96 protein-coding genes and 5 pseudogenes (1 of these 101 cut by a window edge) are annotated in these 103,373 nt (G+C 26.1%); 62 read left to right on the top strand and 39 right to left on the bottom strand.

The window, feature by feature from the left end:
- Positions 1 to 64 precede the first annotated feature (64 nt).
- The 3 genes and pseudogenes from GQV94_RS01050 to GQV94_RS01040 form a co-directional block, all read right to left on the bottom strand.
- Positions 65 to 556 carry a hypothetical protein gene (locus GQV94_RS01050; RefSeq protein WP_200169132.1) on the bottom strand — a complete coding sequence of 164 codons (492 nt, stop codon included), beginning with the start codon at positions 554 to 556 and terminating at the stop codon, positions 65 to 67.
- Positions 557 to 762: 206 nt separating this feature from the next.
- The gene (locus GQV94_RS01045; RefSeq protein ID WP_200169131.1) at positions 763 to 1,011 is read right to left on the bottom strand and encodes a hypothetical protein; all 249 of its coding nucleotides are present in this window, start codon (positions 1,009 to 1,011) and stop codon (positions 763 to 765) included.
- Between the two features lie 220 nt (positions 1,012 to 1,231).
- Positions 1,232 to 1,393 (bottom strand): annotated as a pseudogene (locus GQV94_RS01040) (bacteriocin); the annotation flags it as partial.
- Between the two features lie 121 nt (positions 1,394 to 1,514).
- On the opposite strand from GQV94_RS01040, the pseudogene GQV94_RS01035 reads away from it, so the two are divergent.
- Positions 1,515 to 2,356: pseudogene (locus GQV94_RS01035) on the top strand (hypothetical protein).
- A pseudogene (locus tag GQV94_RS01030) lies at positions 2,341 to 2,937 on the top strand (C39 family peptidase). The pseudogenes GQV94_RS01035 and GQV94_RS01030 overlap by 16 nt, the downstream one beginning before the upstream one ends.
- A gap of 439 nt (positions 2,938 to 3,376) precedes the next feature.
- Here the strand turns inward: GQV94_RS01030 and GQV94_RS01025 are convergent.
- Positions 3,377 to 4,696, bottom strand: a complete 1,320-nt coding sequence (locus GQV94_RS01025) for an SH3 domain-containing C40 family peptidase (RefSeq protein WP_200169130.1) — start codon at positions 4,694 to 4,696, stop codon at positions 3,377 to 3,379.
- A 46-nt stretch (positions 4,697 to 4,742) separates the two neighbouring features.
- On the opposite strand from GQV94_RS01025, the gene GQV94_RS01020 reads away from it, so the two are divergent.
- Both GQV94_RS01020 and GQV94_RS01015 read left to right on the top strand, forming a co-directional pair.
- Positions 4,743 to 6,074, top strand: coding sequence for an ATP-dependent DNA helicase (locus tag GQV94_RS01020; protein ID WP_200169129.1), 1,332 nt, complete (start codon positions 4,743 to 4,745; stop codon positions 6,072 to 6,074).
- Positions 6,071 to 6,706, top strand: a complete 636-nt coding sequence (locus GQV94_RS01015) for a hypothetical protein (RefSeq protein ID WP_200169128.1) — start codon at positions 6,071 to 6,073, stop codon at positions 6,704 to 6,706. The genes GQV94_RS01020 and GQV94_RS01015 overlap by 4 nt, the downstream gene beginning before the upstream one ends.
- Here the strand turns inward: GQV94_RS01015 and lolA are convergent.
- Positions 6,703 to 7,209, bottom strand: a complete 507-nt coding sequence (lolA, locus tag GQV94_RS01010; RefSeq protein WP_200169127.1) for a LolA-like outer membrane lipoprotein chaperone — start codon at positions 7,207 to 7,209, stop codon at positions 6,703 to 6,705. The genes GQV94_RS01015 and lolA overlap by 4 nt on opposite strands.
- Positions 7,210 to 7,312: 103 nt before the next feature.
- Between lolA and secA the strand changes: the two genes are divergently transcribed.
- On the top strand, positions 7,313 to 9,895 hold the full coding sequence (secA, locus tag GQV94_RS01005) for a preprotein translocase subunit SecA (RefSeq protein ID WP_200169126.1): 2,583 nt from the start codon (positions 7,313 to 7,315) through the stop codon (positions 9,893 to 9,895).
- A complete protein-coding gene (locus GQV94_RS01000; RefSeq protein WP_200169125.1) occupies positions 9,892 to 11,091 on the top strand; it encodes an ABC transporter permease in 1,200 nt (399 codons plus the stop codon). Before secA ends, GQV94_RS01000 begins: the two co-directional genes overlap by 4 nt.
- Positions 11,092 to 11,095: 4 nt before the next feature.
- Here the strand turns inward: GQV94_RS01000 and GQV94_RS00995 are convergent, their stop codons facing one another.
- From GQV94_RS00995 to rpiB, 7 genes are read right to left on the bottom strand one after another with little or no spacing between them, the layout of a single operon-like run.
- The gene (locus GQV94_RS00995; RefSeq protein ID WP_234126255.1) at positions 11,096 to 14,044 is read right to left on the bottom strand and encodes an MFS transporter; all 2,949 of its coding nucleotides are present in this window, start codon (positions 14,042 to 14,044) and stop codon (positions 11,096 to 11,098) included.
- A complete protein-coding gene (gene ychF, locus GQV94_RS00990) occupies positions 14,041 to 15,150 on the bottom strand; it encodes a redox-regulated ATPase YchF (RefSeq protein ID WP_200169123.1) in 1,110 nt (369 codons plus the stop codon). The genes GQV94_RS00995 and ychF overlap by 4 nt, the downstream gene beginning before the upstream one ends.
- The gene (locus tag GQV94_RS00985) at positions 15,147 to 16,598 is read right to left on the bottom strand and encodes a leucyl aminopeptidase (protein ID WP_200169122.1); all 1,452 of its coding nucleotides are present in this window, start codon (positions 16,596 to 16,598) and stop codon (positions 15,147 to 15,149) included. The genes ychF and GQV94_RS00985 overlap by 4 nt, the downstream gene beginning before the upstream one ends.
- Complete coding sequence (locus GQV94_RS00980; RefSeq protein ID WP_200169121.1) at positions 16,598 to 17,191, bottom strand: DedA family protein; 594 nt, start codon at positions 17,189 to 17,191, stop codon at positions 16,598 to 16,600. Before GQV94_RS00980 ends, GQV94_RS00985 begins: the two co-directional genes overlap by 1 nt.
- Positions 17,192 to 17,202: 11 nt before the next feature.
- Positions 17,203 to 17,751, bottom strand: coding sequence for an adenine phosphoribosyltransferase (gene apt, locus GQV94_RS00975; protein ID WP_200169120.1), 549 nt, complete (start codon positions 17,749 to 17,751; stop codon positions 17,203 to 17,205).
- Positions 17,748 to 18,080 carry a hypothetical protein gene (locus GQV94_RS00970; protein ID WP_200169119.1) on the bottom strand — a complete coding sequence of 111 codons (333 nt, stop codon included), beginning with the start codon at positions 18,078 to 18,080 and terminating at the stop codon, positions 17,748 to 17,750. Before GQV94_RS00970 ends, apt begins: the two co-directional genes overlap by 4 nt.
- A complete protein-coding gene (gene rpiB / locus GQV94_RS00965; RefSeq protein WP_200169118.1) occupies positions 18,081 to 18,518 on the bottom strand; it encodes a ribose 5-phosphate isomerase B in 438 nt (145 codons plus the stop codon).
- A 149-nt stretch (positions 18,519 to 18,667) separates the two neighbouring features.
- On the opposite strand from rpiB, the gene GQV94_RS00960 reads away from it, so the two are divergent.
- The 5 genes from GQV94_RS00960 to GQV94_RS00940 all read left to right on the top strand — a co-directional run bounded on the left by GQV94_RS00960 (position 18,668) and on the right by GQV94_RS00940 (position 23,689).
- Positions 18,668 to 19,219: a CheB methylesterase domain-containing protein gene (locus tag GQV94_RS00960; protein WP_200169117.1), complete on the top strand. Its 552-nt coding sequence runs from the start codon at positions 18,668 to 18,670 to the stop codon at positions 19,217 to 19,219.
- Between the two features lie 21 nt (positions 19,220 to 19,240).
- On the top strand, positions 19,241 to 20,023 hold the full coding sequence (locus tag GQV94_RS00955; protein WP_200169116.1) for a CheR family methyltransferase: 783 nt from the start codon (positions 19,241 to 19,243) through the stop codon (positions 20,021 to 20,023).
- A gap of 79 nt (positions 20,024 to 20,102) precedes the next feature.
- Positions 20,103 to 21,032: a ribose-phosphate pyrophosphokinase gene (locus GQV94_RS00950; RefSeq protein WP_131186906.1), complete on the top strand. Its 930-nt coding sequence runs from the start codon at positions 20,103 to 20,105 to the stop codon at positions 21,030 to 21,032.
- A gap of 128 nt (positions 21,033 to 21,160) precedes the next feature.
- Complete coding sequence (locus GQV94_RS00945; protein WP_200169115.1) at positions 21,161 to 22,393, top strand: Cj0814 family flagellar-dependent secreted protein; 1,233 nt, start codon at positions 21,161 to 21,163, stop codon at positions 22,391 to 22,393.
- A 9-nt stretch (positions 22,394 to 22,402) separates the two neighbouring features.
- Complete coding sequence (locus GQV94_RS00940; protein WP_200169114.1) at positions 22,403 to 23,689, top strand: Cj0814 family flagellar-dependent secreted protein; 1,287 nt, start codon at positions 22,403 to 22,405, stop codon at positions 23,687 to 23,689.
- Between the two features lie 40 nt (positions 23,690 to 23,729).
- Here the strand turns inward: GQV94_RS00940 and GQV94_RS00935 are convergent.
- Together GQV94_RS00935 and GQV94_RS00930 are read right to left on the bottom strand one after the other, a co-directional pair.
- Positions 23,730 to 24,300 (bottom strand): annotated as a pseudogene (locus GQV94_RS00935) (cysteine peptidase family C39 domain-containing protein).
- Positions 24,285 to 25,140 (bottom strand): annotated as a pseudogene (locus tag GQV94_RS00930) (hypothetical protein). The pseudogenes GQV94_RS00935 and GQV94_RS00930 overlap by 16 nt, the downstream one beginning before the upstream one ends.
- Positions 25,141 to 25,285: 145 nt before the next feature.
- Between GQV94_RS00930 and GQV94_RS00925 the strand changes: the two are divergent.
- Together GQV94_RS00925 and kcuS are read left to right on the top strand one after the other, a co-directional pair.
- On the top strand, positions 25,286 to 27,430 hold the full coding sequence (locus GQV94_RS00925) for a carbon starvation CstA family protein (RefSeq protein ID WP_200169113.1): 2,145 nt from the start codon (positions 25,286 to 25,288) through the stop codon (positions 27,428 to 27,430).
- The gene (kcuS, locus tag GQV94_RS00920) at positions 27,414 to 27,605 is read left to right on the top strand and encodes a KCU-star family selenoprotein (protein ID WP_200169112.1); all 192 of its coding nucleotides are present in this window, start codon (positions 27,414 to 27,416) and stop codon (positions 27,603 to 27,605) included. The genes GQV94_RS00925 and kcuS overlap by 17 nt, the downstream gene beginning before the upstream one ends.
- 32 nt (positions 27,606 to 27,637) lie before the next feature.
- On the opposite strand, the gene GQV94_RS00915 is transcribed toward kcuS, so the two are convergent.
- Positions 27,638 to 28,051: an acyl-CoA thioesterase gene (locus GQV94_RS00915; protein WP_200169111.1), complete on the bottom strand. Its 414-nt coding sequence runs from the start codon at positions 28,049 to 28,051 to the stop codon at positions 27,638 to 27,640.
- 62 nt (positions 28,052 to 28,113) lie between these two features.
- On the opposite strand from GQV94_RS00915, the gene ciaB reads away from it, so the two are divergent.
- Both ciaB and GQV94_RS00905 read left to right on the top strand, forming a co-directional pair.
- Complete coding sequence (ciaB, locus tag GQV94_RS00910; RefSeq protein WP_200169110.1) at positions 28,114 to 29,976, top strand: invasion protein CiaB; 1,863 nt, start codon at positions 28,114 to 28,116, stop codon at positions 29,974 to 29,976.
- Positions 29,977 to 30,048: 72 nt separating this feature from the next.
- Positions 30,049 to 30,351, top strand: coding sequence for an HU family DNA-binding protein (locus tag GQV94_RS00905; RefSeq protein ID WP_200169109.1), 303 nt, complete (start codon positions 30,049 to 30,051; stop codon positions 30,349 to 30,351).
- Between the two features lie 30 nt (positions 30,352 to 30,381).
- Here GQV94_RS00905 and GQV94_RS00900 read toward each other — a convergent pair whose 3' ends face one another.
- Positions 30,382 to 30,840, bottom strand: a complete 459-nt coding sequence (locus tag GQV94_RS00900; RefSeq protein WP_200169108.1) for a hypothetical protein — start codon at positions 30,838 to 30,840, stop codon at positions 30,382 to 30,384.
- A gap of 160 nt (positions 30,841 to 31,000) precedes the next feature.
- Between GQV94_RS00900 and GQV94_RS00895 the strand changes: the two genes are divergently transcribed.
- Genes GQV94_RS00895 through GQV94_RS00880 form a run of 4 tightly spaced genes read left to right on the top strand, consistent with a single transcriptional unit; the run spans position 31,001 to position 34,918 of the window.
- Positions 31,001 to 31,966 (top strand): L,D-transpeptidase family protein, encoded by a 966-nt coding sequence (locus tag GQV94_RS00895; protein ID WP_325099631.1) that lies wholly within the window; start codon positions 31,001 to 31,003, stop codon positions 31,964 to 31,966.
- Positions 31,966 to 32,955 carry an alanine racemase gene (locus GQV94_RS00890; RefSeq protein WP_200169106.1) on the top strand — a complete coding sequence of 330 codons (990 nt, stop codon included), beginning with the start codon at positions 31,966 to 31,968 and terminating at the stop codon, positions 32,953 to 32,955. The genes GQV94_RS00895 and GQV94_RS00890 overlap by 1 nt, the downstream gene beginning before the upstream one ends.
- Entirely contained in the window at positions 32,955 to 33,422 is a 468-nt protein-coding gene (locus tag GQV94_RS00885; protein ID WP_200169105.1) for a tRNA (cytidine(34)-2'-O)-methyltransferase, read from the top strand. The genes GQV94_RS00890 and GQV94_RS00885 overlap by 1 nt, the downstream gene beginning before the upstream one ends.
- Positions 33,423 to 33,472: 50 nt before the next feature.
- On the top strand, positions 33,473 to 34,918 hold the full coding sequence (locus tag GQV94_RS00880; protein WP_200169104.1) for an alanine/glycine:cation symporter family protein: 1,446 nt from the start codon (positions 33,473 to 33,475) through the stop codon (positions 34,916 to 34,918).
- Positions 34,919 to 34,948: 30 nt separating this feature from the next.
- On the opposite strand, the gene GQV94_RS00875 is transcribed toward GQV94_RS00880, so the two are convergent.
- Together GQV94_RS00875 and GQV94_RS00870 are read right to left on the bottom strand one after the other, a co-directional pair.
- Positions 34,949 to 35,677, bottom strand: coding sequence for an amino acid ABC transporter ATP-binding protein (locus GQV94_RS00875; protein ID WP_200169103.1), 729 nt, complete (start codon positions 35,675 to 35,677; stop codon positions 34,949 to 34,951).
- Positions 35,670 to 36,410 (bottom strand): amino acid ABC transporter permease, encoded by a 741-nt coding sequence (locus tag GQV94_RS00870; RefSeq protein ID WP_200169102.1) that lies wholly within the window; start codon positions 36,408 to 36,410, stop codon positions 35,670 to 35,672. Before GQV94_RS00870 ends, GQV94_RS00875 begins: the two co-directional genes overlap by 8 nt.
- 120 nt (positions 36,411 to 36,530) lie before the next feature.
- Here GQV94_RS00870 and GQV94_RS07870 point away from each other — a divergent pair, with 120 nt between their 5' ends.
- From GQV94_RS07870 to dnaE, 3 genes are all read left to right on the top strand, one after another.
- On the top strand, positions 36,531 to 36,659 hold the full coding sequence (locus GQV94_RS07870; protein ID WP_267904815.1) for a hypothetical protein: 129 nt from the start codon (positions 36,531 to 36,533) through the stop codon (positions 36,657 to 36,659).
- Position 36,660: 1 nt separating this feature from the next.
- On the top strand, positions 36,661 to 37,239 hold the full coding sequence (locus GQV94_RS00865; RefSeq protein WP_200169101.1) for a DJ-1 family glyoxalase III: 579 nt from the start codon (positions 36,661 to 36,663) through the stop codon (positions 37,237 to 37,239).
- A gap of 90 nt (positions 37,240 to 37,329) precedes the next feature.
- Complete coding sequence (gene dnaE, locus GQV94_RS00860; protein WP_200169100.1) at positions 37,330 to 40,920, top strand: DNA polymerase III subunit alpha; 3,591 nt, start codon at positions 37,330 to 37,332, stop codon at positions 40,918 to 40,920.
- Here dnaE and GQV94_RS00855 read toward each other — a convergent pair.
- Both GQV94_RS00855 and GQV94_RS00850 read right to left on the bottom strand, forming a co-directional pair.
- Positions 40,915 to 41,931: a fla regulon two-component system sensor histidine kinase FlgS gene (locus GQV94_RS00855; protein ID WP_200169099.1), complete on the bottom strand. Its 1,017-nt coding sequence runs from the start codon at positions 41,929 to 41,931 to the stop codon at positions 40,915 to 40,917. The genes dnaE and GQV94_RS00855 overlap by 6 nt on opposite strands.
- Positions 41,928 to 42,695 (bottom strand): DUF234 domain-containing protein, encoded by a 768-nt coding sequence (locus tag GQV94_RS00850; protein ID WP_200169139.1) that lies wholly within the window; start codon positions 42,693 to 42,695, stop codon positions 41,928 to 41,930. Before GQV94_RS00850 ends, GQV94_RS00855 begins: the two co-directional genes overlap by 4 nt.
- A gap of 142 nt (positions 42,696 to 42,837) precedes the next feature.
- Here GQV94_RS00850 and GQV94_RS00845 point away from each other — a divergent pair, with 142 nt between their 5' ends.
- A complete protein-coding gene (locus GQV94_RS00845; RefSeq protein WP_200169098.1) occupies positions 42,838 to 44,109 on the top strand; it encodes an aminotransferase class V-fold PLP-dependent enzyme in 1,272 nt (423 codons plus the stop codon).
- Between the two features lie 3 nt (positions 44,110 to 44,112).
- On the opposite strand, the gene GQV94_RS00840 is transcribed toward GQV94_RS00845, so the two are convergent.
- A complete protein-coding gene (locus tag GQV94_RS00840) occupies positions 44,113 to 44,865 on the bottom strand; it encodes a transporter substrate-binding domain-containing protein (RefSeq protein WP_200169097.1) in 753 nt (250 codons plus the stop codon).
- A 125-nt stretch (positions 44,866 to 44,990) separates the two neighbouring features.
- Here GQV94_RS00840 and GQV94_RS00835 point away from each other — a divergent pair, with 125 nt between their 5' ends.
- Positions 44,991 to 45,365, top strand: coding sequence for a YbgC/FadM family acyl-CoA thioesterase (locus GQV94_RS00835; RefSeq protein WP_200169096.1), 375 nt, complete (start codon positions 44,991 to 44,993; stop codon positions 45,363 to 45,365).
- Here GQV94_RS00835 and GQV94_RS00830 read toward each other — a convergent pair.
- The 3 genes from GQV94_RS00830 to GQV94_RS00820 are packed head-to-tail and all read right to left on the bottom strand — an operon-like array spanning position 45,357 to position 47,627.
- The gene (locus GQV94_RS00830; RefSeq protein WP_200169095.1) at positions 45,357 to 46,547 is read right to left on the bottom strand and encodes a hypothetical protein; all 1,191 of its coding nucleotides are present in this window, start codon (positions 46,545 to 46,547) and stop codon (positions 45,357 to 45,359) included. The two genes, GQV94_RS00835 and GQV94_RS00830, sit on opposite strands and share 9 nt — an antisense overlap.
- A complete protein-coding gene (locus GQV94_RS00825; protein WP_200169094.1) occupies positions 46,544 to 47,152 on the bottom strand; it encodes a uracil-DNA glycosylase family protein in 609 nt (202 codons plus the stop codon). Before GQV94_RS00825 ends, GQV94_RS00830 begins: the two co-directional genes overlap by 4 nt.
- Positions 47,145 to 47,627, bottom strand: coding sequence for a GNAT family N-acetyltransferase (locus GQV94_RS00820; protein ID WP_200169093.1), 483 nt, complete (start codon positions 47,625 to 47,627; stop codon positions 47,145 to 47,147). Before GQV94_RS00820 ends, GQV94_RS00825 begins: the two co-directional genes overlap by 8 nt.
- Before the next feature lie 141 nt (positions 47,628 to 47,768).
- On the opposite strand from GQV94_RS00820, the gene rpmH reads away from it, so the two are divergent.
- The 14 genes from rpmH to GQV94_RS00750 all read left to right on the top strand — a co-directional run bounded on the left by rpmH (position 47,769) and on the right by GQV94_RS00750 (position 61,760).
- Positions 47,769 to 47,903, top strand: coding sequence for a 50S ribosomal protein L34 (rpmH, locus tag GQV94_RS00815; RefSeq protein WP_131163412.1), 135 nt, complete (start codon positions 47,769 to 47,771; stop codon positions 47,901 to 47,903).
- On the top strand, positions 47,900 to 48,235 hold the full coding sequence (gene rnpA, locus GQV94_RS00810; RefSeq protein ID WP_200169138.1) for a ribonuclease P protein component: 336 nt from the start codon (positions 47,900 to 47,902) through the stop codon (positions 48,233 to 48,235). The genes rpmH and rnpA overlap by 4 nt, the downstream gene beginning before the upstream one ends.
- On the top strand, positions 48,214 to 48,546 hold the full coding sequence (gene yidD / locus GQV94_RS00805; RefSeq protein WP_200169092.1) for a membrane protein insertion efficiency factor YidD: 333 nt from the start codon (positions 48,214 to 48,216) through the stop codon (positions 48,544 to 48,546). Before rnpA ends, yidD begins: the two co-directional genes overlap by 22 nt.
- 11 nt (positions 48,547 to 48,557) lie before the next feature.
- Entirely contained in the window at positions 48,558 to 50,147 is a 1,590-nt protein-coding gene (gene yidC, locus GQV94_RS00800) for a membrane protein insertase YidC (RefSeq protein WP_200169091.1), read from the top strand.
- Complete coding sequence (locus GQV94_RS00795; RefSeq protein ID WP_200169090.1) at positions 50,144 to 50,977, top strand: Jag N-terminal domain-containing protein; 834 nt, start codon at positions 50,144 to 50,146, stop codon at positions 50,975 to 50,977. Before yidC ends, GQV94_RS00795 begins: the two co-directional genes overlap by 4 nt.
- On the top strand, positions 50,970 to 52,298 hold the full coding sequence (gene mnmE / locus GQV94_RS00790) for a tRNA uridine-5-carboxymethylaminomethyl(34) synthesis GTPase MnmE (RefSeq protein ID WP_200169089.1): 1,329 nt from the start codon (positions 50,970 to 50,972) through the stop codon (positions 52,296 to 52,298). Before GQV94_RS00795 ends, mnmE begins: the two co-directional genes overlap by 8 nt.
- Positions 52,299 to 52,314: 16 nt before the next feature.
- The gene (purL, locus tag GQV94_RS00785) at positions 52,315 to 54,495 is read left to right on the top strand and encodes a phosphoribosylformylglycinamidine synthase subunit PurL (RefSeq protein ID WP_200169088.1); all 2,181 of its coding nucleotides are present in this window, start codon (positions 52,315 to 52,317) and stop codon (positions 54,493 to 54,495) included.
- Positions 54,492 to 55,262 carry a molecular chaperone DjiA gene (locus GQV94_RS00780; RefSeq protein WP_200169087.1) on the top strand — a complete coding sequence of 257 codons (771 nt, stop codon included), beginning with the start codon at positions 54,492 to 54,494 and terminating at the stop codon, positions 55,260 to 55,262. Before purL ends, GQV94_RS00780 begins: the two co-directional genes overlap by 4 nt.
- 62 nt (positions 55,263 to 55,324) lie before the next feature.
- A complete protein-coding gene (gene purH / locus GQV94_RS00775; protein WP_200169086.1) occupies positions 55,325 to 56,860 on the top strand; it encodes a bifunctional phosphoribosylaminoimidazolecarboxamide formyltransferase/IMP cyclohydrolase in 1,536 nt (511 codons plus the stop codon).
- A 68-nt stretch (positions 56,861 to 56,928) separates the two neighbouring features.
- Positions 56,929 to 58,521, top strand: a complete 1,593-nt coding sequence (locus GQV94_RS00770) for a methyl-accepting chemotaxis protein (protein ID WP_200169085.1) — start codon at positions 56,929 to 56,931, stop codon at positions 58,519 to 58,521.
- 11 nt (positions 58,522 to 58,532) lie between these two features.
- A complete protein-coding gene (locus GQV94_RS00765; RefSeq protein ID WP_200169084.1) occupies positions 58,533 to 58,979 on the top strand; it encodes an META domain-containing protein in 447 nt (148 codons plus the stop codon).
- A gap of 54 nt (positions 58,980 to 59,033) precedes the next feature.
- Positions 59,034 to 60,011, top strand: coding sequence for an agmatine deiminase family protein (locus GQV94_RS00760; protein ID WP_200169083.1), 978 nt, complete (start codon positions 59,034 to 59,036; stop codon positions 60,009 to 60,011).
- Positions 60,008 to 60,928, top strand: coding sequence for a cation diffusion facilitator family transporter (locus GQV94_RS00755; RefSeq protein ID WP_200169082.1), 921 nt, complete (start codon positions 60,008 to 60,010; stop codon positions 60,926 to 60,928). The genes GQV94_RS00760 and GQV94_RS00755 overlap by 4 nt, the downstream gene beginning before the upstream one ends.
- A complete protein-coding gene (locus GQV94_RS00750; RefSeq protein WP_200169081.1) occupies positions 60,888 to 61,760 on the top strand; it encodes an N-carbamoylputrescine amidohydrolase in 873 nt (290 codons plus the stop codon). The genes GQV94_RS00755 and GQV94_RS00750 overlap by 41 nt, the downstream gene beginning before the upstream one ends.
- A 17-nt stretch (positions 61,761 to 61,777) precedes the next feature.
- On the opposite strand, the gene GQV94_RS00745 is transcribed toward GQV94_RS00750, so the two are convergent.
- Positions 61,778 to 62,965 carry an acetate kinase gene (locus GQV94_RS00745; RefSeq protein WP_200169080.1) on the bottom strand — a complete coding sequence of 396 codons (1,188 nt, stop codon included), beginning with the start codon at positions 62,963 to 62,965 and terminating at the stop codon, positions 61,778 to 61,780.
- A gap of 17 nt (positions 62,966 to 62,982) precedes the next feature.
- On the bottom strand, positions 62,983 to 64,464 hold the full coding sequence (gene pta / locus GQV94_RS00740) for a phosphate acetyltransferase (protein WP_200169079.1): 1,482 nt from the start codon (positions 64,462 to 64,464) through the stop codon (positions 62,983 to 62,985).
- 172 nt (positions 64,465 to 64,636) lie between these two features.
- Here pta and flgH point away from each other — a divergent pair, with 172 nt between their 5' ends.
- A complete protein-coding gene (gene flgH / locus GQV94_RS00735) occupies positions 64,637 to 65,335 on the top strand; it encodes a flagellar basal body L-ring protein FlgH (protein WP_200169078.1) in 699 nt (232 codons plus the stop codon).
- Between the two features lie 24 nt (positions 65,336 to 65,359).
- Here flgH and GQV94_RS00730 read toward each other — a convergent pair whose 3' ends face one another.
- The 7 genes from GQV94_RS00730 to GQV94_RS00700 form a co-directional block, all read right to left on the bottom strand.
- Complete coding sequence (locus tag GQV94_RS00730) at positions 65,360 to 67,282, bottom strand: motility associated factor glycosyltransferase family protein (protein ID WP_234126252.1); 1,923 nt, start codon at positions 67,280 to 67,282, stop codon at positions 65,360 to 65,362.
- A gap of 8 nt (positions 67,283 to 67,290) precedes the next feature.
- Positions 67,291 to 68,712, bottom strand: coding sequence for a Mur ligase family protein (locus tag GQV94_RS00725; RefSeq protein ID WP_200169076.1), 1,422 nt, complete (start codon positions 68,710 to 68,712; stop codon positions 67,291 to 67,293).
- Entirely contained in the window at positions 68,705 to 69,433 is a 729-nt protein-coding gene (locus tag GQV94_RS00720; RefSeq protein WP_200169075.1) for an alpha/beta fold hydrolase, read from the bottom strand. The genes GQV94_RS00725 and GQV94_RS00720 overlap by 8 nt, the downstream gene beginning before the upstream one ends.
- Position 69,434: 1 nt before the next feature.
- A complete protein-coding gene (locus tag GQV94_RS00715; protein ID WP_200169074.1) occupies positions 69,435 to 69,650 on the bottom strand; it encodes a type II toxin-antitoxin system Phd/YefM family antitoxin in 216 nt (71 codons plus the stop codon).
- A gap of 61 nt (positions 69,651 to 69,711) precedes the next feature.
- Complete coding sequence (locus GQV94_RS00710) at positions 69,712 to 70,749, bottom strand: D-alanine--D-alanine ligase (protein WP_200169073.1); 1,038 nt, start codon at positions 70,747 to 70,749, stop codon at positions 69,712 to 69,714.
- An 11-nt stretch (positions 70,750 to 70,760) separates the two neighbouring features.
- Positions 70,761 to 71,312, bottom strand: coding sequence for a Holliday junction branch migration protein RuvA (gene ruvA, locus GQV94_RS00705; protein ID WP_200169072.1), 552 nt, complete (start codon positions 71,310 to 71,312; stop codon positions 70,761 to 70,763).
- Positions 71,309 to 73,129, bottom strand: a complete 1,821-nt coding sequence (locus GQV94_RS00700; RefSeq protein WP_200169071.1) for a flagellar assembly protein A — start codon at positions 73,127 to 73,129, stop codon at positions 71,309 to 71,311. The genes ruvA and GQV94_RS00700 overlap by 4 nt, the downstream gene beginning before the upstream one ends.
- Positions 73,130 to 73,239: 110 nt before the next feature.
- Between GQV94_RS00700 and murJ the strand changes: the two genes are divergently transcribed.
- From murJ to GQV94_RS00655, 9 genes are all read left to right on the top strand, one after another.
- Complete coding sequence (murJ, locus tag GQV94_RS00695) at positions 73,240 to 74,691, top strand: murein biosynthesis integral membrane protein MurJ (protein ID WP_200169070.1); 1,452 nt, start codon at positions 73,240 to 73,242, stop codon at positions 74,689 to 74,691.
- Positions 74,691 to 76,082, top strand: coding sequence for a cysteine--tRNA ligase (gene cysS, locus GQV94_RS00690; protein WP_200169069.1), 1,392 nt, complete (start codon positions 74,691 to 74,693; stop codon positions 76,080 to 76,082). The genes murJ and cysS overlap by 1 nt, the downstream gene beginning before the upstream one ends.
- Positions 76,075 to 77,808, top strand: coding sequence for an ABC transporter ATP-binding protein (locus tag GQV94_RS00685; protein WP_200169137.1), 1,734 nt, complete (start codon positions 76,075 to 76,077; stop codon positions 77,806 to 77,808). The genes cysS and GQV94_RS00685 overlap by 8 nt, the downstream gene beginning before the upstream one ends.
- A 49-nt stretch (positions 77,809 to 77,857) precedes the next feature.
- The gene (locus GQV94_RS00680) at positions 77,858 to 78,910 is read left to right on the top strand and encodes a quinone-dependent dihydroorotate dehydrogenase (protein WP_200169068.1); all 1,053 of its coding nucleotides are present in this window, start codon (positions 77,858 to 77,860) and stop codon (positions 78,908 to 78,910) included.
- Positions 78,907 to 80,148, top strand: a complete 1,242-nt coding sequence (locus tag GQV94_RS00675; protein WP_200169067.1) for a M16 family metallopeptidase — start codon at positions 78,907 to 78,909, stop codon at positions 80,146 to 80,148. Before GQV94_RS00680 ends, GQV94_RS00675 begins: the two co-directional genes overlap by 4 nt.
- Positions 80,145 to 81,035: a 4-hydroxy-tetrahydrodipicolinate synthase gene (dapA, locus tag GQV94_RS00670; protein WP_234126248.1), complete on the top strand. Its 891-nt coding sequence runs from the start codon at positions 80,145 to 80,147 to the stop codon at positions 81,033 to 81,035. Before GQV94_RS00675 ends, dapA begins: the two co-directional genes overlap by 4 nt.
- The gene (locus tag GQV94_RS00665) at positions 81,035 to 81,814 is read left to right on the top strand and encodes an enoyl-ACP reductase (RefSeq protein ID WP_200169066.1); all 780 of its coding nucleotides are present in this window, start codon (positions 81,035 to 81,037) and stop codon (positions 81,812 to 81,814) included. The genes dapA and GQV94_RS00665 overlap by 1 nt, the downstream gene beginning before the upstream one ends.
- Positions 81,815 to 81,893: 79 nt before the next feature.
- Positions 81,894 to 82,724: a cysteine ABC transporter substrate-binding protein gene (locus GQV94_RS00660; protein WP_200169065.1), complete on the top strand. Its 831-nt coding sequence runs from the start codon at positions 81,894 to 81,896 to the stop codon at positions 82,722 to 82,724.
- Between the two features lie 6 nt (positions 82,725 to 82,730).
- Positions 82,731 to 83,969, top strand: coding sequence for an MFS transporter (locus GQV94_RS00655; protein ID WP_200169064.1), 1,239 nt, complete (start codon positions 82,731 to 82,733; stop codon positions 83,967 to 83,969).
- On the opposite strand, the gene GQV94_RS00650 is transcribed toward GQV94_RS00655, so the two are convergent.
- The gene (locus tag GQV94_RS00650; protein WP_200169063.1) at positions 83,970 to 85,238 is read right to left on the bottom strand and encodes a M20/M25/M40 family metallo-hydrolase; all 1,269 of its coding nucleotides are present in this window, start codon (positions 85,236 to 85,238) and stop codon (positions 83,970 to 83,972) included.
- A 55-nt stretch (positions 85,239 to 85,293) separates the two neighbouring features.
- On the opposite strand from GQV94_RS00650, the gene GQV94_RS00645 reads away from it, so the two are divergent.
- Both GQV94_RS00645 and GQV94_RS00640 read left to right on the top strand, forming a co-directional pair.
- Positions 85,294 to 85,824 (top strand): thermonuclease family protein, encoded by a 531-nt coding sequence (locus GQV94_RS00645; RefSeq protein WP_200169062.1) that lies wholly within the window; start codon positions 85,294 to 85,296, stop codon positions 85,822 to 85,824.
- A 16-nt stretch (positions 85,825 to 85,840) separates the two neighbouring features.
- On the top strand, positions 85,841 to 86,014 hold the full coding sequence (locus GQV94_RS00640; protein ID WP_200217294.1) for a hypothetical protein: 174 nt from the start codon (positions 85,841 to 85,843) through the stop codon (positions 86,012 to 86,014).
- Here GQV94_RS00640 and GQV94_RS00635 read toward each other — a convergent pair whose 3' ends face one another.
- From GQV94_RS00635 to rpsO, 3 genes are all read right to left on the bottom strand, one after another.
- The gene (locus GQV94_RS00635) at positions 86,015 to 86,596 is read right to left on the bottom strand and encodes a hypothetical protein (RefSeq protein WP_200169061.1); all 582 of its coding nucleotides are present in this window, start codon (positions 86,594 to 86,596) and stop codon (positions 86,015 to 86,017) included.
- A 2-nt stretch (positions 86,597 to 86,598) separates the two neighbouring features.
- The gene (gene cmoB, locus GQV94_RS00630; RefSeq protein WP_200169060.1) at positions 86,599 to 87,474 is read right to left on the bottom strand and encodes a tRNA 5-methoxyuridine(34)/uridine 5-oxyacetic acid(34) synthase CmoB; all 876 of its coding nucleotides are present in this window, start codon (positions 87,472 to 87,474) and stop codon (positions 86,599 to 86,601) included.
- Positions 87,475 to 87,550: 76 nt separating this feature from the next.
- A complete protein-coding gene (gene rpsO / locus GQV94_RS00625; RefSeq protein ID WP_131163377.1) occupies positions 87,551 to 87,823 on the bottom strand; it encodes a 30S ribosomal protein S15 in 273 nt (90 codons plus the stop codon).
- A 221-nt stretch (positions 87,824 to 88,044) separates the two neighbouring features.
- Here rpsO and ceuB point away from each other — a divergent pair, with 221 nt between their 5' ends.
- From ceuB to GQV94_RS00585, 8 genes are all read left to right on the top strand, one after another.
- Complete coding sequence (gene ceuB, locus GQV94_RS00620) at positions 88,045 to 88,959, top strand: enterochelin ABC transporter permease CeuB (protein WP_234126271.1); 915 nt, start codon at positions 88,045 to 88,047, stop codon at positions 88,957 to 88,959.
- Positions 88,952 to 89,890: an enterochelin ABC transporter permease CeuC gene (gene ceuC, locus GQV94_RS00615; RefSeq protein WP_200169059.1), complete on the top strand. Its 939-nt coding sequence runs from the start codon at positions 88,952 to 88,954 to the stop codon at positions 89,888 to 89,890. Before ceuB ends, ceuC begins: the two co-directional genes overlap by 8 nt.
- Positions 89,887 to 90,642, top strand: a complete 756-nt coding sequence (locus tag GQV94_RS00610) for an iron ABC transporter ATP-binding protein (protein ID WP_200169058.1) — start codon at positions 89,887 to 89,889, stop codon at positions 90,640 to 90,642. The genes ceuC and GQV94_RS00610 overlap by 4 nt, the downstream gene beginning before the upstream one ends.
- Positions 90,643 to 90,662: 20 nt before the next feature.
- Positions 90,663 to 91,631, top strand: a complete 969-nt coding sequence (locus GQV94_RS00605) for a siderophore ABC transporter substrate-binding protein (RefSeq protein WP_200169057.1) — start codon at positions 90,663 to 90,665, stop codon at positions 91,629 to 91,631.
- Positions 91,632 to 91,724: 93 nt separating this feature from the next.
- Positions 91,725 to 94,226: a type VI secretion system Vgr family protein gene (locus GQV94_RS00600; RefSeq protein WP_200169056.1), complete on the top strand. Its 2,502-nt coding sequence runs from the start codon at positions 91,725 to 91,727 to the stop codon at positions 94,224 to 94,226.
- 13 nt (positions 94,227 to 94,239) lie between these two features.
- On the top strand, positions 94,240 to 95,892 hold the full coding sequence (locus tag GQV94_RS00595) for a putative toxin (protein ID WP_200169055.1): 1,653 nt from the start codon (positions 94,240 to 94,242) through the stop codon (positions 95,890 to 95,892).
- 9 nt (positions 95,893 to 95,901) lie between these two features.
- Complete coding sequence (locus tag GQV94_RS00590) at positions 95,902 to 96,840, top strand: ankyrin repeat domain-containing protein (RefSeq protein ID WP_200169054.1); 939 nt, start codon at positions 95,902 to 95,904, stop codon at positions 96,838 to 96,840.
- 6 nt (positions 96,841 to 96,846) lie between these two features.
- Positions 96,847 to 98,088 carry a hypothetical protein gene (locus tag GQV94_RS00585; RefSeq protein WP_200169053.1) on the top strand — a complete coding sequence of 414 codons (1,242 nt, stop codon included), beginning with the start codon at positions 96,847 to 96,849 and terminating at the stop codon, positions 98,086 to 98,088.
- Positions 98,089 to 98,091: 3 nt separating this feature from the next.
- Here the strand turns inward: GQV94_RS00585 and fliI are convergent, their stop codons facing one another.
- The gene (gene fliI, locus GQV94_RS00580) at positions 98,092 to 99,468 is read right to left on the bottom strand and encodes a flagellar protein export ATPase FliI (protein WP_200169052.1); all 1,377 of its coding nucleotides are present in this window, start codon (positions 99,466 to 99,468) and stop codon (positions 98,092 to 98,094) included.
- Complete coding sequence (gene folE / locus GQV94_RS00575; RefSeq protein ID WP_200169051.1) at positions 99,468 to 100,040, bottom strand: GTP cyclohydrolase I FolE; 573 nt, start codon at positions 100,038 to 100,040, stop codon at positions 99,468 to 99,470. The genes fliI and folE overlap by 1 nt, the downstream gene beginning before the upstream one ends.
- Before the next feature lie 148 nt (positions 100,041 to 100,188).
- Between folE and tig the strand changes: the two genes are divergently transcribed.
- The 4 genes in view from tig to GQV94_RS00555 are tightly spaced (at most 9 nt apart) and all read left to right on the top strand, a layout consistent with a single transcriptional unit that may run on beyond the window.
- The gene (gene tig / locus GQV94_RS00570; protein ID WP_200169050.1) at positions 100,189 to 101,511 is read left to right on the top strand and encodes a trigger factor; all 1,323 of its coding nucleotides are present in this window, start codon (positions 100,189 to 100,191) and stop codon (positions 101,509 to 101,511) included.
- Entirely contained in the window at positions 101,511 to 102,098 is a 588-nt protein-coding gene (clpP, locus tag GQV94_RS00565; RefSeq protein ID WP_200169049.1) for an ATP-dependent Clp endopeptidase proteolytic subunit ClpP, read from the top strand. Before tig ends, clpP begins: the two co-directional genes overlap by 1 nt.
- Before the next feature lie 9 nt (positions 102,099 to 102,107).
- Positions 102,108 to 102,623, top strand: coding sequence for a peptide deformylase (gene def, locus GQV94_RS00560; protein ID WP_200169048.1), 516 nt, complete (start codon positions 102,108 to 102,110; stop codon positions 102,621 to 102,623).
- A protein-coding gene (locus GQV94_RS00555) for a YifB family Mg chelatase-like AAA ATPase (RefSeq protein WP_200169047.1) crosses the window boundary here: on the top strand, positions 102,620 to 103,373 show its 5' portion. The gene runs 752 nt beyond the window's last position; the window shows 754 of its 1,506 coding nt (coding positions 1–754); the start codon lies at positions 102,620 to 102,622; the stop codon falls past the right edge of the window. The genes def and GQV94_RS00555 overlap by 4 nt, the downstream gene beginning before the upstream one ends.

Here is a 103,373-nt window from a genome sequence, read left to right as displayed (position 1 = left end):
TAAAGAAGTTTAAAAATATAAAACACTTTTACTTGATTAAAAAGTAAAATTATTTCTAAATTATTTAAATATTATTTTTTAATATATCTTTCAATGGTGAAATAGAATTTTTAATAAAAAGATCTTCTTGCTTATTTTTTAAATTAGTTTTGAAATTTTCTAAATCTTTTCTTACAATATCCCAATAAATATTTACAAGAGTAAAATTTGAAGATTCTTTTTCATTTTCTTCTTTTGGAAGATTTTTAACATTTTCATGAGCCTTTTGGATATCAAGTTCAAAATTTGATTTATCATATATGGAAAAGCTAGTAAATTTACCCTCTGTTCCATCATCGTTAAAATAAATGCTAATATCTATATCTTCTTTAAAATCACCAAGTGATTTTATGTCAGCATTTTTTATGTTTGTGAGCAAATTTTTTCTTTCACTTGTGCTTAAATTTTTATCACTTATAAATGAAAATTTATATATTTGGCTATCATTATGTTCTAGAAAACCATAGCTTCCATACTTATTTTCATCCATTGTTTGCATAGAAAATTCTGCTCCCATACTAAGAGTTTTTCCATTGATAGTATGAAGATTTGCCTCGATATAAAGTTCATTATTATCATTTAAATCTATTTTTATATCACTTAATTTTGCTCTTGTCCCATAGATATTAGTTTGTTCTAATGGTGTTCTTAAAAAAGAAATAATAAGACTTTGCTGTTTGGAATCTAAACTATTAAAATCAATTTTATTTCCATTTAAATCTTTTATATTATAATATATTTAGTGATTTCATTGTTAACATAGTTGTTACTATTATCGCTATAGATATTTAAAAAATCATTTTTATCTATATTTTTATGATTTTCATCTTTTGAAAATTGGTTAAATTTATTGTCTAAGATTTCTTGCCATTTAGAGCCATCATTATAAATTCCACCACAATATTCTTTATCACGCTTGTAATCAATAACAGCACCAAATGGCGTGTTGCTAACTTGAAAACTACTTAGCATTTGTTTAAATGTCCTTAATTCATTTTATATATAAGAATATTATCTTTAACTCCCAATATAACTATTCCGTTTCCTTGGTAACCCATTTTTTTCTTGCTGAATCTATTCCAGAGTTCGATTTAAGATTTCCATTTGCATCGGTTGTAATATACATTGAATCACTTGCAAGTCAGACTTTATATCCATATTTATCAAGTTTAGATATTCTATGATAGAATGCACCACCTACTATTTGTTTCATCTCATCTAAATTAAGAGCCTTTATGCCTTGAGAGTTATCGTTTATTGCACCATTACTAACTTTAGCTAAAAAATCCCCAGCAAAAGCAGAATTTACCAACAAAGAACCTAAAATCAATGAACTTGCCAATTTTTTTAACATAATTTCTTCTTAATTTTTATTATATTTATTCTTTATTTACATAATATCATAAATTTAATATTAAAATCAAATTTTTCTTGTTTTATTAAAAAAATTTTTAAAAACATTTAGAAAGGTAACAATGAAAAAGATTTGTTTAGTGTTTATGGTTTTAGTCAGTTGTGTTTTTTCTAGTGATAAACTAAATATAGATAGTTTATTAAAAAACAAATAGGTATAAGAAGTATTACAAATTTTTCTCTTCTTAGTTCTGGGAATGCAAATTCCTATACTATTTATCCTGATATTATTGTAAAATTTTTTAATGATGCAAAACAATTATTTTTAACTCAAACTTTCATTTATACCATAGCACCCAAGTTTGATACACTTGTTTCAGGGGGTGGAAGTTATGCAAGACAAGAATACATAAACTTTTTTACAAATGAGTATTCTAGTAAAAATCGAATAGGCTTTGATAGTTTATAGCTAGGTTTTATTTATACAGGCGATAGTATTGCAGATTTAATTCCGCAAATTATCTTTCAAACTGCAATCATTCAAAGAGAAAAAGCAATCAGTCAAACCAAAAACTTTTATCTAAAATCACAAAACCTACAAGTTAGTTTAAGAGGATACAGCGATCCAGTTGTATATAACATTTATACCGGTTTTGGTTATAACTAATTAAGAAAATTTAAAACCCTTAAAATAGAGTATGGAAATAGTATTTATGTGGGTGGGGATTTATCTATTATTCTAAGTCCTAAAACTACTTTAGATTTGGGAGCAGAGCAAAGATTTCAAACCGAGCAAAAAATCAATGGTTATCAAAATTCAAAAGTACGTTCTATTCCAACTTTAAGTTTAGGTTCTACTTATAGTATTAATTTGGATAACGCAGTTTTTGTTAATGCTAGTTTTGAGGGAAGCTCTGCTGCACCTGATGTAATTTTTGGTATCAATCTATGGAAAAAATTTTAAAAATATTATTAATATTTATTATTCTGCCTTTATTCTTAAAGGCAGAATTTATAGTCAAGTCTTATCAAGAAATTAAAAATGAAAGAGTAATAAGACAAACTTATGAAGAGTCTTGTGGAGTTTCATCTTTGGCAACTTTAATTAATATACTTGATAATCAAAAGTTTAATGAGCTTAAACTTTTGGAAATAATGAGTGGACAACAACTTTACACTGATATGGTAAGCTTTGCAGATTTAAGCGATGCGGTTAAAAAGCTAGGCTATGAAAGTAATTCATATCAAATTAATAGAGAAAGTTTAGATAAGCTTATAAATATTCCAATGCTTGTAAAAATTGAAGATGATCCGCGCTTCCCGCATTTTGTGGTAATTATCAATCATAAAGGCAATTATTTACAAATACTTGATCCAAGTCATGGAGAATATATAAGTTCTAAAAGTCAGTTTTTTAGTGTATAGGATAGATACAATAAAGGTAGCTACGCTTTAATAGTAGCACCTAAAAAAGAGCTAAAAAAATTTAAACTTAATATACCAAAATCTTTAAATTTTGACTTTAGACCTTTTAGTTTGTATTGATTTTATATTTAAAAGAAAGCGTTAAAATGATATATAAAGAATTAATTTTTAACTAAATTAATAATAGAATAGGATTTGCTTTTATATATAAACTTCTTCATATTCAAAATAACTTTTAAAGGATAAATTTCCAAGTTTCATTTAAACTTTTAAATATTTTAAAAAAAGTTGGCTTATCTTTAATTTTTAGTTTAAATAAGTAATAGTAAATTTTTTATTTATGTTTAAGAACTCTTTTACTTAAATCATAAAAAAGTATAGGATTTATTAAGTTAAATCTATTGTTTATTTTAATTTTTATTTGATTAAAAATATTTAAAGCTTTGATATTTGAATGCTTTTTTAGCTTTTAGAATTTTTAGATTTTCTAAATTTATTCTATATCATTTTTGCTTTTAATTTTATTTAGTTTTTTAAAATAATGATTGTATTTTCTTATCTAAAAAAGATTTTTTAGATAAGATTTTATGATATTTTTTTCATTTGAATTAAGATTCATAAAAGCAATTTTGCTTAGTTTTGAAATATATAAATTTTCATTTGGGATATTGGTTTGGTTTTTTCCTATTTGTAAAGAGGTAATGGCACTTTGAGAAATTAATAATCTAGTATTATTATAACCTTTTACTCCCCAAGCACTATGCAATACAATATGTGTATTATTTATTTTTCCTCCATAAAGCATAATGTGTCCAGGAAAATAAAGCAAACTAAGATAAGGTTTAGCAAAACGATCAAGAAAATCTTCTTTTTGTTTTTGATTTAACTTGCTAATGTCAAAATAATCAAAACTAGTAATTTGTGCATAAGAATTTCTAGGCATATAAATTCCAAAAGCAGAAAATAAATCTCTTGTAAATAAAGAACAATCGCGTTCAAAGTCATATCCTCCCCATCCATAAGGAAGATTTAGAACTTGAGAAATTTGATTTTTTAAATTTTCATCATTTAATTTTATAGGAAAAGTTGAAAAAAGAGTTTTTTTAGCTTTATATTTATAGGATCCAATTTTACCATAATAATAATTTTCATCTTTTTTATAGTAAGGATAAATAGCTCCAATACGTGTTTGAAATAGAAAATTTCCCTTTATATCAAAGATTGATACTTTTTCTTTAAGCGGAGTTATAAAATTTAAATTTTCATAGATTTTTGCTCTATGATCATTTATAAATTCAAAATGATTAGCTTTAATAAAGCCAAAACCATTTTCACTCATTATAAAAGCATAGCGTTTATCTTTACTGTAATGAGATACTAAGATAGCAGATCCTATGTTTAAAATAGCATTTTGTGCATAATCAAAAGGTAGGCCTTCTCCTTCTTCAAAAGGATTTTTTAAGATAGCTTTAGGGCTTGGTAAATTTCTGATTAAAGAATTTTGTATAACTAAGGCTTTTTTATTTATGGATCCTAAATTTTGGATATTTGAGTTTTTAATTTGTTCATCAAACCAAAGTTGGGAGATTTTTTGTTTATTAAAAAAATAAAATTGATTTTTTTGATTTTTATACATTTTAAAAGCCCAAAATAAATCTTCATTTTTTAATTTTTTAAAATCACTATGCCAAGGACGAAAAAAATATTTTTTATAAGCATTATTAATAGAAAAATTTTCATCTAATTTAGGCAATATAGAAACATTTTGTTCAAATTTAAAATGTGCATACTGCGGAGTTTTGGTTTTAGGTGGTTGCTGTGTATTTAATGCGCATCCATTTATAAATAACAAAATAATAAATAAAAAATAATGATACATAAAAAAACCTTTATAAAAATAGTTATAATTATAATAAGGAAAAATAATGCTTGATAAACTAGAGAAAATTTTAGAAAAAAATAATGTTTTTTTAAGTGGTGGTGCTGGTGTTGGAAAATCGTTTTTGACAAATAAACTAAAAACGCTTTATCAAAAACAAGGTAAAAATGTTGTTTCTTTAGGATCTACTGCTTTAAGTGCGTTTAATATCAATGGAATTACTTTACATAGTTTTTTTTGTTTCGGAAGAAGTATAAGCCAAAGTGAGCTTGCATTTTATGATAAAAAACAAAAAGAAAAAATTACAAAATTAAATAAAATTTTAAAAAAAACTGATTTAATTATTATTGATGAAATCTCAATGGTAAGTGCAAATGTTTTTGATATGATTGTTCTTAGGTTAAAAAATGCAAATTTTAATGGCAAGATTTTAATTGTTGGAGATTTTTTTCAATTACCTCCTGTAATAAAAGATAATAATCAAACATTATTTTCTAATTCTTTTTATGCTTTTAATTCTATATTTTGGAATGATTTAAATTTTAAATTTTTAAAGTTAAGTATATCCAAAAGAACAGATAATGAAGAATTTTATCATTATTTATCTTTTTTAAGAAAAGGAGAAGTTAATGATAGTATTTTTTCATATTTTGAAAAATTGCTAATAAAAGAAACAGAATTTGATGAAATATCTGATGATTTTACTTTATTATGTGGCATAAATAAAAAAGTTGATTTAATCAATTCTCAAAAATTAAGCAAACTTAAAAGCGAATTGATAATTTTTAAAGCACAAATTAAAAAAGAAGATCCAACTTTAGAAGATAAGGTTTTATATTCTTGGGTTAAAAGTTTAAATATTTTAGAAGAATTAAAATTAAAAATAGGTGCTAAAATAATATTTTGTTTAAATAATTGGGAAAAAAATTATTATAATGGGGAACAAGGCATTATAAAAGATATTTTTGAAAAAGATAAAGAAATTTATATTGAAATTTTAAAAAATAATGGCACAATTGTTTTATTAGAACCTTATACTTTTAATATGGAAGAATTAAGTCAAAATCAAAATGATTTAGAAGTTAATATTCGCGCAAGCATTAGACAATTTCCTATAAAACTTGCATACGCTATAACAATTCATAAGTCTCAAGGTATGAGTATAGAAAAATTAATTTGCGATATTAATAATATATTTGAAAATGGACAACTTTATGTAGCTCTTTCAAGAGCTATAAATCCAAATAGTTTAAAAATACTTTATTCTAGGATTGATAATTTTAGATCTTATTTTTATAATAGCTTAAAAATTGATACACAAGTTTTAGAATTTTATAAAAAAAATAATTTCTTAGATTTAGAAAAGGATGAAATATGAAAAAATATTTTTTTATTTTAATAATACCATTTTTATTATGTGCTGATACTTTAGAAATTACAGATTTAAAAACAGATCTTTATTCTAAGAGTAGTAATAATTTGCTTAAAAAAATTAATATTTCTTTAGAAATTAATGGAGAGAATTTAGAAAATAATAAAGCAAAAATTATTGATAGTATTAATAGTGTAATTTCGAGTTTTTTTTATGAAGATATTTTTACAGAACTTGGAAAAGGGACGTTTAAACAGACACTAGAAAAATTTATTTATAAAAAATATAAAATAAAAATTAATTCTATTTATATTTTATCTTTAAATAGTGTTGAAAAATTTGATATAGAAGAGTTAAAGCAGTTTTTAAAATCTCAAGAACAAGAAAAAGAAAATTCAGAGCAAATACCACATATTAAAGCTCCAGAAGTTCCTAAAGTCCCAAATGTTTCTTTAAATGATGATTTAAATTTATCTAAAATAGAAAATATAAAATTAGAAAATAATTTAACGCTAGATAATAATACATCTAATGTTTTGCCTCAGATATTTAAAGAAAATAATATTAGCAAAAAAGAAAATAATTCAAGTAGTGCTACTGGATTTGAGATAAAGCTTGATGAAAATCAAACTTTTTAAGAAACAATATCAAAATTTTTTGGAATTTTTGGTATAAATAAATTTTCATTAATACGAATATTTCTTTTTTGATTGAATAGTTTAATATTGACATTATTATCAAATTCGTCTTTATAAGAAATATTTTCCACTTGATTTTCTTTTAATTTTAAAACATAAGTAGTATTTTCATATTTAGCTTCATAGGTATTTTGATCAATCATTTTAGCATTTTTAAAAATTTCATTTAAATTTGGAATATTTTCAAGTTTTGAAATAATAACTTGCTCTAAATCATATTCTATAATAGTGATTTTATTGTTATCTATGAAAATATCTTTATGTATGGGATTTTGATAATTCCAAAGAGCTTTATTGTGGGTTATAGTAAAATGACCTGTATAATTGATTTTTGTTTTTTTATTATCTATGCTTTGGATAAAATCACTTGAAAAATTTTCAAAACTTAGATCAAGAGCAAAAATTTTAATCATCATACTTAATAAAATAAACACGATTTTCATAAAATTCCTTAAAAAATAAATATTTTTTAAAGCATTCTAGCTAAGTTTAATTAAATAATAGTTATAATGATAGTTTAAAAGATTTTAATCAAAAGGCTAAATTATGTTTTTAAGCACCTTAAAAACTTTACTTGGAACAAAAAATGATCGTGAAATAAAAAAATATTTTAAACGCGTTGAAAAAATAAATTCTCTCGAAGAAAAATATCAGAAAATGCAAGATGAAGAATTAAAAAATATTTTTGCAAATTTAAAAGAACAAGTTTTAAATAATCAAGTAAGTTTAGATGAAATTTTAAATGATGTTTTTGCAATAGTAAGAGAGGTTGGTAAAAGAACTCTTAATATGCGTCATTTTGATGTTCAGCTAATTGGTGGTATGGTTTTACATGAGGGAAAAATTGCAGAAATGAAAACAGGTGAAGGTAAGACCTTGGTTGCTACATTACCTGTAGTTTTAAATGCTATGAGTGGTAAAGGTGTTCATGTAGTTACTGTAAATGATTATTTAGCAAAAAGAGATGCAGAACAAATGAGTGCTCTTTATAATTTTTTAAATTTAAGTGTTGGGGTTATTGTTTCAGAGCAAAATAGCGATATAGAAAGAAAAAAGGCTTATAGTTGCGATATTACTTATGGAACAAACAATGAATTTGGCTTTGATTATTTACGTGATAATATGAAATTCGAAGCAAAAGATAAAGTGCAAAGAGGATATAATTTTGTTATTGTTGATGAAGTAGATAGTATTTTAATTGATGAAGCAAGAACTCCTCTAATTATAAGTGGTCCTACAAATAGAACTTTGGATGGCTATATTAAAGCTAATGAAGTAGCTAAAAAAATGAAACGAGCCAAAGAAGTGGAGGCACCACAAAAACCAGAAGGTGATTTTTTAGTAGATGAAAAAAATAGAACTATACTTATTACAGAAGAGGGTATAGCAAAAGCTGAAAAGCTTTTTGGAGTTGAAAATTTATATAGTCTTGATAATGCAATCTTAGCTCATCAATTAGATCAAGCTTTAAAAGCTCATAATCTTTTTGAAAAAGACGTGCATTATGTATTACGCAATAATGAAGTTGTTATAGTAGATGAATTTACTGGAAGATTAAGCGAAGGAAGACGTTTTAGCGATGGGCTTCATCAGGCTTTAGAGGCAAAAGAAAATGTAAAAATTCAAGAAGAAAGTCAGACTTTAGCTGATATAACTTTCCAAAATTATTTTAGAATGTATAATAAACTTGCAGGTATGACTGGAACTGCACAAACTGAAGCAAGTGAATTTTCACAAATTTATAATTTAGAGGTAATTTCAATCCCTACAAATATTAAAATTCAAAGAATTGATAAAGATGATCTTATTTATAAAACTCAAGAAGAAAAATTTAAAGCTGTAATAGAAGAAATTAAAAAAGCAAATTCCAAAGGTCAGCCTGTTTTAGTTGGAACTGCAAGTATAGAAAGAAGTGAAGTTTTTCATAAAATGCTTGTTAAAGAAAAAATTCCGCACTATGTTTTAAATGCAAAAAATCACGAGCAAGAAGCTTTAATTATACAAGATGCAGGAAAAAAAGGAGCTGTAACTATAGCTACAAATATGGCAGGACGTGGAGTTGATATAAAAATTGATGATGAAATAAGGGCATTAGGGGGACTTTATATCATTGGAACAGAGCGTCACGAAAGCAGAAGGATAGATAATCAACTTCGCGGTCGCGCTGGACGTCAAGGCGATCCTGGTATGAGTCGTTTTTATTTAAGCCTTGAAGATAATCTTTTAAGAATTTTTGGTGGTGATCGTATAAAAGGTATTATGGATAAATTGGGTATTCAAGAAGGTGAAAGTATAGAATCAAGAATAGTTACTAAAGCCATTGAAAATGCACAAAAGAAAGTTGAAAATTTACATTTTGAAAGTAGAAAGCATTTATTAGAATACGATGATGTAGCCAATGAACAAAGAAAAACAATATATCGTTATCGCAATGAGCTTTTAGATGAGGATTATGATATTAAAAGTAAAATTTCTCAAAATATTCAAGAGTATGTTTCTAATATTATGAATGAATTTTCAACCTATGATGAAGATAAAAAATTTGAAAATTTAAAACAAAAAATTCTTTATGAGTGTTCAACTGAAATTGATGATAAAGAATTTAAAGATTTAGAAAATTCCCAAATTCAAGAGAAATTAGTTTTGATATTGCAAAATTCTTATAATCATAAAATGCAAGAATTATCACAAGAAGAAATAAGAAATATAGAAAGAATTATTTACCTTCAAGTTTTAGATAATGCTTGGCGTGAGCATTTATATCAAATGGATATTTTAAAAACAGGGATTGGGCTTAGAGGTTATAATCAAAAGGATCCTTTAGTAGAGTATAAAAAAGAAAGCTATAATCTTTTTTTAGAGCTTGTAGAACGTATTAAATTTGATAGTATAAAACTTCTTTTTAGTATAGTTTTAAATAAAAAAGATATTAAAAATTTAGAAGAAAAAGCTAATGAAGAAAATCAAAAAATTTTAGACAATGCAGTTGAATTTGGAGCAAGCGAGGATAATTTAGGTGAGATGGAATTTAGAAAAGTCCCAAGAAATTCTCCTTGTCCTTGTGGTAGTGGAAAAAAATTTAAAGAATGTCACGGAAAAAGTGGGCCAAAACAAGGAATATTTTCTTGAAAAAAGGAATTTTGAGATATTTACTTTTTAAATATCTTCGCTTTGATAAAGAGCAACCTTTTATCAATCTTTCTATGCTTTTAGCCTTTTTAGGTGTTAGTGTCGGTCTTTGTGTGCTTTTGGTAGCAATGGCTATAATGAATGGCTTTGATAAAGAGTTTGAAAAAAGATTTTTTGTAATGAATTATCCTATTACTATTATGCCTAAATTTTACTCTTTGATTGATGATAATTTAATTGATAAATTAAAAAAAGAATTTCCTCAACTTAAATTTAGCCCTTATATCAGCACTCAAGTAATTATTAAAACAGATAATTCTTTTGAAGGTGGAGTATTATTTGGGGTCAATTTTCAAGATGAAAAAGAGATTAATGAGATAGTTAAAAAAGCCCTAATAATTGATCAAATACAAAATTTCGATATTTTAGTAGGTTCTGCTTTAGTGCGTGAGTTTGGTTTGAAAAGAGGGGATAAGTTAGCTATTATTTTCTCAAATCTTGATGCGAGTGGATTTTCTTTAACTCCTAAAACAAAACGTTTTGACATTAAAGCACAATTTCATTCAGGGCTTTTATTTTATGATAAGGCTTATATGTATGCTGATGTAAATGCTTTAAGAAAAATTTTAAATAGAAAACAAGATTATGATGGTATTCATATTTATAGCACCAATGCCTTTGAAGATCTTAAAAAAATAAAACAATATTTAGGAGATGATTATATAAGCGTTGGTTGGTGGGAGCAAAATCAAAACTTTTTTTCGGCACTAGCTTTAGAAAAAAGAGCTTTATTTATAGTTTTAATGCTTATTATTCTTGTTGCAAGTTTAAATATAGTAAGTTCTTTACTTATGATAGTGATGAATCGTCGTAGTGAAATTGCTCTTTTATTAGCCTTAGGAGCTAGTAGGGCAGAGATTAAAAAAAGTTTTTTTTCTTTGGGTATGCTAATTGGTGGAAGCGGTATGATATGTGGTGTTATTTTAGCTTTTATTATTTTATGGCTTTTGGGAAATTTTGATATTATTTCTCTTCCTGCAGATGTTTATGGAACAACAAAACTACCTCTTGATTTATCAATGATTGATTTTTTCTTGACTATATGCGGAGCTTTAATCATTGTTGCTTTATCTTCTTACTATCCAGCAAAAAAAGCAACAGAAGTTAATGTTTTAGATACTTTAAGAAATGAATAATTCTTTATAACATATATAAAGAATTATTTTCATCAATATATCCTATTTTTTTCGTGTTATACCAGCGTATCCCATCTATTTCTTTAATCGCTTCATCGGTTAGTTTTTTATTGTTTAAATATCCAACCATAACTTGATGTCCACCTAATAATATAGTTCCATCTGTATCGATTTTTATAGCTATACCATCTAGAATTTGACCCAAGTTATTTTGATTTGAATTTGTATTAATACTTATTATAGGTGAAAGTTCATTTAATCCAAATGTAGAAAAAATTCTTTTTTTAAATTTTGACTCAAATTCTTCTTTAATATTTTGATCGATTTTGCCACCACTTAAAATAATTCTTGTATTTATAAATGTGTTTTCATTTAAAGTTTGAATGTAATTTTTAAAGGCATTTGTTTCTTCGCATATTATTGTAATTTGATTTGCAATTTTATTTTTAAAATTTGTATTAATAATAGCTTTAACTCCAGTTAAAATAGGAAGGAAAGTCATAATAAAGCCAAAAAAACTATAAGTAGGCAATGAAGATGATATCATATCATCATTTCTTAAATTAAATCGATCTGATATTTGCATAATAGTGCTTAGAATATTGCGATTGTTAAACATAATACCTTGATTATTTTCGTAATTTATATTTGTAATGGCAAGATTATTTTTTGAAGGCGAAAATATAAGTTTTAAAAGACTTTTTGGAAAAACACTTATTAAAAGCGTATATAAAAATATTTTATTTTGTTGATCTTTTATAGTTTTTAAAATATCTTCCATAAAAATTAAATGAATATTTTTATCATTGAAATTTAAATTAAGACTTTCAAAAAAAACTTTTGATGTATAAATTTGTTTGATATTTGAATTTTGAATAATGGAATAAATATTTTTATCATTATAATTTAAATTTATAATAACTTTTTGTGATAATAAAATACTAAGATTGCAAAGCAGATTTTCAAATGAATTTGGAAGTAAAATTCCTATACATTCTTCTTTTGGCGCATAACTTCCTCTTGAAAAATGTATATTTAGTGTTTTAGAGTTTTTTTTGATTATTTTGCTTAATATAAAAGTTAAAACTAAAAGCTTTCGATAAGTAAATGATATATTATTTAAAGGATCAATAAATGCAATACGAGAAAGATTTTTTTTAGCACAATCAATCCAAGTTCTTGTTATAGTATGCGTAGTTTCGCATCGCATTTGCCAAGTTTTAAATGATAGTTTTAATATACATTCTTGAATTTCTTTTTGACAAAGAGAATTTATTTCTTTGCCAAAGGCAATGCAAATATATTTTTGATTTATAGATCTATTTTTTAAAGAAAATTCTTCATTATTTTTATCAAAAGAACTATCCCATATACTTTTGATATGAAAAGGTATAATTTTTATTTGCTGATCTAAAATAATATTTTGCAAATTATAGTTTGTTTTATCTGTGAAAATACAAACTATTGCACCTTTGTTAAGTAGTTTAAGGCTTTCTTCTAGATTTTTAGACATAAAGTTAAATTTTTTAATAAAAAGTTTAATATACCAAGGAGAAAAAAGATTATTATCCATAATAAAATGAATTTTTCTAGGAATAACCATTTGTATAATAGCCCAATCAAGAAAACTATTATGATTTCCTATCAATAAAATCCCTTTTTGATTTGATAGATTTTCAAATCCATTGATTAAAAATTTATAATGGTGAAAAAAAGAAAAACTAATTAAAAATCTTACCAATAAAAAAGGAAGTTTTTTAAATATGTATAAAGACATAATAAAAGCAATAATTGTAAGAATATAAAAAATATAGTTTAAATTAAATTTAATAAATACAAGTAAAAAGATAGTCAGAATACAACTTAAAATAATAGTACTTTGTAAAAAATTATTTACAAGAATAACTTTTTGTATTTTTTTTACTTGAGAGTGCAGTTGTATCAGGGTAAAAAAAGGAATGATTACAAAAGATCCGCAAAACCCAAATAAAAAAAAGATTATAAAATGATTTAATATATAAGGCAATAATAGAGTTAAAATGCAAGAACCAAAAAGAGCAAAAGGAATAAATCCAAATTCAAGATAAGATATTGAAAATCTTTTAAAAACAAAAGAACCAAAGATAAATCCTATGGTTAAAAATATAAAATTTAAATAAAGATAAAATAAACTATCCTCAAGTAAAATATCTCTAACGTATATAGGAAATAATATTATATAAGATTCTAGCAATAATAAAAATATGGAAATTCCTAAAATAGAAGGAAAAAGAATTGGTTCTTTAATTATTGATTTTAAATTTTTTATAAAAATTTTTTTCTTTAAATAGCGCTTTAATGAATATGCAATCTTTTTTTCTTGTAAAATTGAAAGTTTATAGCTTAAAGCTAAATTTATTAAAGATAAAATAATAAAAGAAATACCAATGAAATTTATAAAATTAAAAATATTATTTTTGTTTAAATAAAAATAAGATATTCCAAAAGCAATTAAAATTGCCAAAGCACTACCAATGCCAATTAATAAATTAATTTTTAATACAAATTGTTTTTGAATTATTTTCAATATATAAGCATAAAAAATAGGAAAATAAAAAGAATTAAATAAAGCTAATAGAAAATTTAAAAATAAAATCAGCCAAAAAATATGATTATAATAAGATATGCAAATAATTAAAGACAATAAAAACAACAAAAAACCCAATAATTTCATAATATGTTTTTTAAAATAAAAAATATTAAAAAATTCAATTATAGGATAAAATAAAACAAAGGGTAGAAAAAATAAAATATCATTTAATGTAATGAAAAAAAAATGTAAATCTTTTTCATAGGTATTATAAATGATATTTTCGGTTATTGTTTTATGGGTTGCATAAATAAAAACATTTATAAATATTGACAATAAAAGAATATAAACTTGACTAATTTTTTTTAGGAAAAAATCTCTCATTTACTTACATTAAACCTAAAATGCATAACATCTCCGTCATTAACTAAATAATCTTTTCCTTCTAAACGCAATTTTCCTGCTTCTTTAGCTTTAGCTTCCCCTCCATAATGAATGAAATCTTCATAAGAAATTACTTCAGCTTTAATAAAACCTTTTTCAAAATCATTATGAATAACGCTTGCAGCTTTTGGAGCTTTCCAGCCCTTTTTAATAGTCCAAGAGCGCACTTCTACTACTCCAGCAGTAAAATAGTTAATAAAGCCAAGCTTATGGAAACTTGTGCGGATAATTTGATCAAGTCCGCTTTCTTTAATTCCTAAAGAATTTAAAAATTCATAACTTTCTTCTGTGCTAAGAGTGCTTAATTCTTCTTCTATTTTAGCACAAAGTTTAATCACTTCTTGATTTTGTTTTTTTGCATATTCTTTTAGAGTTTTTACATAATGATTATCTTCATTAAGAGTATTTTCATCAACATTTGCTCCATAAATTACTTCTTTAGCAGAGAGTAATCTTAATTCTTTAATAAGATTTTGATAAATTTCACTATCTTGTTTTTCGAAAGTTTTTGCCATCAAGCCTTTATTAAGATGATCAAGTAAATGTGAAGCTAATTCTAATGCTTCTTTAGCTCCTTTTTGATTGGCTTTTGCCTCTTTAGAAAGTTTTTCTATTTTTTTATTTAATTGTTCAATATCAGCTAAAATAAGCTCTGTATTGATAATTTCAATATCTCTTATAGGATCTACACTTCCTTCAACGTGGGTGATATTTTCCTCTTCAAAGCAACGCACTATATGTAAAATAACCTCAGTTTCTCTAATGTTAGAAAGAAATTTATTACCAAGACCCTCTCCTTTACTTGCTCCTTTAACAAGTCCAGCTATATCTACAAATTCAATTAAAGATCTTATAATTTTTTGTGGATTAACAATTTTGGCTAATTGATCAAGACGTGAGTCAGGAACTTCAACCAATGCTTTGTTTGGTTCTATAGTGCAAAAAGGATAATTAGCACTTTGTGCATTTTGTGTTTTAGTTAAAGCATTAAAAGTTGTTGATTTTCCTACATTAGGAAGTCCTACTATTCCTACAGAAAGACTCATTTATTTTTCCTTAAAAGATGAATTAAGAAATTTACACACATTCTAACTCCAGCTCCACTTGCTCCAAAATTCATATAGCCCCAATTTTTTTCTATATAAGCAGGACCTGCAATATCTAAGTGCAACCATTTATCTTTGTATTCTTTGCGTATAAATTTATCTAAGAAAAGTCCAGCAGTAATTGCTCCTCCATAACGACTCGATGAAACATTGCAAACATCTGCTATATTTGATTTAATAAGTTCTTTAAGATAGGGATTAAAATGTAATATAGTTGTATATTCTCCACTTTTTTTACTTGATATATAAAATTCATTTTGTAAATCTTCGTTATTTCCCATAATAGCACTTGTATATTCTCCAAGTCCTACGACACAAGCTCCTGTTAAAGTAGCTAAGTCTATAAGTAAATCAGGTTTTAAATCTTGTGCAAAAGAAAGACAATCAGCCAGCACCAATCTCCCTTCTGCATCAGTATTTCTTACTTCTATACTAACACCTTCTCTTGAGATTAATATATCATCAGGTTTGTAAGAATTTCCACCTATCATATTTTCTGTAGCACCGATGATACAATGAACTTCAAATTCCAATTCAAGCTCAGCTATTGCTTTTATAATTCCCATAGCAGCGGCAGCACCGCTTTTATCTGCTTTCATAGTAACCATATAATCTGAAGGTTTTAAGCTAAGTCCGCCGCTATCATAAGTTAAACCTTTGCCCACAAATACAATACGTTTTTTTGCATTTTTATGCTTATAGCTAAGGTGAATAAGACGTGGAGGATGGATAGATGAGCGATTAACTGCTAAAAAAGCATTCATTTTTTCTTTGACTAAAAATTTTTCATCATAAATTTTACACGTTATATTTTTATTTGATTTTGCTAAATTTTTAGCATCTTCTGCCATTCGAAGCGGGGTATAAAATTCTGGAAATTCATTAACAATATTTTTTGTGAAATTTGTAGCATTAGCTAAAATATCACCTCTTGTAATTCCTATTTTTGCTTCATTTTGGTTAAATTTTTTACCATTAATATCATTTTTAGCTATAATGATTTTTTTAATATTTGATTGATTTTTTTCACTTTTATATTTATCAAATTTATATGTAGCAAAAATAATTCCCTCAACCAAAGAAGCAAAGCTTCTAACAACACATTCTCCTATTATAGAAGGGGTTTTTATAGTTTTAATATTTAATTTTTCAAGACATTTATAGGCCTCATAAAAACTTTTTCTTATATCTTCATAATTAAGGCTTTTAAGTTCTATAAACAATTTTTTATTATGTAAATCAATACATAATCCTTCACCCTTATAATTGTTAAGATCAAAGAAATTTTTATATTCTTTTAAATTCTTTATATTTTTATTTTGTATAAAAATAAGTTCAAAATCAGCTGCAATCTCTTCAATATTTTTTGAGCTAAGTTCAAATTTCATCATTTCTTCCTTTTTTCTTTTAATAAAGATTTTTCCATTTGCTTAAAACCAAATAATAAAAGCAATAAAAATAATATAATAATCAAAGCAGCATAATACCAATGCTCTTCTGCCCAGCTAACTGCCTTCCAAATGGCTTCTCCAAAATACCAAGCTAAAAGTATAGTAATGCTTGCCCAAACCCAAGCGCTAAAGAGATTAATAATAGCAAATTTTTTAGCACTATATCTTGTAATGCCAATACTCATAGGTATAATTGTTCTAAAGCCATACATATAGCGTTGAATAAAAATAATAGGCCAACCAAATTTTTGTAAAAGCAAATGAGCTACTGCGAATTTACGCCTTTGCGTTCTAAGTTTTTTTTGTATATATTTTTTATTATATCTTCCAATATAAAAATAAACTTGATCTCCAGCAAAGCCTCCAAGACCTGCTATAAAAATGACTAAACCTAAATTAACATGACCTTGATGAGCAAAAATTCCTGCTAAAATTAAAGCAAGTTCCCCTTCTAACATACACCATACAAAGATGATAATATAGGCAAGATCTTTATAATTATAAAGTAAATTTTTTAAAAAATCTTCCATAATAGGCCTTTCTAAATTTGTAAAATACTATAAACTGAAGTAATACTAGAGAGTTTTTCAGCCCCTTTTAAATCTTTTAATTCAAGTAAAAAGCAAGATTCTACACATTGCCCTCCAGCTTTTTGTATTAGCTCACAAGAAGCTATAGCAGTTCCTCCAGTTGCTATTAAATCATCAACAAGAAGTACTTTAGCATTTGGAATTCCTTTAAATGCATCTTGATGAATTTCTAAAGTATCGCTTCCATATTCTAATTCATATTTGCAAGAAAATGTTTTGTAAGGAAGTTTTTTAGGTTTTCTTATAGGAACAAAAGGAATATCAAGTCTTGCACAAAGCATAGCAGCAAAAATAAATCCACGACTTTCTGCCCCAGCAATAAAATCAAGAGTTGTATTTTTATAGCGTTCTTGTAAATGATTTAACAAAAAAGATAAAGCTTTTTTGTCATTAAGTAGGGTTGTAATATCTCTAAATTGAATACCTTTTTTAGGAAAATCTGCAATGGTTCTAATTGTATTAAGTAAATATTTTTGTTCTTCTGTGTTTAATGTTATCATAATAATGCCTCTATTTTTGCTTCTAATTCTTTAATTCTTTGTCTTAATTTATCATTCTCTAATCGATATTGAGAATTTCTAGTTCTAAGTGAAGTTAAATCAGCTTTAATTTTATTAAGCTCTTCTGTTAAAATATCTATATTTCCTAGACTCCTTTGAAGTTGAACTTGAAGTTTTCTTATGATGATTTCTGTATCATCAAGATTACGTTTAATAAACTCTTTAGAGTGTTTTTCTTTATGAAGTAGTGTTTTATAATAAAACAACATAACAATTAAATAAATACTGATACAAATAAGCAAAGTTAATATAAGCCAATCTAAAAACATTTATAATCCTATTTCAATTTTTTGAATTCTATTAATATGTCTTCCCTGATCAAAAGGTGTTTGGATAAAATTTTGAATAATATCAATCGCCAAATCAACCCCAATAAGTCTTCCACCTAAAGCTAAAACATTTGCATTATTGTGTTTTCTAGCTAGTTTTGCGCTAAGACTTTCATTGCATAAAGCACAGCGAATGTTTTTATGTCTATTTGCAGCAATTGAAATGCCAATCCCTGATCCACAAATTAAAATTCCAAAACTTTTATCATCAATTTTACTAGCGAGTAAATGAGCAAAATCAGGATAATCACAGCTTGAAGTATCATGCGTTCCTAAATCGATAAAAGTAATATTTTGGTTTTGAAAAAAAATACAAATTTGTTCTTTAAGTTTAAAACCAGCGTGATCACTGGCAATATAAATTTGTTCTTTAAGCATATTAAAAAACCCAATCTAACTAAAATTAAGATTTATTTTATCATAATAAAGTATAAAAATAATTAATTTAAAATATAAAATATGCTAAATATTTTTGTGATACAATAATATTCCAAAATATCTTTATAAATATCAAGGGAAATTAGTTAATGAAGTTTATACTCATAGGATCTTCTACAGGCGGACCTAATCAGCTTAAATATTTACTAAAAGATGTAAATATTAAAAATACTTGTATTATTATAGCTCAGCATATGAGTCAAAGTTTTATTCCTTCTTTTGTAAATCAGTTTAACAAAGAAGCTTTAAGCGAAGTATGTATTATAAATGATAAAGAAATGCTGTCAAATAAAATTTATATTTGCCAAAAAAATACTATTTTAACAGGTTCTTTAAATCCAGTTGCAATATGGCAAGATGAGATTTTGTCAGATTTTAAACCAAGTGTTGATTTACTTTTTAATTCTGCAATTGAACTTAGTAAAACAAATAAAATACTAGCTATTATTTTAACAGGTATGGGAAATGATGGGGCAAAATCTTTGCTTAAGCTCTATAAAGCCGGAGTAAAGTGTTTATGTGAAAATGAAGCAGATTCTGTAGTTTATGGAATGCCCAAAAGAGCTAAAGATTTAAATCCTGACTTAAAGCCTATGAGTTTGAAAGAAATTAAAAAAGAGATTTTAGATTTTATTGAATAAGAATAATATTAAGGAGTATCTATGGAAACAAAGAGTCTTAATGAATTTGAATTTAATGAATTTGTAAAAATAATCAACGAAATAAGCGGTATAGATTTAACTGATAAAAAAAATACCTTATCTTTAAAATTATCTAAATTTTTATTAGAACATGGATTTGATAATTTTCAAAATTTTTTGCTCAAATTAAAAGTTAATCAGAAATTAAAACAAGAAACTTTAGATTTTGTTACCATAGGTGAAACATATTTTTTAAGAGAACTTGAGCAACTAAAAGAAGCAATTTATTATATTAAAAGTTTGGAAAAAAGTGTAAGGGTTTTAAGCGCTCCTTGTTCAACGGGAGAAGAAGTATATTCTTTAGCTATTTTAGCTAGTCAAAATTACGTTAAAGATATAGATATTTTAGGAATTGATATAAATTCTAATGTTATAGAAAAAGCAAAATTAGGAAAATATCAAGGAAGGACATTGCAAAGACTTAGCGAGATTGAAAAAAATAAATTTTTTACAAGAGAAGATGAAATATATACTATCAATAAAAGCGAACTTTGTCCTTGTAAATTTGAGCTTTGTAATGTTTTTGAAGATAAATTTTTAAGACTTGGAAAATTTGATATTATTGTATCGAGAAATATGATGATTTATTTTAATTATGATTCTAAGTTAAAACTTATGGAGCATTTTTATAAAATTTTAAATAATAAAGGAAGATTATATATTGGAAATGCCGATTTAGCTCCTGATATAGAATTGTTTAAAAAAGTTTTTTCTTCTAAAGGTGTATATTACGAAAAAATATAAATCATTTGAAGATCTTTATTTTACAGCATTTTTTAATATTTATTTTAATAGAATGCCGTTTTAACTTTTAAGGATATTTATGCGTGGTTATAAAATTTTTTCAGGTTCAGCTAATATTAATTTCGCAAAAGAAATTTCAAAATATCTTTCTTTACCTTTAAGTGATGCAGGTATTAAGCGTTTTAGTGATGGTGAAATTAGTGTTCAAATTGATGAAAGTGTTCGTGGAAAAGATGTTTTTATTATACAAAGCACTTGCGTTCCAACAAATGATAATTTAATGGAGCTTTTGATTTTAACAGATGCTTTAAGAAGATCAAGCGCTAATTCTATTACCGCAATTGTTCCTTATTTTGGATATGCAAGACAAGATAGAAAAGCTAATCCTAGGGTTCCAATTACAGCCAAACTAGTTGCTAATTTAATTCAAACTTCAGGAATTGATCGTGTTGCAACTATTGATTTGCATGCAGGTCAAATTCAAGGTTTTTTTGATATTCCAGTTGATAATCTTTATGGAAGTATAGTTTTTAATGACTATATAAAAAATAAACATTTTAAAAATGCAATCATTGCAAGTCCTGATATAGGAGGGATTGCAAGAGCGCGAAGTGTTGCAAAACATTTAGGTCTTGATATTGTTATCGTTGATAAAAGAAGAGAAAGAGCTAATGAAAGCGAAGTTATGAATATCATAGGCGATGTTAAAGATAAAGAAGTGATTTTGGTTGATGATATTATAGATACTGCAGGAACTATAGTAAAAGCTGCTGAGGTTTTAAAAGATAGAGGGGCAAGATCGGTTATGGCTTGTTGTACTCATCCTGTATTAAGCGGAGCAGCATATGAAAGAATTCAAAATAGTGCGCTAGATGAACTTGTTGTTACAGATACAATTCCTCTTAAAAAAGAACTCCCTAACATTAAAGTATTAAGTGTAGCTCCAATTTTTGCAGAAGTTATACGCCGTGTTTATCATAATGAAAGTGTTAATTCTTTATTTATCTAAAAATTAATAAAAATATATAAAGATTAAAAAATAAATATTTATTCCATTTTATTCTAAAATGGAATAAATATTGCTTGTATTATTTTATATTTAGATTGAAGGCAGAAAATCTAAATAAAGGATTTAATATGAGCATCTTTAGCATCAATGATAACTCAAACTATGGCTCTATACTTTCACAAAGTAAAGCAAATAAAGAAAGTAAAGAAAATTCAAAAATAAATTTTGCAAATACTTTTTTAAAACAAAATGCTAGTAAGTTAAATGAAATTCAAAGTGCAAATTCACAAACTTTAATAAGAAGTGAAGTATTAAATTCTACTAACAATAATATCAATAAGAATTATTATACTAAAACAAATTCTCCTAATTATGATATAGCTAGTGAATTTAAAAACTCTATTTATACTCTAAAATATAAACAAGTAGATTTAAATACTAATACAGCTTATGGCTATAGTGTAGATAAAGATGGCTATATGGGAGAAGACTTTAATAAAGCTGCAGGATTGCCAAAAGATTTTAAAATACATAAATCTACTTTGGATGAGATAGAAAGATTTAATCAAGAAAATATGGCTAGTGAAACTAGTGGGAATTATTATAATAGCTTTGATATGGCTTCTATTGTTAAATCCTATTATAATAGCTTTAATCAAGTAATAAGTGTATTTCCAAATGATAAAACAAGTTTTAGCAAAGCAGATTTGGAACAATTACCAAAAGGATTAAATAGTGATTATAATGATAACCAAGAACAAATTGTAAAAAATATATTTAATGCAGAACAATTTCACGAAGCACAAGCAATTAAATATTCTACTATGAATTTGGGCATGAACCTTACAAAACTTGACTTTTCTCCACAAAGTATGGAGCAAGGTTATTCAATTGAAGATGGCTTTAATCCTGATATGTCAGTTTATCCACAAAATGAAGATGGAAGCTATTCTAAAGAAGCTTTGTTTATGAGTTTTTTAAAATCCTATCCGCCTTTTCCATCTTCAAATCAAGTTGTTTTGAGCCCTGAAGCAAAAGCTTTAGAAGCAAAATTTGAACTAGAAAGAAAAGCAAATCCTTCTTTTAGTGTCTCCTTAGATGACATTATGACAGGTAAAGTTGATTTTGCTAAGCTATTAAAAGGTTATGCACAAGATGGATGGCTTGATGCAGATATATATGCAATGGATAAAGGAGTTAAATGGCAAAATACAAGCATAGGTTATGGTGGAGCTTGGTTTGATAGAGAATTTAATCAAGCAAAAGCTAATGGTTGGAAAGCAAGTAATGAAAGTATAAATTCTTATGTAAATAATATAATGGATAGATTAGATAAGCTAATGAGTGAAACTAGAGTTTAAGGATTTAATATGAGCATCTTTAGTATAAATGATAATTCAAGTTATGGCTCTATACTTTCACAAAGTAAAGCAAATAAAGAAAGTAAAGAAAATTCAAAAATAAATTTTGCAAATGTTTTTTTAAAACAAAATGTCACTAAATTAAATGAAATTCAAAGTAAGAATACTCAAAATATAGCATTTAATGAAGTATTATCCAATAAAAATAATGTTTATACCGATACTCCTAATTATAATATATCAAGTGAATTTAAAAACTCTATTTATACTTTAAAATATAAACAAGCTGATTTAAGCACTAATACAGCTTATGGTTATAGTGTAGATAAAGATGGCTATATGGGAAGTGATTTTAACAAAGCCGCAGGATTGCCTGAAGATTTTAAGATACATAAATCTACTTTGGATGAGATTAAAAAAGCTGCCGAAAATGAGCCTTATATTGCAGATATGAAACAATATTTTGGTGTAAGCGAGTATTATACTAATATTGATATGGCTGAAACCATTAAACAATACTACAATCTTTTTTCTAATGCTTTAGGTCAAAGTTTTCCAAATGATAAAACAAGTTTTAGTGAAGCAGATATAAATTCTATGCCTAGTGGTTATGGTGTAAGTGGAACGCAATCAATGGACTTTAATGATCCAAGCAATAGAATGAATATCACTCACCTAAGAGATTTTTCAAATTCTTTAATTTCAAATGTTTATAAAACCCCTGAACAAGCAAAAGAAGCTGATGAAATTTGGCTTGATTCAGGATGTATGATCAAAGGATTATCATCTGAGACTTTAGGTTTATCCTTAGAAGAAATCAAAAATGTTTCTAAAGGTGAAGATTGGCAATTTAATCCTGATATGTCAGTTTATCCACAAAATGAAGATGGAAGTTATTCTAAAGAAACTTTGTTTATGAGTTTTTTAAAATCTCAAGGTGGACAACCCGTTGAGAGTCCAAAAACCACACTTAATCCAACAATAGAAGCTTATAATAGGGCTATGGCTAAGGAGAGTTTTAGTGGTCTTGCAATTAACATTGATAGTATTATGACAGGTAAAAGTGACTTTAAAAGCTTTTTTAGATACTGGGCAGAGCATGGCATAGCAGAAGGTGATTTATATATGTATGAAAATAACATTCCTAAAGAATCTGCTATGGGTAATTGGGCTTTAGATGCTGAAATTAAACAAGCTCTTGCTAATGGCTGGAAAGCAAAACCTAGCACCATTAATTCCTATGCTGATTCTATAATGGATAGACTTAATAATCTTATAGGACAAACTAGGGTTTAGGAAGTAAATAAAAAGAAATTAATATCGCTTAATTGTGATATTAAAATCTAAAATGTTCTATTTCAAAATTTAAAGATTTGGGTAGATTGAGTTTGTAATCTTTGAGTTGTTTTTTAGGATTAACAACTAAAGCAAATCCACCTTTATTATACCTTATAAAATTTGATATATTCTCCATAGCTTGGATCAAGTATTTGTAAATAATTACCTTTATGATTTATAATCACTACAAAATGTGGAAAGCGTGGATCATCTTCAATCTTTACTAAAATAGGAACAGATGTAATATTTTCTAAAATCTTTCTATCGACTTTATAAGATTTGCTTTCATAGCCAAGCTTTTTTACTGCATCATTTAAATCTGCAAAGCTTACCATATCTGTATAAAGCTTTTGATTGCTCATAGTTTTTAACAAGTCTAGTTCTGTTAAATTATTATCATCAAGTATATTGATAAGTGTAGCTAAAGAAGCAGCGCCACAAGATTCTTCATAATTTTGCCTTACAACTTTTTCATTTTTGATTTCTTGGTAAGACTTAACTACAAATTCTGCCTTTAAAAATAAAGGCAAAAGAGCAACTATTAATGCTATTTTTAGAATTTTTTCCACAGATTGATACCAAAAATTGCATCAGGAGCAGCAGAGCTTCCGCCTAGACTTGCACTGACTGAAATAGCTGTATCTTGATTGATACTATAAGTAGAACCACCACTAATTGTAGGGATTGATCTTAATTCTGAGTTTTTTATACCATTAATTTTTTGTGCCGTTTGAAATCTTTGCTCTGCTCCCAAATCTAAAGTAATTTTAGGGCTTAAGATAATGGATAGACTCCCGCCTGCATAAATGCTATTTCCATATTTTATTTTTGCAATTTTAAATTTTCTTGTTTGATTATAACCAAAACCTGTATAAATGCTATATACCACAGGATCGCTATATCCTCTTAAACTGGCTTCTAAACTTTGGGATTGAAAATAAAAGTTTTTAGTTTGCAAAACTGTTTTTTCTCTTTGAATGATTGCTGTTTGAAATTTAATCTGTGGGACAAAATCCGCAATACTCTCTCCTGTATAAATAAAGCCTATCCATAAAGAATCAAAATTTAAAGTATTTTTGCTTGTATAAGCACCTGAAATAATATTGTTATACTCTTAATCTTGCATAATTTCCACCACCTGAGATAAGTAAATCAAAACTAGGCGTAAGCGTATAAATAAAAGTTTGATTTAAATAAAGTTGTTTTGTATCATTCCAAACATTTAAATCCCCATTTATTCCTATATTTGGATAAAGAAAGTAAGAATGAGAATTTCCTGTGCTAAGAAGTGATAAGCTTGTAATACTTCTTAAGCCTATTTGCTTTTTAAATAAATTGTCTATATTTAACTCATCGCTAGCAAAAAGATAAGCATTTAAAACTATATAAATAAAAATAATTTTTCTCATTCTTTATCCTTTTAAAATATTGCCCAATTTTTAAGCAAAAAATATTTGTGAATTTTAATATTTTAAATTTTAAAAAAATTTAAATTAAATTAATATTTTATTAATTATAATTTAACGATTATCCAATAAAGGAGGATAAACAAAAATGGTTAATAAAATTTTATGGTTTTTTGTTGCCTTGCTTGGAGCTTGTTGTTTTTGCTATTTGGCTTTACAAAATGGAGAGAAAGTTTCAGCTCTTTATTTGGTTGTATCTGCTGTATGTATTTATATGATAGCATATAGATTTTATGGTCGTTTTGTGGCTTATAAAGTTTTAGAGCTTGATAGAAATCGTGCTACACCTGCAAGAGTTGAAAATGATGGACAAAATTTTGTTCCAACAAATAAAATTGTTTTATTTAGTCACCAATTTGCAGCTATTGCTGGAGCTGGTCCTTTAGTTGGTCCTGTTTTGGCTGCTCAAATGGGTTATTTACCTTCTATGATTTGGATTTTAATTGGTGGAGTTTTGGCAGGTTCTGTGCATGACTTTTTAGTTCTTTTTATTTCTATGAGGAGAAAAGGTCGTTCTCTTGGTGAAATGATAAAAGATGAGATGGGGAATTTTACCGGTGCTGTAGCTATGATAGCTATTTTTGGAATCATGATTATTATCATTGCTATTTTAGCTATGGTTGTGGTAAAGTCTTTAGCAAATTCTCCTTGGGGTTTATTTACTATTGCTATGACTATTCCTATTGCTATATTTATGGGTATTTATATGCGTTTTATTCGTCCTGGAAAAGTAGGCGAAACTTCTATTATAGGTTTTGTACTTTTAATTTTAGCAATTCATTATGGTAGTGTTGTTGCAGCAGATCCTTATTGGTCTAAATTTTTTACTTTTGATGCCCCAACATTGGCTTTTATGATTATGGGCTATGGGTTTATTTCATCACTTTTGCCTGTATGGTTCTTTTTGGCGCCAAGAGACTATCTTGCTACTTTTTTAAAAATTGGTGTTATAGTCGTAATGGCTTTGGCTATTGTGATTGTTATGCCTGATTTTCAGATGCCAAAAATTAATTATCAGTATCTTGATGGAACAGGTCCTGTTTTTGCTGGATCGATTTTTCCTTTCTTGTTCATTACTATAGCTTGTGGTGCCATTAGTGGATTTCACGCATTAATTTCAAGCGGAACAAGTCCTAAAATGCTTGAAAATGAAGAGCACGCTTTATTGGTTGGTTATGGCGCTATGCTTGCTGAAAGTGCTGTGGCTATTATGGCTTTAATTTGTGCTTGTATTTTACATCCTGGAATTTATTTTGCTGTAAATTCCTCTTCGGCTTTAATAGGGAATGATTTAGTAAGTGCTGCAAAAATTATTAGTGATTGGGGATTTAGTGTAACACCGCAAGAAATTATGCAACTTACTAAGGATATAGGAGAGCAAAGTATATTATCAAGAACAGGAGGAGCTCCAACATTCGCTTTAGGCGTTACTTTGATTTTGCATAAAATTTTTGGTGGAGTTGAATTTATGGGTTTTTGGTATCATTTTGCCATTTTATTTGAAGCTTTATTTATTTTAACTGCTGTTGATGCTGGAACTAGAACTTCTAAATTTATGGTTCAAGATATTTTAGGAAATATATATAAGCCTTTAGGAAATACTCATAATTATTTTGCAGGAATTTTAGCTACTATTTTAAGTGTAACTTGTTGGGGTTATTTTTTATATCAAGGTGCGATAGATCCTAAAGGCGGAATTTATACTTTATGGCCGCTTTTTGGTGTAAGTAATCAAATGTTGGCTGGAATGGCTTTACTTTTAGTAAGTGTAATACTTGTTAAAATGGGTAAAAAAAGATTTCTTTGGGTTACTTTGGTTCCAGCTTGTTTTGTTTTATTGGCAACTCTTTATGGTGGAATACAAAAGGTATTACCTTATGAAGAAGGAGCCAAGGTAAGAAATGTAGTAAGCCATATAGCTACTGCTCAAATAGCCAATAAAAATATAGAAAAATTAGAAAATGAGCTTTTAGAATTTAAATCACAAAAAGTAGATTTAAGTGAAAATGAAAATAATTTTGCTCAACAGATAAAAGAAAAAGAACAACAAATTTCTAATTTATCTCACGTCGTTTTTGGAAATATTTTAGATGCTGTTTTATGTATCTTTTTTATGCTAACTACTTTACTTGTTATTATCTCTTGTATAGGAATTTGCATAGGCAAGATAAAAATTCCGTTAAAAGAAAGTCCTTATATTAAAATCAGTTCTTTAAATGTTAAAGAAAATTAAATTTTATTATGAAAAAGCCGAAAGGTTTTTTCATCCTTTAGTAGGACTTTCAAGTTATGATAAGTATGTAGAGCATATGAAAGAAAAGCATCCTAAAAAAACTCCCAAAACTAGAGCAGAGTTTTTTAAAGAATGCTTAGAAAATAAATATAATAGCAAATTAAGTAAATGTTGATAATTTTTTAGGATAAAGTTTTATCATACAATTTAGGAATTTAAAAAACCATGGATTTTCTTTAATTCTTCACTAATTGGTTTTTTATTACCTTCTCTATCGACACTTACATAGGTTACAATAGCAGAGGTTACATGGATACAAGCCATGCAACCGAGCTTATCTACTCTTTGTGCAACAACTTCAACTTGAACTTTTATCGAGGTATTTCCAACTTTTAAAATTTTTGCATAACACGAAATAATATCACCTATAAAAACTGGTTGTTTAAAAACGACTTGCTCCATAGAAATTGTTACAACTCTTTCAGGGGAAAGTTCTCTAGCAGCTATAACTCCAGCTGTATCTATTTGAGACAAAATCCATCCTCCAAAAATATTGCCTGCAGAATTTGTATCTTTTGGCATTGCGACTATTTTAAGTTTTGGCTCTCCCATATCTTTCATTTTTTCTCCTTGATTTTTAATGTTTAATTATAATAGAATTTAAAACTATAAGGAGTAAAATTATGAATAATTTTAAAGAAGTGTTACTACTTGTAAAAAAACGAAAAGAACAAATTAATTCTTTATATGAGATTTTAGATAAAGATGATATTGGTCCTTATTTTGAATCTTTAATCAATTTAAGTGGTTTGAAAAAAAACAAAAATGCTATTTTGGCTATATTAAGACGTTTAGTAGATTTAAAAGAAGAAAATTTAGTAAAAGAACTAGAAAAAAATAATTTTAGCGAAGAAAAAATTACTAAAATAAAACATCTTTTTTATGATGAAGTAAGAAAATTTTATGAAAGAGAGCACCAAGAACTTATTAATGAAATTAAAAATAAAAAACTTTTAAATAATTTTTATCAAACTCTTATTCAAGGTGTTCATAATATAGGCTTAATTATCAATGATTTTGAAAGTTCTTGGACTAAAGAGATTATAGAAAAAAATAATAAGATTTTATCTTCAATGTTTAAAGATCTTAATCTAGCCTTGGAATTTTTAAAGCAAAATAAACTCTATCAGGTTGATAGAAATGGTCAAATTTGCGAAAGAAGTTATGGGGTTTTGGTTAGAATTGGTCAAATTTGGAGATTTGTTCCTTATGCTAAATTCTTTGAAAATGAAATTTTAAGACTTGAATTTGCATTTGATTCTATGATAGATAAGCTTAAAACTTTTGCAAATTCAAATGAAGAATTTGCCTATATTGAATATCTAATAAAATTAAAAATTGCTTTTTGCGAAAAGCGAGAAAATAAAGTTATAGAGGCTTGGCAAAATGCTGAGCTTGCTTGGATGGAAGTAAAATCACCTTTGCAAATTGGTCATCCTTTAGAGTATTATGAGGATAATTATACCCACGCTGTAGCACTAGAATGGGATATTAGATTGCAAGATGAGAGTTGTTTTGATGTAAATGAATTTATCAATCAAATTAATACTAGTTTTGAAAAAGTTTGTAAAAATATCAATTTAAATAACAATAATTTAAAAACCGAAGTTTTAAATAATATCAATAAAACACAGCTTTATATATGTACCCCTATGATTTTTTATGGAGCGGAGCTTAGAGGACTTTTTTCTGCTCAAGTTGTTCCTAATGATGAATTTGTAAGTGCTAAATCGGGCAAGAAGATTTTTGCTTTTTTAAATTTTGTTTATGAAAGTGCTAAAAGCAAACCTTTTATGAAAATTTCAAGTGTAATTTTTGAAAAAGATTTTTTAGATTATGGAAGAGAAATTCTTTTTTTTAAAGAAGAAATTTGGAAAAAGGTTTATGAAATTTCTACTATAGGTCACGAGTTTGGTCATATTTTCTTTATAGATCAAGAGAGCGAAAAGCTTATGAATCAGAGTGGATATTTTAAAAATATAGAAGAATATAAAGCTACCACAGGAGGATTGATAAATTTTTTCTATCATGAAGTTGAAGAGCTTAAAATGCCGGTATTTTATGAACTTATTAAAAGATCTATTTCTTTAATTGCTTGGCAAGAAGCAGAAGAAGTAAAACCTTATTATACAGAGGGTTTAATTCATCTTGATTTGTTATTTAAAAGTGGTGTTTTGAGTTTTAAGGATGAAAAATTATTTGTTAATTTTACTTTAGAGTTTTATGAGAAATTTAAAGATTTAACTTTACAAAATTATCATAGTCTTGCTAAACACTATGCTCAAAAAAATGATGCTAAAGAATTTTTAAATATTTTTTGCATTTTGGAAAATGGGATATTTTTACCTGTAAATAAAGAGTGTAGAAATTTTGTTTTATATTATTATGATTTATATAAAAAGCTTGGAAATGAACTTGATGATAGTAAAGAGTTTGAAAAATACAAAGAGAAAGAGAAAAAAATAAAAAAAGATAAGAAAAATTAATGTTTTTTCTTGCTATTGCTTTTTAAATATGCTAGAATTAGGCTTTTTAATATTAAAAAAAAGGAGCTTTCCATGACTAAAGCAGATTTTATTTCTCAAGTTGCTCAACTTTCTGGGCTAACCAAAAAAGACGCAGGTGTTGCTACAGATGCTGTTATTGCGGCAATTACAGATTTATTAGCAAAAGGAGATAGCATTAGTTTTATCGGTTTTGGAACTTTTTCAACTACTGAAAGAGCAGCCAGAACAGCTAGAGTTCCTAGTACAGGTAAAACAATTACTGTTCCTGCTACTAAAGTTGCTAAGTTTAAAGTAGGAAAAAATCTTAAAGAGGCTGTTGCAAAAAAAGCAGGAACTAGCAAAAAGAAAAAGTAATTTTTAAGGCTAGATTTTCTAGCCTTTTAGTTACTTTTTAAGATCAAATTCAAAAGAAAAATTTGTTGATTTATTATTTTCTAATATATCAGCCTTAAAACGCATAATATCTTTTGTACAAGCACTTAATCTTATTTTTCCTTCAAAAATATTGTCTTTTGTTTTATTAAGATTGATTTCTGTTATTCCCATAAACATATTGATTCCATAAATTCTAATTTTTAGATCGTTGTATATTTTATTTGATTTTATTTCCATTTTTAATTCATTTGTATTTAATGGTTTAATGGGCTTTGGATTGATAGAGACTATAATTTTTTCATCATTAAAATCATATATACAATCTTGAAGGTTTAAATCACAAGTATTTTTTTGAGTCATTAAGCCATTAGTTGCTAATCTTGTATTGTCTAGTATATAAAAATCAAAAATAATGTAAAGAATTACAATGCTAAAAATAAAAGCTAATATAAATATATTTTTTTTCATAAAGTATCCTAGTTTATCAATTTGTATTTTGATGAGATTTTTTAGTATACCGTAAATAAAATGTGAAATTATTTAAAATTTAATTTACATCGTTTTTTAAGAAAAATTAATATATAATTTTAGTTTTGAATAGTTTTTTAAAGGATCATCGTTGTTTAAAATTACCATTGCTGTATTATTTTTTATTTCAAGTGTTTGTGCTTCGGATTTTGTAAAAATTTATCTTGATAATGGCTTAGAAGCAGTTAAAACTGCTATAGAGCAAAAATTAACTAGCAAAGATTTTTGGCTAGAAGAGCTTAAAGATCAAAATGTTTCTTTGGGATATTATAAAGATGAAGTTATTATTGTTGTTACCAATAAAACAAAAAAAATTCTTAAAGTTTATTCTTACAATAAAGGAAAAGTTGAAGAAAAATTTGAACAAAAAGATGTTATTACTGGTTTAATGGGTGATAAGCAAAAAGAAGGAGATTTAAAAACTCCTGTTGGTTTTTATGAGTTAGGAAAAAAATTTAATCCAGGTGATCCTTATTATGGTCCTTTTGCTTTTGCAACAACTTATCCAAATTTGCTTGATAAAGTACAAGGAAAGACAGGTGGAGGTATTTGGATCCATGGTTATCCTTTAGATGGAACTAGAATTGATGAATATAAAACTAGAGGATGTATTGCTTTGCTTAATAAAAATTTAGATAGTTTTGCGGCAATTGTTAAAGATAAAAAAGTTTATGTTTTAACAGAAGAAAAAGATAAAGTTTATGGAAAAAAAGATGAAATTGCATCTTTATTGGCTTCTTTGTTTGAGTGGAAAGATGCTTGGACGATAAATGATATTAAAACATATTTAAATTTTTACGATGAAAAAGAATTTAAAAGATTTGATAAAACTTCCTTTTCTCAGTTTGCAGTAATGAAAAAAAATATTTTTTCAAAAAATGAGAAAAAAGACATTAAATTTTCAGACATTAGCATAAGTCCTTATCCAAATTTGGAAGGAAAAATTATGTATAGAATTTCTTTTTATGAAGATTATTATACGAAAAATTATCAGTTTAAGGGTAATAAGGTTCTTTATGTTAGACTTGATAAAGAAGGCAAAATGAAAATTCTTGCAGAGCAATAATGTCTTTAATCAAATTAAATCAAAAGGCTTATGAATTTAATTTAGATCAAATTGCTAATAAGACTGGAAATTTTGATCGTATTATTTGTGTTTTTAAAGATAATGCATATGGACATGGAGCAACTCTTTTAGCCCCTATTGCTAAAAATAAAGGCATTAATTTTATTGCTGTTAAAAATGAGCAAGAAGCAAATGAACTTAAAGATTTTTTTGATTCTATTTTAATTCTTTCGCATCGCCCAAATGGCAACGAAAATCTAAATTTTATTTATGCTTTGAATGATATAGATTTAATTGAAAAATTTAAACCTTTAAGCAGAATTCATTTAAAAATTGATACAAATATGCATAGAAATGGAATTAAATTTCAAGATCTAGATAAAGCATATGATAGCATTTTAAAGTACAATTTAAAACTAGAAGGCGTTTTTACACATTTTTCGAGTGCAGATAATATAGATGATTTTTATTTTAAGCAAAAAAATAATTTTAAAAAAGTAAAAGAATGGTTTTATAAAAAATGTGATGAAAAACTGATTTTTCATTCTTTTAATTCAGCAGCTTTGTTTAATTCGCAAATTCCTGAAGATGAATATTGTAGAGTAGGGCTTGTTCAGTTTGGTTATGGAGCTTTACATTTAAAAAAGGTTTTAAGTCTTTATGCTCATAAATTAAGTCAAAGGATTTTAAAGGCAGGAGAGAGCATAGGTTATTCTAATGCTTATACAACACTTAAAGATTTAAATATAGCAACTTATGATTTAGGTTATGGTGATGGGTTATTTCGTTATGATGCTAAAGGGGAACTAAGGCTTGCAAATGGTAAGAAAATACTTGGAAAAATGTCTATGGATAGTTTTTCTTGCGAGGATAGTGGAGATGAAATTTGTGTTTTTGATGATGCATCAGTATGGGCAAATTTTTTTAATACTATAGACTATGAAATTTTAGTTAAGCTTCATCCTGGTATCAAAAGGATAATAATCTAATGTTTAATATAGTTTTGGTTTCACCAAGAATTCCACAAAATACAGGAAGTATTGGTAGGATGTGTTTTAATGCAGGTTTTAATTTGCATATTATAAAGCCTATTGTTTTTGATTTAGAAGAAAAAAAGCTTAAAAGAGCTGGTCTTGATTATTGGGATAAATTAAATCCTATTATATGGGAGAGTCTTGATGAATTTTTGAAAAAAAATATAAAATATAAAGATCGTTTTTTCTTTGCGACTACAAAAAGTGAAAAACCTTATTTTAAAGTGCAATTTCAAAAAGATGATTTTTTATTTTTTGGAAGTGAAAGTTTTGGCCTTCCACAAGATTTAATGCAGCTTAATTGGCAAAATGCAATAACTATACCAATGAAAGCTTATGGAAGAAGTCTTAATCTGGCTACTAGTGTAGGAATTATAACTTATGAAGCATTAAGACAGAATTTCTCTTTTTTTACTTATTGATTTTTTAGAATAATATTGTGTAAAATATTTTATTAACTTTAGGAGCGTAAATGAATTTAATGGAAGTTGGCAATTTTATAGATAAAATATTACCTAAAACAGATATTATAATGGTTGTTTTATTGATTATTTGCGGTCTTTATTATAGTTTTAAAACGCGTTTTGTTCAATTTAGAATGTTAAGTAGTGTTTTAAAAATATTAACAGAAAGATCTGACGAAAAAGAGCATATTTCTCCTTTTCAAGCATTGATGATTTCTACGGCTTCAAGAGTAGGTATAGGAAATATTACAGGAATTTCCATTGCAATTGTTGTTGGCGGTCCTGGTGCTTTATTTTGGATGTGGCTTATGGCCTTTTTTGGTGGAGCTTCAGCTTTTGCTGAAAGTACTTTAGCACAAGTTTATAAATCAAAAGATGGAACAGGGGGTTATAAAGGTGGTCCAGCTTATTATATAAAAAAGGCATTGGGTTCAAAATCATTAGGAGCATTTTTTGCTCTTATTTTAATTATTACCTATGCTTACGGCTTCAATGGTCTGCAAAGTCAAAATATTACTTCAGCATTTGAAGTTTATTATAATATGGCTAATCCAAATTCATCCATTTCTTTTATGCAAAGTCATTGGCCTTTAATTGTAGGTGGTATTTTAACTTTATTTAGTATTTGGATGTTTTTTTCTCATCATACTAAAATAGGAAAAATAAGCTCTTTAATAGTTCCTTTTATGGCACTAGCTTATATTTGCCTTGCGGTTATTGCAGTATTAATGAATTTTGAGAAAATTCCTATGGTTTTTCATATGATTTTTCAAAGTGCTTTTGATTTTAAGGCTATATTTGGAGGTTTTGCTGGTTCTGTTTTAGTTATAGGAATTAAAAGAGGACTTTTTTCTAATGAAGCAGGTATGGGATCTGCTCCTAATGCAGCAGCAGCAGCGCTTACTAGTCACCCTGCAAAACAAGGAATTATTCAAGCTTTTTCCGTTCTTATTGATGTTATAATATGTACAAGTTCTGGTTTTTTAGTATTATTTTCTTTAACTTATTTAAACAATATAGGAGTAGATGGAAAACCTATTTTTACAGCTCTTCCTTTGGTTCAACATGCTATGGATGAGTATTATGGTAAATTAGGTATACATTTTATTTCTATTTCTATTGTATTATTTGCTATTACTTCCTTAATAGGAAATTATTATTATGCTCAAGCTAATGTAAAATATTTAAGCGATTCTAAAGTTGTTATGAATCTTTTTAGAATCTCAGCTGTACTAATGGTTTTTATAGGTTCTCAAATGGATTTAAAGTTAGCGTGGAGTTTAGCTGATTTAACAATGGCTTTTATGGCAACTACAAATATAGTTTCTTTATTGCTTTTAGGTTCTATTGTTAGTAAAGTTTTAAATGATTACAATTTACAAAAAAGTCAAGGTAAAGATCCACAATTTAGTGCTTCAAAACTTGGTATTAAAAATGCAGAGTGTTGGGATTAATTAAAAAAGACTTTAATGGGTCTTTTTTAATTAATGATTTAAAACTTTATTTAAAAATTCTTTTAATCTTTCGTTTTTGGGATTTTCAAAAGTATTATAAGGATTTTCATCTACAACGATATTTCCTTGCTCCATAAAAAGTATTCTATTTGCTACATTTTTTGCAAATCCCATTTCGTGGGTAACCACAAGCATTGTTAAACCCTCTTTAGCAACTTCTTTCATAATATTTAAAACTTCTCCTATCATTTCAGGATCAAGTGCAGAAGTTGGTTCATCAAATAAAATTACATCAGGATTCATCATTAAGCTTCTTGCAATAGCTATACGTTGTTTTTGTCCCCCAGATAATTGATGGGGCATAGTATTTTCTTTATCGCTAAGTCCTATTTTTTTAAGTAGTATTCTAGCTTTTTTAATAGCTTCTTCTTTGGTTAAAATTTTTGTTTTAATAGGTGCTAAACATAAATTTTCTAAAATATTTTTATTATTGAAAAGATTAAAATGTTGAAAGACCATACTTACTTTTTGTCTAATAAGATCAATATTAACCGATGGATCTAAAATATTTTGATTTTTTATATAAATTTCTCCACTAGTTGCTATTTCAAGTTTATTAATACATCTTAAAAATGTACTTTTACCACTACCACTAGGTCCAATAATAGCAATGATATCACCTTTGTTAATTTGTATATTAATATCTTTTAAAACATTTAAATTTCCATATTTTTTTGATAAATTTTTTATTTTAATCATTATTATTTAATCTCTTTTCAAGTTTTTGTACAATTAGAGTAAATATTTTTACATTGATATAATATATAAGTCCTGTAAATATAATAGGTTTTGGATTATAAAGTAAAGCTTGTAAGCTTTTACTTTGCATTGTGATATCTAAAACACTTATAAAACCAACAGCGGAAGTTTCTTTAAATAAAGAAATAAATTCATTTGCAAGTGCAGGTAAAGTACTTTTTATAGCTTGAGGTAAAATAATCTCTTTCATAGTGATTTTATAGCTTAATCCCATGGCTCTTGCTGCTTCCATTTGTCCTTTATCTACACTATTAATTCCAGCACGAACAATTTCTGCAATATAAGCTGAACTATTAAGTCCTAAAGCTAAAATAGCTGCATAGAGATTATCAACAAAAGTAAAAATAACGAAGGCAAAAATCATAAGCTGTAAAATTACAGGTGTGCCACGAATAATATCTATATATTCATCTATAAGAAGGTTTAAAAATTTAATTTTTGAAAATCTTAAGATAGCCAAAGAAAATCCTAAAACTATACCAATAATAATGCTAGAAATGGTTAAAAGTAAAGTAGTAAAATAACTTTTAACATAAGCTTTAGCATCTGCTGTATAGGTATATTGAAGTTCATTATTTACATTAATTTGTAAAATTTCTATAGGAAAAGAAAAATAACCCCAAAGAATTATTATTGCAAAAAAAATAAAAGTTTTGATATTTTTTTGAGTCAATTTTCAACCTTAAAATCACAAAATAAAAAGGACTTATTTTATTAAAAAATCTCTTGATTTTTTCTTTAAAATTTAAATTTTTGTGTTACAATTTTTTATAAATTTTTAGTGGTTTTAGCTATGTTTGATTGGATTATTACGACTTTATTTTTTATTTTTATGATATGTTTGATTGTAGGTTTTAACCACCAAATTCAAGAAAAAGCAAAATTAAGAAATGAAAGAGAAAAAAGATATAAAAGGAAATAAAATGATTAAAAAAGTTTTAATTCCCTTAGCTCAAGGTTTTGAAGAACTTGAATTTATAGGGATAAGTGATGTTTTAAAAAGAGCTAGCGTCTTAAGTGATAATCTTGAGATATATATAAGCTCTTTAAATAAAGAGTTTATAGTCAGTGGAGCACACGGTATTCAAATTAAGGCTGATTTTATTCTTGATGATATTGAAGATAAAGAATTTGATGCTATTGCTCTGGCCGGTGGTTTTGAGGGCATGAGTAATCTTAAGACAAATACTACAATTTTAAATATCATTAAAAAACTCAATTCTAATGGAAAAATTATTGGCGCTATTTGCGCGTCGCCTATTGTCCTTAATGAAGCTGGAGTTTTAAAAGGAGAATTTACTTGTTATCCAGGTTGTGAAAAAATGCTTAATGGAGTTTGGGTTAATAAAGCTGTATGTGTCAATAAAAATATTATCACAAGTGCTGGACCTGCAACTGCTGTTTTATTTGGATTAGAGCTTGTAAAAGCTTTATGTGGTGAAGAAATTTATGAAGTTTTATACAAGGCTATGCTTGTTCCTTTGCTTAAAAGTATAAATTAAAATTTTTAGTTTAAATTTATATAACTTTTTTAAAAAATTTAGAATTAGAATTCTATAATTTCCTTAAGAATTTAATTTTTAAGGAAATTAATGAGTCAATTTACCCATCTTCATTTACATACAGAATATTCTTTACTTGATGGAGCTAATAAGCTTAAAGAACTTGCTGATACTTTGAAAAGTCAGGGTGCAACTAGTGTTGCTATGACAGATCATGGCAATATGTTTGGAGCTATTGATTTTTATCAAACAATGAAAGCAAAAGGTATAAAGCCTATTATAGGACTTGAAGCTTATTTACATAATCACGATGATATCAGTGATAAAAGTTCAAGACAAAGATTTCATCTTTGTTTGTATGCTAAAAATGAAATAGGCTATCAAAATTTAATGTATTTAAGTTCTCAAAGTTATATAAAAGGCTTATATTATTATCCGCGTATCAATAAAAAAATTTTAGAAAAACATAGCGAAGGTTTAATTTGTTCTTCTGCTTGCTTACAAGGCGAGGTAAATTGGCATTTAAATAACCAAAATGAAAGAAATGCTCGTTTTGGTGCAAAGGGATATGAAAGTGCAAAAGAAGCAGCTCTTTGGTATAAAAAAGTCTTTAAAGATGATTTTTATTTAGAAATTATGCGTCATGGTATCAATGATCAAAGGATTATTGATGATGATATTATCAGACTTTCAAAAGAATTAGATATTAAAATTATAGCCACTAATGATACGCATTATACTTTCAAAGAAAGAGCCGCAGCACATGAGGTTTTTATGTGTATAGCTATGGGAAAAAAACTTAATGATCCTAATAGAATGCGTCATAGTGTTCATGAATTTTATGTAAAAACTCCACAACAAATGAGCGAACTTTTTGCTGATATTCCAGAGGCTATTGAAAATACACAAGAAATAGCTAATAAATGTAATTTAGAATTAAATCTTGGCAATCCAACTCCTCCAAATTTTAAATTTACGCGCGAATATGCAAAAGAATATGGTTTAGTTTTAAAAGATCAAGAAAAAGAATTTAGTTTTGATAATGATGATATAGTTTTTGAATATCTTTGTAAAAAAGGACTTGATGAGAGACTTAAATTTATTGACAAAGAGAAACATGAAGAATATAAAAAAAGATTAGATTTAGAGATACAAATTATTAAAAATATGAAGTTTTCAGGCTATATGCTTATAGTCCATGATTTTATTAAGGTGGCTAAAGATAAAGGAATTCCTGTTGGTCCAGGTAGAGGTTCAGCTGCTGGAAGTTTGGTTTCTTATTGTTTAAAGATAACCGATATTGATCCTTTACCCTATAATTTGCTTTTTGAAAGATTTTTAAACCCTGAGCGTGTTTCTATGCCCGATATTGATGTTGATTTTTGTCAAGATAGACGCTCTGAAGTAATTGATTATGTGATTGATAAATATGGTTCTGATAAAGTTGCACAAGTTATTACCTTTGGTAAGCTTTTAGCACGTGGTGTAATCCGTGATGTTGCTAGAGTTTGTGATATGAGTATAGCTGATGCAGATGAACTTGCTAAACTTATTCCAGAAGAGCTTAAGATAACTCTTGAAGCAGCTTATGAAAAAGAACCAAAAATTAAAGAATTTATAGAAAAACATCCTAAAGGTTTAGAGGTTTGGGAATATGCAAAAGCATTAGAGGGATTAAATCGTAATGCAGGTATGCATGCAGCTGGTGTTGTAATTTCTAATGAGTCTTTATGGAAAAAAACCCCTCTTTTTAGACAGAGTAAAAATGACGAAAGACATTTAGTTACTCAGTATTCTAAGGATCATTTAGAAGATGTTGATTTGATTAAATTTGACTTTTTGGGTTTGAAAACTTTAACAGTAATTAACAATGCTATTAATCTTATAAAAAAACGCTATAACAAAGATATTATTTGGGAGAGTATAGATGTAAATGATCCTAAAGTTTATAAAACTATACAAAGTGGAAATACTTTAGGTATTTTTCAAATAGAATCTGATGGAATGCAAAGTTTAAATGCAAGATTAAAGCCAGAAAGATTTGAAGATTTAATTGCGGTTTTAGCTCTTTATCGTCCAGGTCCTATGGAATCAGGAATGCTTGATGATTTTATCGATAGAAAACATGGCTTAAAAGATATTAAATATCCTTTTGATGTATTAAAAAATATTTTAGAACCAACCTATGGGGTTATAGTTTATCAAGAACAAGTAATGCAAATAGTTCAAATTATTGGAGGTTTTTCTTTAGGAGGTGCTGATGTAGTACGTCGTGCTATGGGAAAAAAAGATCCCGAAAAAATGAAAAAGCTTAAAGATGAATTTGCAGATGGGGCGCAAAATCAAGGCTACAATAGAAAAGATGCCGAAGATCTTTGGGAGCTTATTTTAAAATTTGCAGGATATGGTTTTAATAAATCTCATTCTGCCGCTTATGCACTTATTACTTTTCAAACGGCTTATTTAAAAACTTATTATCCAAGTGAATTTATGGCAGCGCTTTTAACAAGCGAAGAAAATAATGTTGATAAAGTTGCTACTTATATCGAAGAGATGAAGAGAATGAACATAAAATTATTACCCCCTAATATTAATAAAGCTATCCGTGAATTTAGTGCTATAGAGCTTGAAGATGGTAAAGATGCTATTGTTTATGGACTTGGAGCGATTAAAAGTGTTGGTATTCCTGCAGTTGAAAATATTTTAGAGATAAGAAAAGATAAGGAATTTGAAGGTATTACTGATTTTCTTAGTAAAATTGACCCAACTAAAATTAACAAAAGGACATTAGAAAGTTTAATAAAATCAGGTGCATTTGATGAATTTGGTTATACAAGAAAATGCTTATTTAATAATATTGATAATTTAGGCGATATTTCAAGACAAGTAGCAGAAATAAGAAGAAATATTGCTAATTCTTTATTTGGAGAAGATGAATTAACTCAAGATGTTAAAGTTGATATTATTTCTACTCCAGAAGAATTTGATTTGATGGAAAAACTAAATTATGAAAAAGAAATCTTAGGAATTTATGTTTCAGGTCATCCACTTGATAGTTTTTTTGATGATATTAAAGATATAGAATATACAAAAAGCATAGATTTTTCAGAGTTAAAAGGAGGTGGAGAGCTTTTAAATGTTGGAAAAATGGAAGATTTTAAATCTATGGTAAGTAAAAATAATAAACGTTTTGCAAGGCTTGAAATTTTAGATTTTTATTCTTCTTATGAAATTACTGTTTTTGAATCAAATATTGAAAAAATAGAAAAAATTTATAAAGATGAAAAAAGCAAGAATTTAGCTTATGGATTTTTTCTTCATTACAAAAGCGATGAAGGTAAGGTAAGTTTTTCTTTAAAAGATGTAAAAACTTTAGAAGAGTTAAAAAATACAGAATATAAAGCTTTAAAAGTAAATTCGAAAAATTATAAAAAACAAGATTTTATTAAAGAGCCAAAAGAATTTGAAAATAATATTATAGAGCTTGATTTAAGTAAATTAAATCGTGAACTTGTTTATGAGATACATGAAATTGCTAGAAACGCACACAATCCAAATGAAAAAGGAAATAAAAAATTGGTTTTAAGGATTATAAATTCTGGATCTTGTTTGCTTTATCATACAGATTTTATTATTTCTGATAGTATTAGCGAACACATTCTTAATAGATGTAGCTCATAAAGGTAGGGTAAAATAAAAATTTTTAGGATCTTTTTTAAAGCCAATTTTTCCTTTGTGAGCTTCTATAATTTGCTTACAAAGGCAAAGTCCAAGTCCATTGCCTTTAAGTTTGGTAGTTTTAAATGCTTCAAAAACTAAATTTTCATCTTTAATTTGGATTCCATTATCAAAAACTTCTATAATTAGAGTTTCTTTTTTCAAAGAAGCTTTAATTTGGATTTTAGGATTTTTACTTTCATTTTCTTCAATTGCATCAATACTATTATAAATTAAATTTTGCAAAACCAAGCTAATAAGGGCTTTATCTGCTTGGACATTTAAACTAAAAAAAGAAATATCAAATTCTATGTCCGAATAAAAATTATAAGAATTAATGGCTTGTTCGCATTCTTCTTTTAATTCTAAAAGATTAAAAGTATGAAGATTTATATGAACACCCTTAGTAAAAAGTAGGGTAGAATTTACTATACGCTCAACTCTTGCAATAGCTTTTTGAATTTCTAGTACAATATGCTTGTTTTTTAACTCACTTCTTGAGAAAAGAGTAGAGGCAAGTAAAGAAATAGAACCTATCGGATTTCTAATTTCATGGGCTAAATGAGCAGCAACGCTCCCCATGCTAGCAAGTCTTTCGTTACGTTTTTCATCGCTTATATCTGTAGCACTTATGATAGTTTTATCACTTTGTTTAATGATTTTAATTGTATAAAATTTTGTCTCAAATTCCAATTCATAATGCTCTTTATCTAAACTAATTTGTTCTAATAAATTTTTATTTTTTAAAGCTTGATGATTTTGCAAGATGATATTTTTTTTAGGATCTAATATCCATAAACAAGTAGGTAAAACTTCTATAATCTCGCTTACCATTGCTCTTAAAGAGTTATAGCTTTCATTTAAAATTTTATATTCATTTTCTATTACATAGGTTTGTTCGATTAAATTTTTTAGTCCTTCTTGTAAAGTTTCTTTTTCATTAGAATCAAGACTTTTAAGTATATTTTCATTCATATATCTTCCTTAAATAAGAATTCAAAATCTTTTAGTTCAAATAAAAGTAATTTTTCATTTTGTTTTTTATTGAGCTCTTTGCTAAAGCCATTTTTTGAAAAAATAATATAATAATCAACATCTAAATTTAAGATTTCAGCTTTTTTTTGAAGTTCATTGAAAATATTTTTGCAAATTTTTTTATTTTTAAATTTAACTTCCCCAATAAAACTTAAATTGTTATCTTTGTAATATAAATCAATTTCTAATTTTCTATCCCAATAACTTTCAACAGGATAGATATTGAATTTTTTTTCTAAAAATTCTCTTGCTAATTGTTCAAAACAGAATCCTTGATAATGCTCTAATTCTTTTTGAATTAAATTTAAAATAAAATCAAATTTTTTCTCTAAAATTAAATGTTCATAAGGTTTTAAAAATCTAAAAAAAAATCTTAAAAAATGATTTTTAAAAATAAATTTATCTTGTATAACATACCCTCTTAGCTCTTTTTTTATTTTATTTCTTTTATCTTTTTTTATTTTTTCTTCTTTGCTTTTTTCTAGTTTTAAAATCCCTGTTTCTAATAAATGATTGCTAATAGCTTTTGCTTTAAAATGATTGATTTTTCTGTTAATAGAATAAATTTTTCTACTATTTTTTGCTAAAAGATTTAAAGCGTAAGAGCTTAAAAAATCAAAAGAAAATTGTTGATTTAACGAAGTATAATTTTTAAGAAGTATATTTTCAATACTTTCAAAAAAAGGTAAAGAAAAATAAGAAATATTTAATCCATCAAAAACACTATAAAAATCAAATAATTGTTCAGCTGGTAGATAAGAATGTGTTTTTGCAAATGTGCTAAAAGTAATATTTTTCCTTTATATAAAAATTATTATTGTATAATTTTAGCAAATTTTTAAAGGATTGTATTTGGAAATTGAAGATTTAAGAAAAGATATTATTTTAAAAAAAGGAAGTTATTATTTTGATTTCGCAGCAAGTGCTTTGGCACTAAAAAGCGTAGAAAAAAAAATTTCAAAGATTTTGCCTTTTTATGCTAATACCCATTCTGATAGTTCTTTGCATTCTTTTAAAATTCAAATGCATTATGAAAATGCAAGAAAAGATATTAAAAAAAGTTTAAAATTGGATAATAATTTTGCTTTAATTTCTTGTGGTACAGGATCTTCAAGTGCTATAAAAAAATTCCAAGAATTGCTAGGAATTTATGTTCCACCTAAAATAAAAGAAAAATATTTTAAAGATATGGATATTAAAAAATTACCTTTAGTTATCGTAGGTCCTTATGAGCATCATTCCAATGAATTATCATTTAGAGAAGGGCTTTGTGAATGTATTAGAGTTCCACTTGATAAAAACGGAGAAATTGATTTTATTTTTTTAGAAAAACTTTTAGAAAAAAATAAAAAAAGACAAATCATTGCAAGTTTTTCTTTAGCTTCTAATGTTACAGGTGTTTTAAGTGATTATGAAAAAATTTCTAAATTAGTTAGGTCTTATAAAGGTATTGTTGCTTTTGATGCTACAAGTTTTATTCCTTATAAAAATATATCTTGTAAATTTTATGATGCTTTATTTATAAGTTCTCATAAATTAATAGGCGGTATTGGAGGATGCGGAATTTTGGTGATTAAAAAAAATCTTTGTGGCTCTAAACCATCTTTTGCAGCAGGAGGAACTGTTGGATATGTTTCAAGAACAACTCAATGCTATCTTTGCAATGAAGAAGCTTTGGAAGAGGGTGGAACTCCTGGAATTTTACAACTCATAAGAGCTAGTTTAGCTTTTAAGATTAAAGATGAAATTGGATTAAAACAAATACACAAAGCTGAAGAAAATTTAAAAAAATACTTTTTTTTAAGGTTAAAAGAGATTAATGATTTAAAGCTTTATGCGGAAAATTTATATAAAAGATTACTTATTTTTTCTTTTAATATTAAAGGAATTTCACCTTTTGATCTATCTTACGAGCTTAGTAAAAAATTTCACATAGAAACAAGAGCAGGTTGCACTTGTGCTGGACCTTATGGGCATGATTTATTAAATCTTAAAGATAATGCTAAGATTACACAAAGACCAGGATGGTTGAGAGTTAGTTTGCATTATACACATACAAAAGAGGATATTGATTATTTTTTTAAGGCTTTAGAGAAAGCCTTATTAAGATTAAGATAATTCTTATTTTAATTGATATTTTATAAGCAAGTTTTCATATATGCCATTTTGCTTAAGTTTTTCCAAAGTTTGGTTAATTTTTTCTATAAGTTCTTTTTGTTTATCTTTGTCAAAAGCAAAACTAAATCCACTGCTTCCATCATCTTCTTCAAAAAAAGAACTAAGATCAGTATTTTGTTCTAAGTATCCTTTGGCAACATCTTTATCTAAGATGATTGCATCAATCTTTTTATTTTTAAGAGCTAATATAGCAACATTTAAATCAGCATTTGCTTCAACTATTGCATTTTTAATATTCTTAGCAGCATTTTCTTGCAAGGTTCCAAGTTGAACACCTATTTTTTTATTTGCTAAGTCATCTTTAGTTGTTAAGCTTGTATCATCTTTTCTTTTGATATAAAGATTTTTAGTCATATAATAAGTATTGCTAAAATCAGCATTTTTCTTTCTTTCTTCTGTAACACTCATAGCAGAAGCTATCATATCAATTTTACCAGTTTTTAAAGCAGGAATTAATCCATCAAAATTCATTTCTACCCAATTTAAACTAATATTTAAATCTTTTGCAATAGCTTCTGATAAATCTACATCAAAACCTGTAAGTTTTGAATTTTCTTTGTAATCAAATGGCTTATAAGTTGGTTCTATCCCAACCTTTAAAATGTGATTTGAGATTTCATTTTTAGATTTTGAAGAATCACAAGCGTTAAAAAGTAAAGCGATACCAAACATTAGGGCTAGAATTTGTTTTTTCATTTTTCTCCTTTAAATTTTAAAATAATTTTAATTATATAAAATTTTTTTGATAATTTATACTAATTATTATTTTTTTATAAAATATAAATAATATTTTTATGAAAAATTAAATATAAAGGATATTAATGGAAATTCGTGTTTATTATGAAGATACAGATTCTGGAGGAGTTGTTTATCATAGTAATTATTTAAAATTTTGTGAAAGAGCAAGAAGTGAATTGTTTTTTAAAAAAGATATAGATATTTTTAATGAAAAAACAGGTCATTTTTTGGTCACTAAAGTAAATTGTCGTTTTTTAAAATCAGCAAAACTCGGGGATATATTAAGAGTTAAAACAAAACTTTTAGAAATTAAAAATGTTTCAGCGCTTATAAGACAAGAAATTTTTAAAGATAATGAAAAAATTTTTGATGCTGATTTTACTTTAGCCTTTTTAAAGGATTCTAAAATTTCTAGAATAGATGAGAAATTAAAAGAAATCTTTGAAGAATTAATGTAATTCTTCAAAATTTGATTTTAAGCCTTTTACAAGTTTGATTTTATATATAAATTGAGAATTTTCTAATTCTTCTTCAAAAATTCTTTGACTTTTTGAATTTAAAAATTTTGTATAAAAATAATCTATTCCAACACTTGTTGCATAAGCAATCCAATTATAATCAATATTTTGATTAAAAATTTCATTGAGATAGGACAGATTATCATCGTTATTATTAATGGAATTAGCTATGATGAAATTTTTTCTGTCATTAGGTTGAGTTAGACTAAGAAATACAGGATTGTAGTTTATTTGGGTAGATAATAAAACAAAAGGATGAATATCATAAAATCTTAGTTGAGAACTACTTAAAGCTGTTTTAATTAGTGGAGTATTAAAAAATATTGAAGCATCATTTAAATTTCCTTGAGATTTAAAAAGTTTTTCAAAATCGAGCTTATCACCTTCAATTTTATAAACTCTAGCTTGATTATTTTGACTTAAGATTTGAGTATTTAAATTGTTTGATAAGATAGAATTATCACTAAAAATTGCTATGTTAGAATTAGAATATTCTAGTAATTTTTTAATTTGTTCACTATAATCAATACTTCCGAAATAAATATTTTCATTGTTTATATTTGTATTGCTTTTATGTATAGTAGGTATAAATATTTTTAAATTTCCTTTATAATCATTTAAAGCATTAACGCCTTTTAAGGTAAATCCTGCTATGAGATATTTATAATTTTGATTTTCAATTTGTGATAAAGTTTGTTTAATCTTTACTTCATCTTCTGTACCAATTAAAAAAACTTTAACTTTAATTTCGGCACGTTGCTTTAAAAGATAAGCAATGCTTGCATTAATTATAGTATTAGAATAACTTTTAATTGTTTTTTCTGGAATAATAATAGCTATTTTTACAGAAGTAATTTTTTGTAAATTTGTTTCAAAGTCAGTAATGGAGTTAAGAAGTTTAGAATAAATATTTGATAAAAATTTATCTTTATTATCTGTAAATTCGCTTAAAAAACTAAGATACATTTTTGTTTCTAAAAGTTCAAATAAACAACTAGAATCGCAAAAATTTGTATTCAATTTAGGATAAAAATTTTGCACTAAATCACCTTCTATAAGCTTTTGTTCTTTTGAATATGAAAAACAAAACATAAAAGAGATGATTAAAAGTATTTTTTTCATAAAAATCCTTTAAGTTTTTTTAGATCTTCAATAAATTTTTGTTCATAGCTTGGATTTTTTTCTATAAAATCAAGCTCAAAGCTTGGTAAAATAAAAAAATTTTTATAAGAAAAAATTTCACCACGTAAAATATTAAAATCTTTTAGACCCAAGCTTTGGAAAGCATACTCTCCAAGACATAATAAAATTTTAGGTTTTATAAGATTTAATTCATTATAAAAAAAAGGTAAGCAAGATTGTAGCGAAAAATCGTCATTTTTTCTATAATCAAAACATTTAAAAAGATAGGAGAAATAAAAATCTTTTTCTTCTAAATTTAAATATAGTTTAAGATATTCTTTAAGTAGAGAACCTTTGTGAGAATTTAGCAAAATTCCACTTTCATTTTCACTTTTATCTCCATGAGAAGTTAAAATCATTAAATTGACTTTTTTTTGCACTTTTTCCATTAAAGAATTTTTTCTATTTTTAGAAAAATGACATAAAGTGCATTGTTTTACATTATTATTTAAATTTGCAAAGCTGATATTATATTCATTTTTATAAGGAAAGTCTTTTAAAAAACTATAACCCATAGCTTTAAGATAATGTAAATCCCTAATCATTATTACTTAATTTATTTAATTGGTCTTTGTTTAAACGATATATTCTCCATTGATTTAAATGAATTGAAGATAAATTTTCATAAAATTTAATACCTTCTTTATTATCGTTTAGACAAAGCCATTCTAATCTTTGCAAATTTTCTTTTTGACAAATATCAGCCAAAAATTTAAAAACTTGTTTTCCATAGCCTTTATTTCTATATTCTTTTTTTAGGTAAATATCTTCAAGATAAATTCCATTGGCACCCAAAAATGAAGAAAAAGTATAAAAATAAATCATATAGCCTATAGTTTTATTATTTTCTTTTAACAAAAAAGCTTTGGCTACTTTTGTTTTAAAAATAGAGTGATATAAATTTTCTTTATTACATTTTATTTTATCTTGCATAATTTCATGCAAAGCAAATTCTTTAATTAATTCTATTAAAATATCTAATTCTTGTTCTTTTAAAACTTGTATTGCAAAATTTTGCATTTTAGTACCTTATTTAAGATAATTTGCGTAAAAATTTATCAAAATAAATTAAAATTAGCTTTAATTAAAAGCAATTTTAAGTAAGATTAAATATAATACCTGATTTATAACATATTTTATTAAAATTAAGGAAAATAGACTATGAAAAGAACTTATCAACCACACAATACTCCAAGAAAAAGAACTCATGGTTTTCGTATGCGCATGAAAACTAAAAATGGTCGTAAAGTTATTAATGCAAGACGTGCTAAAGGGAGAAAAAGATTAGCGGTATAAAAGAATTTTCAAGACTTAATCAGTCTGAAGAATTCTCGCTTATTTATAAAAAAGGTAAAAAATGGCATTGTAAAGGAGCTATTATTTTTTATCTTAAAAGTCCAGAAAAAAAGGTTGCTTTTGTTGCAAGCAAGAAAGTTGGGAAAGCTGTAGTAAGAAATAGATCTAAACGTGTATTGCGTGCTTTATTTTTTAGCATAAAAAATCAGCTTGAATATGGAAAATACATAATAGTTGCCAAAGCAGAAATAAAAGATTTTTCTTTTTTTGAGCTGGAAAAAAATTTCAGATGGGGTTTAAAAAAAATACAATGTTTAAAAGAATCTGCTTAGCAATAATAAAATTCTATCAAAAAAATATAAGCCCCTTAAAACCAAAGGTTTGCAGATATTATCCAAGTTGCTCGGAATATACATCTTGGCAATTTCAAAAAAATCATTTTTTATTCGCTTGTTATTTTTCATTTTTAAGAATTTTAAAGTGTAATCCTTTTTTTAAAGGCGGTATAGATTATCCTAAAATTTATAAAATAATTAAACATACAAATTTCTGCTTTAAGCCTATTTTTTTAGCCAAAAAAAGACTTAGTTTTTTATATATCCCTTGTAAGGATAAGGGTTTTTTTATTATTAAAATAATATAAAAGGAATAATAGTGAACAATTCAAATAATATTTTCGAACAAAAACGCATACTTTTAGCAGTAATTATATCTTTTTTATTTTTTGTTATATATGATTATTTTTTTATTCCAAAAAATAATCATATCATTGAAAAGAATATAACTCAAAATCAAATTGCAAGTCAAACTCAAGAAAATCTTGCACCAAGTATAGAAAGTAAAAATATAAATTCAGATTTAAATTTTAGCAATCAAGATTCGATTATTTCTATAGTTAAAAGTGATCATTTTGAAGCTCAAATTGATTCTTTGGGAAGAATTACTGCTTTTTATTTGAAAGATAAAAAATTTCAAGATAAAAATAATGAATTTATTAATCTTGTATCAAAGGAATTAGCGCCTTATCCGCTAGAAATAAGATTTAGCGATAGTGCTCTTAATCAAGAAGCGTTTAAAGTAGCTTATACTGCTGATAAAAAAGAACTTTTTATAGATGAAAATGAAAGTAAATCTTTATATTTAACCCAAAAATTATCCAACATTGAAGTAACAAAAAAAATTACTTTTTATTCTAAGGGAAATTATGAAATTGAGGTAAAATTAAACAAAAATGCTAGTTATTTTATTTCTCCTGGATATCGTCCTAATATAGCAGTAGATAGCTATACAGTACATGGAGCTTTAGTGCTTGATGATAAAGAAACTTTGCATACTATTGAAGATGGAGATGTAAAACAAGATGAGAATTTTAAAAATGTTTTAATGACCTCTGCTTTTGATAGATATTATGCAACATTTTTTTATAATTTTGAGAAGCCTTTAAATATCACCATAACTAAAGATTCAAAGAATAATCCTTTGATATTTGCATATAGCGAAAACGAATTTCAAGCAGGTGCTTATATAGGTTCTAAAGAGCACAAAATTTTAAGATCTATTAATCCAAAGCTTGAAGCAGTAGTTGAGTATGGTTGGTTTACTTTTATTGCTAAGCCAATGTTTGAATTTTTAGATTTTTTACATAATTATATAGGCAATTGGGGTTGGGCTATTGTTGTTATGACTTTGATCGTACGTATTGTGCTTTTTCCTTTAACTTATAAGTCTATGATTTCTATGAATAAATTAAAAGATTTAGCTCCAAAAATGAAAGAAATTAGAGAACGTTATAAAGGCGATCCACAAAAAATGAATATTCATATGATGGAACTTTATAAAAAACACGGGGCCAATCCTATGAGCGGATGCTTGCCTATACTTTTACAAATTCCTATCTTTTTTGCAATTTATCGTGTTCTTTTAAATGCCATAGAATTAAAAGCGGCTCCTTGGGCATTTTGGATTCATGATTTATCTATAATGGATCCTTATTTTATTTTGCCTATTTTAATGGGTTTAACAATGTTTTTGCAACAATTAATTACACCTATGAGCATACAAGATCCTATGCAAGCTAAAATTATGAAATTTTTACCTTTAATTTTTACCTTTTTCTTTATAACTTTTCCAGCAGGACTTACTCTTTACTGGTTTGTTAATAATGTTTGTTCTTTAATTCAGCAATGGATCATTAATAAAATCTTTCAAAAGGAACACTCTAATAAAAAAGAGAGTATCAAATGATAATTGAAGAAAAAGATTTGCAAAGCGCCTTAACAAAGGCGTCTCAAACTTTAAATTGTTCTGTAATAAATCTTGAATATAAAATTTTACAATATCCTAAAAATGGTTTTTTAGGTTTTGGAAGAAAAAATGCTATTATAGAAGCTAATATTAAAAAAAAAATTAAAGATCATAAATCTCATAAAAAATCTCATTATGATAATAATTTTGAAAAATCATTGAAAAAAATTGATGAGTTTATAAAAACAGAACATTATAAAGAAAAATTAGACCAATATCAAATAGAACTAGAAAAGCCATCTTATACAATAAAAAATGAAAAAATTTTTGATGCTTTTTATAAAGAGGAAATAGATTTAGAAAATACAGATAGTATTTTAGAAGAAATTAAAATTCAGCTTACAAATCTTCTTAAAACTTTTGATTTTAAAATTGAACTTCTAGAACTTTGTATGTATGAAAAAGATTGTATTTTAATTAGACTTGATGGAGAAGATTCTGCTTTAATGATAGGAAAAGAAGCACATCGTTATAAAGCAATTTCTTATCTTTTGTATAGCTGGATTAATGATAAATATAAGCTTAATATTCGTCTTGAAATTGCACAATTTTTAGAAAATCAAAGCAAAGCTATGGATAATTATTTATGCGGGATTATTGAAAAAGTAAAACATTATGGAAGAGCACAAACTAAGCCATTGGATGGAGTTTTGATTAAAATTGCCTTAGAAAAACTTAGAGAACAATTTCCAGATAAGTATGTAGCCATTAAGCAAAATAATGATCAAAAATTTATAATTATTAGTGATTTTTTTAAAAAACATGAATGAAACAATAGTAGCTATTGCTACAGCACACGGTATAGGCTCTATTAGTATTGTTAGGATGAGTGGGACAAAAGCTTTAGAATTTGCTTTAATTCTAACAAATAAAAAAGAGCTTAAAGTGCGTTATGCTCATTTTTGCAAGCTTTACACAAAAAATCAAGAATTTATAGATGAGGCTATTGTTATTTATTTTAAAGCCCCATTTAGTTTTAGCGGAGAAGATGTAGTTGAATTTCAACTTCACGGCGGCTTTAGTGTAAGCGAGATTGTGCTTGAAGAACTTTTAAGTTTAGGAGCACGATTAGCAGAACCTGGAGAATTTAGCAAAAGAGCTTGTTTAAATAATAAAATGAGTATTATAAAAGCTCTAAGCATACAAGATTTAATTTTGTCAAAATCAGCTTTAGCTGCAAAAATTATAGCTAGAAATTTAAATGGAAATTTAGGAAATCTTTTAGAAAAAATAAGAACAGACTTGGTAAAAACTTTAGCTTATGTTGAGACATCTATTGATTATGCAGAAGAAGATTTGCCACAAGATTTGCTTTTGCAAATTGAAAAAATGTGCGAAGAAAATGCAAAGATTTTATATGAAATTTATGATCTTTCCCAAAGTAAAAAAGGTTTAATCGAAGGTTTTAAATTAGCTATTATAGGAAAACCAAATGTAGGTAAAAGTTCGCTTTTAAATGCATTTTTAGGTTATAAAAGGGCTATTGTTTCAAATATTAAAGGAACAACAAGAGACACTATAGAAGAAAGCTTTAAACTAGGAACCCATTTGCTTCGTATCATTGATACTGCCGGCATAAGAGAAAGTAATGATGAAATAGAATGTATTGGTATAGAATTAAGTAAAAAAAGCATACAAGAAGCAGATATTGTTTTAGCACTTTTTGATGCTTCTAAAGAGATAGAAGAAGAAGATTTAGAAATTTTAAATTTAGCAAAGCAAAGTGGTAAAAAAGTTTTTTATATTCTTAATAAAATTGATTTAGAACTTAAATTTAAAAATGACGAGATAAAAAATTTTATAAAATTAAGTACACAAGAAAATATAAATATTTTAAAACAAGAATTAAAAAAATATTTAGATAGTTTTGATACAGATGGGATAATGGTTAGTTCTTTAAGTTTAATTGAAGCTTGTAAAAAAGCAAGTGAAGCTATTAGTAGGGCTCAATTTCTTTTAAAAGAATCCAGTTTGGAACTTTTTGCTTTTGAAATTAATGAAGCTATAAATCAGCTTTCTAAATTTAGCAAAGATTTTGATAGAAATGAGATATTAGATGAAATGTTTAGTAATTTTTGTTTAGGAAAATGATTATTTAAGGAATGAAATGGATTTAAAAACTATAAAAGCTCATAAAATCAGTCAAGATGAATATAAAGAAATTTTAAAAATTTTAAATAGAGAACCTAATCTTTTAGAGCTTGGTATTATTAGTGCTATGTGGAGTGAGCATTGCTCTTATAAATCAAGTAAAAAATATTTACAGGGTTTTCCTACTCAAGCTTCTTATGTGATACAAGGTCCTGGAGAAAATGCAGGGGTTATTGATATAGGCGATAACTTAGCAGCTGTATTTAAAATAGAAAGCCATAATCATCCAAGTTTTATTGAGCCTTTTGCAGGTGCTGCTACTGGGGTCGGTGGTATAATAAGAGATGTTTTTACAATGGGTGCGCGAGTTGTGGCTTTAATGAATTCTTTAAAATTTGGCAATATTCATGATAAAGAAATGGGCAAATATCAAAAATATCTTGTTAAAGGTGTTGTAAATGGTATTGCTCATTATGGAAATTGTATGGGAATTCCAACTATAGGTGGCGAATGTGCTTTTGATGAATGTTTTAATGGCAATATATTAGTCAATGCTTTTGCTTTAGGAATTTGTAAAAAAGAGGATATTTTTTATGCCAAAGCTGAAGGTATAGGCAATCTTATCATTTACGTTGGTTCGAAAACAGGTAGAGATGGTCTTGGTGGTGCTGTGATGGCTAGCGATAGTTTTAATGAGGAAAACAAAAGATTAAGACCTACTGTTCAAATTGGAGATCCTTTTTGTCAAAAGCTTTTAATGGAAGCTTGCTTAGAACTTTTTAAAAGTGATTGTATTATAGGAATTCAAGATATGGGAGCTGCTGGACTTACTTCTAGTTCTTTTGAAATGGCTGGAAGGAGCGGTAGTGGTATGAAGCTTTATCTTGATAAGGTTCCAACAAGAGAAAAAGATATGACCCCTTATGAATTGATGCTTAGTGAATCTCAAGAAAGAATGTTAATTTGTGCTAAAAAAGGGTATGAAAAAAAAGTTTTAGAGATTTTTAAAAAATGGAATTTAGATGCTGTTGTGATTGGAGAGGTAAATAATAGTGGCAAAATGGAGCTTTTTTGGCATAATGAATTAGTAGGAGAAATTCCTATTGCCCCTTTAAGTGAAAAAGCACCTATTTTAAATCGTCCTATAAATAAACCCAAGTATTTGGATGAAATTAAAGATTATGAGTTTAAGCTTAAGGAAAATGTACAAGATATTTTTATAAAAATGTTGCAAAATGAAAATATTAATGATAAGTCTTATATTTATGATCAGTTTGACTCAAGTGTTCAAACTAATACTTTAAAAGCAGATGGGGTTTTAGGAGCAAGCACTATATGGGTAAAAGAAAATAATAGTGCTCTTAGTATAGCCATAGAATGTAATTCAAGATTAAACTATATTGATCCTAAAAAAGGTGCTATTTTAGCTGTAGCAAATGCAGGAAGAAAAGTGGCTTGCACCGGAGCTAAGCCTTTAGCTATTACAGATTGTTTAAATTATGGAAATCCTGAAAATGAAGAAGTAATGTGGCAGTTTGCAAAAGGATGTGAAGGTATTAAAGAAGCGTGTAAGACTTTAAATATTCCTGTTGTAAGTGGTAATGTTTCTTTATATAATCAAAGTAAAGATTTAAATATTTATCCAAGCCCCACTATAGTAAATGTAGGCTTATTAAAAGATGCAAATAAATTATTAAAAAGTGCTTTTATAAATTCTAATACAAGTGTTTATTTATTAGGTAGGACTTATAAAGAATTTGGAGGATCTTTAATTTCTAAAATACAAGATAAAGTAGTTAAAGGAAAATTAAAAGATTTTGATTTTGAATCTGAATTAAAACTTTGGAAATTTTTAGAAGAAGCTTGTAAACAAGAAGTATTAGAATGTGCAAATAGTGTTGGTATAGGTGGCATAGCAATAACTTTAGCAAAAATGTGTGCTATTTCTTGTGTGGGTTTAAATTTAAAAACTTCTTTTCAAGATAAAGCTTTACTTTTTGAGGAAAGTCCAACTAGGGCAATAGTAGGCGTTAAAAATGAAAAAGATTTTTTAGAGCTTGCAACTTCAATGGAAATTCCATTTTTTAAACTAGGTCAAACTACTAAGGAAGAAAAATTTATTTTAGATGATATTTTTTTAGAGCTTAAAGATCTTAAAAAAATTTATTTTTCAAATTTTAGGGAAATGTTATTATGATTTTTATTCTTATTGTATTTGTTGTTTTGGTGTTTTATTGGTATTATAAAACTTGGGATAAACAAGGTTTATTAAATTCAACAACTCGCGGGGCCAAAAGTTTTATGCGAGGTTTTGCAAAAGGTGTAATGGAAGAAAGAATTGATGAATTTAGAAAAAGAATGAATTATTACGTTATAGCTTTACTTGCAAAAATTGCAAAAAGCGATGGCAGGGTAAGTCAAAGCGAAGCTGATATGATTTCTCAAATTTTAGATGCTAATGCTAAAAATGAAAGAGAGAGGGAATTTTTAAAAAGTTGTTTTAATGAACATAAAAATAATCTCAATGATGCTTATGAAGTGGCAAAAGACTTTTTAAAAGAAGTTCCTTTACCAAAAAATGAGCGTTTAAACGTATTAAGAGTTCTTGTTTTTATGGCTTTGATTGATGGAGAATTTCACAATAAAAAACAAGAAATTTTAAATCAGATTGCTAGAGCTTTTGGAATTTCTGATAGGGAACTTAAAGAATTTATTCAAGGAATTAATAATCTTAAAAGCCAAAGTAAAACTATGAGCATAGAAGAAGCTTATAATGTTTTAGAACTTAATTCTAGTGCCACTCTTAATGAAGTAAAAAAACAATATAGAAATTTAGCCAAAAAATATCACCCTGATATTTTAAATGCCAATAATGTTTCCAAAGAAGAATTAGAAAAAGGAGTGCAAAAATTTCAAAAAATCAACGAAGCTTATGAAAAAATTAAAAAATATTTAGAACAATAAAATAGATAATAATTTTTAAATAAATAAATAAAAATAATTGATATTAAAAAATAGGAAATAATATGAAAAGAGCTCTAATAAGTGTAAGCGATAAAGAAGGTATAGTAGAATTTTCAAAAGAACTTGAAAATTTAGGTTTTGAAATCCTTTCTACAGGCGGAACTTTTAAACTTTTAAAAGAGCAGGGTGTTAAAGCTATTGAAGTAAGCGAATTTACTAATAGTCCAGAGCTTTTTGAAGGGCGTCTTAAAACTTTACATCCAAAAATACACGGAGGAATTTTATACAAAAGAGATAGCCTAAAGCATCAAGAAGAAGCAAAAAAATATAGTATTAATAATATAGATTTAGTTTGTGTTAATTTATATCCTTTTAGGGAAACAACGCTTAAAACAGATGATTTTGATGAAATTATTGAAAATATAGATATCGGCGGTCCTACTATGATAAGGAGTGCAGCTAAAAACTATAAAAATGTTTTAATTGTTTGTGATGTTAAAGATTATAAAAATATAATTGAAAGTATAAAAGAAAAAAAAGATGATGAAATAATGAGACGTAGTTTAATGATAAAAGCTTATGAGCATACTGCAAATTATGATTCTTATATAGCTAATTATATGAATGAGCGTTTTAATAAAGGTTTTGGAAATTATAAATTTATAATGGGAAAAAAAGTTTTTGATACAAAATATGGTGAGAATCCTCATCAAAAAGGTGCTTTGTATGAGTTTGAACATTTTTTTAGCAAGAATTTTAAAGCTTTAAAGGGTGAAGCAAGTTTTAATAATTTAACAGATATTAATGCAGCTTTAAATTTAGCAAGTAGTTTTGATAAGGCTCCAGCAGTTGCTATTGTTAAACACGCTAATCCTTGTGGTTTTGCTATAAAGGAAAATCTTCTTCAAAGTTATATTCACGCTTTAAAATGTGATAGTATAAGTGCTTATGGAGGGGTAGTGGCTATAAATGGAACACTAGATCTTGCCTTAGCTCAAAAAATTAATGAAATTTATATAGAAGTTATTATTGCTGCTAATGTTGATAAAGAAGCTTTAGCTGTTTTTGATGATAAAAAGCGTATTAAAATTTTTACACAAGAAAGTCCTTTTTTAATACGTGGTTTTGATAAATATGATTTTAAACATATAAATGGGGGTTTTGTTTATCAAAATAGTGATGAAGTGGATATAAATGAACTTAAAAATGCTAAATGTATGAGTATAAGAAAAGCCAGTAAAGATGAGTTAAAAGATTTAGAGATCGCTATAAAAATCGCTGCTTTGACAAAATCAAATAATGTAGTTTATGTAAAAAATGGTGCTATGGTAGCTATTGGTATGGGAATGACAAGTAGAATTGATGCAAGTAAAGCTGCTATTGCTAAAGCTAAAGAAATGAAACTTGATTTAAAAGATTGTGTTTTAGCTAGCGAAGCTTTTTTTCCATTTAGAGATAGTATAGATGAGGCTAGCAAGATAGGAGTTAGGGCTATAGTTGAACCAGGTGGAAGCATAAGGGATGATGAGGTTATAAAAGCAGCTAATGAATATGGTATAGCACTTTATTTTACAGGGGTAAGACATTTTTTACATTAATATTTTATTAATTTTAAATTAATAAAATATTACAATTTTGAATAATATTTTATTTCAGGAAGTGCTTAATGCTTAAAAGTATGGGTTTTAAAGTTTCAATCTCTATGTTTTTTGTTTTATTAATTAGCTTTATTATTGTGCAAGTAATTATAAATTTGGATTTTAAGAATACAGCAAATAAAATGAGTCAAGCTAATTTAAATAGTATTAGCATTTCTGTTTTTCAGACTATGAGGATGGCGATGAATTTAGGAGATCCTGAACAAATTCAAGATGCCATTAAAGAGGCAAAAAAAATTGAAGGAATTAGTGATATAAAAATTTATCCTTCTAAAGAAACTATAGAGCTTTTTGATATGAAAAATCCTCTTATTTCAAATGAAAAAATCATCTTAGATCAGTTTATAAACCCTCAATCAAAATCCTTAAAAGAAGAAATTAATAATATCAATCATTTAAGATTAATACGCCCTTTAATAGCTGATCAAACCTGTATTACCTGTCATGCAAATGTTAAAGAAGGTAGTGTTATAGGTGTTATGGATGTTTATCATTCTTTAGAGGGTATTGAAAAAGATATTAATAAAACTAGTCGTTCTTATATTATTATATTTGGCTTGGCTTTAATTTTTACACTTATTGTTGCGCTTATAACTTTTAAAATAGTTGTTGGCAATCCTATATTAGAACTTTTAAAACATGCTAAAGAACTTGCTCAAGGAAGTGGTAATTTAAAAACTAGAATAAAAATTAAAGGTCAAGATGAGATAGCAAAGGCTTGTGATTATATCAATCAGTTTATAGAAAAAACACATAAAACAGTAAGTGGTGTAAATTTAAGTTCTAAAAGTGTAGAACAACAAAGCAAGCTTTTAAATTTAAATGCTATTTCTTTAAATGATAATTCTAAATTAAGTCATCAAAAAATTGACTCTAGTTTTCAACTAGGGGCAAATATCGGTTCTGATTTAACAGAGTTAGCTAACTTATCAGGTGATGCAAATGCCGCAAATGATAAATCTTATAAACTTTTAGAACAGATGTTAAAATCTTTATTTGAAGTGGCACAAAAAGTTACCGATGTAGCAGAAAATGAAAATAATTTAGCCAAAAAAGTCGAAAATATGGTTTTGCAAGCAAAAAATATACAAAAAACCACTCAAATGATGGATGAGATTGCAGATAAAACAAATCTTTTATCTTTAAATGCAGGAATTGAATCTGCAAGAGCAGGAGCTTTTGGAAGAGGATTTTCTGTTATAGCTGAAGATATTAGAACTCTTGCTAATCATAGTGAAGAATTTTTAACTAATGTTGCAGTTATTACAAAAGAGCTTTTGGATAGTATAGAAGAAATAGCTAGCGAATTAAGAAAAAATTCTCAAAGCATACATTCTTTACATGAAAATACAAATTTACTTGTAAATGATGCCAATGAAGTAAAAATTTGCAATCAAGATTCTAAAAATCTTGCAATCTTATGCGCTAATAAAATAAAAACTTGTCAAGAAAGCATACAAGATTTATTAATGAGAATGCAAGAAAATGTTGAAGCGAGTGAAAAAAATGAAGAAATTTCTAAAATTTTACTTCAGGTTGTAGACGAATTAAAATTAGTATGTCATAATCTCGAAAGCGAATTAAAACAATTTCAAATTTAAAGGATAATTCAATGAAAAAAATTTTTCAAATAGCTTCTTTAGCTACAATTTTATTTGCAGGATGTGCATCAAATAATATAGCAACAAAGGAAAATAATATGTCTTTTGATATTTTGCCTCAAAATGCAATTTTAAAAATTGAAAAAATAGTTGTAAATGATAAAACTTTTATTCCTAAAAATACAGAAGAGGATCCAAATATTAGTTTTGACAATAATAAATTTTATGGTTATTCAGGATGTAATCGTTTCTTTGGCGCTTATCAAAGTGATGGAAAAATTCTTACAGTTGAAGGTGATCGTGTAGCCTCTACTCAAATGTATTGTCATCCACAAGAAGTAATGGATTTTGAAAATACTTTTTTATCTAATTTTAAAGGGAAATTTAAAATTTTAAATGAAAATGGAAAACTTAATTTGAGTAATGAAAATGGATCAATGAAAATCTTTTTTAAATAATATTTTATCCATTAATGAGTAAAATACGCCTTTTATTATCAAAAAAGGTTAAAAATGATAAAAACTATTGCTGAATGGAGCGAGCAAGAATATTTAATTCTTGCACTCCCTCATAAAAATACAGATTGGAAGCCTTATTTAAATGATATTCTTAAAAGTTATAAAGAATTTATAAAAGCAATTATTCCTTTTCAAAAAGTATTATTGATTGCTCCTTCTAAAGAAGATTTTATTCCTTATTTATCATTTAATAACGTTGAATTTTTTATTTGTGATACTAATGATACTTGGATAAGAGATTATGGACCCATTGCGATTTTAGAAGAGAATAAGCTAAAAGCTTTAGATTTTACTTTCAATGCTTGGGGTAATAAATTTCAAAGTAATTTAGATAATAAAGTCAATACAGAGCTTTTTTTAAGAAAATTTAAAGAGAAATTAGAAAAAATTGATTTAATCTTAGAAGGAGGAAGTATTGATTTTAATGGAAAAGGTGTAATGCTTACTACTTCAAATTGTCTTTTAAATTCAAATAGAAATTCACATCTTAATAAACAAGAATTAGATAAAAAATTAAAAAATATTTTTGGACTTGAAAAAATTATATGGCTTGAAAATGGATTTATACAAGGCGATGATACAGATCATCATATCGATACCTTAGCACGTTTTATTGATGAAAATACCATAGCTTTTTGTACTTGTGAAGATAAAAAAGATATTCATTATGAACCTTTAAAAAAAATGAAAGAAGAGCTTTTAAAAACAGGATTTCATCTTTTAGAACTTCCTTTACCTAAGCCTTTGTTTTATGAAGGAAAAAGACTCGGTGCTACTTATGCAAATTTTGTTTTCATTAATAATGCTTTAATTATGCCTTTTTATAAAGATGAAAACGATGAAATTGTTGCCAAAAGATTAGCCAAAGCATTGCCCAATAGAAAGATTATAGGAGTTGATGCAAGAGTATTTTTAAGACAAAATGGTTCTTTGCATTGTTCTTGTCAAAATTATTTTAAGAATTTAAAATGAATTTACAAAAAAAAGCAACTATTATTGCAAGTTCTTGTGCTTTTTTTCTTGCTTTATGTAAATTGATTGTTGGTTTAATGAGTGGCTCCATAGCTATCCTTTCTAGTGCTATTGACTCTATGGTGGATTTTGTTATTTCAGCTTTTAATTTTCTGGCCATACGTAAATCAGCTCAAAAGCCAAATGAAAACTATAATTTTGGTTATGGAAAAATTGAAGCTATTATGGGATTTATTGAAGGTTGTTTTATAGCTGGAATTGGCATTTTTATTTTTTATCAAAGTATTTTAAAGATTTATTATCAAGAGAAAATTCAAGATATTAATATCGGTATTTTTATAATGATTTTTTCTTTGATTTTAACTCTTTGTTTAGTTATTTTTTTAAGTTATGTAGCTAAAAAAACAAAAAGTTTAATCGTAGAGAGTGATTGTTTGCATTATAAAAGTGATCTTTTAACTAATTTTGCAACACTTTTAGCTCTTGTTTTAATTTCTTTAACGGGCTATTTTATTATAGATGCTCTGTTTGGTATAATTGCAAGTTTTTATATAGCTTTTAGTGCTTTTAAGATTATAAAAAAAAGTATAAGTTTATTGATGGATGTAGCACTAGAAGAAAATAAAGTTGAAAAAATTCGAGAGTTGATTAAAAAAAATAAAGAAATTATAAGTTTTCATCATTTAAAAACTCGAAAAAGTCCAAATATGAATTATCTTAGTGTTCATCTAGTTTTTTGTCCTATAATTTCTTTATATAATGCGCATAAGATTTCAGATGAAATTGAAATGAGTATTAGAAAAGCTTTTAATGATGAAAAATGGGATATTCAAATTCATCTTGATCCTTATGATGATCAAGAGCAGGAGGAAACAAATGAAAATAGCTTTAATACAGCAAAAATTTCACCAAAATAAGCAAGCTACCATTGAAAATACTTGCGAGCTTATAAAAAAAAGTGCCAAGGAAGGAGCTGAGCTTGTTTGTCTTTGTGAGCTTCATCAAAGTGAGTATTTTTGCCAAAGCGAAAATGTTGATTTTTTTGATTTAGCTAATGACTATGAAAAAGATCTTGAATTTTGGTCTAAAGTAGCTAAAGAAAATAATATAGTTTTAATTACCTCTTTATTTGAAAAGCGTAGTGCTGGACTTTATCATAATACAGCCGTAGTTTTTGAAAAAGATGGAAGTATAGCTGGAAAATATAGAAAAATGCATATTCCAGATGATCCTTGTTTTTATGAGAAATTTTATTTTACCCCAGGAGATTTAGGGTTTGAGCCTATTAATACAAGTATTGGAAAATTAGGAGTATTAATTTGTTGGGATCAATGGTATCCAGAGGCAGCAAGGTTAATGGCTTTAAAAGGAGCTCAAATTCTTATTTATCCAACAGCTATAGGTTGGTTTAATAAAGATAGCATAGAAGAAAAACAAAGACAACTTGATGCTTGGATAGGCATTCAAAAAGGACACGCTATCGCAAATGGTTTATATGTTGTTAGTATCAATCGTGTTGGTTTTGAAAAAGATAAGAGTGGGGTAGAAGAAGGTATAAATTTTTGGGGAAATTCTTTTATAGTAGGACCTCAAGGAGAGGAACTTTTTAGAGCTGATGATACAAGTGAATTATATAAAGTTGTAGAAATTGATCAAAAAAGAAGCGAAAATGTGCGTCGTTGGTGGCCTTTTTTAAGGGATAGACGTATAGAATATTTTAACGAATTAAATAAAAGATTTATTGATTAAGTAAAACCTTAAAGGTTTTACTTAGCTATAAGTTTTTGGGTAATTTTTGTTATTTCTAATTCTTCATCAGTAGGAACAACAAGGATTTTAATTTTAGAAGAGTTTTTGTTAATTTCTCTTTCTTTTTTTGATCTTTCATCATTTAATTTTTCATCAAGCTCAAATCCTAAATGTAAAAGTTTTTGACAAACAAGTTTTCTTACTAAATTTCCATTTTCTCCAATACCGCCTGTAAAAATTAAAGCATCTGTTCTTGGCAATACTGCTAAATAAGAGCCTATATATTTAACAAGACGATAGCAAAACATATCAAGAGCGAGTTTGGCTTTTTTATCACCTTTTTCAATTTGATTTTCTATATCTCTAAAATCATTAAATCCACAAATTCCATAAACACCACTTTTTTTATTAACTAAAGTATCAATTTCTTGCATGCTAAGATTTTGAGTTTGTGCTATAAAAGGTAAAATAGCAGCATCAATATCCCCACATCTTGTTCCCATAATAAGACCTTCTAAAGGAGTAAAGCCCATAGAAGTATCTACGCTTTTTCCATTTTCTATTGCACAAACACTTGCGCCATTTCCAAGATGCGCACTAATTGCATTGAAATTATTGTAATCTTTATTTAAAAATAAAGCAGCTTTCTTACTCACATAAGCGTGAGATGTTCCATGGAAACCATATTTTTTAATATTATATTTTTCATAATATTCATAAGGCAGGGCATACATTGAAGCAAATTCTGGCATTTGTGAATGAAAAGCTGTATCAAAAACAGCTACATTTTTAACATTTGGCGCAGCTTTAATCATTGTTTTAATCCCTGCTAAATTTGCAGGATTATGTAAAGGTGCAAAAATACTAACTTTATCAATTTGTTCTAAAACCTTATCATCAATTAAACAATGTTCGCTAAGTTCTTTTCCTCCATGAACAATTCTATGACCACAACCATCAAGCTCACTAAGATCGGTTAAAATTCCAGATTCTTTGAAAAGTTCATTTGTGATTTTTAAACCTTCTTCGTGATTTTTAATATTTACCTTTTTTTCAAATTCTTCACCCGTTAAAGTGTTTTTTAACTCAACTCTTGAGCCATTTTCTCCTATTTTTTCTATCAATCCACTAGCTTTTACAACTTCATTATCAAAAAGTTTAAATTTGATAGAAGATGAACCCGAATTTAATACTAAAATTTTCATTTTTTCTCCTTTTATTGTTATTGTGCTTGAACTGCACTTAAGATTACTGTATCTACAATATCATCAACCAAGCAACCTCTACTTAAGTCATTAACTGGTTTTTTAAGACCTTGTAAAAGAGGACCTATAGCTAAAGCATTGGCAGTTCTTTGAACTGCTTTGTAACATATATTTGCAGCATTTAAGTCAGGAAAGATAAAAACATTAGCATATCCTGCTATTTTTGAATGAGGCATTTTACTTTTTGCTGTACTAGGATCATATGCTGCATCAAATTGTATAGGACCTTCAATAGCTAAATCAGGATATTGTTCTTTAGCAATTTTTACAGCTTCTTTAACTAAATCAACGCTTACTCCTTTTCCACTATCTCCACTTGAATAAGAAAGAAAAGCAATCTTTGGATCTAATCCAAATGCTTTAGCACTTAAAGCACTAACATAAGCACTTTGCGCTAGTTCTTGAGGAGTAGGATTTGGATTTACAGCGCAATCTGCAAAAGCTAAAACTTCATCTTTAAGCCCCATAAAAAATATGCCAGAAACTGAAGTAATTCCTTCTTTTGTTTTAATGATTTGCAAAGCAGGGCGTATAGTTTCAGCTGTGGTTGTAGAAGCTCCACTTACCATTGCATCAGCCTTTTGGCTATGAACAAGTAAAGTGCCAAAATAAGTCCTATCTTTGATTAATTCTTTAGCCTCTTCTAAGCTCATACCTTTAGCTTTTCTTGCTTCATAAAGCATAGTGGCAAATTCTTCATTAAAAATAGAATTTTTAGGATTTAGAATTTGAATTTTGCTAGTATCAAAATTAGCCTCTTTTTTAATTTGCTCTTCATCACCTAATAAAATAATATTAGCTAAATCATTTTTTATTAAAATTTCACACGCTTGTAAAATTCTTTTATCATCACTTTCTGGTAAAACAATAGTTTTTTTATTTTTAATATTTTTTTTAATTAATTCATATTTAAAACGATAAGGGGTTAAAAAATCATAATCTTTTAAAGTATCAAGTTCATTTAAAGTAGAATTTTCACTTATAAGTACATAATTTTTATTTTTTAATGCTTGATCTAAATATTTTTTTGCAAGTATATTATTTTGTGTAATCACTGCAATAGGAGTATTAAGATTTTTAGCTAAATTTATATTTAAATCTAAAGTATCTAAAATGTCAAATTCATTAAAAGCTATTGCAAAAACTATGTCATATTTATTTTTTAATGTTTCATATTTATCTAAAATAGTATTAAAGAAAATAAATTCATCATCATTAAATTGCTTTATAGCTTCTGATGATTTAAAAACATAAGTGCGATTTAATTCTTGTTGTATATTGAATTTTTGCATTAAAATTTGTATGTCGTTTATTTCATTTTCATTGATAACAGGATAAAAAAGTCCTATTTTTTTATTAGAGTATTTTTCTAACACTTTTGTAAGAATTTTAGAATTTAGTTCTTTGTTGTTTGATCTAATAATATAAATTCCATTCATATTTTTCTCCTATGCTTTTAAAAATAATAGCTTAATTTAAACAAATATTAACTTAATACTTAATTTAAAAATGAAAAATTATTTTGGAACTTTATTTGCTTCTAATTTGATCAAAGGAAGTATTTTTTATAAATTGATTTTATAGAAAATTTCATATTCAAAGGATAGATTAATGAAAAAGAAGATAATTTATATGTTACCAATTGTATTTTTTGGTTGTAGTGCTACTGTAGATCCACAAATTTCTATGAAGCCACCCGCATATGTTGAAGAGTTGGCTCCAAAGCAAAGTAATAATATAGAAAGTGCTCCTGGCTCTTTATTTGGAAAAGGCGATAATCCTTTATTTTCTGATAAAAAAGCTATGAATGTTAATGATCTTGTAACTGTTGTAATACAAGAAAGCACAACACAAAGCACACAAGCTAATAAAGCAACTAGTAGAACAAATACAGCGAATTTAGGTGGAGGAGCTTTAAGCGGAAGTACTGGAGTTGTTGGTAATGCTATTAATAAAGTTAATGCTTATTCTAATATAGGTTTTCAAACCAATAGCACTTCTAATTATCAAGGAACAGGCTCTCAAAGTCGCAATGAGAGTTTCAATACAACTATTTCAACAAGGGTAATTAAAATTTTATCTAATGGCAATTATTTTATAGAAGGTTCAAGAGAACTACTTATAAATGGAGAAAAACAAATAATACAACTTAGCGGGGTTATACGCCCTTATGATATAGGTCAAGATAATACCATAGATAGTCGCTATATTGCTGATGCTAAAATTCTTTATAAAACCGAAGGCGAAGTAGATAGAAGCACAAGAAAACCTTGGGGAAGTAAAGTTATAGAAGCTATTTGGCCATTTTAATTAAAAGATTAAACCTAAAAAGGTTTAATCTTTATCAAATTTTATAATTCTTTTTTCAAGATTTCTAGCAATAAGTTCATTTTTTAAATTGTTAATATTTTGTTCTAATAAATTTTTAAAAATTTCTATTTGAGAAAATATAAGGGTAAATAAATATAAATGATCTTCTATCCATAAATTCTTTTTGGCTAAAAGTTCCTCTTTATTACTTGGATTAAGAACAAAAATTTTTGCTAAATTAAATTCAAATTGATTAATGGTAGGATAAAAAGCCATATATATACTATAATAATTGTTTCCAATTTCATCAATTTTTAATTTAATTTCATCGATATTTTTAATAAGTTTGCTATATAAATTTTCATTATATTCTAACTTAAGATTTAAAAAATCATTTCTAAGTAGTTTTAATTCTTTATCAAAATAATTTATAAAATCATTACATTGTTTTATAAGACTTTTTATTTTAGCATAAGCTTTTAATAGATATTCATTTTGCTTTGCAATACTAGGTATGGGTATTTCTTTAAAATTTTTTTCATCATTTAATAAATTTGCACAAATACTTTTAAAACTTTGTTCTATACTTCCTTCAATCCTAGCACCCCCTTCAGTGCAATTATATACTTTGATATGAGGATTTTGGACTATATTTCTTTCAAAGGTGGTTCTAAAAATATTCCAAACTTCTCGTGTATAAACTAAACCTTTTCCACCATAAGCTGTAGTTTGAAGTTTATATTTTATATCATTAGGATCTTGCTCATCATTGGCTCCGTATAAGTATTCTTTAGGATGAGAATTTCCTTCTTTATCGTAAGCTAAATCTTGTCCTATTAAAATGATATTTTTATGATTTAACATTAAAGCTAAATCATAACACATATGTGCAACACTATGTCCTTGTCCAGGATCTAAAATTTGTTTAAATTTAAAATTTCTAAAGAACATATCTTTTGGAGTTAAAATATATTTTCTATTGGCATTTTGAATATGTTTTAGGGTTTGTGGATGTGTAAGAGTGCTTAGTATAAACAAAATTCCTTGATCAAATTCTTTAAAATCATTATCAAAAAATTTAGAAGTTGCAAAAACTCTTTCTGTAGATAAAACATAATCAGGCTTAATACCATAATTTGCTAAAATTGTATAAGAACCATCAGCACAGAAAATAGAAGCTTTAGAAGCATATTGTTTAAGTAATGGTAGTTGTTTTATAAGAGAGGGACCAGTTGAAACTATAATAGCATTTTGCATTTTGTTTTTTCTTTCTTTTATAAGATCTAATAACGAAGAATTGGTAAGCATAGGAACAAGATGTTGTAAATTATGTCTAATTCCAATCAAAACATCTTCTGGATCATTTCCGTGACTTATAAATATATTTTTAATTAGTTCTGTAAATTTTTTGTTTATTTTTAGAATATTTTCTTGATGATTTTTTGCATAAAATTTAGAATGAATATCTAAAAAATATACTCTTAAAAATTTAAAATACGGCTCTTCTTGACTAAGAGATAAAAGATCACCAAAAAAATTTTCTTCATAAGGATCAAGTATGATTAAATTAGCAAGTTCTTTAGAAAAATCAATAGAATTAAATAAAACAAAAAGCAAGGGAATATTAGGTTCAAAAATAACAATTTTTTGATGATTTTTATTTTGCAGAAGAATTTTATATAAAATTCCATTACCAAAGCCATAAAAATAAAGCACAGGGTATAGATAATATTTATGATTATAAAGTTCTAATCTTTCTTTTAATTCTTCTAAAGGATTTTGATATATACCCCCCCCCATTTTAGAGTGAATATTGATATCTAAATTATCTTTTCCTCGTAAAATATAAAACTCATTTTCAAAATGAGTATTTTCTTTAAGTTTAAGAAGTTTTTCTTTTAGGGTAATATTACTTAATGCATTGATATTTTTATAAAAAATTTCCATATCCATCCTTATAAATAACTTGGTGCATCATTAGAAAAAAGTATTAAATCTCCATCTTTTGTTTCTTTGGTTAAAATACTGATAAGTTCTGATTTTTCTTTTAAAAAAAGACTTGAAATTGTAAGAGTTTCTTTAAAAATCTCTTGATTTATTTTAGCACTAATTATAACCAAATCAAAACATTCATTAATAATTTTTGCAAGTTTAATATTTTCTTCTTTATTTACTTCAACAATACCAGGTGTTATTAAAATTTTACGCCCTTTATATGTTTTACAAAGTTTATAACTTTCACTCATTCCTTTAAAATTTCCATTAAAACCATCATCTATGATAAATTTAGGTTTTTTTGAAAGTATTTCTAAGCGATGTTTAACGGATTTAATTTTAAGAACTTGTGTTTTAATTTTTTCTAAATTAAGACCTAAGAAATTAGCACAAAGTATGCAAGCACAAAGATTTTGAGCATTAAATGAGCCTAAAATAATGCTTTTAAAAGAATGATTTTCATTGTTTAAGAAAAGATCAAATTTTATCCCTTCTAAAGAGGTCTCAATTTTTGAGATTTTTTTATCATAAAGACTTATAATATTATTTTCATTTTCTTTAGTGCTTGTATGTAAAAATGCTTTTTTAAGCCTTTTGGAGCTTAGAGCTTCTAATTTTGTCTTTCTTGTATTTTCTAAATTTTTAAAATACTCCAAATGAGCATTTCCAATCTCTCCTATAATGCAAATTTGAGGCTCTAAAAGTTCAGTAATTTCTTTTATATCTCCTTGATTTCTAGCTCCTGCTTCTGCTATATAAATATCAAATGTTTCATTAAGATTTTCGTTAATATCGCGTATTATACCCATAAGCGTATTAACGCTTTTTGGGGTTTTATAAACTTTGAAATCGTCCTTTAAAAGAGTATAAAGAAAATTTTTAATACTTGTTTTACCAAAACTTGCTGTAATAAGTATAATAGTAAGATTTTTGTTATTTAGAATTTTTTTCTTTGCCTTAGAATAAAAATATTTTGCTCCAAAAAAATCATAGATTTTTAAACAAATTAAAGAGCAAGGTAGGCTAAAAAGATTAAATAAAAAAGATATATGAAAAGATAATAAAGCAAATAAAGTATTAAAAATAAATACAAACATAAAAAATATTTTAACTTTTTGAGTAAAAACAAGTTTTTTGTCAATTTTTTTATTCCAAAAGTATAAAATAACAATATGAATTAGAAAATAAAACAAAGAATAAAATGGAAAAGCTAAAAATAAAAAATAGGGTAAAAATAAAAAATATAAATGCCATAAAGGTTTATGATAGTGAAATATAATACGTTTGATTTTATAAGAATACCACTGTAAAGCACTAATAAGATAAAAAGCAACACAAAAATTAAAAATTAAAGTATTAAGATAATAAATTATATTAAGCATTTTTAATTCCTTGTATTTTTTGAGCAATAAAATCAGCGTGTTTTAAAAAGAAAAAATGATCTCCATTTAAAGGATAAAATTCGCTATTTTTTATAAAAGAATGAATAAGTTCTCCACTCTTTAATGGGGTATCTTTATCATCAATACCCCAAAAAATTAATGATTTAGCTTTTTGTTCTTTAAAAATAGTTTCGTAATTTTCATCAACTACCTTTTTAAAGGTTTCATACATTAAACTATTCATATGAGCTACATCTTTACTTACAAAGAATTTATAAAAAGAGTTTAGACCTAAAAATTTTAAACATTTAAAAATATAAATTTTTGTTTTTATTTTTAATGATTTTTTAGGAACTATACCAGCGCTTGAAAGCAAGATTAATATTTGATTTTCTTGACAAAGCAAAGTGCTTAATTTTCCTCCAAAAGAATGCCCTAAAAAAACATCAATATCTAGTTTTTTTTGGATTAGAAATTCTTTAACAATTGAAGCATAATCATAAGAATTTAAAGCTTCACTTATACTAGATTTTCCAAAACCTGGCAAATCTAAATAAATTTGACAAAAAGAATTAAGTTTTTTTTCAAAAGCTTGTTTCATAAGCTCTTTATTAGCCCCCCATCCGTGAAGGATTAAAATTTTTAGTTTTTTATCTTGATTAATTAATTCATAAGAGAGTTCATATTTTTTTTCTTTAAATATTATACTAGTTAATGCCATTTTAAACCTTCTGATCTGTGTAGATTTTTTCTAAAAGTTCTAAAGCATTTTGTAAGCGTTCGTATTCTTCTATATTGAGCATCACAGCTTCAAATTTATTATTTTTTAAAATGACTATTTTTCCTGATTTGCTTTTTTTGAGTTTGTCTATAATGGGACTAAAATTCCTTACAACTTCTGTGGCAGTGTAAATTTCATCTTTTTTAAAAGAAAGCATATAACAATCCTAAAATATGTTAAATTTTATGTAAAATTTAACATATTTTGCCTTAAAAAGCCTATAATTTACCTTTTTGTCCGTTGATAGAATTTAAAAATTTATATTCAATTGAAAGTGATTTTTCATTTTTGCAATTTTGTGCTAATTTTTGCAAAAGCTCTGTAAAATTATCAAAAAGATAGTTAGCTAAAGATCCTGGATTTGGATTAATTTCATTAAGATAAATTTCATCATCAATAATAAAAAAATCACAACGTATTAATGCTCCTTTAAAAAGAGGATTGTAAATTTTTTTAAAATTTTCTTTAAGTTTTTCTTTAAGTTTTTCTTCTAAAGGAGCTTCTTGAACTTTTGCATGAGAAGAGAAACTAAGATATTTTTGTTCAAAATCTAAATATTCTTGTTTTTTTGGTTCTTCTATAATTGAAAAAATAAACTCATCATCTATCATGCAGCCTGCTAGATTATATTCTTTAATATTATTTTTAAAACCTTCTACTAAAATTTCATCATCAAATTCAAAAGCTACATCTTTAGCGTATTCAAGTTCTTGTTCGTTTTTTGCAACACTTATTCCTATACTACTTCCAAGTCTAGCTGGCTTTAAAATAACCGGAAATTCAATATTTTGTTTTTGATCATCATATCTTTTAATCATAGTATAAGGTAAGGTTTTAACTCCAACTTTTTGTGCATAAAGTTTTGTTAATTCTTTATTGTATGATAAAACACTTGCCTCTAATCTTGCCCCTATATAATTTATCTTATAAAAATCAAATAAAGCTGCTATTTTGCCATCTTCTCCATCTTTTCCGTGTATAAGATTAATTACGCAATCAAATTCTATTTTTTTTTCGTTAAAAATATTTTTTTGATAAAAACCTGCATTTTTAAGAAAAATTTGTTTTTCTTTTTTGTATAAGCCTTTACAAAAAGTTTTTGAGTTCATTTTCTCACTTGGAATAAGATAAAAATTTCTTTCTAAATCACAAAATATAAAAATAGTTTCTTTTAAGATTTTTTTTAGAACTACTGCACTAACAATGCTAATTTCGTGCTCATAAGAATTTCCTCCAAAAAGTATTGCATAAGTCATTATTTTCTCCTTTAGCTTAATTTTTTAAGCGCTTCTTTAATTAAATCACTTGTGTTGTTTGAAGTGCAATTTGATAAAACTTTAATGATTTTATCTTGTTTAAAACCAAGAGAGATTAAAGCAGCTAAAGCTTGTGATTTATCATCACTAATTTGTTCTAAATGGGTTTTAGCATCGCTAAGTTCTATAAGTATGCGTTTAGCACTTTTTGGTCCTATTCCAGGTACTTTTTTAAAAATATTTTCATCATTAAGGCTTAAAGCCTTATAAAATGAATTTACATCAAGACTTGAGCATATAGTCATAGCTGTATTAGCACCTATGCCATTTACTTTTAAAAGCATTTCAAAAATTTTTTGCTCTTCTTTATCTAAAAAGCCATAGAATTTATTAGAATCTTCTTTAATGATTTGAGTAATTAAAAATTCATATTTTTGTCCAAGCTCAACTTTTGCTGAGCAAAATAAAGAAATAAATACACCATAACTTAGCCCATTAATACATTTAAGTATGATAAAAGTAGGTTCTTTTTTTGTAATTATTCCTTCGATACCAACAATCATTGTATATCCTTTTCATCATAATCTAATTTCCTATCAATTTCTATAGTTGTTTCTTTTTTTATAACTCCTATAGATTTTGTTTCTTCGTGTTCTAAGATAGAGTAAAAAGCCATTACTTTTGGGTGTAAAAATTCATATTTAATCTCATTCATATTTCCCCATTTGCCACTTTTATTAATGAGTTTTGCTCTTAAAAGTTCATTTTGTAAAAGATCTAATTCTTGTAAAATCTGATTTTTTTCATCTTCTAATTTTTGTCTTTGATTTTGTTGTTTTGTTAGCTCTTGATTGTAAAGATGAAAGTCTTTAATAATTTTTTCATATTGTAAAGGGATAGGTTGGTTTGAATTTTTAAGCTCAAGAACTTTTTTTTCTAAAGCATATATCTCTTCTTGATTGGAATTTATATTTTGTTTTAAAATATCTATTTTTTGATCAATTTGTAAAATTTGATTTTTATTATTAAAAAGTTCTTCAGTATAATTTTTATTTAAACTTTTTATTTTTGCGTTAAATTTATTATTATTTCCTTCGCATTTTCCTAAAACTATATTTTGATAAAAAGTAAAGGTGTTATTTGTTAAAAGCTCATCTATATAAATTTTATCAGCTTCTATGATCCCGCCCAAGCTTTTTTTAATTTTTACAATTTGAGCTTTAATTTTTCCACCTTCTAAAAGATCTATATTTACTTCTTTTGCTTCAATATAACCTCTATGTGTTTTAACATAAATTTCTTCAGCATTTATTTTGCTTTTGCTATGCGTTGTTCCTTTGATATTTATTTTTATTGCATTTAAAAAAGTATTTGCAGCAACATTTCCTTCAACATTTAGCTCTTGACACTCTATTTTAATTCCTGAGTTAATAGCATCGTGGAGATCTGAAGGAAATTTAACATTGATAATAATTTCTTTATCAAGTCCAGCTTTAATAGTTCCTATTTTTTTAAAATCTAATTCTTGAAAATCTAAGACATTTTGGATATCGTATTTATTTCCATCTTCAACGACAAATCCTTTTTTTTGCGCTATATATTCTATGCGATCTTCTTTTTCATTTATTTTTATAGCATCTGTATGAGAAATACTAAATTTATTTTGCATAGGATCAAGAACTTTTAATAAATGTAAATTTAAATCTCTTCCTTCTTTTCCATTTTTTGCTTTCATATGAGTAAGAATGATTTCATTTTCATCAACTACAATAATGCCTGATCTTTTTTCATCTTGAGTATAATTCTTAGTTTTTTCTTTATAGTTAAAAACTAATATTTCATCTTGGGCTTGTATAGGTGAGATCCCTTTTGCAACGGTAATTTGAGTAAAATTATGTGAAGAAGACTTAATTTTTGCAACACTTTCAAGTAATTGTTTTTTAAAGTCAAAAATACGAATACCAATTAGAAATTTCAATTTAATCATTTTTTTATAAATATTTTGAAGCAATTCTAATGCTATTTTATCATGATACGTTATTTTTTGAAGTTCTATTTCTGCTATAAGTTTCGTTAAATTTTTATTTGCAATCAGCTTAATAGCATCATTAATATTTTTATTTTCATTATGAATAATTTCTATTTTATATTCTTGTTTAATTTCTAAATTATTTTTTAAAAAAATTTCATCTTGTTCAAAAATATTGAGTTCTTTTTCGCTAATTTTTTTCCATTCTTCATTACCAAAACGATACCAAGTTGAAAACGCAAGAAGATTATAGTCAAGTTCATTGATATCTATATTTGTGCGTGAAGCAACTGCTAATAATTCTTTATAAGGGTTTGAAGTGTAGGAAATAATTTTTTCATTTTCTAACAAGTTGTTCTCCGCTATTTTTCATATAAATTATATATTATAGTAAATTTTTAATCAATTTTGGTTAAAATATTTATTCTAAAAAATTATTAAAATCTTGGTTCTATGGTATTATGAAGAATTTAGTGTTTAAAAATTTTATTATTAATGCTTTGGGAATTTTATTTTCTAGAGTTTTAGGTTTAATAAGGGATATTTTAATTGCTTTATTTTTAGGAGCGGGGCTTTATAGTGATATTTTTTTTGTGGCACTTAAAATGCCTGCCTTTTTTAGAAGAATTTTTGCTGAAGGTGCGTTTAATCAATCTTTTTTGCCTAATTTTACAAAAGTAACAAAAAAAGGAGCTTTTTGCATAAACGTACTTTATCAATTTAGTATTATTGTATTTTTATTTTGCCTTTTAGTAAGTTTTTTCTCTTCGTTTTTTACAAAAATTTTTGCTTTTGGTTTTGATAAAGAAACTATAAAACTTGCTTCTCCTTTGGTAGCCATAAATTTTTGGTATTTATTTTTTATTTTTATTGTAACTTTTTTAGCATCTTTGTTAAATTATAAACAAAAATTCTTTATTACTTCATTTTCATCTTCTTTGTTTAATCTTAGTATAGTTATAGCAGCTTTTTTTGTGGATAAAAATAATCCTTATGAAACGCTTTATTATTTCTCATATTTTATAGTTTTAAGTGGAGTGGCGCAATTGGTTTTGCATATGATTGTTTTTTATAATAGTAGAATTTTAAAAGCTATAATACTTTCTTTAAAATTTAAAAAAACAAAAACAAATTTGAAATCTTTTTATGAAAATTTTTTTCATGGAATTTTAGGTTCTTCTGCTACACAATTTAGCTCTTTACTTGATACAACTATAGCCAGTTTTTTGATCACTGGAAGTATTTCTTATCTTTATTATGCGAATCGTATTTTTCAACTTCCTTTAGCCCTTTTTGCTATTGCTTTAACGCAAGTTTCTTTTCCTAAAATTTTAAAATATTTAAAAAGTAATCAAGAAAACTTGGCTTTAGAATTTATGAAAAAAGCTTTAGCATTTTTAAGTATTTTACTTGTTTTTTCTTCTATGATTGGTATAATTTTTTCTCAAGAAATTACTAAAATGCTATTTGAAAGAGGTAATTTTTCTAATGAAGATGCCACAATAACAGCTTATGTTTTAATAGCATATCTTTTAGGGCTTTTGCCTTTTGGGTTGCAAAAAATATTATCTTTATGGCTTTATGCTAAATTTAAACAAAAGATAGCTGCTTTTATAGCTTTTAAGGCTTTAACCTTAAGTGCTTTATGTTCTATAGTTTTTATTTTATTTATTGAAGATGAAAAAAATAAGATCTTAGCAGTTGCTTTTTCTTCGTCTATTAGTGCTTTTTATTTATTATTGGCTAATATTAAAGAATTCGGTTTTAAAGAATTTTTTTCTTTAATTTCTTGGAAATTTTGCATTTTGTTTATTGTTATATTTGCTTTGATTGCTGTTTTATTATTTGAATTTAAATCAAATATAATTTTTGTTTTTTTATATATATTTGAGTTTATAAAAGGGATAATTTAATGAAATTAACAGATAGTGTCTCAAAAGAAAAAAAAGAGTTTATTCCAAAAGAAAAAGGAAAAGTAAATATTTATCTTTGTGGTCCTACAACTTATGATGATGCTCATTTAGGTCACGCTAGAAGTAGTGTGTGTTTTGATCTTTTAATGAGGGTTTTTAAAGCCAAAGGTTATGAGCTTTATTTTGCGAGAAATTATACTGATATAGATGATAAAATTCTAAAAAAAATGCAAGAAAAAAATAAAAGTTTAGAGGAATTGAGCGAATATTATATTAAAAGCTATGAAGATGATATGAAAGCACTAAATATATTAGAACCAAATTATAAACCAAGGGCTACTCATTTTATAAAAGAGATGATAGAACTAATTCAAAAACTTTATAATGAGGGTTATGCTTATATTTTAGAAGATGGGGTATATTTTGATACAAGTAAAGATAATAAGTATTTTAGTCTTTCTAAAAGAGATGCTTTTCAAAATCAAAGTCGTTTAGAAAATGAAGTTTTTAAAAAAAATGAAAGTGATTTTGTTTTATGGAAATTTGATGAAAAATTTTATGAAAGTCCTTTTGGTAAAGGAAGACCCGGTTGGCATAGTGAATGTATAGCTATGATAGAAAGCATTTTTCAAGATAAGCTTGATATACACGCTGGTGGGATTGATTTATTGTTTCCACATCACGAAAATGAAGCAACACAATGTCGTTGTGCATATGATTATGAAGTTTGCAACTATTGGCTTCATAATGGTTTTGTAAAAATTAATAATGAAAAAATGAGCAAAAGTCTTAATAATAGTTTTTTTATTAAAGATGCTTTAAAATTATTTCCTGCAGAAGTTCTTAGAATTTATCTTTTAAGCACTCATTATAGAGCCCATTTTAATTATTCTTTAGAAGATTTACAAATGAGTAAAAAAAGACTTGATAAATTTTATAGACTTAAAAAAAGAATAGCACTTCAAAAGTGGGATAATCAATTTATAAATGAAAAATTTGAAAGTAAAATAAGTCAAGAAATTTTATTTGCTTTGGAAGATGATTTAAATATTTCAAAAGCTTTATCCTTGCTTGATGAATTTATTATTAATGTAAATCTAAGGCTTGATAAGGAGAATAAAGATAAAAATTTAAAACAAGAGCTTTCTAGAAGTCTTAAAGAACTTTGTTTGATTTTTGGTTTTGGCTTTTTAGATCCTAGTGAGTATTTTCAGTTTGGAGTAAGTTTAGAGGAAAAAGAATTTATAGAAGAGCAAATTTTTTTAAGAAATGAAGCTAAAAAAAATAAAGATTTCAATAAAGCAGATGAAATTCGTGATAATTTACTTAAAAAAAATATTATTTTAATGGATACTCAAAATGGAACCTTATGGGAAAAAAATAATGCATAAAAAAATGACTTTAATTGATGTTTTAATGCGTTTTAAGCCTTTTTATAAGCAATATTGGAAATATTTTTTATTTGCTATTATAGGCATGCTTTTTGCATCTTTAGGAACCGCTGCAAGTGCTTATGTAATTAAACCAATTTTAGATGATATTTTTGTAAATAAAAATCTTAGCTTATTGTATATAACTCCTTTTTTTATTTTTATAGTTTATTTTTTTAAAAATTTGGGAGCTTATTTGCAAAGCTATTATACAAGTTTTATTGGAATTGATATATTAAGAGTATTAAGATCTAGAGTACTCGAAAATCTTTTAAAGCTTGATATGATGTTTTTTAAACGATATAGAAAAGGGGAGTTAATCAGTCGTTGTACCAATGATATCAATGCTTTGCAAAGTGTAGTGGCTAATATCATTCCTGATTTTTTAAGAGAAGTAATTACTGCCATTGGACTTATAAGTGTTGTAATTTATCAAAGTCCAATTTTAGCTTTTTTTGCTTTAATTGTTTTGCCAGTAGCTATTTTTCCACTTGTTTGGTTTGCTAAAAAACTTAAAAAATATGCAAAAACAACTCAAGAAAAAAATTCAGATCTTTTATCTCGCTTGAGTGAAATTTTTTCTAATATAGAAATTATTAAAGTAAATAATGCTGAAACCAAAGAAAAACTAAGATTTTCAAAAGAAAATGATGAATTAAGTAAAGTTATTTTAAAAAGTGTTCGTGTAACTTCTTTAACAAGTCCTATTATGGAGATTATAGGTTCTTTGGGTGTATCTATAGTTATTATAGTTGGGGGAAGAGAAGTTATACTTGGCAATATGAGCGTGGGAACGTTTTTTAGCTTTATTACTGCACTTTTTATGATTTATACTCCTATAAAAAGGATCTCTTATTTATATGGAGTATTGCAAACTGCTATTGTTGCAAGTGAAAGAACTTTTTATCTTTTGGATTTGAAACCAGAAATTAAAGGAGGAGACAAAAAACTTGAAAATATTTCAAACCTTGTTTTTAAGGATGTTTATTTTTCATATGAAAATGGAAAAGAAATTTTAAAAGGACTTAGTTTTTCTTTAAATAAAGGAGAGATTTTAGCTTTTGTCGGATCTAGCGGGGGAGGAAAATCTTCTATTGTGGGATTAATTCTTCATTTTTTTAGTAGAAATTCAGGAGATATTTTTATCAATAACCATTCCATAGATGATTTTTCTTTGCAATCTTTAAGATCTAAAATATCTTTAGTTACCCAAGATATTTATATTTTTAATGATACTATTGCTCAAAATGTTGCTTATAATGAAGAATTTAATGAAAATAAAGTGATTGAAGCTTTAAAATTAGCTAATGCTTATGAATTTAGTATGCAAATGGGAGGAATTCATTCAAAGCTTTATGAAAATGGTAAAAATTTAAGCGGTGGTCAAAAACAAAGAATTGCTATTGCTAGAGCTTTATATAAGAATCCCAATATGCTTATCTTTGATGAAGCTACTTCAGCTTTAGATAATGAAAGTGAAAAAATTATTGTTCAAACTATAGAAAATTTAAAAAAAGATAGATTAATCATTATGATTGCTCATAGGCTTAGCACTATAGAAAATGCTGATAAAATTGCCGTGATAGATAAAGGAAAGGTTTTAGCAATTGGAACCGATCAAGAATTAATGCAAAATTGCACTCTTTATCAAAAATTTAAAAACAAAGAACATAAAATAAAAGCTTAACTTTATTTTAATTTAGTTAGAATTTAAGTTAAAATTTTTAAGGAAAAAAATGATTTATGAACACATAAAGCCTTTAATTTTTAAATTAGATCCAGAATGTGCCCATAATTTGGTTGAATACTCTTTAAGGAGTCTTAATACCATTTTTCCGGGTGCGCTTAGTTTTTTAGCTAATCGCTTTATAATTCAAGATGAAAGTTTAAGTCAGAATTTATTAGGTCTTCAATTTAGCAATCCTGTTGGTTTGGCTGGAGGTTTTGATAAAAATGCAACCATGATAAGACCTTTGAGTGCTTTAGGATTTGGTTTTTTAGAATTTGGAACTTTTACACCTAAAGCACAAGAAGGTAATGAAAAACCAAGAGTATTTCGATTAGTAAAGCAAGAAAGCATACAAAATGCCATGGGTTTTAATAATAAAGGCTCTAAAGAGATTTATTCAAATTTAATTAAAATTTATCCTTTTATTTTGCCTTTGGGTGCTAATATAGGAAAAAATAAAAATAGCGAAAATGCATTAGAAGATTATTTTGTTTTATTAAAAGAATTTAAAGATTTATGTGATTATTTTATTATTAATATTTCTTCACCTAATACTAAAAATTTAAGATCTTTACAAAATCATAGTTTTTTAAATGATTTATTAAGTGAAGCAAAAAAGATTACCCAAAAACCAATTTTAATTAAAATAGCTCCTGATTTAGAAATACCTTTAGCTATTGATTTATGTAAAAAAGCTATAGAAAAAGGTGTTAATGGATTTATAATTGCAAATACAAGTACTGATTATTCTTTACTTGATAATGGTAGAACTTTTGGAGGAATTAGCGGCAAGCTTATACAAGAAAAGAGCAGTAAATTTTTTAAAGAATTAGCCAAAGAGCTTTTTTCTCATACTCTTTTAATTTCTTGTGGAGGAATTGATAGTGGCAGGGAAGCTTATGAGCGTATTAAAAATGGCGCCCATTTGATTCAAGTTTTTACAGCGCTTATTTATAAAGGCCCATCTCTTGTTAGGAATATCAATCAAGAATTGCTTACTTTATTAAGAGAGGATGGTTTTATGCATATTAGCGAAGCAGTTGGAGTAAATATTAAATGATTGATTTTAAAAAAATAAGTCTAAAAAATAAACTTGAAGTCTATGCATTACCTGTAAATAAGAATAGCGAAGTTATTAGTGTTGATATTTTTTATAAAGTAGGCTCTAGAAACGAATTTATAGGTAAAAGCGGTATCGCACATATGCTTGAGCATTTAAATTTTAAAAGTACTAAAAATTTAAAAGCTGGAGAATTTGATGAAATTATCAAAGGATTTGGTGGTGTAGATAATGCTAGTACAGGTTTTGATTATACGCATTATTATATTAAATGTGCTAAAAAAAATTTAAATAAAGCTTTAGAGCTTTTTGCAGAATTAATGCAAAATTTAACTTTAAAAGATGAAGAGTTTCAACCGGAGAGAAAAGTTGTTTTAGAAGAACGTAGATGGAGAACAGATAATAATCCTTTAGGATATTTGTATTTTAGACTTTTTAATCATGCTTTTATTTATCATCCTTATCATTGGACTCCTATTGGGTTTTTAAGAGATATTGAAAATTGGACAATAGAAGATATTAGAGAATTTCACAAGACTTATTATCAGCCTAAAAATGCTATTTTACTTGTAAGCGGTGATATTGATAGCAAAGAAGTTTTTAATCAGGCTAAAAAATATTTTGAAAATATAAAAAATACAAAAATTATTCCAAAGATTTATATGAAAGAACCAAAACAAGATGGTCCCAAAAGAATAGTTCTTAAAAAAAATTCTCAAACCCAAATTCTTGCCATCGGTTTTAAAATTCCTAATTTTAAACATAAAGATATTCCAGCTCTTAATGCTTTAGCTGAACTTTTGGGTAATGGGAAAAGTTCTTTAATGAATGAAATTCTTGTAGATAAATTAAATTTAATCAATGATTATTACGCTTTTGTTAATGATACCATTGATGAAAATTTATTTATTTTTATTTGCAATTGTAATTTAAATATCAAAGCTGAACAAGTTGAGAAGGAATTGTGGAAAATTATTAATAATATAAAAAATGGGGAAATTTCAATAAAAGATTTAGAAAAAATAAAAAATAATACTAAAAGTGATTTTATATTTTCGCTTAGCACTGCAACTGAAGTCTCAAATCTTTTTGGTTCTTATTTGGCAAGAGGAGATTTAAAACCTCTTTTAAATTATGAAACAGATATTGAAAATTTAACTATAGATGATTTAATAAAGTGTGCTAAAAAATATTTTAATGATAATAATTCTACCACAATGATCTTAAGGAAAAAATGATGAATTTAATCGGAGCAATGACTGCTTTAATCACCCCTTTTAAAAATGGTAAAATTGATGAACAAAATTATATCAAACTTATCAAAAGACAAATTAATAACGGTATAGATGTTTTAGTTCCAGTAGGAACAACAGGAGAAAGTGCAACTTTAACCCATAATGAGCATAAAACTTGTATAGAGCTTGCTGTTGCAACGTGTAAAAATACTTCTGTTAAAGTTTTAGCAGGTGCAGGAAGCAATGCTACTCACGAAGCTATCGATTTAGCTAAATTTGCACAAAAATGTGGAGCTGATGGTATTTTAAGTGTTACACCTTATTACAACAAGCCAACCCAAAAAGGACTTTATGAACATTATAAAAATATAGCAAATAGTATAGAAATTCCTATGTTACTATATAATGTTCCAAGTAGAACAGGCTGTGAAATTGTAACAGATACTATAATAAAGCTTTTTAAAGATTGTGATAATATTTTCGGCGTAAAAGAGGCTAGTGGAAATATTGAAAAATGCGTTGATCTATTGGCTAATGAGCCAGATATTGTTTTAATTAGCGGTGATGATGTTATTAATTATCCTATCCTTGCTAATGGAGGTAAAGGTGTTATTTCTGTAAGTTCAAATTTATTACCTGATCAAATTTCTTTGTTAACTCATGAAGCTTTAAAAGGTAATTATAATTTAGCTAAGGAAATTAATGATAAACTTTATAATATAAATAAAGTGTTATTTTGTGAGAGTAATCCTATCCCTATTAAAACAGCAATGTTTATTATGGGGCTTATAGATTCTTTAGAATTTCGTTTACCTCTTTGCTCTCCAAGTAATGAAAATTTTAAAAAAATTGAAAATATATTAAAAAATTATAACATTAAAGGATTTTGATGAATAATGAATTTTTAGGAAAAACTTTAGTAATTAGTGGCGGAACAAGAGGTATAGGAAAAGCTATCGTATATGAATTTGCAAAAATGGGCGTAAATGTAGCTTTTACTTATAATTCTAATGCTGAATTAGCTAAAGATATAGTAAAAGATTTAGAAGATAATTTCAATATCAAAGCTAGAGCTTATGAATTTAATATTTTAGAGCCAGAAACTTATAAAGAACTTTTTGAAAAAATTGATCAAGATTTTGATAGGGTAGATTTTTTTATTTCCAATGCTATTATTTCTGGACGTGCAGTAGTTGGTGGATATACTAAATTTATGAAACTTAAACCAAGAGGAATCAATAATATCTTTACAGCAACTGTCAATGCTTTTGTTGTTGGCTCTCAAGAAGCTGCTAAAAGAATGGAGAAAGTAGGGGGAGGAAGTATTATTTCTATCTCATCAACTGGAAATTTAGTTTATATAGAAAATTATGCAGGGCATGGCACTGCAAAGGCTGCAGTAGAAGCTATGGCAAGATATGCTGCTACCGAATTAGGAGAAAAAAATATACGCGTAAATGTAGTAAGCGGTGGTCCAATAGAAACAGATGCTTTAAGGGCTTTTACAAATTATGAAGAAGTAAAACAAGCCACAATTAATCTAAGCCCTTTAAATCGTATGGGACAGCCAGAAGATTTAGCTGGTGCATGTTTATTTCTTTGTTCATCTAAAGCAAGTTGGGTAAGTGGTCATACTTTTATTGTAGATGGTGGAACTACTTTTAAATGATAAAATAAATTATAAAATTTATTTTTGTTTACACTTTTTTTATATAGTAAGCTTCATTTATTAAAAGAAAGGTTTATTTATGAAAAAAGTATTTTTATATTTTTTAATGATAATTTCATCATTGATTTTATCAGCTTGTTTTGATTCTAATAATACAAATTCTTTGGAGCAAATTAAAAAGAATGGCTTTGTAAGAATAGGGGTTTTTGGAGATAAACCTCCCTTTGGTTATATAGATGAAAAAGGTGAAAATCAAGGTTATGATGTTTATTTTGCTAAGCGTATTGCCAAAGAGCTTTTTGGTGATGAAAATAAAGTTCATTTTGTTCTTGTTGAAGCAGCTAATCGTGTTGAGTTTTTAAAATCTAATAAAGTTGATATTATATTGGCAAATTTTACTAAAACACCCCAAAGAGAAGAACAAGTTGATTTTGCCTTGCCTTATATGAAAGTTTCTCTTGGAGTAGTCGTGCCTAAAGATTCTACTATATCTAAAATTGAAGATTTAAATGATAAAACTTTATTGCTCAATAAAGGCACAACAGCTGATGCATATTTTACAGAAAATTATCCTAATATTAGAACTTTAAAATATGATCAAAATACAGAAACTTTTGCTGCTTTGCTTGATAAAAGGGGAGATGCCTTAAGTCATGATAATACTCTGCTTTTTGCTTGGGTTAAAAATCATCCTGATTTTAAAATGGCGATTAAGGACTTAGGCAATCATGATGTAATAGCTCCAGCTGTTAAAAAAGGTGATATACAGTTAAAAGAATTTCTTGATAATTTAATTATAAAGCTTTCTAATGAGCAGTTTTTTCACAAAGACTATGAAGCAACACTTAAAGATCATTTTTCAAGTGATATAAGCGCTGAAGATGTTGTTATAGAGGGTGGAAAAATTTAATTTTTAATGAAAAATAAAAAAATAAAAAATATTGTTTATGCCTCTTTAGGAGGCATTTTAGAATTTTATGATTTCATTTTATTTGTTTTTTTTCTTGATATCTTTATTAAAATTTTTTTTCCTCCTCAAGATGAATCTTTTTTAAAATTCAGCTCTTATTTGTTATTTGGTATTGCTTATTTAATACGCCCTTTGGGTGCTATTTTTATGGGGCATTTTGGTGATAAAGTAGGGCGTAAAAAAATCTTTTATATAAGTATGCTTTTGATGATTCTGCCTAATTTTGTTATTGCTTTTTTACCTAATTATGAAAGCATAGGAATTATAGCACCCATTATTTTGTTTTTTATGAGAATTTTACAAGGTTTAGCAATAGGTGCTGAAGTGAGTGGTTCTTGGGTGTTTGTAAGTGAGTTTGTTAGAGGTAGGCAAATACCCTTAGCTTTAGGTTTTATTTCTATGACTTTGACATTTGGTTTATTGTTGGGTGGTTTAACATTTATTATTTTAAAAAATACTTTTAGTGAAAATGATTTAGAATCTTATGCTTGGAGAATTCCTTTTATTATAAGTGCAATATTTGGATTTTTAGCACTTTTTTTAAGAAAACATCTTGATGAAACTCCTATTTTTGAGAAAATAAAAAAGAATAATCAAATTTTAAAATTTCCTCTTAAACAAGCTTTTAAAACCCATAAAACTAGTATGCTTGTTTGTTTTTTAATGAGCGTAGTATTAACAAGTGCTATTGCAACTTTAATGATATTGCCAAAATATTTTCATAAAGTTTTATCTCTAAATAACATGGAAGCTCTTTATATCCAAAATTGGGCAATTTTTATTTTGATGATGGGATCATTGATACAAGGAATTTTGGCTAAATTTTTTGGATCTTATAAAATTTGTATTATATTTAGCTTAATGTTTATTGTATTTTCTTTATCATTTTCTTTATATAATGATTATTTTATTTTATTTTATTTTTTAGCTTGTTTTTCTCAAGGGATTGTAACTTTTGCACCTGTGTTTATGACTCAAATTTTTAAAAATGAATTAAAATTTAGTGGTCTTTCTTTTGCTTATAATATTTCTTATGCTATTTTAAGTTTTATAACCCCTTTTATAGTAGATTTATTTTTTAATACTTATTTAAAATTTTATTTTATTTTTGTAGGTTCTAGTGCCTTAGTTTGTGTGTTTTTATTAAAATATTTTCTTGCAAAAAATGCAAGAAATATATTTTAATTATTGATAATTTTTTAAAAGTTCAAAAACAATTTTTGATATTCTTTCAACTGAAGCAAGTTCGCATCTTTCGTCTGTAGAATGTGGATTATATATATTTGGTCCTATAGAACAACATAAAATTTTTTGTTTTTTTTCGATAATCCCGCATTCTAAACCTGCGTGTATTGCTGAAATTTTAATATTTTTATTTTCTTTTTTAAATATTTTTAATAAGTTATCGCTAAGCTCATTTTCTTTTCCTTCCCATGGTGGATAAAAATTAAAAGATCGGGCTTTAAAATTAAAGGCTTCAAAAAGTGTTAAAGTTTCAAATTCAACTTGTTTTAAATCTTCTAATAAATTTGATCTTGCAAAAAGACTAATTCTTATTTCTTGTTCACTCATTTTTAAAATAGCTAAATTAATACTTGTTTGAACTATATCTAATGTTTTATTAAAGCTTCTAACTCCTTGAGAAAAAGAAATTAAAACGTTAAGTAAAATATCAGATTTTAAACATATTTTTTCTTTTCTTTCTTCTATAAATTGACAATGAATATATTTATTTGACTTAACATCATTATCAAATAATACTAAAGCTTTTGCATATTTTGGTATAGAATTTACTCTTTCTCCGCCTTCAAAATTTATAATTTTTCCTTTATTTTCTTTAATAAAACGAGCCATTTCCTTTATGGAGCTTTTTGGATTATCAATAATATCAATGCCAGAATGACCCCCATTAAAATTTATTGCACTTAGTTCATAAACTTTTCCAAAATATTCTTTTGTTTCATATTCTAAAAAAGCTTCAATATCTACTCCGCCAGCACAACCTATAATGATTTCATTCTCATTTTCGTGATCTAGATTTAAAAGCATTTTAGAATGAAGTTTATGTTCTAAATCATTAACCCCCATAAGTCCAACTTCTTCATTATTAGTAAAAAGACATTCTAAATTTGAAAATTTTTGCATTGCTTCTAGCATTATAGCTATCCCGATGCCATTATCAGCTCCTAAAGATGAATCTTTAGCTTTTAAATAACCATTATCTTCATAAACTTCTATTTTTGGGGCATTTCCCATACAGACCATATCATAATGACTTTGTAAACAAATTTTAGGATCGCCTTTGATGCAGTGAATATTACCAGCTAAATCAATATTTACTTTAAAGTTTTTTTCTTTGGCATAAGCATTTAAAAAATCTCTCATTTGATTTGTTTCATAGCTACAATGCGGTATTTCACATAATTTTTTAAAATTTTTTATGATATTTTGCATTTTAACTCCTTTTGTTAGATAAAATTATACATAATTTTTATTTTTTGGGTTTAAAATGAGATTAAATATTGAAAAAATATTAAATTTAAGAAAAATTTTAAGTGATCCTAAGAAATTTTTTTCTTTTTTAATTTTGATATTTATATTAATTTTTATAGAGAGTTTTATAGCACAAACAAAATCTTTTGATGCAAAAGTTATAAAAGTTATAGATGGAGATACTATAGAAGTTTTAAATTTAAAAGGGGATAAAAATAAAATAAGACTTTTCGGAATTGATGCTCCAGAACTTAAACAAAAATTTGGAATAGAAGCTAAAAATTATCTTAGATCAATAATTCAAGATAAGAAGGTTAAAATAATTTATAAAGATAAAGATATTTATGATAGAATTTTAGCAATTGTAGAATTTGATAATTTAGATATTAATCAAATAATGGTTTCTAAAGGTTTTGCTTGGTCATATAGTTTTTATAGTGATATTTATACAAAAGATCAAAAATTCGCACAAAAAAATCATTTAGGTCTTTGGGAAGATAAAAATCCTATAGAACCTTATAAATGGAGAAAACAAAATAAATTTTAATTTTTGGACAATAAATATGATGAGATATATAATTTTTTTTATACTTGTATTATTTTCTGGATGTTTTGTAAATGAAAGAGGAATTTCAAATAGGTATTATAGTGATTGTAAGGAATACTATGATGCAAGCGGAATTTACCATAAAGAATGTCCTAATAATTGGGTTGATCTTCCCTTGGATCCAAAATAACTATTTTCCCATTGAAGCCATTAATGTTGCAGCCATTGCTTCTGGGTTTGCATTTGCACTAGTTTCTTTTTCATTTGCCTTAGCTTCTTGTTTTATTGTACTAGAAGGAGGTCTTTTGAGTTTAAATATATGATCATCCATAGTAACAATTTGTAAATTTGCTTCAAAGACTTTAATTTCACTCACATATCCTATAATTTTAACTTCTCTTTTTTTAGATGAATCATCAAAAAGAGCATGAGCTTCAAGTTCTAAAATATCTCCTAGTTTTAAAGGGGCATAAAAAAAGCATTTTGAACCTATTAGAACAGAATATTCTTTGTTTATAGCAGCTTGTGCAACATAATTTGCTGCAGAAAAAACAAACGCATCAAATATAAGTCCTTGATTATCTACTATCATTTCTGGAGAGGTAATTAAGATTGATTTTGCATAGTTTTTTGAAAGTTCAATAATGGTCCCAGAAAGAGAATTGTTTAAATCAGGACATGTTACAAGTTCTGTTTTAATGCGTGATATGTCTTCTTGTGATGCATATTCTTCTAATTGAGCATACTCTTCAAAATTATCTTTTTTTGCCATTATCAGACCTTTAATTTTACATAAATTCTTCTAGGTGACTCATAACCTTCATAAGTTAAATTACGATTGTTTGGATCTAAAAAATTTTCCAAAGAATAAGAGTCAATCCACTCTGTTTTTCTTTGTTCATTTTTAGTTGTTTTTTTAATAGCCAAAATTTCAAATTCTTTAAATCCAGCACGTTCGCACCAATTTCTTAGACCTAATATCGACGGAATGAAAAAAATATTTGATATTCTAGAATAAGTTTTTCTAGGAATTAAAGCAACCTCCCTTTTGTCTTTAATAAACATAGTATCTAAAAATACAATTCCATCTTTGTTAAGACTTTGTTTTAATTGTTTTAGCATTTTAACGGGATCACTGCGGTGATAAATCACACCTAGACAAAAAATAACATCAAATTTATGATGATAGTTTGGTAAATCTTCAACTCCTAAAAGTTCAAATTTAATATCTGTTTTAGCTAAAGCGTTAATAAGCTCAAATTGTAATTTGTATTTTATAGAAGGATCAAAACCTACAATCTTTTTTGGATTGTATTTTAACATTTTAAACATATAATAACCATTGTTACATCCAACATCTGCAACAACTTTATCTTCAATATCTTTCATGAAAGGTTTTAATATATTAAATTTTATAAAACTTTGCCATTCAGAATCTATAAAAAGGTCATCAATTTTAAAAGGACCTTTTCTCCAGGGTTTTAATTCTATTGCAATCTGTTTAATTTGCTCTTTTACTTTTTGATTTGTTTTTATGTTTATGCTTCTTGTAGTAAAAAATTTGGAATTTAAGTTTAATTTTTTAATTTTTTGTATTGAAGCATATAAATGATTTTTTTTCAATTGTTTTTCTAAGGATTTTGTTTTCATGACATTCCTTATATAAAAAGAAAAGGCTATAAAAGAATTTGGGATTTATAGGCAAATCCCAAGAATAATTTAAAAATTATTTATCTCTAAGTTTAAGTTCATTAATAAGTTTTATATAACTATTATGATCTTTTCTCTTAAGGTAGGATAAAAGCCTTTTTCTTTGTCCTACAAGTTTTAAAAGACCTAAACGTGAAGAGAAATCTTTTTTGTAGATTTTTAAATGTTCAGTTAATTCTGAAATTCTAGCACTTAAAAGTGCAACTTGAACTTCTGTAGAGCCTGTATCTCCTGATTTTTTAGCAAATTTAGCAATAATTTCTGCTTTTTTAGCCGAATCTAAAGCCATTTTGACCTCCTGATTGGTATATTTAAAACTGGTATTATACCTATAAAATCAAAAAATAAACTGAATTTATTAAATATATATTAAAATATTTATTGAAAATTAATATCATTTTTATAAAAAATTTAGAAAAATAGTATATAATTTTTTAATAATTATTATCATTATTTTAATTAAGGAAATTTTTGTTTAGTTGTTTTATAAAACTAAGAGTTTTATTATCAATGCTTTTTATTTTATCTATAATAAGTATTTTTATAGGAGTAAAAGATATTTCTTTATTTTCTTTAGATAAGGAAGATTTAGAACTTTTATTCATAACAAGAATTCCAAGAATTATAGCTATTATTATCACAGGAATGAGTTTGGGAATTTGTGGTCTTATTATGCAACAAATTACTCAAAATAAATTTGTTTCACCAACTACCGCTGGAACTATGGATTGTGCAAGATTTGGAATTTTGATTTCATTAATATTTTTTCATACTTATTCTTTTTTATTTCAAACTTTAATAGCTTGTATTTTTACTATGCTTGGAAGTTTTGTTTTTATACAAATTTTAAGAAATATAAAATTTAAAGATAGTATTTTTATTCCTCTCGTAGGTTTAATGTTTGGTGGAATTATTAGTTCTTTAACAACATTTTTTGCCTATAGTTTAAATTATATTCAAAATATTCAAGGTTGGTTACAAGGAAGTTTTGCCAATGTTATGCAAGGAAACTATGAGTTAATTTATATAAGTTTGCCTTTATTGATAATTGCGTATATATTTGCTAATAAAATTACTATTGTGGGTATGGGAAAAGAAGTATGTATTAATCTAGGCGTTTCTTATAATTTTATTCTTAGTATAGGTTTATTTATCGTTTCAGTTATTACTTCAGTAATCGTTTTAACTGTTGGAGTTATACCTTTTTTAGGTCTTATTATACCTAATATTATTTCTATTTATAAAGGAGATAATCTTAAAAAAAATCTTAGCTATATTGCATTAAGTGGAGCTTTGTTTTTACTTATATGTGATATTTTTGCAAGAATAATTATTTTTCCTTTTGAAATGCCAATTAGTATAGTAGCTGGAGCTCTTGGATCTTTGATATTTATTTGGATTTTATTAAAGAGAAAAAATGATTAAAAAAATATATTTTTTAATTTTTATTACTTTACTTAGCGTAGGTATTTATTTATTTAGTTTTATAGGAGAATTTAGCGACTATGCTTTAAAAAATCGTAGTTTGCAAGTTATTTCGATTATCATTGTTGGTATATGTATTGCTGTTTCAAGTATTATTTTTCAAACCATTAGTAATAATAAAATTCTTACACCAAGCATTATAGGACTTGATTCTTTATATATGCTTTTACAATCTTGTTTAATCTTTATCCTAGGTTCTACAAATTTAATTGTATATAAAGAAAATATTAATTTCTTAATTTCTTTATTTTGTATGATAATCTTTTCTTTACTTTTATATAAGCTTCTTTTTAAAAATGAAAGAAATATTTATTTAATTATGCTTTTAGGAATTATTTTTGGAACATTTTTTTCTACTTTGGGAACTTTTTTTGAAGTTTTAATTGATCCTGATGAGTTTATGATTATCCAAGGAAGAATGTTTGCTAGTTTTGATAATATTGCAATTGATGTTTTATTTTTAGCAAGTATTATTACATTAATTAGTATTATTTTTGTTATTAAATATTTAAAATTTTTAGATCCATTAATTTTGGGTAAAGACTTAAGTATCAATTTAGGAATTAATTATCATAGAACTATAAAGCATCTTATGATAATTATAGCTATATTAACTTCTATAAGTACAGCTTTAGTCGGTCCTATCACGTTTTTAGGGCTTTTAGTGTGTAATATCACTTATGAACTCTTTAAGACTTCTAAGCATAAATTTTTACTCCTAGCTTGTTCTTTAATTGCAATAATATTTTTAGTTATAGGTATCTTTTTTGTTTCAAGAGTTTTTGAATACAACACAACTATAAGCGTGATTATAAATTTCATTGGTGGAATATATTTTTTATATCTTGTTTTTAAGGGTAATAAATTATGATAGAGTTAAAAAATATAAGTAAAAGTTATAATAAAAAAAGCATAGTTTCAAATTTAAATTTAACTTTTCCTAAAAATAAACTTATTTCATTAATTGGTGCTAATGGAGCTGGTAAAAGTACTATACTTTCTCTTATTAGTCGTTTGATGAAACCTGATAACGGTGAAATATATATTGATAATAAAAATATTAATTCTTATAAAGAAAATATATTAGCCCAAAAAATTTCCATTCTTAAACAACAAAATAATTTAAATTTGAGATTAAGTGTTGAAGAGTTGGTATCTTTTGGTCGTTTTCCTTATTCTCAAGGAAGACTTAATTTACAAGATAAAGAAAAAATCAATGAAGCCTTAAATTACACAGGGCTTTATGAAATAAAAGATAAATACTTAGACACTTTAAGCGGTGGACAAAAACAAAGAGCTTTTATAGCAATGATTATCGCTCAAGATACTGAATTTATTTTATTTGATGAGCCTTTAAATAATCTTGATATGAAGCATTGTGTTCAGATTATGAATTTGATGAAAAATTTAATTAGAGATTTTAATAAATCTATCATAGTTGTTTTGCACGATATTAATTTTGCTTCAATTTATTCTGATGAAATTCTTGCTTTAAAAGATGGAAAGGTTGTTAAATTTGATCATACAGAAAAGATTATTGATAGTGAAATTTTAAAAGAAGTTTATGATATGGAAATTCCTTTAATGGAATTTAAAAATAAAAAAATATGTCTTTATTTTTAATTTATTTTTAAGGAGAAAATATGAAAAAGAAAAATATTTTACTATTTTTTTGTTTGTTTTTATGGTTTGGTTTTAGTGGCTGTTCAAATGATAAGGCTAAAGATAACAATGAGAATGCTTTAACTATTACTCCTATAAGCATAATCGATGAGGGAGATTTTTTTTTAATTAAGCATTCTTTGGGTGAAAGTAAGGTTGTTAAAAATCCTTCAAAGGTTGTAATTTTAGATTTTGGTTCCTTAGATACTTTTGATTCTTTAAATTTAAATGATAAAGTTGTTGGAGTTCCTATTAAAAATTTACCTACTTATTTGAAGCAATATGATGATAAAAATAATATAGGCGGTGTTCAACAAGTAGATTTAGAGGCTATTAATGCATTAAAACCAGATTTAATCATTATTTCAGGACGTCAAACTAGATTTTATGATAAATTAAATCAAATTGCACCTACTATATATTTTGGTATAGACAATACTGATTTTTTATCTTCTTTTGAAAATAATGTCTTAAGCATTGCAAAACTTTATAATAAAGAAGAAGAAGCAAAAAATAAAATATCACAAATAAAAGAAGAAATTTCGGAAATAAAAAGTAAAATCAATAAAGATAAAAAAGCCCTGATAGTACTTACTAATTCTAATAAAATTTCAGCTTTTGGATCTTCTTCGAGATTTGGTCTAATACATGATATTTTAGGTATTGAACCTGTGGATAAATCTTTAAAAGTTGGCACACATGGTAAGAGTATTAACTCAGAATATATTTTAGAGAAGAATCCAGATTTTATTTTTGTTATTGATAGAAATGTTATTGTTGGAAATCAAGCAAAAGCTAAAGATATTTTAAATAATGCCTTGATTTTAAAAACCAAGGCAGCACAAAATAATAAAATTATTTATCTTGATCCACAATATTGGTATCTTTCAGGCGGCGGGCTTGAATCTTTAGAAGTTATGATTCAAGAAGTAGCTAAAGCATTAAATTAATCTTACTAATTTAATAAAATTTATTATTTAGCTGATAAACTATGATATAATTTTTATAATTACGAGCTAAATTGATTATAAAAGAAGGTAATTATGAATTCATATCTTAGTTTAAATATTATTAATCCATCTGCTTCTTTTAAAATCACTAAGGCTTATATTAAAGAAAGTTTGGAAGATTTATTTGTTTGTGAATGTGAAGGTTATATTGAAATTTTAGAAGAAGATTTGATTAATAATCAAAATACAAATTTTTATCCTAATTCTTTAATTGATCAAGAGGCTCATTTTATTATCAAAAATCCTTATGAAAATAAAACAATTAATTTTACACATAAAGAAAATAAAATTTATAAGGGTATTATTTCTTATGTTAATTATTTGGGTTTAAGTAATGAAAGCGCCAATAATATAGTTAATTCAGAAATAAAACATCTTTCTTACAAGCATTTTTTTAAATTTACTCTTACTTCTGTATTAGCCAGAATGTCTTTTAATAGAGCAAATAGAATCTATACAGATTTAAGTATTTTAGAGGTTATTAGGATCACTTTAGAATTTTATCAAGGAAAGTTTATTAATAAAGAAATTGATTTTTCAAAACTTAAGCATAATTATTCTAAAAAAGAACTTATTGTCCAATACAATGAAAGCGATTTAAAATTTATTACACGACTTGCTCATAATAACGGCATATATTTTTACGAGGATGATGAAAAAATTTATTTTTGCGATGTTTTTGTGGCATCTAAGCATCAAAACATTCAATTTAATTCCAATATTAATAATATTTTAAATGAACCTTGTATTTATTCTTTTATAAAAGAAAGTTCTATTTTTCCCAACCAATTTACCTATTCGAGCGCAAATGCTAACTATCCTTTAAATTTAAATTCTTTAAATTTAAACATAGTAGATCAAAAAAATAAAAGTTCGCAATATTATAATGAACATATTTATGAAAGCGCCAATTCTTTTACAGAAGATATAGACTTAAAAACCCCTATTTATTTAAAAGAAAGAAGATATAAGCTTTTAGGTGAAAGTTTTAAAGCAAAAAGCAATATTTACAATTTATTTTTAAATGATAGTATCAATATAAATTTTAACCCTTCATTTACAAGAGACCTAAAAAGCGAAAAAAAAGATTTTGTTATTATAAAATTAGAGCAATATTTAGTTGATGATGCAATTTTGGCTAATTCTATAAATACAAATGATAAGCAAGAAATTAAAGATTTGCAATTTACAAAATCTTATTTTAATATAATCACTTTTTTACCAAGCCATATAACATATACACCAAGTTTTAAGCCAAAACCTAAAGCACCTAGTCAAACAAAAGGAATAGTTATAGGTCAAAATAATGAAATTTCAAATGAAAGTAATTTAATTTTTACAGATAAATATGGTCGAGTAAAAGTAAGATTTGATGCTTTTATTAATCAAGAAGCAATTGATAAAAAAGAAAATTTATATCATCATAGCTGCTTTCTAAGAATAAGTTCCCCTATAGCCTCAAGTCATTCTGGGTTTTTTAGGATACCAAGAGTTGGAGATGAGGTATTAATTTCATTTTTGGAAAATGATATCGATAAGCCTTTTGTAAGTGGAAGTTTTTATAATGAAAATAATGCTTTACCACTTTATTCTTATCCTAAATTTAAAAGAGAAATTGCTAATAATACTTTAAATTATTTAAAACAAATTCCATTAATGAGATATGAAGGATTACCTGAGCTTAATATACAAGAAAATAAAGATTATGCCTTAAATTATACAAATAATCATTTTTTAACTATATCTAATTCAACCTTGGGGCAAGAAAATTTAAAATCTTATGAGAGAAATGAATTAACTTTTAAAAATGAAGCTGGAAAAGAAGAAATTTATCTTTTAGCACAAAAAGATTATAAAGAAGAAATTACCAACAATCGTGAGCAAGTTATAAAAAACAATAAAACTTCAGAAATTGGTGGTTTGTTTAGTGAATTTATTATTTTAGGACATATGCAAAATATTGCTGGTTTTAAAAATGTTAATGTTGGAGCAGAATATTTAGAAAATACTTTACTTTCAAAAGATACCAATGTAGGGCTTAGTAATACTTTAAATGTAGGTGTAACTCATAAAGTTAATATAGGTCAGGATTGTGAAGAATATATAGGTAATGATAAAAAAGTAGAGATAAAGAATAATTTTGAAAAAGATATTTCAAATGATTATATACAAAGAGTAGGAAATAATAAAAATGAAACGATTGAAGGTTCTTATACTCTTAGGGTTAAAGATGGCATAAAAATAGACTCTTCTAAAGATATAGTTTTATTAAGCAAGGAAAATTTACAAATTCAAGCTGAAGATTCTTTAGGTTTTAGAACGGATAAAAATTGTTCTTTTAATGCTGATTTTGTTAATTTTTTGGCTAATGAAGAAAATATTATAGTCGCAAAGAAAAAAGCTGTAACACAAATAGAAAGTGGTTCTGCAATTATTCATACTAAAAAAGAAGTTATTATAAAAGTAGATGGGGTAGAGGTAATTATAGATTCTAATGGACTTAGAATCAAAGGCGGAGATTTAAGAATTGAATAAATAGGAAATATTTATGCCTGAACTTATAAAATTTAATGATATTGTTTTTTTGGTTAAAGAATTTCGAAAAGTTTTTATATTGTCAAATTGTAAACTTGCTTTTTATGAACCTAAGCATTTTTTAGTTAAAGAAAAAGAAATACAAGTAAAAGAACCTTCACAAAAAAGAAAAAAAGGAAAAAATGCAGATTTAAAAAAAATAAAAGAATTAGAATTTAATAAAAAAGATGGAAGTAGTATTTTTTTAAAAGAGATGGAACTTTATAAGCAAGATTCTATAGAGGTTAAAGACGATGCAAATATAGATATAGATTTTAAAGATATTGCTAAATATGAAAAAAATATAGACTCTCAAATAAATGATGCATCATTAAATCATAATTTTGAAGAAAAAAAGCTAGGTAATTTAAAATCAAGATTTGATGAAGGTGATGAATTTGATATTTTTTATGATAGATACACTAAAGAAGAAAAAGAAATTAGAAGTTTTGAAATAAAAGATGGTAAAGTTACTATTCCTGCTAGTTTTTTAACAGAACAATTTGAAAAAGGTATTAGAAGTTTAGTTGTGAGATTAATTCCTAAACAAAAAAATAAAAGAGGTTTTGTTTTTGATCCTATTCCTTTAGAAGATAGGGCTATTATTTTAACAGAGCTTAGGAAAATAAAAGAAAAAACATTAACCTTTCAAAGAAAAATAGCTCAAATTCAAAATGATGCTTTAAATCTTCAAAGTCCAAAAGAATTTTTAGCTGTTTTAAATGGAGAAGAAAATCTTTCACAAGAAGAGATTAAAAAGCAACAAAGAGAAGGTATATTAATTTATGCTAAAAAAAGACAAGAGGAACTTTTTGATAGCATTAATAAAGATAAAATTTATAATGTAGATATGCTAAAAAAAGTAATAAGTAAGAAAAAATTTAAAAGTGCAAGAGAGAGTTCTCAAATGGGAAAATATGAGTATGCTAAAAGTTTTGATAAAAAAATAAAAGATTATGAAGAAAAAAAGGAATCCAAAACCCAAAAAAAAGTTAAAAAATTTAAAAGTAATTCCTTAAAAGAAAAAAATCCCAATCCAAAAGACATAGGAGAATTAGGCGAATATGCAGCTTCTATGCTATTTAGTAAAGGATCTACAAGATATATTTCAAATAGAAGAAAATTTGATGCAAATTTTAATCAAAATAGTTACAACTTTACCATTCCTGATTTTTTAGTTGTAGTAAATGATAAAAGAAGTATTATAGAAGTTAAAAATGTTCAAAAACAAGATTTAACAGAGCAAATAAGTTTTGAATTAAAACTTGCACAAGAATACGAGCTTGATTATATATTTTTGTGTAATCATTATACAAAATTAAGTGATAGTATAGCTATTGATAAAGAAAAAAATGAAAAAATCATTAACAAGCTAAAAAAAGAAAATCCTAATTTTTCTTTTTTAAATCTTAGAGTTTTTATAAAAGGAGATTTGGGAAGTAGAAAAGGTTTTATTTATCATAGACATATGCATAGAAGTATAAAAACTATTTTTAAAGAACTTTATTTAGATCATTTAAAAAATAATGCTCCAAATAAAATAGTAATTAAAAGACTAAATTTAAACGATCCATTAAGCATAGAAGATGAGCTAAATAAAGATCAACAATTGCAAATACCAAGATAAGGAGTATGTGTGAGCATTAAAGAAATATCTAAACGAGAATTAGAGGCTAGAGAAAGAATTAGTGCTCTAAGCGATAAAGAAATAGATGATTTAAGAGATGAGCTTTGTGATTTGGTTTTTGCAAATGATTTTGAAAAAACAGTCAATTTCTTAAAAGATTATCCTATAAAGCAAAGTTTTTATGAATTATTATGCGAAGAAGAGGGTATAAAAACTCCTTTATTCTTTTGTGACAATACTCTTGCTAATGCCGCTGCTGGATCTATAGAGCAAGGAAAAGATACGAAATTATTAGATTATCTTATAGATATTTGTGGCATAAATCCTAATTTTAAATTTGAACATACAAAAGATAATTATAATGCTTTAACTTTTTATATGGATCAAATAGGGCTTGATGAAAAAGTGATAAAATATTTTATTCAAAAAGGAGCAACATTTAATGTTTTTAATCACTTAGGAGATAGTATTTTGCATGATTGGGCTATAAGAGGAGAAATTGATGAAATAAAACTTGCATTAAAATATGGAGCAAACTTAGAAATACAAAGTCAGATTTATCAAAAATTTAATGAAAAATCTAAAGAATATGAAGAAGAATTTTATTTTGCAGGATCAACCCCTTTAATGTCTATTGTAGAAAGCAATGATGAGCAAAATTATAATACTATAAAAGTTTTATTAGAACTTGGAGCAAATCCAAATCATGTGCGTTGGCCAAGATTAACTTCTATAATAGAGGTTTGTCAAATTTCTAAAGTCAAAAAAATTCTATTAGAATTTGGAGCTAAAAGTCAAAAGAAAATGGAAAATGAAATCTTTAAATTTCAAGATGAATATATAAAAAATAAAGGCATTAAAGAAGAGGATTTAACACGTGAAGATATGATGAATATAGCTAGAATAATCAATGATAAATTTATTAAAGAAATTAAAAATAAAAGTTAATTATTGATGAAATATTTAGAAGAATTTCAAACAAGTAATCAAATTTCTTTTTTGTTTTTTTCAAAAAATTCTTTTAGTGATGATAAGAATCTCAAGGCTTGGAGTTTAGATTCTCATCGCTTTGATATGAAAGAATGGTTTGACTTTAAAAATCAAAATTTAGGAAAGTTTTATAATATTAATTTAGAAAAAATATTAAATACTTTAATGAAATTAAATTCATATTTTAGCATTGATAAATTTAAGGGTATTAATTTACATAAAGAGGATGATTTTTTTAGTTTTAATGAAAAAGCTTATATTAAAATTTATGATAGATTATGTCAAGATCAAAGCAAATTTAATCTTTACAAAAAATTTCAAAATAAATACTTAAAAATAGGGAGTTTATATAATTTTTCTCCCCATTTTCCTTTTTGGAATGCCAATGGAAAAAATTTTTCTCAAAGTGAAATTAATACTTTCATTTTAGAGAGAAATTTACCTCCATTTTTTAATTCAAGTGATATTTATTTTAATTCTTGTTTGGCGTTAAATTATAATATTACACAGCAATTACTTGACTATCTTATTGAAAATTATGATGCAAAATTTAAAAATAATTTTTTTCATAAAAATAACAATGACCAAATAAGCAATAAAAATAAAATTTTAGAAGAACTTAAAGATATATTTTTATTACTTTGCAATGGAATGAATGCTGATTATGCTTTTATGGATTTTACTTATTTTTTTTCTGGATATGATTACACTATTAATTCTAAAAATAATATCTTAAATCCTTATTTGCAAAATTTTAAAGATATTATTTATAAGGATACAATGATTGATACTATTAATGAATATGGAAAAAATTTTTTCATTAATTATTATTCTAAAGAAATATTATCTTTATTGGATAAAGATGATCTTTTAGAAGCTAGAATGAATATTCTTATTAAAAATTATCAACAAGATTTAAATGATATAGATTCCAAAGGCATACTTTCTCAAAAATATGAAAGTGATTTTATTAAATTAGTTCCTTTTGTAGAGTGGGAAGATTATGTTTATGAGGGAGATATTTTACAATTATATGAAAAAGAAGATGAGCAGATAAAAAAATACTGGGAAAAATTTCTTTTTAAAAATACTTTAAAAGCTTTGCCTTTAGAATGGGATTGTTCTATAAATGAAAAACTTATTTGGGTTAATGATAGTGATTTATTCCAAGCTTTAAATGCACATAAAATTTTACACCAAAATTAAAAATTATTTTTGATTAGGATTTGGTAAGGTTGCATTTGAACTACCAAGATTTTGATTATTAGGAGTATTTATAGGTGTGTCTATTTGTTTTAAAAGTTCTATAGTGTTATTAAATTCAAAACTTTCTTCAGGATTTTGTCCTAGAAAATTTTGCATAAATTCTTTTTTGGCTATAGCTTCATCAAGTTCTTTGTCGCTTCCTTTTTGATAAGCTCCAATGCGGAGTAAAACTTCATTTTCTTTAAGTAGTGAATTTAATCTTTTAAATTTTCTTGCTAAAAGCTTATGTTCATTTGTGATTATATCACCCATAACCCTTGAAGCTGAATTTTGTATATTAATGGGAGGATAGATACCAAAATCAGTTAATTCTCTACTTAATACTATATGTCCATCAAGTATAGATCTGCTTTGATCAGCTATAGGATCACTCATATCATCTCCATCAACAAGAACGGTAAAAAAAGCCGTTATTGTGCCTTTGCCTTCTTCTTTTCCAGCTCTTTCCATAAGTTGGGGTAATAAACTTAAAACACTTGGAGGATAACCTTTAGTTGTAGGTGGTTCTCCTAATGCTAAACCAATTTCTCTTTGTGCCATAGCAAAACGTGTTACACTATCCATAATAAAAAGAACATCTTTTCCTTGTTCTTTAAAATATTCTGCTACACTCATAGCACAAAAGGCTCCATATTTTCTCATTAGAGCACTATCATCACTTGTTGCAACGATTATAACTGTATCATCTAATTTTCCACCTAAGTTTTTTTGGATGAATTCAGGAATTTCACGCCCTCTTTCTCCAATAAGAGCTACAACTTTTATAGGAGCCTTAGAGTTTTTAACTATCATACCCATAAGAGTAGATTTACCAACACCACTTCCTGCAAAAATCCCTAATTTTTGTCCTACTCCGCAAGTTAAAAGCGCATCAATAGTTTTAACTCCAACAGGAAAAACTTCTTCTATAAGTCCTCTTTTCATTGCATCAATAGGAGCTCTCATTATAGGCATAAATTTACTTGCCTCAATAGCACCTTTACCATCTTTAGGTCTCATAAAAGGATCTACAACGCGTCCTAAAAGTTCATCGCTTACCCCAATTTGCATTCCTGCATCACTTAAAAATGCACGATCTCCTATTTTAAAACCTTCTATAAAGCTAAAAGGACTCAAATAGCTAAATTTATCTTTAATTTCTACCACCATAGCCAAAGTTTGGAGTTGTTCATTTTCATTTGAGACAAGTTTTATAATATCCCCAATCCCAGTTTTTAGTCCTTTAATCTCTATACTTGTAGCAGAAATTTTTGTAATTTCTCCAAAGATGGAATTTAAATTTTCATTTTTTAGTTTTTGTCTTAATTTATTAAGTTCCATTAAAATCTTACTTGCTTTGGAGAATTAATTAAAGAAAAAAATTCTTTTCTTGTTTTTTCGTTTTTTAAAAATAAACCCCTTAAAGCTGAAGTGCTAGTAATTGAATTTGCTTTTTGAATCCCGCGCATTTCTATACACATATGTCTTGCTTCTATTACAACGCCAACGCCTTTTGCTCCAACTCCATCCATAAGAGCATCTGCAATTTGTTCTGTGAGTTGTTCTTGAATTTGAAGTCTTCTAGCAAACATTTCTACCAAACGTGGGATTTTGCTAAGACCTACAACTTTTTTATCAGGTATATAAGCTACGCTTACTCTACCAAAAAAAGGTAAAAGATGATGTTCACAAAGGCTATAAAATTCTATATCTTTCACTAAAACCATTTCATTATTAGAACTTTCGAATAGGGCATTGTTTAAAATGTCATTAATATTTTCATTATAACCCTTACTTAAAAATTCATAGGCCTTAAAAACTCTTGTTGGAGTCTTTAAAAGACCTTCTCTTTTTGGGTCTTCTCCTATAATTTCTAGCATAGTTGCAACACAATTTTCAAATTTTTTTTGCAATTTTTTCTCCAAAATAGTTAAAATAATAAATAATTCAGTCTAAATTTAAATATAATATTATCATAAATATATTGAAATTTTTATGCAAGTAATAAGGAAAAATTTGTTATATTTCAATAATTAACTTTTTATTTTTGAAGGAAAAACTATGGAAATTAAAGCAAAGCAATTAGATTCTGTTAATGCAATTGCTAATGTAAAAATCCCTTTAGGAAGCATTAAAAATGAAGTTCAAAATCTCGCAAAAAAAGCTTCTAAAAATATTAAAATGGATGGGTTTAGACCAGGACATGTTCCAGTTAGCGCTGTACTTAAACGTTATGAAAAAGAATTAATGAAAGATGCTGAGCAAAATCTTTTTAAATACGCTGTTGATAGTGCTTTAAAGGAATTAAAAAAAGAAAATAAAGAACTTATTGGTAATCCATATTTTGAAAAATTTGATAGAAAAGATGGAGAAATTGAAGCTGAATTAATGCTTTCATTTAAACCTATTATAAAACTTGATGGTTATGAAAAATTAATACCAGAGTATCAAACTCCAAAAGTAAGCAAAAAAGAGATTGAAGATAAAAAAGCAGAACTTTTAAAAAGATTTGCGACCCCAGAAGCAATTAAAACAAAAAGAGCTTTAAAAGAAGGCGATTTTGCTAAATTCGATTTTGAAGGTTTTATAGATGATAAAGCTTTTGATGGTGGTAAAGCTCAAGATTATGTTTTGGAAATTGGTTCTAAGCAATTTATTCCAGGATTTGAAGAGGGTATGATAGGATTAAAAGCAGGAGAAGAAAAAGACATAAAAGTTACTTTTCCAAAAGATTATGGTGCTGCTAATTTAGCGGGAAAAGAGGCTATTTTTAAAGTAAAACTTCACGAAATTCAAGAATTAAATATACCAAAACTTGATGAAAAAAGTCTCAAAACTCTTCTTCCTAATGAAAAAGAACCAACAGAAGAATTACTTGATGAAAAATTAAAAGAACAAATTAAAAATGAAAAACTTTTTAAATTGGTTAATGATGAATTAAAGGCTAAATTTGCTGATGCCTTGATCGAAAAATTTGAATTTGATTTGCCAAAAGGCATTGTAGAACAAGAAATAGATATGCAATTTAGAAATGCTTTTTCGAATTTTAATGAAAAAGAAATAGAAGAGCTTAGAAATAATAAAGAAAAATATAAAGAAAAAAGAGATAGCTTTAAAGAGGATGCTGAAAAAAGTGTTAAACTTACTTTTATTATCGATGAACTTTCAAAGATTAGAAAAATTGAAGTAAGTGATCAAGAACTTATTCAAGCTGTCTATTTTGAAGCCTATCGTTATGGTATGAATCCTAAAGAGCATTTAGAAAATTATAAAAAACAAGGTGCTTTACCTGCTGTTAAAATGGCTTTAATTGAGGAAAAACTTTTTAGTGATATTTTTATGCCAAAAAATAATAAAAAAACAAAAAAAGAGGTTGAAAAATAATGAGTCTTTATATACCTTATGTTATTGAAAAAACAAGCAGAGGTGAAAGAAGCTATGATATTTATTCTAGACTTTTAAAAGATAGAATCGTTATGCTTGGTGGAGAAATTAATGATGATTTGGCTTCTTCTATAGTTGCGCAACTTCTTTTTTTGGAAGCTGAGGATCCTCAAAAAGATATTTATCTTTATATTAATTCTCCAGGAGGAGTAATAACAAGTGGATTTAGTATTTATGATACTATGAATTATATAAAGCCTGATATCTGTACTATTTGCATAGGACAAGCTGCTTCTATGGGTGCATTTTTGCTAAGTTGTGGAACAGAGGGAAAACGTTTTGCTTTGCCAAATTCAAGAATTATGATACATCAGCCTTTGGGTGGAGCTAGAGGACAAGCGAGCGATATTGAAATTCAAGCAAAAGAAATTTTAAGATTAAAGTCAATTCTTAACGAGATTTTAGCTAAAAATACTAAGCAAAAATTAGCTAAAATCGTCAAAGACACTGAGAGAGACTTTTTTATGAGTTCAAACGAAGCTAAAGAATATGGACTTATTGATAAAGTTTTAGAAAAGAAAATTTAAGGTGTTATTTTGATAAGAAAAATCATTACTTATCCAAATAAAAATCTTTTTTTAGAATCTAAACCAGTAGAGATTTTTGATGAAAAGTTGCATTCTTTATTGGATGATATGTATGAAACTATGATAGCAAGCAATGGAGTAGGGCTTGCGGCTATACAAATTGATATACCTTTAAGAGTTTTTATTGTAAATATTTTAGATGAAAATGAAGAGCAAAAAAAAGAAGACTTAATAGAAGTTATAAATCCTAAAATTAAATTTTTAAGTGAAGAAAAAATTGTTTGCACGGAAGGTTGCCTTAGTGTTCCTGATTTTTTTGAAAAAGTAGAAAGATATAAACATATTTTGCTTCAATATCAAGATCGTTATGGAAATCATAAAGAACTTGAAGCTAAAGGTTTTTTAGCTGTAGCAATTCAGCACGAAAACGATCATTTAGATGGACATTTGTTTATAGAAAAACTTTCTTTTTTAAAAAGACAAAAATTCGATAAAGAATTTAAAAAACAAAAAAAATCTAAATGAATTATCTAAAATGCATAAGTTTTGATGAAAGTTTAGATATCATAGATGTTGAATCAACTTTTACAAGAGGAATTCCAAATCTTACTATAGTAGGTTTAGCAAATGTAGCAATTAAAGAGAGTGTTGAACGTATTAAAGCTTCTCTTGCTACTTGTAATTTTGTTTTTCCTTCAAAAAAAATTACAATCAATTTAAGTCCATCTGGAATACCAAAAAAAGGTTCTCATTTTGATTTGGCAATTGCTACACTTATTTTATTGCAAAATGAAAATTTAAATGATTTTTTTGTTGTTGGAGAGCTTGGGCTTGATGGAAGTATAAAAAGTACAAATGAACTTTTTTCCTTGCTTTTATTTTTAAGTACTAAAATCAAAAAAGCAAAGATTATTGTTCCTAAGAGTATAGCTTCTAAAGCTTCAATGATTCCAAATTTAGAAATTTATGGTATGGAACATATTAGCGATATAACAGAGTTTTTTAAAGAAAAACAATATGAAAAATTTAAATTTAAAAAATTACACCCTTTATTTAAAAATTCTTTTTCCATAAATGGAGAATTATACGTTCGCAATGAAATTTTCGAATATGATTTTAAAGATATTAAAGGACAAAAACAGGCCAAAAGAGCTTGCTTAATTGCAGCTTTGGGAATGCATAATATTTTATTTGAAGGAAGTCCAGGAAGTGGAAAAACTATGTGTGCTAAAAGGCTTGTTTATATAATGCCTCCACAAAATCTTGATGAAATTT

It is taken from the genome of Campylobacter sp. TTU_617, assembly GCF_016599045.1.
In the GTDB taxonomy this organism is placed as follows: Bacteria; Campylobacterota; Campylobacteria; order Campylobacterales; family Campylobacteraceae; genus Campylobacter_D.
This window is presented reverse-complemented; position numbering and strand designations above follow the sequence as displayed.

Excerpts from the sequence above, each read along its gene's own strand:
- GQV94_RS01050 (WP_200169132.1), bottom strand. The coding sequence starts at position 556 with ATGGGAGCAGAATTTTCTATGCAAACAATGGATGAAAATAAGTATGGA.
- GQV94_RS01045 (WP_200169131.1), bottom strand. The coding sequence starts at position 1,011 with ATGCTAAGTAGTTTTCAAGTTAGCAACACGCCATTTGGTGCTGTTATT.
- GQV94_RS01025 (WP_200169130.1), bottom strand. The coding sequence starts at position 4,696 with ATGTATCATTATTTTTTATTTATTATTTTGTTATTTATAAATGGATGC.
- GQV94_RS01020 (WP_200169129.1), top strand. The coding sequence starts at position 4,743 with ATGCTTGATAAACTAGAGAAAATTTTAGAAAAAAATAATGTTTTTTTA.
- GQV94_RS01015 (WP_200169128.1), top strand. The coding sequence starts at position 6,071 with ATGAAAAAATATTTTTTTATTTTAATAATACCATTTTTATTATGTGCT.
- lolA (WP_200169127.1), bottom strand. The coding sequence starts at position 7,209 with ATGAAAATCGTGTTTATTTTATTAAGTATGATGATTAAAATTTTTGCT.
- secA (WP_200169126.1), top strand. The coding sequence starts at position 7,313 with ATGTTTTTAAGCACCTTAAAAACTTTACTTGGAACAAAAAATGATCGT.
- GQV94_RS00995 (WP_234126255.1), bottom strand. The coding sequence starts at position 14,044 with ATGAGAGATTTTTTCCTAAAAAAAATTAGTCAAGTTTATATTCTTTTA.
- ychF (WP_200169123.1), bottom strand. The coding sequence starts at position 15,150 with ATGAGTCTTTCTGTAGGAATAGTAGGACTTCCTAATGTAGGAAAATCA.
- GQV94_RS00985 (WP_200169122.1), bottom strand. The coding sequence starts at position 16,598 with ATGAAATTTGAACTTAGCTCAAAAAATATTGAAGAGATTGCAGCTGAT.
- GQV94_RS00980 (WP_200169121.1), bottom strand. The coding sequence starts at position 17,191 with ATGGAAGATTTTTTAAAAAATTTACTTTATAATTATAAAGATCTTGCC.
- apt (WP_200169120.1), bottom strand. The coding sequence starts at position 17,751 with ATGATAACATTAAACACAGAAGAACAAAAATATTTACTTAATACAATT.
- GQV94_RS00970 (WP_200169119.1), bottom strand. The coding sequence starts at position 18,080 with ATGTTTTTAGATTGGCTTATATTAACTTTGCTTATTTGTATCAGTATT.
- rpiB (WP_200169118.1), bottom strand. The coding sequence starts at position 18,518 with ATGCTTAAAGAACAAATTTATATTGCCAGTGATCACGCTGGTTTTAAA.
- GQV94_RS00960 (WP_200169117.1), top strand. The coding sequence starts at position 18,668 with ATGAAGTTTATACTCATAGGATCTTCTACAGGCGGACCTAATCAGCTT.
- GQV94_RS00955 (WP_200169116.1), top strand. The coding sequence starts at position 19,241 with ATGGAAACAAAGAGTCTTAATGAATTTGAATTTAATGAATTTGTAAAA.
- GQV94_RS00950 (WP_131186906.1), top strand. The coding sequence starts at position 20,103 with ATGCGTGGTTATAAAATTTTTTCAGGTTCAGCTAATATTAATTTCGCA.
- GQV94_RS00945 (WP_200169115.1), top strand. The coding sequence starts at position 21,161 with ATGAGCATCTTTAGCATCAATGATAACTCAAACTATGGCTCTATACTT.
- GQV94_RS00940 (WP_200169114.1), top strand. The coding sequence starts at position 22,403 with ATGAGCATCTTTAGTATAAATGATAATTCAAGTTATGGCTCTATACTT.
- GQV94_RS00925 (WP_200169113.1), top strand. The coding sequence starts at position 25,286 with ATGGTTAATAAAATTTTATGGTTTTTTGTTGCCTTGCTTGGAGCTTGT.
- kcuS (WP_200169112.1), top strand. The coding sequence starts at position 27,414 with ATGTTAAAGAAAATTAAATTTTATTATGAAAAAGCCGAAAGGTTTTTT.
- GQV94_RS00915 (WP_200169111.1), bottom strand. The coding sequence starts at position 28,051 with ATGAAAGATATGGGAGAGCCAAAACTTAAAATAGTCGCAATGCCAAAA.
- ciaB (WP_200169110.1), top strand. The coding sequence starts at position 28,114 with ATGAATAATTTTAAAGAAGTGTTACTACTTGTAAAAAAACGAAAAGAA.
- GQV94_RS00905 (WP_200169109.1), top strand. The coding sequence starts at position 30,049 with ATGACTAAAGCAGATTTTATTTCTCAAGTTGCTCAACTTTCTGGGCTA.
- GQV94_RS00900 (WP_200169108.1), bottom strand. The coding sequence starts at position 30,840 with ATGAAAAAAAATATATTTATATTAGCTTTTATTTTTAGCATTGTAATT.
- GQV94_RS00890 (WP_200169106.1), top strand. The coding sequence starts at position 31,966 with ATGTCTTTAATCAAATTAAATCAAAAGGCTTATGAATTTAATTTAGAT.
- GQV94_RS00885 (WP_200169105.1), top strand. The coding sequence starts at position 32,955 with ATGTTTAATATAGTTTTGGTTTCACCAAGAATTCCACAAAATACAGGA.
- GQV94_RS00880 (WP_200169104.1), top strand. The coding sequence starts at position 33,473 with ATGAATTTAATGGAAGTTGGCAATTTTATAGATAAAATATTACCTAAA.
- GQV94_RS00875 (WP_200169103.1), bottom strand. The coding sequence starts at position 35,677 with ATGATTAAAATAAAAAATTTATCAAAAAAATATGGAAATTTAAATGTT.
- GQV94_RS07870 (WP_267904815.1), top strand. The coding sequence starts at position 36,531 with ATGTTTGATTGGATTATTACGACTTTATTTTTTATTTTTATGATATGT.
- GQV94_RS00865 (WP_200169101.1), top strand. The coding sequence starts at position 36,661 with ATGATTAAAAAAGTTTTAATTCCCTTAGCTCAAGGTTTTGAAGAACTT.
- dnaE (WP_200169100.1), top strand. The coding sequence starts at position 37,330 with ATGAGTCAATTTACCCATCTTCATTTACATACAGAATATTCTTTACTT.
- GQV94_RS00855 (WP_200169099.1), bottom strand. The coding sequence starts at position 41,931 with ATGAATGAAAATATACTTAAAAGTCTTGATTCTAATGAAAAAGAAACT.
- GQV94_RS00840 (WP_200169097.1), bottom strand. The coding sequence starts at position 44,865 with ATGAAAAAACAAATTCTAGCCCTAATGTTTGGTATCGCTTTACTTTTT.
- GQV94_RS00835 (WP_200169096.1), top strand. The coding sequence starts at position 44,991 with ATGGAAATTCGTGTTTATTATGAAGATACAGATTCTGGAGGAGTTGTT.
- GQV94_RS00830 (WP_200169095.1), bottom strand. The coding sequence starts at position 46,547 with ATGAAAAAAATACTTTTAATCATCTCTTTTATGTTTTGTTTTTCATAT.
- GQV94_RS00825 (WP_200169094.1), bottom strand. The coding sequence starts at position 47,152 with ATGATTAGGGATTTACATTATCTTAAAGCTATGGGTTATAGTTTTTTA.
- GQV94_RS00820 (WP_200169093.1), bottom strand. The coding sequence starts at position 47,627 with ATGCAAAATTTTGCAATACAAGTTTTAAAAGAACAAGAATTAGATATT.
- rpmH (WP_131163412.1), top strand. The coding sequence starts at position 47,769 with ATGAAAAGAACTTATCAACCACACAATACTCCAAGAAAAAGAACTCAT.
- yidD (WP_200169092.1), top strand. The coding sequence starts at position 48,214 with ATGTTTAAAAGAATCTGCTTAGCAATAATAAAATTCTATCAAAAAAAT.
- GQV94_RS00795 (WP_200169090.1), top strand. The coding sequence starts at position 50,144 with ATGATAATTGAAGAAAAAGATTTGCAAAGCGCCTTAACAAAGGCGTCT.
- mnmE (WP_200169089.1), top strand. The coding sequence starts at position 50,970 with ATGAATGAAACAATAGTAGCTATTGCTACAGCACACGGTATAGGCTCT.
- purL (WP_200169088.1), top strand. The coding sequence starts at position 52,315 with ATGGATTTAAAAACTATAAAAGCTCATAAAATCAGTCAAGATGAATAT.
- GQV94_RS00780 (WP_200169087.1), top strand. The coding sequence starts at position 54,492 with ATGATTTTTATTCTTATTGTATTTGTTGTTTTGGTGTTTTATTGGTAT.
- purH (WP_200169086.1), top strand. The coding sequence starts at position 55,325 with ATGAAAAGAGCTCTAATAAGTGTAAGCGATAAAGAAGGTATAGTAGAA.
- GQV94_RS00770 (WP_200169085.1), top strand. The coding sequence starts at position 56,929 with ATGCTTAAAAGTATGGGTTTTAAAGTTTCAATCTCTATGTTTTTTGTT.
- GQV94_RS00765 (WP_200169084.1), top strand. The coding sequence starts at position 58,533 with ATGAAAAAAATTTTTCAAATAGCTTCTTTAGCTACAATTTTATTTGCA.
- GQV94_RS00760 (WP_200169083.1), top strand. The coding sequence starts at position 59,034 with ATGATAAAAACTATTGCTGAATGGAGCGAGCAAGAATATTTAATTCTT.
- GQV94_RS00755 (WP_200169082.1), top strand. The coding sequence starts at position 60,008 with ATGAATTTACAAAAAAAAGCAACTATTATTGCAAGTTCTTGTGCTTTT.
- GQV94_RS00750 (WP_200169081.1), top strand. The coding sequence starts at position 60,888 with ATGAAAATAGCTTTAATACAGCAAAAATTTCACCAAAATAAGCAAGCT.
- GQV94_RS00745 (WP_200169080.1), bottom strand. The coding sequence starts at position 62,965 with ATGAAAATTTTAGTATTAAATTCGGGTTCATCTTCTATCAAATTTAAA.
- pta (WP_200169079.1), bottom strand. The coding sequence starts at position 64,464 with ATGAATGGAATTTATATTATTAGATCAAACAACAAAGAACTAAATTCT.
- flgH (WP_200169078.1), top strand. The coding sequence starts at position 64,637 with ATGAAAAAGAAGATAATTTATATGTTACCAATTGTATTTTTTGGTTGT.
- GQV94_RS00730 (WP_234126252.1), bottom strand. The coding sequence starts at position 67,282 with ATGGAAATTTTTTATAAAAATATCAATGCATTAAGTAATATTACCCTA.
- GQV94_RS00725 (WP_200169076.1), bottom strand. The coding sequence starts at position 68,712 with ATGCTTAATATAATTTATTATCTTAATACTTTAATTTTTAATTTTTGT.
- GQV94_RS00720 (WP_200169075.1), bottom strand. The coding sequence starts at position 69,433 with ATGGCATTAACTAGTATAATATTTAAAGAAAAAAAATATGAACTCTCT.
- GQV94_RS00715 (WP_200169074.1), bottom strand. The coding sequence starts at position 69,650 with ATGCTTTCTTTTAAAAAAGATGAAATTTACACTGCCACAGAAGTTGTA.
- GQV94_RS00710 (WP_200169073.1), bottom strand. The coding sequence starts at position 70,749 with ATGACTTATGCAATACTTTTTGGAGGAAATTCTTATGAGCACGAAATT.
- ruvA (WP_200169072.1), bottom strand. The coding sequence starts at position 71,312 with ATGATTGTTGGTATCGAAGGAATAATTACAAAAAAAGAACCTACTTTT.
- murJ (WP_200169070.1), top strand. The coding sequence starts at position 73,240 with ATGAAGAATTTAGTGTTTAAAAATTTTATTATTAATGCTTTGGGAATT.
- cysS (WP_200169069.1), top strand. The coding sequence starts at position 74,691 with ATGAAATTAACAGATAGTGTCTCAAAAGAAAAAAAAGAGTTTATTCCA.
- GQV94_RS00685 (WP_200169137.1), top strand. The coding sequence starts at position 76,075 with ATGCATAAAAAAATGACTTTAATTGATGTTTTAATGCGTTTTAAGCCT.
- GQV94_RS00680 (WP_200169068.1), top strand. The coding sequence starts at position 77,858 with ATGATTTATGAACACATAAAGCCTTTAATTTTTAAATTAGATCCAGAA.
- GQV94_RS00675 (WP_200169067.1), top strand. The coding sequence starts at position 78,907 with ATGATTGATTTTAAAAAAATAAGTCTAAAAAATAAACTTGAAGTCTAT.
- dapA (WP_234126248.1), top strand. The coding sequence starts at position 80,145 with ATGATGAATTTAATCGGAGCAATGACTGCTTTAATCACCCCTTTTAAA.
- GQV94_RS00665 (WP_200169066.1), top strand. The coding sequence starts at position 81,035 with ATGAATAATGAATTTTTAGGAAAAACTTTAGTAATTAGTGGCGGAACA.
- GQV94_RS00660 (WP_200169065.1), top strand. The coding sequence starts at position 81,894 with ATGAAAAAAGTATTTTTATATTTTTTAATGATAATTTCATCATTGATT.
- GQV94_RS00655 (WP_200169064.1), top strand. The coding sequence starts at position 82,731 with ATGAAAAATAAAAAAATAAAAAATATTGTTTATGCCTCTTTAGGAGGC.
- GQV94_RS00650 (WP_200169063.1), bottom strand. The coding sequence starts at position 85,238 with ATGCAAAATATCATAAAAAATTTTAAAAAATTATGTGAAATACCGCAT.
- GQV94_RS00645 (WP_200169062.1), top strand. The coding sequence starts at position 85,294 with ATGAGATTAAATATTGAAAAAATATTAAATTTAAGAAAAATTTTAAGT.
- GQV94_RS00640 (WP_200217294.1), top strand. The coding sequence starts at position 85,841 with ATGATGAGATATATAATTTTTTTTATACTTGTATTATTTTCTGGATGT.
- GQV94_RS00635 (WP_200169061.1), bottom strand. The coding sequence starts at position 86,596 with ATGGCAAAAAAAGATAATTTTGAAGAGTATGCTCAATTAGAAGAATAT.
- cmoB (WP_200169060.1), bottom strand. The coding sequence starts at position 87,474 with ATGAAAACAAAATCCTTAGAAAAACAATTGAAAAAAAATCATTTATAT.
- rpsO (WP_131163377.1), bottom strand. The coding sequence starts at position 87,823 with ATGGCTTTAGATTCGGCTAAAAAAGCAGAAATTATTGCTAAATTTGCT.
- ceuB (WP_234126271.1), top strand. The coding sequence starts at position 88,045 with ATGCTTTTTATTTTATCTATAATAAGTATTTTTATAGGAGTAAAAGAT.
- ceuC (WP_200169059.1), top strand. The coding sequence starts at position 88,952 with ATGATTAAAAAAATATATTTTTTAATTTTTATTACTTTACTTAGCGTA.
- GQV94_RS00610 (WP_200169058.1), top strand. The coding sequence starts at position 89,887 with ATGATAGAGTTAAAAAATATAAGTAAAAGTTATAATAAAAAAAGCATA.
- GQV94_RS00605 (WP_200169057.1), top strand. The coding sequence starts at position 90,663 with ATGAAAAAGAAAAATATTTTACTATTTTTTTGTTTGTTTTTATGGTTT.
- GQV94_RS00600 (WP_200169056.1), top strand. The coding sequence starts at position 91,725 with ATGAATTCATATCTTAGTTTAAATATTATTAATCCATCTGCTTCTTTT.
- GQV94_RS00595 (WP_200169055.1), top strand. The coding sequence starts at position 94,240 with ATGCCTGAACTTATAAAATTTAATGATATTGTTTTTTTGGTTAAAGAA.
- GQV94_RS00585 (WP_200169053.1), top strand. The coding sequence starts at position 96,847 with ATGAAATATTTAGAAGAATTTCAAACAAGTAATCAAATTTCTTTTTTG.
- fliI (WP_200169052.1), bottom strand. The coding sequence starts at position 99,468 with ATGGAACTTAATAAATTAAGACAAAAACTAAAAAATGAAAATTTAAAT.
- tig (WP_200169050.1), top strand. The coding sequence starts at position 100,189 with ATGGAAATTAAAGCAAAGCAATTAGATTCTGTTAATGCAATTGCTAAT.
- clpP (WP_200169049.1), top strand. The coding sequence starts at position 101,511 with ATGAGTCTTTATATACCTTATGTTATTGAAAAAACAAGCAGAGGTGAA.